Below are 114,983 nucleotides of genomic sequence, written 5' to 3'. Positions count from 1 at the left end.
CGATGCGGATCATGTCAACGCCAGCCATCAACTGCGCCAGCGTCGCGGGGTCGGTGTCAGACGCCAGATGCAGCCCGCGCGTGTCGTTGGCGGCGCGCTCGTCGGGCGTGGCAAAGCCGTGATCCCAATCATCATGGCTAAAGCCTTGGTCTGTTACGATCACAGTCATGCGCTTGCTCCTATCCGCTGCATCTTGCCATCCACGAAATGAATGCCGCATTCGGTCTTTTCCGCCCCGCGCCAGCGCCCGGCGCGCGGGTCTTCGCCCGGTTTCACCGGCGACGTGCAAGGCGCGCAACCGATTGAAGGGAAGCCGCGCCCCACCAGCGGGTGACGGGGAAGGCGGTTGTTGATCATATAGTCGCGCACGTCCTCGGACGCCCAATGGGCCAGCGGGTTGACCTTCAGGCGGTTGTCTTCGGCCTCGAAGAACTGAAGATCGACGCGTTTGCCGCCCTGAAATCGCTTGCGCCCGGTAATCCAGCCGTCAAAGCCCTGAAGGGCGTTTTCCAGTGGCTCGACCTTGCGCAGGTCACAGCAGGCATCAGTGTCGGCCAGATGCAGGATGTTGTCCGGGTCGCGTTTGAACAGCTCGTTTGCGTCCGGGTGGATGACCCGCACATCGGTCAGGCCCAGCTTTTCCGAGACCTCGACCTGATACTCCAGCGTTTCCTGAAACAGCATCTGCGTGTCCAGAAAGATAACAGGAACTGTCCGATCAATGCGCGACACCATGTGCAACAGCACGACGCTTTCCGCGCCGAAGCTCGACACCATCGCCAGCGCGCCGATGGTGCTGTCGGTCAGGGCGCGTTCAATCACCGAGGTGGCCGAATGGTGCTTGTAGCGCGCATTCAGTGCGTCGATGCGTTCAGAGGGCGCGGGAAGGGGGGCTTCAAGCGGCATTGGTCTTGGCCTCCTCAGGGTAAAGCGCGGCTTTGAATGGGGCGTCACCCAGACGGCGGAAGGCGTCGATGAAACTCTCGCCCGCGTCTTCGCGCAGGTCCAGATAGGTCAGCACAAGGCGCTCTATGGCGGGCACGATCTGGTCATAGGCAAAGCCCGGCCCGGCACGTTTGCCGATCAGGGTGTCGGGCCCGGCGTCACCGCCAAGAGTGATCTGGTAGTTCTCGACGCCCGCGCGATCCAGCCCAAGAATGCCGATATGACCCAGATGGTGATGCCCGCAGGCGTTGATGCAGCCCGAGATCTTGATCTGTAGATGGCCGATATCGTGTTCGATCTTCAGCGCGTCAAAACGTTCAGCGATTTCTTGTGCGACAGGGATCGAGCGGGCCGTGGCCAAAGCGCAGTAATCCATGCCGGGGCAGGCGATGATGTCCGAGATCAAACCGGCATTCGCCGTCGCCATGCCGTGGTCACGCAGCGCGGCAAAGATCGCAGGCAGGTCGGCGCGGTGCACATGCGGCAGGATCACGTTCTGTTCGTGGCTGATGCGAATGTCGCCATGTCCGTATTGCTCGGCCAGATCGGCAATCACCCGCATTTGGTCGGCAGAGGCATCGCCCGGCGTTGCCCCATGTGCTTTCATCGAGATCGTAACGATCCCATAGCCATCGGCGCGGTGGTCGTCGACATTGGTGTCGCTCCACGACCGGAAGATCGGGTCGGCGTCGCGGGCGGCGTGATAGGCATCCAGCGGCACGGTCTTGAACGCGGGCGCTCTGAAATTCGCGGCGATATCGTTGAAATGCGCCTGATCGACGCCAGAGAAGAGCGGACGCAACTGGGCAAACCGCGCCTCGACCAGTTCGTTGATCTTGTCGATCCCGTTTTCCATCGTGGTGATCTTGATGCGCGCCTTGTATTTGTTGTCGCGACGACCCAGTGAGTTATAGACGCTGACGATTGCCTCGACATAGGGCAGCAGGTCGGCGCGGGGCAGGAAGTCTTTCAGCACCTGACCAACGACCGGTGTGCGGCCAAGACCACCCCCGACGATAATCTGATAGCCAACCTCACCCGCGTCGTTCTTCACGATGCGGATGCCGATATCATGCGCCTTGGTCACGGCGCGGTCGGCTTTTGATCCGGTCACGGCCAGCTTGAACTTGCGCGGCAGGAACTGGAATTCCGGATGGTCCGTGGACCACTGGCGCAAAAGCTCGGCGGTGGGGCGGGGATCTTCAACCTCATCGGCCGCAGCGCCTGCGAAATGGTCAGCGGTCACGTTGCGGATCGTGTTGCCCGAGGTCTGGATGGCGTGCATCCCCACATCGGCCAGCGCGTCCAGCATATCGGGAATATCCGCCAGACGCGGCCAGTTGTATTGGATATTCTGGCGTGTGGTCCAATGGCCGTAACCCTTGTCCCAACGCTCGGAAATCATCGCGAGCTGACGCATCTGATTGGGGTTGAGCGAACCGTAAGGGATCGCGACCCGCAGCATATAAGCGTGCAGTTGTAGATAGACGCCGTTCATCAGGCGCAGCGGTTTGAATTCATCCTCGGTCAGCGCGCCCGAGACGCGGCGCGCGACCTGCGCACGGAACTGGCTGACGCGGTTGCGCACGAAGCCTTCGTCGAAATTGTTGTAATCATACATGGGCGGCGACCCCCTGATAGGCTTGCGCACGGAAGGGCGCGGAGGCTTGTTTTCCATGGGCGCGGTTTGACGGGCCTTTGGCGCGGAAAACTTCGCGGAAATGGGTGGGAACGGGGCCATTGGGGCCAGCCTTGGCGTCGGCCAGATAGGCGCCAACAGCGATCTCGGGCTGGAGTTCGGCCAGCGCAAGCTGGGTGGCGGCCTCGGTCTCATCCTCGATCAACCAAGCCATACACATGTCACGCACCCAGGCACCATTCCGGGCCAGATAGATCACATCACCTTCGACAAGGTCGTTTGCGGTTACCACTTTGGGTGTGAAGGGGCGGGGCATGGCCGGTCCTTTCTTATTGCGTTCCCGCTCTATATAGGACATTTTCCCACCAAACGGCGATACGCCGCGCTAGATAAGGAATATTATTTCGGTTTTCGCCCTGCGCGGAACGCCTGGACCAAAAGAAGGAAAAAAACGAAATGTCTGTTCGGCTGGACGAGATTGACCGGAAAATCCTGCGCGAGCTTCAGCGCGATGCGGGGCAATCGCTGGACGTGATTGCCAAGAAAGTCGGGTCATCCAAGACCCCGGTCTGGAACCGGATTCGCAAGATGCGCGAAGGTGGGGTGATTGGCAAAAACACCATGGTGATGGATGCTGAAAGCCTTGGGTTCGAGGCGTGTTTCTTTGTTCTGATCCGCACCTCGGAACACGATGCCGATTGGCAAAAGGATTTCCTGAAGGCACTGATGGCGCGCCCCGAAGTGATGGAAGCGCACCGGTTGGCGGGCGAGATTGACTATATCCTGAAAGTCCGCGTCGAGAACGCCCGCGCCTATGACGAGTTCTATCAGGCGCTGATTTCCGAGGTGAAGATCTTCAACGTCACCGCGCTATTGTCGATGGAAGAGATCAAGTTTTCGACCGAGCTGCCGATCTGATCACGCCCTGACCATCAGCTTTTCCAGCCCGTGGAAGTGGTAGACATTGCCGAATTGCGGCGGAGCGGTCAGGCGCAGGTTCGGGCAGCGGTCAAACAGGATCGGCAGGGCGCGGGTCAGTTCCAGACGCGCCAGCGGCGCACCGATGCAGAAATGCGCACCCGCCCCGAAGGACGTGTTGGGTTTAACCGGGCGCGTTGGGTCGAAGATGTTCGGATCGTCCCAGATATCCGGGTCGCGATTGGCCCCGCCCAGAAGCAGCCCGATCTTGTCGCCGCGCTTGAAGTTTTCGCCGTAAAGCACTGTATCTTCGTAAACATATCGCGTGAACATGTGCAGGGGTGGGTCGAAACGCAGCGTTTCCTCGATGGTAGCATCGCGAGCCTGCGGGGCAAGGGCTGATGCGGGTGTTTGCTGCCCCAGAAGGGTTTTCACTGCAATCGCCATCGCGTGCACCGTCGCCTCGTGTCCCGCGTTCAGCAGAAGGATACAGGTCGAGATCAACTCGTCGCTGGATAGTTTCTCGCCTTCCGCTTCTGCGGCGATCAATTCAGTGATCAGGTCGTCGCGCGGGTCATTGCGGCGCTGGTCCACATAGTGGCGCATGAAGGCGACGAAGGCTTCGGTTGCAGCGATTGCCTCGTCCTCGACCGCGCGTGTGCGGCGCGCCTGATACATCGAGACCATGGCGTTCGACCATTTCAGCAAGTCGCTCTCCATGTCTTCGGGGACACCCAGCAAGCGGCAGATTACGACTATGGGTATGCGCGTGGCAAAAGCGGGCAACAGGTCAAATTCGCCCGATGGAAAGGCGTCGATCAGCTGATGCGCCAGTGCGTCAATCTCAGGCCCCAGACCGGCAATCCGGCGGCTGGTGAAGGCACGCAGCACCAGTTTGCGCAGGCGCGTGTGGCGCGGGGCTTCCAGTTCCAACATGGAATGCGCCTCGACCGCATAGAAGGGTGCGAGGTGGTCAGGAAACTCAAGCGGTTCAACGGGTTCGCGCCCAAACCGACGATCCCGCAACAGCGCATTCACTGCCCGGAAGCTGACCGCCATCGGCAGGTCATAATCTTCCCACCAGAAGATATCGCCACCTGCGCGGGCACGGTCATAGAACGCATAGGGGTTCTGGATGAAGTCGGGGTCGGTCGGGGACTGGGTCAGGCGCAACATCCGCGCATGGTCGTCAAAGCCGCTGGTCTTTGCAAGCGCGGCTTTCTATTCTTTCCCTCATGTTTCGATACCTGCGCACAAAATGGGTTTTTCCCTTTCTGCTCGGCACCCTTGCGATCAGCGCGGGCGTCTGGGCGGTGGCGTGGCGCGCGGCGCTGTCGCCCCTGTCCGAACAAGCGGCGTCCGAGCTTGCGCTGGCGTCTGACCAGCTGACGCGCCACCTGTTTCGCTATCGGGAACTGGCGGTGGTGCTGGCCGAACACCCCGTGCTGCGTGACCGCCTTGGCGGCGAAGCGGACAGCGAAGGCGAGGCGGACAGGCTGCTGCAAGCCATGGCCGATATGACCGGCGCACATCACCTGTCGCTGGTCGGTCCGGATGGAATGGTCTTGGCCGCGTCAGGAGAAGGCGAGGCGCAGGTTGACCCGCGCGCGCCGTTGATCCACCGCGCGCTGACTGGCGCTTTGGGGGTCGAGGCGCGATTTCAGCCAGTGCCAGACCGCCCCACGCAGCGCATTTTTTCCTTTGCAGCACCGATGCACGGGCAACGGGACCAAGCGCTGGGCACGGTGGTCGCGCGCACGGATTTGCTGGATTTCGAAGAAAACTGGCCATCGACCGCTGCCGCCCTCTTCTTTACCCTGAACGGCAAGCGGGTGTTTGCGGCCAACCGGTCCGAGCTTGTGAACGCAGAACGCCCCCGCGAAGGGTTCTTGAAAAACTCGGCCAGTCGCTGGACCGGGCACGAGGTCTGGACGCTGGACGCTGGGCCCTATCTGCCAGACCGGGCGATCCATCTGACGCGCGACTTGCCAGTGATCGGACTGACCGGAGAGATCTTGCTGGACACCGCACCAGCCGAACGCAGCGCCACCCTGTTGTCCGCCATCGCCGCCGCCATCTGCCTTGGCATTGGCGCATTGTTGCTTGCCGTTGGCGAACGCCGCCGCGCCTTGAACAAGCGCCTGCGGATGGAGGCCGCGGTGAACGCCCGCCTTGAAGCCCGCGTCGCGGAACGCACCACGGCGCTGTCCACGGCCAACGCCGACCTCGTGCGCGAAAACCGCGAACGGCGCGAGGCGGAGGCCGCGTTGAAAAAAGCGCAGGCCGATCTGGTGCAGGCCGGCAAACTGTCGGCCTTGGGTGAAATGTCCGCAGGGATCAGTCACGAATTGAACCAGCCGCTGATGGCGATCCGATCCTTTGCCGACAATGGCGCCGTGTTTCTTGAGCGGGGCCAGGCCGACATGGCGGGCCAGAATCTTGGCCGGATCTCGGAACAGGCGGGTCGAATGGACCGGATCATCAAGAACCTGCGTGCCTTCGCGCGGCAGGAAAGCGAACCGATTTCGGATGTGGATTTGGCGCAGGTCGTGGATCAGGCGCTTGAGATGTTGGCTCCTCGGATCAAGGCTGAGCGTGTGAATGTGGAGTGGCGGCGACCGGACGGCGCGCCGAAGGTGCGCGGTGGTGAGGTGCGGCTTCAACAGGTGGTGATGAACCTGATGTCCAACGCAATGGATGCAATGGCGGATCGGGTTCACAGAAAGATCGAGATCACGCTGGCGCCGTCAACCGACCGCGTGACCCTGTCGGTGCGCGACACCGGGCCGGGGATTGACCAGCCCGACCGGATTTTCGACCCGTTCTACACAACGAAAGAGGTCAGCCCGACCGAAGGGATGGGGCTTGGGCTGTCCATCTCTTACGGTCTTGTGCAAAGCTTCGGCGGGGCGATCCGGGGACGCAACCACCCTGACGGGGGCGCGATCTTCACCGTCGAACTTGACCGCGCCGGCGCGCAGGAGGCCGCATGACCAACACCGTCCTTCTGGTTGATGACGACGCCATGGTGCGCGAGGCGCTGGGCCAGACGCTTGAACTGGACGGCCTGACGACGATCCTTGCAGGCAGCTATATCGAGGCCAAGGATCACATCGTGCCGGGCTTTGATGGGGTGATCCTGTCCGACATCCGGATGCCGGGCAAAGACGGGTTCGCACTGCTTGCACAGGCCCAAGCGGTCGACCCGGAATTGCCGGTGATCTTGTTGACAGGCGAAGGGGACATCCCGACCGCTGTGCGCGGGATCAACGAAGGCGCGTTTGATTTTTTGGGAAAGCCCTGCGAGCCTGCCGCGCTGTTGGCGGTGGTCGGGCGCGCCTTGCGCACCCGTGCGTTGGTGCTTGAAAACCGCGCCCTGAAGGCGCGCACCGAGACGGGTGATGCAGCCGCGCGCCTGTTGATCGGGGACAGCGCCTTGGCCGAGGATCTGCGCAACCGGGTGCGGGCCGCCGCGCGCGCAAAGGCGGAGGTTTTGATCTGTGGCGAGCCGGGAACGGGCACCTCGAAGGTTGCGGAAGTGGTGCATCTTTTGTCGGGCGACGCGACGCGCCCGTTTATCAAGCTGCCTGCCTCTGGTCTGGCTTCCGTCACGCTTGAGGCCGCCTTTGAAAGGGTCGAAGGAGGCACGCTGTTTCTTGACGAGGTGGCCGCGCTTGAGGGATCGACGCAATATCAACTGCTGGACCTTCTGGATCGAGCAGGCGAGGCGCGGGTGGTCGCCGGCACCTATCGTGATCTGGAGGCCGAAGTCGCGGCGGGTCGGTTCAACCCCGATCTGTTTTACAAACTGGACGTGCTGCGCATCCGCATCCCGGCGCTGCGCGAGCGGAAGGATGATATTCCGGTGCTGTTTCGCCATTATGTCTCGATCGCCAGCGAACAGGCAGCCCTGACCCCGCCCGAGATCGAACATGATGTGATCGCCCGGTTGATGTCGCAGGACTGGCCCGGCAATGCGCGCGCGCTGATGAACGCCGCCATGCGCTTTGCGATGGGGCTGGGATTGGGGGACGCGGAAGGCACGGTGATTGACGGTCGTCCCGGCCTGACCGAGCAGTTGGCGCAGGTCGAACGCTCACTGTTGATCGAAGCGCTCAGGCGTCACGGGGGTGGCGCCTCGGCGGCGGCGAGAGAGCTGCAACTGCCGCGCAAAACCTTCTACGACAAGCTGGCCCGACACGGGATTCGGCCTGAAACCTATCGCAACTAACCAGGCGTGACCTGTGTGGATTTCCGCACAACTTCGGCAGATGGCTGTGCGAAAATCCGCCCAGACCGGTCTTGCTGCACTGATTGGGTGCCTAAATAACGCGCCGTAAAATTATGAAACTGATATGAAAAATGAAAAATCACGCCCGCGTGATCGTTTTTCTTGGTGCCGTTAGGGAACCGTGGCCCAATAGAACCGAGGCGCCCAACCGGGTTGCCCAAGGATAACTCTCTGGGAGGACACCATATGAAATTCCTGACCATGGCCGTATCAGCGATCGCGCTGTCGGCATCTGTAACCGCTGCATCTGCTGCATGTGATGAGGGCGAGATCGTCATCAAGTTCAGCCACGTCACCAACGCTGACAAGCACCCGAAAGGCATTGCGGCCTCGCTGCTGTCCGAGCGTGTGAACGAAGAGATGAACGGAACCGCCTGCATGGAGGTTTATCCGAACTCGACGCTCTATAACGACGATCAGGTTCTGGAAGCGATGTTGCAGGGTGACGTGCAATTGGCCGCGCCTTCGCTGTCGAAATTCGAAGCCTTTACCAAGCAATTCCGCATCTTCGATCTGCCCTTCATGTTCAAAGACATCAAAGCTGTGGACGAATTCCAAACGTCAGAAGCCGGTGTGGCGATGAAGGCCTCGATGGCCCGTCGCGGCCTGATGGGTCTGGAGTTCTGGCACAATGGCATGAAACAGTTTTCAGCCAACAAACCGCTGATTCTGCCGACCGACGCTGCCGGTCTGAAATTCCGCGTGCAGCCGTCTGACGTGCTCGTCGCGCAGATGCAGGCCTTGGGCGCAAGCCCGCAGCCGATGGCTTTCTCGGAAGTCTATGGCGCGCTGCAAACCGGCGTTGTTGATGGACAGGAAAACACCTGGTCCAACATCTATGGCAAGAAGTTCTTCGAAGTGCAGGATGGAACAACGGAAACCAACCACGGTGTTCTGGATTACCTGGTCGTGACCAATGTGGATTGGTGGGAAGGTCTGGACGCGGGCGTTCGCGACCAACTTGCCACGATCATGCGTGAAGTGACCGAGACCCGCAACGCAGCGGTTGGCGAAGTTGACGCAGAAGCGCGCCAAGCCGTGCTGGACGCTGGCGGAGTAATCCGCGAGTTGACAGACGAACAGCGGCAGGCGTGGCTTGAGGCGATGAAACCGGTCTGGTCGCAGTTTGAAGCAGACGTCGGTGCCGATAACATCGCTGCCGCACAAGAAATCAACGCAATGTTCTAACAGAACGCACCGGGGCCCGACCACAATTCGGGCCCCGGTTTTATCCCACTGATACGACCTGACCTGCGCCAAAGGTCACCGTCGTGCCCAGCTTCATGGGGAGGGGACAGCCATGAGCACACATACTCACAACACCAAAGGCTTCGAAGAAACGGCGATCGCGCTTATTCTTGGCCTGATGACGATGATCACCTTCGTGAACGTGGTCATGCGATATGTTTTCAATACCTCGCTGATTTGGGGGCTAGAGGTCACGTTGATCCTGTTTGCCTGGCTGGTGCTGCTTGGCGTCAGCTACGGCGTGAAGGTGACGGCCCATTTGGGTGTCGATGCGCTGACCAACCTGCTTTCAGACGGACCGCGCCGGTTTCTGGCGCTTCTCGCGGCGGCGATCTGCATCATCTATGCGTTTCTTTTGCTAAAGGGCGCGTGGGATTATTGGGCGCCCTATGCCTCGCTTGATCGCACGTCAGGCCGCTGGTTTCCGACCGGGTTTGAAAATACGCGGTCACAGGCGTGGTACATCACCGATCAGGTGCCGATGCTTGATTCCCTGCGCTTTTTGGAAGGCTGGATCAACGAGGGCGAAGCCTATGACAAATTTCCCCGCGTGATCCCTTATGCCATCCTGCCTGTCGGCACGGCGCTGCTGTTGTTTCGGTTCATCCAGGCGACGATCCGCATCTGGCGTGGCCAGCAAGACAGCCTGATCGTCAGCCACGAGGTGGAAGACGAGATCGAGCAACTTCAAGACACGCAGTCGGAGGCTTAACCCATGGACGTCATCTTCCTATTTGCCATGGTCATCGGGTTTCTGATGATCGGCGTGCCGATTGCGGTCGCCCTTGGCATGAGCTCTATCATCTTCCTTCTGCTCTTTTCCGACACCTCGCTCGCGTCGGTCGCGCAGAGCTTTTATCAGGCCGAGGCCGGGCACTATACGCTTCTGGCGATCCCGTTTTTCATTCTTGCCTCAAGCTTCATGTCCACGGGCGGCGTGGCGCAGCGGATCATCCGCTTTTCGATCGCCTGTGTGGGCCACTTTCGCGGTGGTCTGGCGATTGCGGGCGTCTTTGCCTGCATGCTGTTTGCCGCCCTGTCCGGGTCAAGCCCTGCGACCGTGGTCGCCATTGGGACAATCGTCATCGCGGCGATGCGTCAGGTGGGCTACACCAAGGACTTTGCCGCCGGTGTCATCTGTAACGCTGGCACGTTGGGCATTCTGATCCCGCCCTCGATCGTGATGGTGGTCTATGCCTCTGCCGTCGAAGTGTCGGTTGGCCGCATGTTCCTGGCCGGCGTCATTCCCGGCATCATGGCCGGTGTCATGCTGATGATCGCGATCTATGTGATCGCCACGATCAAAGACATGCCAAAGGGTGATTTCGCGGGCTGGAAAGAGATCATCGCCAGCTTCTCAGACGCGCTTTGGGGTCTTTTGTTGATCGTGATCATCATGGTTGGCATCTACGGCATCCCCGGTGTCACCGGCGCGCTGTTCACCCCGACCGAGGCTGCGGCGGTTGCCTCCGTCTATGCCTTCGTGGTTGCCACATTCATCTATCGCGACATGGGGCCATTGGCGGACAAGGGCGACGGTAAGAAGTCGCTGTTGCAACGGCCGCAGGCGCTGTTGACCGCGTTCTTCCACCCCGACACGCGTCAAACACTGTTCGAGGCCGGGCGCCTGACCATCACGCTGATGTTCATCATCGCCAACGCGTTGATCCTGAAACACGTTCTGACGGACGAGCAGATCCCGCAGCAGATCGCCGGTGCGATGCTGTCGGCGGGCTTTGGCAAGATCATGTTCCTGATCATCGTGAACATTATCCTGCTGATTGGCGGACAGTTCATGGAGCCGTCTGGCCTGATCGTGATCGTGGCGCCATTGGTGTTCCCGATTGCCATCGAGCTTGGCGTCGACCCCATCCACCTTGGCATCATCATGGTGGTGAACATGGAGATCGGGATGATCACACCACCGGTCGGGTTGAACCTGTTCGTCACATCCGGGGTTGCCGGGATGCCCATGATGAAGGTGGTGAAGGCCGCATTGCCCTTCCTGGCCGTGCTGTTCGTGTTCCTGATCATGGTCACCTACATCCCGTTCCTGTCGACATGGCTGCCGACGACGCTGATGGGGCCAGAGATCATCACGAAATAAGAAAGGGCGGGCTGCAGACGCGGCCCACCCTTTACAACACAACGCCGGGCGTGATGCGCCCGGCGTTTACCGTTTCACTCGCTACGCCTTTGGGTCTAGCAGCCAAAGGTTGCGAAACGCTGAACTCAGTTTTTCAGCTTGCAGGTGTTGATCCCCAGCAGCGTGTAAAGGCCACAAAATCCCAAGGCACCCGTTGCCAACGGTACGATACCGATCAGCGCCCAGATCGGGCCGCCTGCAAAGAAATACCAACCCAGCAGGGCAAGGCCGATTACAACGCGCACGATGCGGTCAATGTTACCAGTGTTTGTCTTGAACATGGTTTAGCTCCTTTTCCAGTTGCCTCACCTTACATATGGGGTGTCGCAAAGGCATGTGACGTGGTCACACAGAAAAAGGGTCAAAATGCCGCGCCTCGCACGACCTCGTTCAACGCTTTGCGGTTAAGGATCGTGACCGCGCCACGCTCGTGGCTCAGGCAGCCGGTCTGCGCCAGTTTTTCCAGCCGCCGCGATACGACTTCGCGCGCGGTGCCGATGGCGGTCGCCATTTCGGCTTGGGTCATGTGCAAACATCCGTCCGGGCCGGAACGGTCAAGGATCAGCGCGGCCAGACGTGCCTCGACAGACATGAAGGACACGTTCTCGATCAATTGCATCATCGACTGCATCCGGTCTGCAAACGCACCAAAGACCAGCCGCCGAAAACCGGGCGAGCTGTCAAGCAGGGCAAAGAAAACGTCGCGCGGGATCAGGACAAGGCGGGCCGGGGTTTCTGCCGTTGCCTCGGCCGTATAGGCGTCGCCACCCAGAAGACCCAAGGTGGACTGAATGCAGCTTTGGCCCGGTGCCACGCGATAAAGCAGGATGTCGCGCCCATTGGGGCCGATCAGGTTTACATCCACCTGACCGGACAGCATCACAACGTAGCCTTTGACCGCTTCGCCCGGACAGAACAGCACAGCACCGCTTGGCACCTCGACAGGGGCAAGCGTGTCCAGAAGTGCGCGCGCGGGCGCTTCCAGACCAGCAATTTCGTCAGTGTCTTGTGTCCAGCTCATAGCGCTAGACTAGGCGGATTGAACCTTAGCTGCGACCGCGTTTTTCAAACCGCGGCAACATGGCGGAAAAGTCCATGCCCTTGCCGTCTTCGTCTTCGACGAATTGGGTGTAAAGCGCGGTTGCGGCTTGGCCCAGCGGAGTGTCGGCGTCGGCCGCTTCTGCTGCTTGCTGGCTCAGGCGCAGGTCTTTCAGCATCAATTCGGCTGCGAAACCGGGTTTGTAGTCGTTATCGGCGGGGGATTGCGGACCAACACCGGGGGCCGGGCAATAGGCATTCATCGACCAGCTATAGCCGGACGAAGTGGAAACGACATCGAACATCTTCTGGCGGTCCAGTCCCAGCTTGTCGGCCAGCGCAAACGCCTCGCAGGTGCCGATCATGGTGATGCCGAGGATCATGTTGTTGCAGATCTTTGCGGCCTGCCCCGCGCCACTGTCGCCGCAATGCACGGCCTTCTGCCCCATGATGTCGAACAGCGGTTCGGCCTTCGCGAAGGCATCGGCCGAGCCGCCTGCCATGAAGGTCAGTGTGCCGCCGGATGCGCCGCCGACCCCGCCGGAGACCGGGGCATCAACGGGCAGCAAGCCGGCATCGGCGGCCTGTTTGGCCACGGCGCGGGCGCTTTCCACGTCGACGGTCGAGCAATCGACGAAAGCGGTGCCCTTGTCCATCGCGGGGATGATCTCGTTCGCCACGGCGCGCAGGATCTGTCCGTTGGGCAGCATGGTGATGACCACGTCCTTACCCTTGGCCGCCTCGGCCCCAGATGCGGCCATGGTGACGCCTTCGATATCGACCGGCGCCATGTCAAAGCCCGTGACCTCGTGGCCAGCCTTGGCAAGGTTCGCGGCCATTGGGCCACCCATGTTACCCAGTCCGATAAATCCGATTTTCATGGCAGGTCTCCTTAAAATGTCAGTTCGTTGTCGCCCAGCGGGGCCAACATGGCCGCGACAGCAGATGCGGGCAGGGTGTTCAGATCGTGTTTCCAATTGGGCGTGCGGTCCTTGTCGATCACGGCGGCGCGGATGCCCTCCATCAGGTCAGACTGCTCCAGCGCGCGATAGACAAAACGGTATTCAAGCTGCAACGAAGGGCGCACGTCATATGTGGTCGACAGGCGATGCGTGATTTCGACCGTGCAGGCCATCGACAGGGGCGAGTTGCGGCCCAGAAGCTCCAGCGTGTTGGTAGCAAAGACGCTGTCCTCTGCCTTCAGCGAGGCGACAATTTCGCCCAGACTGCCGCCGCCGAAATGCGCGTCGATCATTGGCTGCATCGCCGACAGGTTGCCGGGGATCGCCGGGATCGCAGCCTCATCAATGTGGCTTGGGTCGCCGGTGCAGATCAGCTCCGCCTTTAGCGCGGGCCATTCGGCTTGCCGGATCACATAATCCGCGAACCCCGCATGGATCGCATCGCCCGGTGCCATGCGCGCACCGGTCATGCCGATATATTCGCCCAATCGCCCCGGCGCGTGTGCCAGGATCAGCGAGCCACCCACATCCGGCACAAGCCCGATACCACATTCCGGCATCGCCATGCGCGACGACCGCGCCATGATCCGGTGCGAGGCGTGGCACCCAAGGCCCACGCCACCGCCCATGGTGAAGCCTTGCATGAAGCTGACAACCGGTTTGGGAAACTCGAACAGCCGCGCATTCATCCGGTATTCGTCGCGCCAGAAATTCTGCGCGCGGGTGGGATCGCCGGACTGGCCGATCTCGTAAATCTCGCGGATGTCGCCACCCGCACAGAAGGCCCTGTCGCCCTCGGCGTCGATCAGGATCAGCGCGACCTCGTCGTCGTCGATCCAGTCGATCAGGGCCGCATCAATCGCCAGACACATATCATAGGACAGCGCGTTCAGGGCCTCGGGGCGGGTCAGGGTGATCCGCCCGGCTTTGCCTTCTTTCCGGATCGAGATGTCAGACATCAGCCGCGGTCGCGTTCGGCCAGCAGTTGACGGGCGACGATCAGGCGCATGATCTCGTTGGTGCCTTCCAGAATCTGGTGCACGCGCAGATCGCGCACGATCTTCTCGATCCCGTAATCGGACAGGTAACCATAGCCGCCATGCAGTTGCAGGCAGCCATTGGCCACGTCAAAGGCCGCGTCCGTCACCATCAGCTTGGCCATGGCGCAGAATTTCGAGGCATCCGGTGCTTTGTTGTCCAGCTTCCACGCCGCCTGACGCAGGAATGTGCGCGACGCCTGCAGGCGGGTTTCGTATTCCGCCAGCTTGAATTGCAGCGCTTGAAACTGGTCGATGGTTTTGCCAAACGCCTTGCGCTCGCCCATATATTGCAGGGTCAGGTCCAGCGCCTTTTGCGCGCCGCCAAGCGCACCTGCCGAGATGTTGAGCCGCCCACCATCAAGCCCGGCCATGGCATAGACAAAGCCTTTGCCTTCTTCGCCCAGCAGGTTTTCGTGCGGCACGGCGCAATCGTCGAACTGCACCTGGCTGGTCGGCTGCGCCTTCCAGCCCATCTTGCGCTCATTCGCGCCAAAGCTCAGGCCGGGGGTGCCGTCTTCGACAATCACGGTCGAAATGCCCTTGGGACCATCTTCGCCTGTGCGGCACATGGTGACGTATACGTCAGAGTAGTTGCCCCCCGAAATGAACGCTTTGTTGCCGGTCAGCACATAGCTGTCATTGGTCTTCTGGGCGCGGGTTTTCAGCGCCGCCGCATCCGAGCCGGAACCGGGTTCGGTCAGGCAGTAAGAGAACACTTTTTCCATCGAACAGAGCGCAGGCAGCCATTTCTGCTTGTCTTCTTCCTTGCCGAACTTGTCGATCATGCCGCCGCACATGTTGTGGATCGACAGGAACGACCCGATCGCGGGGTCGGCCATGGCAAGCGCTTCAAAGACCAAGGTCGCGTCCAGTCGCGTCAAGCCCGAGCCGCCATATTCTTCGCTGACATAAATGCCGCCAAAGCCCAGCTCGGCCAGTTGCGGCCACAACTCTTTCGGGATGCTTTCCTCGGCCTCCCATTTCTCGGAATAGGGGGCGATGTGTTCTTCGCCAAATCCCTTGGCCATATCGAAGATGAGGGTCTGTTCCTCGGAAAGTGCGAAATCCATTTATCTCTCCCGTCCACGTGTATGTGGGTCACGTTATGGCGCAATTCTTACAGGAGTTTTTCAAGCGGTGGCAGAGTTCCGTCGCGTCGCAAATTGCCGTTACGGCACCCTGTGCGCGTGGTCTACAGATCAGCGTGGAATTCTTCGATCAGGTGGCGCACCACATCGCGCATGGACTCGTCGCTTGGTTTTTCGGCCTGAATGCTGTCTTGATACACGGCGCGTTGGCGGTCAGCCGAGATGCCAGACGCCAAGAACGACCGCGCGGCTTCGACTTCGGTTGTGCACCCAAGCGCCTCGGCGTCTTGCGCGACAAGGCTGATCATTTCTTCCAGCAGGGTGTCAAAGCTGACAATCTCACCGACACCGAAATCGATCAGGCCGCCGCCGATGCCATACCGCTGGGCGCGCCACCGGTTTTCGCCGATCAGGAAGTTGTCATAGACCCGCCAGCGCTGGTTTTTGGCCTTCAGCCGCCAAAGCATGCGCGTCAGGCATTGGGTCAGCGCGGCAAGGCTTAGCGTGTGCTCCAGCCGGGGCTGCACATCGCAAATGCGCGATTCAATGGTTGGAAACCGCGACGAGGGCCGCAGATCCCACCATATTTTGGAGCTGTCTTCGATCACGCCGATATCCACGAGCGCCTGTACCGACCGGTCATATTCCGACCATCCGGACAAATGTGGCGGCAGGCCCGTGCGCGGCAGATTGTCGAATACTGTCAGGCGATAAGAGGCCAGCCCGGTGTCCTCGCCCTGCCAAAACGGCGAGCTGGCAGACATGGCCAGCAGGTGAGGCAGGAAATAGCTTAACTGACTGACAAGGTCGATGCGGGTGTCAGGGTCGGGAATGCCGACATGAACATGCATGCCGCAGATCAGCATACGTCGCACGACGCCCGCCAAATCACGCTTCAGGTCGTTATATCGATCCTTGTTGACGTGATGTTGTTCCTTCCAGTCACCAAAGGGGTGGCACGAGGCAGCGATGGGGGCCAGATCATATTTCGCAGCATGCTTGGCGACAGAGCTTCGCAACCGTTTCAGGTCGTCGCGGGCCTCGGAAATATTGGCGCAAACACGGGTGCCGATCTCGATCTGGCACTGAAGAAACTCGGGGCTGACCTGACCTTCCAGCTCGGCGCGGCAATCCTCCATCAACTGGTCGGGCGCCTGGGCCAAAGCGAGACTGTCCTGATGTACCAGCAGGTATTCTTCTTCGATGCCGATGGAAAACGGGGGTTCGTTCTTTGCCATTTCCACGCCTTTCTGTCCGGAATTTGCCGTTTAGCTTTGCACTAATTCGACAAACCGACAAGGCGACCGGCAAAGGTGGGGGGTGTTGTTGGCCATGGGGCAAGCAATTTGCAGGGCGCGGACAGAATGCCACTGGGGCGATGGCTTGCCACCGACAGCGGCGGCGGCTAAAAAGCTTACCTAGGGTAAGGTGATGCGGCTGGGGTCCTGAGCCGCGCAAATTCGATCGGAATGCAGATGTCTCAATCGGTCACCTATTATGCAGCGGCAAAGCTTGTCTACCTCAACTATGGCGGGCACATAAACTTCACAAACCTTGCGATCAAAGTGGCCGACTGGAAGCAAAAGCTGAGTTTGTCCAAGGGCTATGACGTGCTTGTTGATCTTCGCTCACTTTTGTCAGTGGATCGCCCCGCTGACGGCGCGGACGAGTTTGTGAAGCTGCAAGAAAAGCTGCACCACCAACATGAACCGGCGCGCCGGATGGCCATTTTGGCACTGTCACCCGAGGCGTTCGTGTTTGCGCGCATTTATGAGCAGATGTCGCAGGGCCATACCCCCACCGAGATCGAAATCTTTCGCACCGACCCTGACGCGCTGGCCTTTCTTGACGTCGCGGCGGCGGGCGTCGACGCATATCTTGCGTCCCTGGGTGCCGGGCTCACGCTGCGCTGATCCGACGGCACAGATCGTTTGTCAAAAAAATGCCCCGGTGCGGAACCGGGGCATTTGATTGTGTTGACGTGCGGGTTTGCCGCGGATCAGTCCATGGCCTTGAAGTTGAACTCTCCGCCCTGGCGGATGCCCGAGGGCCAACGCGCCGTCACGGTTTTTGTGCGGGTGTAGAACTTGAAGGCGTCCGGGCCGTGCTGGTTCAAATCGCCAAAGCCGGACTTCTTCCAACCGCCAAAGGTGTGATAGGCCAGCGGAACCGGGATCGGAACGTTGATGCCAACCATGCCGATGTTGATCCGGTTGGCAAAATCACGCGCGGTGTCGCCGTCACGGGTGAAGATCGCGGTGCCGTTGCCATATTCATGGTCCATGGCGTGGCCGATGGCCTCTTCATAGGTCTGCGCACGCACCATGGACAGGACGGGGCCGAAGATTTCGGTCTTGTAGATGTCCATGTCGGTGGTCACGCGGTCAAACAGATGCGGGCCAACGAAGAAACCGTCCTCATAGCCTTGCAGTTTGAAATCGCGGCTATCGACCACCAAATCGGCACCTTGTTCGACACCGGTGTTGATCAGACGCAGGATGTTTTCTTTGGCGGCAGCTGTCACAACCGGGCCGTAGTCCACATCGTCGCCAGCGGTATAGGGCGCGACCTTCAGCTTCTCGATGCGCGGCACAAGGGCGTCACGCAGGCGGTCGGCGGTTTCTTCACCCACCGGAACAGCAACCGAGATTGCCATGCAGCGTTCGCCAGCGGCCCCGAAACCGGCCCCGATCAGCGCGTCAGCGGCTTGTTCGATATCCGCATCGGGCATAACGATCATGTGGTTCTTCGCGCCGCCGAAACACTGCGCGCGCTTGCCGTTCGCGGTCGCACGGGAATAGATGTAATGCGCGATCGGGGTCGAGCCGACAAAGGCCACGCCCTGAATGGTCTCGTTGTCCAAAATCGCGTCCACGGCGTCCTTGTCGCCATTCACGACCTGCAACACGCCGTCGGGCAGACCAGCTTCTTTGCAAAGCTCGGCCAGCATCAAAGGGACCGAGGGGTCACGCTCGGACGGTTTCAGGATCATCGCGTTGCCCGCGGCCAGCGCAGGCCCCATGCCCCAGAGCGGGATCATGGCGGGGAAGTTGAACGGGGTGATCGAGGCAACGACGCCTAGCGGTTGGCGCATGGAATACATGTCGATGCCGGGGCCAGCGCTGTCAGTGAATTCGCCCTTCATCATCTGGGCGGCACCGATGCAGTATTCGATCACCTCAAGCCCACGCTGAACGTCGCCCTTGGCGTCTGGGATGGTTTTGCCATGTTCACGCGACAGTGCTTCAGCCAGTTTGTCCATGTCGCGGTTCAGCAGGTGAACCAACGCCATCATCACCCGGCCACGTTTCTGCGGGTTGGTTGCGCCCCAAGCTTTCTGTGCTTCGGCGGCCTTTGCGACGGCGTCGTCCATCTCGGCCTGTGAGGCCAGTGCAACTTTTGCCTGCACTTCGCCGGTTGCGGGGTTGAAAACGTCTGCCGTGCGGCCCGATGTGCCGTCGACCATCTGGCCGTTGATCCAATGTCCAAGTGTCTTCATGGTGCTTCTCCCATTCATGTTGCGGCGAAGATAGCCTTGCATTAATGCCAGGGAAAGGGGCAGTTTGCCAAAAAGGTTTTGCAAAAATGCAAAACGAAAGGAGGGGTCATGGATCTGGATTGGGACGATCTGCGAATCTTTCTGGCCGTCGCGCGGGCGGAAAGCCTGTCGCGGGCGGGAAAGCTTTTGAAAAAAGACGCAGCCACTGTTGGCCGTCGGATCTCCAGACTCGAGGCAAGTCTTGAGGCCCCCTTATTCACCAAATCTCCGCAAGGCTATGCGCTCAGCGAAGCAGGATCGCGCCTGTTGGCCCATGCGACGCGGGCCGAACAGGCGGTTATGTCTGGGGCGGATGAACTGGCAGGCCAATCCGGGCAGCTTTCCGGACAGGTCAGGATCGGCGCGACCGATGGCTGCGCCAGCTACATCCTGCCACAGGTCTGCGCGGCCATACAGAAGCACCATCCAGAACTGGAGTTGCAGATTGTCGCGCTGCCGCGGGTCATCAATCTGTCCAAGCGCGAGGCAGATATGGCGATCACGGTGTCACCGCCACAGACAGGCCGGATCACAGTTCAGAAAGTGACCGATTATCACCTGCATCTTGCGGCGGCCGAAGCCTATCTTGCCGAAGCGCCACCTTTGACCACGCTGGACGATCTGCGAGCGCATCCGTTGGTGGGCTATATCCAGGACATGATCTTTTATCCGGAACTGGATTTCCTGACCGAAATGGGGATCGAAAAGGTTGATCTTGCCTCGAACCTGGTGGCCGTGCAGTTGGGCATGGTGCGCGAAGGTGGCGGGGTGGGGATCACCCATGACTTCATCCTGCCCTTCGCGCCGAACCTAAAACGTGTTCTGACTGACGAGCTGTCAATCACCCGGTCCTTTTATCTGATCCGCCACGAAGGTGATGCGCGCGTGGAACGGTTTGCCCGCGTCGCAGAAGAGCTGGCGCGTGGTATCCGGGACGAGGTCGCCCGACTTGAGACATTGATCTGAGCCGAAAATTCCGTTGCTGCGAATGCAAACAGTCCTTGACATATTGTTGCGCTTGAGGTGACGCTGGAGACAGAAAAATACAAGCATTTCATCAGACAGGAGGGCGGCATGCTCATTCACCAGATACTTAAAAACAAATCGCTGGCGGGTGTTGCGACGGTCAAGCCGGGCAGCAAAGTCTCGGATGCCGTCAAGCTTTTGTCGGAAAAGAAGATCGGTGCGGTGGTCGTGTCAAACGATGGCGTGCGCCCGGCCGGAATTCTGTCTGAACGCGATATCGTGGCCGCGCTGGGCGATGTCGGCACAAGCTGTCTGGATCAGACGGTGGATGACCTGATGACAGCGAAGCTTGTGACCTGTGCGCCCGGCGATCGGGCCATTCAGGTGCTGCAAACCATGACAGAGCGCCGGTTTCGCCACATGCCGGTGATGGATGGCGACGACATGGTCGGTCTGGTGTCGATTGGTGATGTGGTCAAGGCCCGACTGGATGAACTGTCGCAGCAGGCCGATGCGCTGAAAAACATGATCATGGGCTATTGAGGCAAGGCCAATAGGGCTCACTGGCAAGATGTTACGCCGCGCTGCGGAAAAAACTTGCAATCGCGCACGCAGTATTGTTGCGTGCCCGCATCGCTAGGAGACAAGATCATGCGCGTCGGACTTTACCCCGGAACCTTCGATCCCATCACGCTTGGGCATACCGATATCATTCGTCGCGGCTGCGCGCTGGTGGATCGTTTGGTTATTGGGATCGCGATCAACACGGGGAAAGGGCCGATGTTTTCGCTGGAAGAGCGGGTTGCAATGGTTGAAGCGGAATGTGCCCAGCTGTCGCGCGAAACGGGGACCGAGATTGTCGCACACCCGTTCGAGAACCTGCTGATAGACTGTGCCCACGACGTGGGCGCGCAGATCATCATCCGCGGCCTGCGCGCGGTGACCGATTTCGAATATGAATACCAGATGGTTGGCATGAACCGCGCGATGGATGACAGCGTGGAAACGGTCTTCTTGATGGCGGAAGCCAAATATCAGGCGATCGCCTCGAAGCTGGTCAAAGAGATCGCGAAGCTTGGGGGCGATGTCACGAAATTCGTGCCGCCAAGCGTGAAAGAACAACTGTTGGAGAAGATCGGCTAGACTTGGGCTTTGCGCGGTTGCCTCTGTAAATCAGGCATCTGAAGCTCGTCGATGAATGTCGGCTTGGAGCCCATACTACCGAATGCTGCGCAGCGCTCGAATGTCTGCTTCTGACGCAAGCGATGCAAGTTGCGAACGGTGGTCTTATCCTTTCTTTACAAATTGTAAGTAGAACCTGTCTCGCACGTACTCGGAGGTTCCATGCAACACGGTTTCAGCGATTTTCTCCGGCATGGCGGTGACAGCCAGTACAGAATAGAGCGGCGACATGGTCGTCTGGTTGGCTACGCGTGGGATTGTCGCTCAAATCCACTTTCCCAAACTATTCCGCTTTACGAGCCGATTTCAGCGAACGCCTCGACAAGGTGACTTCCGAAAACACTTGGATGCTCCTGAACGCGCTGACACCGCCTGACACAGTGCCAACTGTTTCGGTATCCGATTTGCGAGATGTTTCAGACGCTAAAGAGGAAGCCCTCAATGCTTGGGCATGCGCGACTTAAGAGCATATTCAGCCAGTATCAAAACCACCCGCAACGGCTTCGACCGCTTCGAACGGCCATGGAAGAACGCCTTTTGCGGGCCTTCGCCGGGCTGATCAACCAGCTTCGGCAGGACGACCTCGGGATTGAGCAGTATATCTGGCGCTCGCAAGATGATGCCAAGGTACGTGATGGCCACGCTGCATATGATGACCGCGTTTTCCGATGGGATAATCCCCCAGAAGGCGGGCATCCCGGCACTGCACACAATTGCCGATGCTATGCCGAACCTGTTTTGCCGGGAGTTCAGAGCAATGTGGTGCTCGCCGATTTTGCACCCACGGCAAATGGTGCCCCTGCTCTCGGCCCAACTGACGTGATACGTGGCATGCGCGCTCTGACTGGTGTTGGCGCGGCGCTCCTTGCATCTAATGCGTTACTGGATTGGACGGAGGCCATGCGTGATCGGCGTGTGGATGATGCAGGCGCACGACTAGGGGTCGATCTGACAGCTGTCGAAGGCCGTCTGGCCGCGACCGCGTATGCCCTCGTGCAGGAAGGGATCAGTAGCGGCGGGTATCCAGTCTTGCCCAAGAATCCCGAATTTGCGCGCATCGGAGCTGAGGCAGCAGCGCTTTACGAGTTGATGAACCCTGGCACCATTCTCGAAACGGGCGTGGGCGGCGATCCCGCATAGCAGCGCGCTTTACAGGAATTCATCGAGGCTGCTGGAGCAGCGTTCGCGCGCGGGGATTTACGGTTTCAGGAGGGTGAACTGGCGCAAGGCTGGGTCGAGATCTTCCCCGAATTGACGGAGGATGAGCGCCGTTTGGGAGAGCTCCGAGGTTTCACCCCGGAAAGGATCGAACAATGGTTAGAAAGCTATCCCATTGAAGAGCTGGGCCCGCCGAACAATACCGGCACACCAATTCCCGGTGATCCGACCGACAACGTCATTTCAACCCCGATACCTGACGAAACTGGGCCAAATATCGTTGCAATGGAAAACCCGCATTCGATTGAAAGCATATCCATTCCGGAGGATCGCGCACGGCATATTCTGGACGGAGAGGGTCGCAGTGGTGGCCACAGGTTTGGGACCGGAACACCCGGTAAAACTGAATTTCCCGAAAGCTGGTCAGATGATGACATTCTGGACGCAATCAGGGAAGTTGCGGGGAATGGCACGGTGGACCGTCCTGCACATCGTCCAGGTGATCTCGTTATCGTTGGCGAGGTAGACGGAGTGACAATCAAAGTCATCGTCCGACCGAACGGTGAAGTGCGAACAGGATATCCTGTTTCCGGTGACGGCGTTTTAGACAACCTGAGGTGATTCATGAATGACAAAGAAGCAATTGACCTATTAGAAAAGCAACTCGATGCGCTTGAGAAGGCAGAGAAAATCATACTTGGAGATAGAGAATTCTTTGATGTCGGGGAATATGATCTTGCATTGGAAGGTGTGTATGTCGCTCACAAACGACATCCCGGCGTCCTCGATGATGCGGAAGTTCGGGCGCTTGTCGATGATTTCGGAATGGATACGGCCGAGTTTGACCGATAAACATGAACGCGCGATTTGAAAAGCTCATAGAGCAGGCTCAGACGGGCGCTGGCACAGAGTGGCTTTCCGAGGCCGAACTTCTGGAATTCAACGACTATCTTGCTGCGCGCGGCTTTGGCGTCTCGCGCATGGAAGTTGCGCGGGCCAAAGGCGGAACCAAGCCACCAAATTTCGGCTACGGTGTGACCCCACAACCTTTTCCCGGCGATGATGAACACTGGATGCACCACTTAGACCCCGCTCGCTCTGCCATTTATGTCCGCGAGCAAGTTCAATACGCTAAGGCCGATGGCGCATTGTTCGACTACAAGGTCTGGGCGGAGCAACCTTAGAAACAACGGAGAGCTTGGTCAAAACCACATGGGTTTCTGTCCGACCGACCGAAATCAGCCATTGGTGCAGCCGCAGCGAAAGCTCACTTCGTCCGCAAACCGGACCCACCTGCATCTACCTGATTGCGTTAATGCGCGGCAGGCCTTGGCTGAAAAGCACCTCAACCTGCCGTAACGACGTGACCATCTCTTCAAGCTTGTGTCGGTTGGTTGCCATTTCTAGCCCCTCCGTTTCCGAACCAAAAGGGCGGACCGGATTAGTGGGCAGGGTCAGGTGTCACAGCCATTGCTGGTGGACCAATCTAAGATGCGTGAGGCAAAAGGGTGCATTTCTGCCGCATTAGCGATCAAGGAGCGGAAGCAGCGTTTCGTGGATCGCCTCGGCAACCACCTTATTGCCACGTGCGTTCAGGTGACCGTCATAACGATGGTATAGATCTTCATTGCTCGATGTATAAACCTGAACCAGCGTATCCAAAACGCTGACCCACTGAATGTCCCAGCCCTCCGCCAGAGGGGCGAGAACATCATCGGGTATGCTTGCGTCCAAGTCCCCCGGCCCGTCATTTGACGCCTCATACAGGACCTGGAAAAGCTGCGGCACTGAGATGACCACGAGGTCGGTGTCATTTTCAGAGCAGAATTTGCCCATGCGTTCCAATATCGACTTTGTCGCGTTGAGTTTGCTCAGAAAAAGTTCCGATGGGGGCGTTTGGAAAAACTCGCGTCGCGGAGTCAGGGCGTAGAGCGACGTATACAACCCATCATTCCGCATCATCATCCGCTTCAAAAAAGCAACCGAATGTAAAGATGACCGCTTGCCTGCGCCGGCTCTGACGACAGCGCGGGCATCCGTCACGGCCACATCGATGCCGTCGACGGTTTGAATAGGTTCATTCGCGAACAGATCATTTGGCAAGAACATCGTAAGAACGATGTCAGGCTGGTATTTAGAATAGAGTTCCTCGAGATACAGCGCCTGCTGCGCGGTATTGTAGCCCTCCACACCTGCATTGATGATGTTTACCGGGCGGCCGTCTTCCTTGAACTTTTGCGACAGGAACGTCGGCCAGATGTCATCGACGCTGTTTGCGGCGCCGAAGGTGAAGGAATCCCCAAGAAGAAGGATCGTCACGGCGTCCGAATTGAGGTCCATTGGGTCCGCATCCCGCATTCCCCTGAAGCCATTCGAGTCGACAAAGTATTCGACATCATACTCGGGTGCTTTGACGCGGGCGACGGTGTCCGGCCGGTTCCTGTGCCCCAGAACGGGGTCTTCCAGACCAAGTGGCCCGCCGACCAGGTAGTTTGTCGATATCGTTGACGGCGCCAAAAAGCGGACACCCAGCTCGATCACAAAGAACGCCACCGCAGTGTTGAGCAAGATCAACGCTACAGTGCGAATTAAATTCCGCATAAACCAATCCCCTCCTCCACGCCTCGGCACGCGCTCCACAGCAACGCCAAGGTCGGAATTGATACGCTTGACGTTCGGCCAACGTCAATAGTGTTTTAGGTGCGTTGCCTCCACCCAACTTCCGCTTTGCCGGACCTTGCGCGGTATGTTCAGCCGGATAGACACCCCAACCTGCTTGTCCCGCTTCTGTGCGGTCGGGTTGAGTTCTGGGGCGGTGCAACGCCGCGCGACCTCTCCGACGATCATGGATTTCGCGCGGTGGGTTGTGCGCGCGGGGCCACGCTTCAGTGAAAATCACGACTTGGAAACAAACGCTTAGCCTGTTCGCGGGGGTGCATCGCACGCGCGGGGTGGCGGGCAGGGCGCGGGGCGTCATCGGCTTGGGGCTGGGTGATGCCTATGGCCTCTTCCATCGGGTGGCCCAGATCGGAGAGGCGATGGGACGCATCCTCGATGGTTTGGGCAATCAGGTGGACGACGATGCCTTCACGTTGCAGATACCCCGTGACCCGCAACAGCCGCCCCCCCATCACGCTGCGGCGGAAACGTTCGTAGATCTTTGGCCAGACGACGACATTGCTGATGCCGGTTTCATCCTCAAGCGTCAAAAACACCACCCCCGAGGCCGTGCCGGGCCGTTGGCGGGTAATGACCAGACCGCAGACGGAAATCTGCCCCACAGGCACATCGGGCAGTTGGTCATGGCAGGTCAGTCCGGGCATGTCGGGGCGCAACAGCTCCATCGGGTGGGCCCGCAGGGACAGGCGCATGGACACGTAATCCTCGACCAGTTCTTCGCCCAGATGCATGGCGGGAAGGTCAATCTGCGGCTCGGTGATGCCTTCGCCATCCAGCGGGTCGTTGAACAGGGGCAGGGGGGCCTGCCCCCGGATCGCGCGCACCTGCCAAAGCGCATCGCGGCGGGCAAGCCCCATTCCGGTGAACGCATCCGCTTCGGCCAGCCGTTCCAGCACTGTCGGGGCCACGCCGGCGCGCAGCCAGATGCTTTCGGGATCGTGATAGCCATTGCCGCGGGCCGCAACGATCCAATCTGCATCCGCTTGCCGGAACCCCTTGATCTGGCGGAACCCCAGCCGCAAGGCCAAGGCCCCATCCGCGCGGCGTTCCAGCAGGTTGTCCCATGCACTGTGATTGACACAGATCGGGCGGACTTCGACCCCATGTTCGCGCACATCGCGCACGATTTGAGCGGGGGCATAGAACCCCATGGGCTGGCTGTTGAGCAAGGCGCAGGCGAAGATCGCCGGGTGGTGGCATTTGAGCCATGCCGAAACATAGGTCAACATCGCAAAGGCCGCCGCGTGGCTTTCGGGGAACCCGTAATCGGCAAAGCCTTCGATCTGAGAGAAACACCGCGCCGCATCCTCGGCGCAATAGCCGTTCTTCAGCATTCCGGTGACGAACTTGTCGCGAAATGTCCCGATGGTTCCCATCCGCCGGAAACTGGCAAGCGAGCGGCGCAGGTGGTCGGCTTCTTCCGGGGTGAAGCCCGCACCGACCACGGCGATCTGCATGGCTTGTTCCTGAAACAGCGGCACCCCCAACGTGCGTGCGGTCACTTCCTCAAGTGCGCGCCCGAAGGGTTTGGGGGTCTCAAGCCCTTGACGGCGCTTGATATAGGGCTGGACCATGCCGCCCTGAATGGGGCCGGGGCGCACGATGGCCACCTCGATCACCAGATCATAGAACGTGCGTGGTTTCATGCGCGGCAAGAAATTCATCTGCGCACGGCTTTCCACCTGAAAGACCCCAATCGCATCGGCCACGCAAAGCATATCATAGCTCGCCTTGTCTTCCTGCGGCACGCTGTCCAGCGTCAGGATCCGCGCTTCGTGATCGCGCAGCAGATCAAAAGATTTGCGAATGCAGGTCAGCATTCCAAGGCTGAGGATGTCGACCTTGAGGATCCCCAGCGTGTCGATATCATCCTTGTCCCATTCGATGATCGTGCGATCCTCCATTGCGGCGTTTTCGATCGGGCAAAGTTCGTCCAGCCGCCCCTTGGTGATGACAAAGCCCCCCACATGTTGCGAAAGGTGCCGGGGAAAGCCGATGACCTCGCCGATCAGGCGGATGGTCTGGGCAAGACGCCGGTCGGTCGGGTCCAACCCGAGCTCGCGAATGCGGTCGGGGTCCGCGCCGCCATTGGACAGCCCCCATATCTGCCCCGACAGGCTGGCGGTGATGTCTTGGGAAAGGCCCATGACCTTGCCGACCTCGCGGATCGCGGCGCGTGACCGGAAATGGATCACCGTAGCGCACAGCCCGGCCCGGTGGCGGCCATATTTTTCATAGATGTGCTGGATTACCTCTTCGCGACGCTCGTGTTCGAAATCCACATCGATATCGGGCGGCTCGCCCCGATAGCGGGATATGAACCGCTCAAAGACCATGGCGATCATGTCCGGACGGACATCGGTGATGCCAAGCGCCCAGCACAGGATCGAATTGGCCGCCGACCCACGCCCCTGACACAGGATGCCAATGCCACGGGCATATGCCACGATGTCATGAACCGTCAGGAAATAGGCGGCAAAGCCCAGTTCGCCCACCAAGGCAAGTTCCTTGTCAGCCAGTGCCTGAAAGCGATCGGGGATACCATCGGGGCAGCGACGCGCAAGCCCCTCGGCGGTCAGGCGTGCCAACCGGGTCTGGGGCGGCTCCTGCCCGGAAATCTCGTCGGGGTATTCATATGAAAGCTCGGACAGGCAAAAGCTGCATCTGGCGGCGATCTCCAATGTGCGGTGCAGTGCGGCCGGGTGGTTGCGGAAAAGCCGCGCCATATCGGGGCCGCCCTTCAGGCGCCGTTCGGCATTGGGAAGGGCCCGCCTGCCGATCTGGTCAATCACGCAGCCTTCGCGCATGCAGGTCAGCACATCCGCCAACTGCCGCCGCGACCCGTGATGCATCAGCACGTCACCCACGGCAACCATGGGGGCGGAGGTCCGTCGGGCCAACCGGGCGCAATCGGCCAAATAGGTTTGATCCGACCCGTCATACCGCGGGGCCGCGCCTAGAAAGACAAAGCTGGGGAACTGCTTGCGCATGCTGGCGATGGCGCGCGCGCAGGCTTCGTGCGGGTCTTGGGGCAATGCGATCAGGATCATGCCCACGCAGGCGCTCATGTCCTTTTCCCATAGCAGACAATCCCCCTTTTCCGCGCGCCGCTTGCCAAGGGTCAATAACCGGCAGAGCCGTTGATAGGCCGCGCGATCGGTGGGCAGGGCAAGCCAGTCGACGGGGCTGTCTTGCAGCACAAGACGGCAGCCGACGATCAGTTTCGGCAGCGCCCCGTCGGGGCGGCCCAAGGTTTTAACCTGCCCCATTGGCTGGCGGCTGCTGGCATCGATGCGCTGGCTGGATCTGATGGCGACGGCATCTTTGGCCTCTCGTTTCAACTCCTTGAGCGCGGAATACGCGCGCACCACCCCGGCCAGTGAATTGCGATCGGTGATGGCAATCGCGGACAGGCCCAGCTCGGCGGCGCGCAGCACCAGTTCCTCGGGGTGAGAGGCCCCGGTCAGAAAGGTGAAGTTTGTGGTCACACACAGCTCTGCATAAGCAGGGTCTGGGGTTTGCCTTTGCTGCGGCTTTCGCTGGGCGGCGGAGGGGGCAGGGGCCGGGGGCAGGGCGCGGTTGGTGGATGTCATGCAAACTCCCCCTGGACGAACCAACCGGGGTCCTGTGGCGTGTGAAATATCCACAGCCGCCGCCCCTGACGGGTCTCGATGCGCCAGTAATCGCGCAGGCCCGACCGCCAGTTTGGATCGTCGAACCACCATTCCGGTGTGATCCGTTCCGGACCCGAGGCCTGACCGGTCGTCAATGCCATGCGTCGCCAGCGGAACCGCTCTGGCGGGCGCGGGCCATAGGCCGAGATCGGTTCGGGGGAAAACAGGCGAAGCGGGCGCGGACGTGGCGGCACCCAGACACCTTGGGCCGTGCTATAGGCAGCCGGGGCAATCAGGAAACTGCGTTCGGGGATATGGCTGTCGGCGGGCAGAAGCCGTTGGATGCGCTCAAGCCCGACCCGCGAGCCGATCCGGGTGATCAGATCATCCAACCCGTTCTGGCTGTGCCCCCCCACATGGGTGATCTGTTCAGAGGGAAGCGGTTCGACCTGCACGGCTTCAAGGCGTATCTGGTCGATACCATAGCCTGCGTCGACCTCTTTTATCCCGCGTTCAAACAGGGGCAGGATGCGCCCCGCATCCCGCAAGGGGCGCGCCAGACGCAGCTCGACATCCTGCGCCTCTTGGTCGACACGGCGCAAGGTCAGGCGCAGCACGCGTGTTCCGGCCGCATGCGCTTTGAGTTGCGCGCACAGCCGATCCAAAAGCCGCCCGATGGCCGCCATGACATCTGCCGTCAGCCCAATGGGGTCAGGCAAGGTCATGCGCACCCCATAATGGGGTGGGTCGGCCAAAGGAGAGATGTTTTCCGGCTGCGTCCCAAGCAGTTGATCAAGACGGATCATCAGTTCTTGCCCGAACCTGCGGGCCAACGGCGCACGCGGATGGTCCATGATGTCCCCGATGCGGCGCAACCCGGCGCGCTGCAACGCCACACAGTTTGGGTCCGCCAAGCGCAGCGCCGCCACCGGCAACGTGCGCAAGTGGGCGTGGTCCCCCGGCGCGGCAATCCCGCCGCCATGATGGGCCAGCGCCCAAGCCGCCCCGCGCGTGTCCGCCAGACCAAGCTGCACGCAAAGCCCCGCGCGGGTCAGACGCGCCCGGATATCGGCCAGCATGTCCTGCTCTCCACCCGCCAGATGCGATGATCCGGTCACATCAAGCACCAAGCCGTTTTCCTCCAGCCCCACCCACGGGCAATAGCGCGTGGCCCAACGGCGCAGTGTATACAAAAAGCGTTTGTCATCCTCTGGGGTGGCCGGTCGGCTGGACAGATCGGGGCAGAAGGCCCGCGCGTCGGAAAAGGTCATGCCTTGGCTAAGCCCCATATCGGTCGCGACTTTGTTCAGGCAGTAGATCCGGTCGGTGTTGTTTTGTTTGTGGACCAGCGCAAACGGCCCCTCGATCGCGCGTGCGCGCAACACCCGGTCGCTTGCCAGCCGGGGAAACCAAATGCACATGACACGCCGATCTTGCCCAGCGGACATTCTGGACCTCCAATGTTCCTGATTTGTTCTTATTAATTTCTCATCAGGACCGAGTCGAGTCCGAAGCGGCGAAAACAGATGTGAAACGTGATCAGGCAGGCCGCGTGGACGGCTTACAGCTTTGCATGCGAGGGTGAAAATCCGGCAGCGAAATCAAAAGGCCGACACAGAAAAAGAGGCCTTTGGCCAGCCCCTTAGACCTGAAACGTCATGTCAAATTGGCGGTCCCGACCGCGATTCAGAACGCCGATCAAACGCGCGCGCAAACCCTATCCGTCGTCAAGCGCATAGGCGCGCAGCATCTCAATGTCATTGATCAGAGCGCTGTTCTTATTGATCTCCACACCATAAGTGCCAAGACGGGAAAAGGCGCGCGACAGGCTTTCGGGCTTCATACCCAAACGCCCGGCGATCAACACCTTGTCATAGGGCAAGCTGATTGTGCATTCCCCATCAGTCCGGTTGCACAGATTGACCAGAAACTCGGCCACGCGCTGCGGCGCAGTTTTGGCCTTCAGTTGCTCCAATTGTGTCACCAGCCCATGCAAGTGCGTGAAGGTCGACGACAAGATCGACAGCGCCACCTCGGGGTCGCGTTTGACCAGCTGCACCAACACATTGGTGGGAATGTGCATCACCTCGCAATTGGTCGCAGCCTCACCGGAAACAGGATAGGGCAGCTTGCGCAGGGCGACGGCTTCGCCGAAGCTTTCGCCGCGCGCAAAGACACTCACCACAGCTTCGGTGCCGCCGACGGTCATGCGGTAAAGCTTGACCCACCCCTCCAGCACGATGTGGATGGCATTGGCGGGATCATCCTGCATGAACAGGGTTTCCCCCCGCTCATAATGGTGCCAGGTCGCTTGCGACATGATCGCATCGACATGGGTGTCGGGCAGTGCACGCATCAACAGCGACGAACGCGCAACTGTCTTGTGGATTTCCTGTGGCAAATCCCTTCCCCTGTAATTCGTTCACGCACGACCGCGCGATTTTTTTGTCCCAACCGAAAGTCTAACGCCGCAATCTGGCCGCGTCCACCAGTGCTATCGGGTGTCGTGGCGCAAAACTCAAGCGGGTTTGCCATCAGGACCACCCACGGGTTGAACAAGCCCCGACCGCAACTCGCCCGATTTCGGTATGCGGCGAACCGATCAAGGGGCAAGAAACCAACACGCCAAACTATTGTCGCCCCAAGCCGCGTGGAATGGCTATTTTTTGCATTTCTCCCTTGCCCCGCCTTTTTGAGATGTCTAAACGGGTCGGCGGAGACGTGGCCGAGTGGTCGAAGGCGCTCCCCTGCTAAGGGAGTAGGCGGGAAACCGTCTCGAGGGTTCGAATCCCTTCGTCTCCGCCACCCACACTTTTAGTCCTTGTTTTTCAGAGATATACTGCAAAACAATGCTCTTGGCAGCTTGCGCAGCTAAAATCGAGGGCATGAGACCGTGAGTATCATTCCCAAAAACTTCCAGCGCGGCTGATCACTGGTATGTGTGTGGAAGGTCCAGAACCTAGGCGCGCGATGTGAAGCCGCATGGGATGCCGGGTTTCATAAAAAGGCATTGCGCGGATCAAAGGCATGACAACGCAGGACAGCGACCGCACAAAAGACGCAGCGCGACGTTGCCGCGGTATTTCGTCGGTCGTGTGATGTCTGAACCCAGCGCCTGAAACTTGGCAGTCTTGGCGCTTGTGGCGGATCAGTCTGACGGGGCAGAAGTTCATGCCCACAGCCGAAAATTTTTCTTGGACTATTGTGAATCCGATGAAGCAATGTTCAAGTCGTGCAACTGATTGCTACTGGAGTTCCCGTGTCCCTCTTCTTTATCGTCGCTCTTCCGTTCTTCGGAGCCCTTCTTCCCGGTCTGATGAACGCCGCAGGCCGGTCCGCCTGTTCGGGCGTTACGTTTACGGTCTCGCTTGCCGCATTCGTGGGCTTGTTGACCAACTTGCCAACGGTTCTTGCAGGCGAAGTGGTGATGGCACGGGTCGACTGGATGCCAGCGCTGGGGCTGAACTTCACGCTGATGCTGGATGGGTTGGGCTTTTTCTTTGCCTTGCTGATCCTGGGCATTGGCCTTTTGATCATCGCCTATGCGCGCCATTATCTGAGCCGCGACGACAATATGGGCGAGTTTTTCACCTATCTGCTGCTGTTTCAGGGCGCGATGGTGGGTATTGTCCTAAGCGATAACATCCTGCTTTTATTGGTGTTTTGGGAGCTGACATCGCTATCGTCCTTCCTGCTGATCGGCTATTGGAAGCATTTGCCAGAAGGGCGACAGGGCGCGCGCATGGCCTTGGTGGTCACCGGCACGGGCGGCTTGTCGATGATCGGTGGGATGCTGATATTGGGCCAGATCGTGGGCAGCTATGACCTGAGTGTGATCTTGCAAAGTCGCGATCTTATTCAGGCCGACCCTCTCTATGTGCCCGCACTGATCCTGATTCTGCTGGGCTGTTTCACGAAATCGGCGCAATTCCCGTTCCATTTCTGGCTGCCCCACGCGATGGCCGCGCCGACGCCGGTGTCGGCCTATCTGCACTCGGCAACCATGGTGAAGGCGGGTATTTTCCTGATGGCCCGGATGTGGCCGGTTCTGTCTGGCACGCCGGAATGGTTCATGATTGTCACCTCCGCCGGGTTGGTGACGATGGTGCTGGGCGCGGTGATCGCGCTGTTCAAACACGACCTGAAGGCGCTTTTGGCGTTTTCAACGGTCAGCCATCTGGGTCTGATCACCATGCTTCTGGGCACAGGCACGGCCTTTGGCGCAATGGCGGCGGTGTTTCACATCCTGAACCACGCGACATTCAAGGCGGCGCTGTTTATGTCTGCCGGGATTATCGACCACGAAGCACATACCCGCGATATTCGGCGTCTGGGCGGATTGCGCAGCCTGATGCCCGTGACCTTTGTCATTGTGACGCTGGCGGCGCTGTCCATGGCGGGGATACCGCTGTTGAACGGGTTCTTGTCGAAGGAAATGATGCTGGAAGAAGCGGCCCATACCACGCTGTTCGGCGCGCCTTGGCTGGTGCCTGCACTGGCGGTTCTCGGGTCTCTGTTTTCAGCGGCGTATTGCTTCCGGCTAATCGGTCATGTGTTCCTTGGCCCCGTGCGCGACGACTATCCCGCCAAACCGCATGACCCCAATGCGGGGATGTGGTTGCCGCCTGCGCTGCTTGTCGTGCTGGTGGTGGTGATCGGTGTCGCCCCCTTCCTTGCAGAGCCGTTTGTGAAGCTGGTCACGGCCTCGGTGCTGGGCGATGCGGCAGTGCTGCCAAAGGCGCATTTCAAGATCTGGCACGGATTGGTGCCCGCGCTGTTCATGTCGATCATCGCCGTTGTGGGTGGTCTGCTGATGATCGCCGTCTTCAAACCGGCGCTGCACCTGTGGGATGCAACACCGCGCCCCGAGGCCAAGGATATCTTCGATGCCTTGGTCGAGGCCGTGGCGCGGCTGGCCCGCGCGCTGATCTTACCGCTGCACAATGGCGCGTTCACGCGCTATGCGGCCATTGGAACCGTCGCGATTGTCGTGGCCGGTTTCCATGCGTGGAACACGGGAACAGTGGGCGCACCCACCCGCGCGGTGCAGCCCATGACGCCTGTGGCCATTGCGGGTTGGGCGATGCTGGTGGCGGCGACTGTCGGGATGGTTCTGATGCACCGCAACCGGTTCTTGTCGCTGATGCTGATTGGCATTGTCGGCCTCATGGTCTCGATCGGCTTTGTGTTCTTCAGCGCGCCGGACCTGGCCATGACGCAATTCACCGTCGAGGTGGTGACGATCATCCTGCTTCTTCTGGCACTTAACTTTCTGCCGAACCATACGCCGGTGGAAAGCACTGTGTTGCGCCGGGTGCGCGATGTTGGCGTGGCCATAGGCGGCGGGCTGGCGAGCTTTGGGCTGGCCTATTACTACCTTCTGCGCGACGCGGTCGACACGCCGATATCAGAGTTCCATCTGGCGAATGCCTATAAGGGCGGCGGCGGCACCAATGTGGTCAACGTGATCCTTGTCGATTTCCGGGGCTTTGACACGTACGGCGAGATTATCGTGCTGGGCATCGCGGCGCTGCTGATTTACGCACTGACCGAGACCTTGCTGGGCGGCCCGGTGCGCGCCCGGCTTTTGAACCGCAAGCCCGACCAGCCACGGGCAGGCGTCGTGCACCCGATGATGATGGTCGTGCTGACACGGGTCATCATGCCGGTGATCTTGCTGGTCGGGTTTTACATCTTCCTGCGCGGCCATAACGAACCGGGAGGGGGCTTCATTGCGGGCCTCATCGTCTCAATCGGCGTGGTGATGCAGTATATGGCCAGCGGCTTTGCCTGGACGTCGGCGCGGCTGCGATACCCTTATCACGGTGTGATCGGGGCGGGGGTTCTGATCGCCGGGCTTACGGGGATCGGGTCTTGGTTCGCGGGCAAACCCTTCCTGACTTCGGCTTTCACCTATGTGCGCATCCCCCCATTCGACAAGTTCGAGTTGGCCACGGCGGCGCTTTTCGATCTGGGCGTGTTCCTTGCCGTTGTCGGCGCGGTGATGCTGTCGCTCGAAAGCTTCTCGCGGCTTGCACGGCGCGCACATGTTCCCGACAGCGATTATCCGATGGATATTGATCCGTCACGGGATGACCCGCCGACCGATGGGACTAAATTTGTAACGGAAGGGGGCTGATATGGAATTGCTCGTCGCCTCTGCCATCGGCATTCTGACCGCTGGTGGGCTTTATCTAATGCTGCGCTTGCGCACGTTCCCGGTGATCATGGGAATGTCGCTGCTGACCTATGCGGTCAATGTGTTTCTTTTCGCCTCAGGCCGTCTGACGGTGGGGGCACCGCCGATCCTGCGTGACGATGTGAGCGTCTATACCGATCCCTTGCCGCAGGCGTTGGTGCTGACCGCCATCGTGATCTCGTTCGGGATGACCGCGGTCGTGGTGATGATTGGTCTTGGGGCCTATCTGGGGTCCGATGACGACCATGTGGATGACCAGCCCGAGACCTTGGACGACACGGCGGACATTACGGCGGAAGGCGGATCATGACCCACTGGATTATCGCCCCTATCGTTCTGCCAGCGCTGCTGGCGCCGTTCATCGTGTTGGCGGCGCGCTATCACATTGGCATACAGCGCGCCTTTTCCGTCGCCGGAGTGATAGCGCTGATCGCCATTGCATCGGGGCTGGCCTGGCAAACGTCTGACGGGTCAATCGTGCTTTATCAGCTCAGCGACTGGGCCGCGCCTTTCGGCATCGTTCTGGTGGGCGACAGGTTGTCCACGATGATGGTCCTGTTGACGGCGGTGCTTGCGCTGTTTGTGCTTCTTTACGCAATAGGCTCCGGCTGGGACGCCCGTGGGTGGCACTTCCACGCGCTTTTCCAGTTCCAACTGATGGGGATCATGGGCGCTTTTCTGACTGGCGACCTGTTCAACCTGTTCGTGTTCTTCGAGGTGCTTTTGATCGCCTCATACGGTCTGATGATCCATGCAGGTGGCAATGCGCGCCTGCGGGCGGGCGTGCAATATGTGCTGTTCAACCTGATCGGCTCGACCCTGTTTCTGTTCGCACTTGGGTCGATCTACGCCGAAACCGGCACATTGAACATGGCGGATCTAGCCAATCGCGTTGCCATGATTGGCCCTGAAGACACGGTGGGTATCCGCGTGGCGGCTGTGCTTTTGCTATTGGTCTTTGCGATCAAGGCGGCGCTGGTGCCGTTGCACTTCTGGCTTCCCTCAAGCTATGCCGAGGCGCCTGCACCCGTTGCGGCCTTGTTTGCGATCATGACGAAGGTCGGGGCTTACGCGATCATCCGGGTTTACACGATGATCTTCCCGCCAGAGCTGGAGGTGACCGCCGGCCTTCACGAATATTGGTTGCTGCCAGCAGCAATGCTGTCGCTGGCCATTGGGATGGTTGGCGTGCTTGCCGCAAAACGTCTTGATCGGCTGGTTGCGTTTTCCATCATCGGGTCGATGGGCATGGTCATGGTTTCGATCGCGCTGTTCACGCCGGTCGGCATCGCGGCGGCGCTGTATTACATCATCCATTCGACCCTTGCAGGCGCGGCGCTGTTCCTGATCGCTGATCTGGTGCGGACGGGCCGTGCCGATATGGAACTGACTGCGCAGCCGCCTGTTGCTGGCAGCGCCCTGACGGCGGGTCTGTTTTTTGTCGGCGCGATCGCCATGGCAGGCTTGCCACCCCTGTCGGGCTTTTTGGGTAAGCTGCTTGTTCTGGATGCGGCCTATGACACCGATCTTGTGGTCTGGATCTGGGCGATCGTGCTTGGATCGAGCTTGATCGGCATCATCGGTTTTGCCCGCGCAGGCAGCGTCCTGTTCTGGAAAGCACACAGCATAGAGGTGCCCGACGACGCCACGCCAATGCCGCGACCGGCGGCTTTGTCTTATGTCGCCGTGGGTGGGCTGATCGCGCTTCTGGTCGGTCACACGGTCTTTGCAGGGCAGGTGCATGGCTATGCGACAACCATCGCCGGTCAGCTTTTCGCGCCAGCGCCCTACATCTCGACCGTGGTAGATACACCCGGTAAGCTCAGCAAGCCGAAGGAGGATCATTGACATGGCACGTGCATTTTTCTGGCTGCTGCCACACCCGTTCCTGACGCTTCTGCTAACGATTGTCTGGACACTTTTGCAAAATGAGGTCTCTGCCGGAATGGTGGTCTTTGGGCTTATCCTTGGCATCATCATTCCATGGGGCACGTCGGTTTGGTGGCCGGACACGCCGAAAGGGTTCCGTCTGTTCAAAATGACGACCTATAGCATCATCGTGCTTTGGGATATTCTGGTCGCCAATGTGCAGGTTGCGTGGATTGTCCTGACCGTGCCGAACGCAAAGCTGAAACCGGCTTGGATTGCGGTTCCGCTGGAATTGCGCCAGCCCGAAGCGATCACCTTGCTTGCGGGAACGATCACACTGACACCGGGCACTGTGTCCGCCGATCTGTCGGACGAAGGTCACAGCCTGCTTGTGCATGTGCTTCACACCGACGACCCTGACGGGGTGCGCGACGATATCAAGACCCGCTACGAGCGCCGCTTGCAGGAGATTTTCTCATGACGACAGCAACAGCCTTTCTGGACATCGCCGTCATCATCGCCTTCGTGACCCTTGCGCTTGGACAAATCCTGTCCATGGTGCGGCTGGTGCTTGGGCCCACACCCGGCGACCGTATCCTTGCGCTGGACACGATGGTCATCAACGCCTTGGGCTTGGTAGTCTTGCTGGGTATCTATCTGGGAACGCAGATCTTCTTTGAGATATCGCTGCTGATTGCCATGCTGGGCTTCGTGTCCACCGTCGCGTTGGCACGGTTCCTGCTGCGGGGGGACATTATCGAATGACCGCACAGATTATCGGAATATATGTCGTCGCGCTAAGCCTGCTGGTCGGATCCGCTTTTGTTCTGGTGGGAATGATCGGATTGCTTAAATTCAATGACCCCATGACACGCCTGCACGCCCCGACCAAAGTTGGGACAATGGGGATCGGAATGCTGCTTTTGGCCTCGATGATTCATACGTTCGTCCTGGGGGAGACATCGATGCACGAAGTCCTGATCATGGCCTTCCTGTTTGTCACCGCGCCCATTTCTGCGAATTTCATCGCCAAGGTCAGCATTCACCGCCGGTCTTGTGAAACGCCACCTCCGCCGCTGCGCGATGACACGTGGTCTACGCTTAGCTCGCCCGACACAGGGTCGAAGGTCGAAGCCTTGGTGAAGGACTAGGACGGTTTCGGCTGGTCAGGATCGCGCGGCCCCGCAAGGGCGGTTTAAGCCGGGCGATGCAAGCGCCTCTGAGCAGACGCACATCACACGTGTCCCTGATGGTATTTTGCGTCAGACCTGTTTCCACGATTGACCGGTTCAGATAGTCACGTTTTATGGACATCGTTCTGATCACCGCTGTTATCTCGTCGCTTTTCCTTGTGATCGGCGCGGCAGAGCCGTTGGCGGCGCGTTTGCGGCTTCCCTATACCGTGATCCTTGCCATTCTTGGTATTCTCATCGGGTCGGGCGCGATCTTCTTCCTGCGCACAGATTTGACCGATGCGCTTAACCCGGTGGCCGGAGCGATCCTTAACCTCCCGATCCGGTCGAATGTCTTCCTCTATGTTTTTCTGCCGACATTGCTGTTTCAGGCGACGCTGGGCATGAACCTGCGACGGATGCTGGACGACTGGGTGCCAATCCTCGTTTTGGCGGTCGTCGCGGTGGTCGTGGCGACACTCAGCGTCGGCTATGCGCTGTCATGGGCCAGCGCACTGCCGCTTGCGGCCTGCCTGCTGATCGGCGCAATTGTATCGACAACTGACCCGTCTGCCGTGGTTTCGATTTTCCGCTCGATTTCGGCACCACGCCGGCTTTCACGGATCATCGAAGGCGAAAGCCTGTTGAATGACGCCGCCGCCATCGCCCTGTTCGGACTGTTCATCGGGTTTGTGACGCTGGGGGGGCAAGATCCTCTACTAAGCGACGCGCTGGCTCGTTTTCCGGTTCTGATCGCGGGTGGTGCGCTGACGGGTTGGCTGATAACGCGCATCGCGATTTGGGTAATGGCGATGTTTGGTCGTCATGAAATGGCGCAGATATCGGTGTCGGTCGCGTTGCCTTATCTTGCTTATATCGGCGCGGAACAAAGCATCGGTGCTTCGGGGGTGATCGCCGTTGTCGCGGCGGGACTGACGTTGAACCTTACCGGGCCGGGTCGCCTGCCACCGCAAGCATGGGCCAACCTGCGCGAGGTTTGGGACCTGCTGGCCCATTGGGCGGGCGCGCTGATCTTTATCTTGGCCGCATTGCTCATCCCGCGACTGCTTGAAGAGGTCAGGATAGGCGATTTCGCCCTGATCGGAGTGGTGATCCTTGCGGCGATTGCGGCGCGTGCTGTGATCTTGTTCGGGCTGTTGCCTTTGCTGACCTTCTTGCGCGCCTCGCCGCCTGTCGATCACCCTTACCGGGTTGCAATCCTATGGGGTGGGCTGCGGGGTGCGGTCACGCTGGCACTGGCACTTGCGGTGACCGAAAGTTTCCGTGTTCCGGTCGAGGTCAAGCGCCTCGTTGGTATTCTTGCAACGGGGTTTACACTGTTCACGCTGGTCGTGCAGGGGACAACGCTTCGGTCTATCATCGGCTGGCTTGGGCTGGACCGGCTTTCTCCCCTCGACGAAGCCCTGTCTCGACAGGTCGTTGCCGTCGCGCTTCAAACTGTGCGCGAAGATGTGGCGCGAACCACCGAGGACTACAAGCTCACACGCGATATCGTGCGGTCCGAAGCAAAGGCGTTCGGCGAACGCCTGGAGGAGGCCGTCAGGGTCGCCGAAGATCGTGTGGATATCCTTGACCGCGACAGGATCACATTGGGATTGATCGCGCTGGCGGGGCACGAACGCGACATGATCCTGGCCCGTGTGCGGGAAAGAACGATCTCGGCACGGATGGCAGAAAAAACGCTGTCCGACGCCGACCGGCTGATCGAAGCCACACGAACAGGCGGGCGCAGTGGCTATCAGCGCGCAACTCGCCGTTCTGTTGCCTATGGGCGTGCATTTCGGGCAGCGCTGGCACTGCACAGCAGATTAGGCGTGTCGGCGCCCTTGATCCGCATGACGGCAGATCGCTTTGAACTTCTGTTGTCGCAAGGGCTGATCCTGCGCGACCTTGATGCCTTCATCGAAGGGCGTATTCGTCGCATCCACGGGCGACGGGTTGCGGAGTTGCTTCAAGGGTTGCTTACGCGGCGGATCGAGACGGTAGAAACCGCGATGGAAGGGCTTCGCCTTCAATATCCCGGCTATGCAGAAGAACTGGAACGCCGTTTCATCAGGCGCACCGCCCTGCGACTGGAGGAACGCGAATATGTCGCCATGCGCGAAGACGGGCTCATCGGCGCCGAGGTCTTTACCGTGCTGATGCAAGACCTTGGTGACCGCCGCAACGCGGCAGAAGCACGCCCGCGGCTAGATATCGCGCTACAACGCATGGAGCTTGTCCGGCAGTTCCCGCTGTTCGCGGATCTTGACGACCCCGTGCTCAGGCGGTTGGGGCGCGCGTTGCGGCCCCGCTACGTCAATGAAGGAAAGACCATTGTTCACAAGGATGGCACGGTCAGAAACGTCTACTTCATCGCGTCAGGCGCGGTGGAACTGGAAAGCGGGGGGCAGACATGGCGCCTTGGACGGGGCGAGATGTTTGGGCAGGTCGCAATCCTGATGAAGAATGCCGCCCGCGCCGAAGTGCGTGCCATCGCGCCATCGACGCTGCTTGTGTTGGATGTGGCGCGGTTTCGTTCGCTGCTGTCCAGAAGCAAGGCGCTGCGAAAGGCCGTCAGGGCGAGCGCAGAACTGCGCGGGATTGATCCTGACGTGGTGTTGAAGGAACCCTCAAAAGAAACCTGAACGCCACGACGGCCGCCTGAGGCGCAGCGGGGTATCCATCCCTGAGCTTACGCGCGCCATCAGCAGGCACTTATTCGGAGACAGCAGTTTGCGACAGGGCTTCGATGATTTTCTGGGCCCCGATGCGAGCGCCTTCTTCGCTAAGATGCGAATCCGGGGCGTAAAGCGCGCGCGGGACATCGCTGCCATAGATCGTTGGTGTCAGGTCAATGAACTGCACGCCAGCCGTTTTGGATGCGGTCTCAACACGCTGTCGCAAGTCCTCGTATGCCGCGGAACTTGGCAGAAGGCCGACGAAACGGTCGACCTGCGGGACATAGACAAGGCTCAGCGACCCACCCCAACCTTCGGTCACGGTTTTGGCAGTTTTCAGTATTTCAAGATACTCTGGCCGGTCGGTCGTGGCGCGCGGGTAATGAAGCCCCAGCACCAATGCGGTTTGCTGAAGGGCAAAGAAGTTCCGCATCCACGCCCGACGCCCCAAAAAACCGCTGAGCGTCTGGGCGTCTTCCTCCCACCAGTCTGACACGACGGCACGCGCCTGCTTGACCAATGCCGGGTCCGGCATCGTCGGACCGGTAGGGGTAGACAGATCAAATACACCTTGCAGCGAGGGTTTTTTCAATTCGCTGTTCAGGTTCTGCCAGTCATTGCCTTCGAAAAACAGCATGACGACATTCTTTGGCCGAAACGCGGGACCCCAGCGCCGCAACACAGCCAGTTCAAACACTGGGCCAGCACCGCGCGTGCCGGTATTCACCGTGGCGGGATAAGCGGCCCGGATCTGGCTGGCGATGTCTGAACCATCTGGCAGGCAAATACCTTCGGTAAAGGAATCGCCCAGCAACAAAAGCTCGATGTCCTGACCATAGACCGCGTCAGGATTTCTGAAGCCGAACCGGTCAGAAACATACGACACGGGTTCATTGTCGCGGGTGCACAGCAGCACTTCTTCGTTTGGGATGCCCGACAATAGGGCGCCAGACAGCTCTGGCACAGCCAGTTTTCGGTTCAGGGCCTGTATGGTGTAGGAGGGCGGTATCGCGTTTCTGAACCGTTCGTAGTCGTTGGATGCGCCTTTGATATAACCGGCCAACCCCACAGAGCCGCGAACGGATTTCACCGTCAGAACAGCTTCGAACAGGAACAACGCGAACAGGACAGACGCGGCATAAATCCCAGCCAACAGCCGCTTCTCGGGTCGCAGGAAAAGGCCCGCAAGCAGCATGCCGACCCCGATCAGTCCGGGGCCAACGACGTATCTCAGTTGCCGTGGCAAATCCGTCGCATAGTTATGAGCGTTCACCAGCGCATAGGCGACTGCAAACAGGAAATAAGCAGCGACCAATACGCACAGAATGAAGCCAATACGATCGGTTTTGCTTTTCGCCATTTTCTTCGGCCCTCAGGTTCAGATGTGTGCCCTGTGTTCGTTTGCCGGCGTCGTCAGTCGAGTTCGTATTTCGTCGTATAGTCTTCCTGCAACGCAGGGTCCTGCTCGGGTTTGCGCAAGATTAGGTTTCCGATTGAAAGCACGTCAAGCTCTGTGCCCATGAAGCACCTGAAGGCGTCTTCGGGCGTGCAGACGATCGGCTCCCCACGAACATTGAACGACGTGTTGACCACGATGGGGCAGCCCGTCAGCTCTTTGAAACGCGATATCAAGCGGTGATACAGCGGGTTGGTGTCTTCATGCACGGTCTGGACGCGAGCCGAATAATCGACATGGGTCACCGCCGGAATGCCCGAACGAGGCACATTCAGTTTCTCGATTCCGAACAAGGCTTGCTCGGCTTCGGTCATGTCTTTTCTTTTGCTTTCAACGACATCCGCGACGATCAGCATGTAGGGGCTGTCGTCGGACAGGTCGAACCAATCTGAGACATCCTCGCGCAGGATCGACGGTGCGAAGGGGCGGAAGCTTTCGCGATACTTGACCTTTAGGTTCAGCGTTTTCTGCATGCTTTCCGAGCGGGGATCACCAAGGATCGACCGGCCACCCAAAGCACGCGGACCGAATTCCATCCGCCCTTGGAACCATCCGATGGCTTTGCCGTTGGCGATGGCTTGCGCAGTCTGTTCGATCATTTCGTCTTGTGTCAGGATCTCATATTTCGCGCCCAGTCGGTCAAGATCGGCCTGGATCGATGTGGTGTCGTGGACCGGGCCCAGATAGGAGCCCTGCATCTGATCTGTCGTGCGCGATGGGCGCGGTTGTTCCAGTTCCTGATGCCACGCGGCATAAGCCGCGCCAACGGCACCACCGGCATCGCCTGCTGCCGGTTGCACCCACAGGTTTTCAAATGCGCCATCACGCAAAATTTTCCCGTTGGCCACGCAATTCAGCGCGACACCACCGGCCATGCAAAGGTTGGGAATGCCGTATTCCTTGGCTGCGGCGCGGGTCATCCGCAAGACAATTTCCTCGGTCACTGCCTGAACCGAAGCCGCTACATCCATGTGAAACTGGGTCAGCTGATCTTTGTCAGCCTCGCGATGGGGTTCGCCAAACAGGTCGGCAAAGGCCTGGTTGGTCATTGTCAGGCCAGCGGCATAATTGAAGTAGGTTTGGTCCAATCGAAAAGAGCCGTCCTCTTTCAGGTCAACCAATTTGTCGAGGATCAGATCTTTGAACTTCGGCTCTCCGTAGGGGGCCAGACCCATGACCTTGTATTCGCCAGAATTTACCTTGAACCCTGTGTAGTGCGTGAACGCAGAATACAGCAGTCCCAGCGAGTGGGGGAAATGAATTTCCTTCACGATTTCAAGGGAGTTGCCGCGTCCAATGCCCAATGTCGTCGTGGCCCATTCGCCCACCCCGTCAACGGTCAGAACGATCGCTTCGTCATAGGGTGACGGGTAAAAAGCGCTTGCGGCGTGGCTGATGTGGTGTTCTGCGAACAACAGCCGATCAAGATCGAAGTCAGGGTCCAGCTTCTTCAGCTCGTCCAACAGCAACCGCTTGAGGAAAAGTTTTTCCTTCAGCCAGATCGGCATAGCCACCCGGAACGACGAAAACCCGCGCGGAACGGTCGCCAGATACGTTTCCAAGAGCCGTTCGAATTTCAGGAAAGGTTTGTCGTAAAACGCCACATGGTCCACATCGGCCAAGGTGATGCCGGCGGCGTCCAGAACATACTTCACAGCATGTTCTGGGTATGACGCGTCATGCTTGTTTCGCGTGAACCGTTCTTCCTGAGCGGCGGCAACAAGGTTGCCATCGTGCAAAAGTGCCGCAGCGCTATCGTGGTAAAGGGCTGAAATGCCTAGAATATAAGTCATTGATCAGAACAACGGATACAGGAAGGGGGCAATGGCTGAACCTTGCGAAAGGACCACCAAGCCACCGAAGATCAGCAGAATAATGAAAACCGGAACCAGCCAGAATTTCCGCCGTTCGCGCATGAACGCCCATAGTTCCTTAAGAAATGACATCGTATATTTTCCTTATTCGCGATCAGTTCAAAACTGTCGTTTCATGCTTTCCGGCGCCGAGGCGCGAGGCGTCCAATAGCTTTCCGCTTCGGGTTCAAAAGTCCTGTGCAGCGGATCTTTTCCCGTCAGACGAAACACCAGACCGATTGGCACGAACGCCACCAGATACACCATAAACATGATAATTGGTGAAAAGATGGCATGCAGCATCAGCCCAAATTTGAACCACAAACGGTTTGGAGTGCGCAACAGCGATGGCATGATCAGGGCTGCCCCAAGGCAGACGCCCGATATGATCAGTGCAGGAACCCAAAACGACCCGCCGCGCCAAAGAGAGAAAAGTGCCAAAAGGCCGAAAACGCCACCGAAAACGAAGCCGAAGTTGCGCTCGGACCCCATCTTGATCTCGGTCTTGGATATAAGTTCGGACACCTCAAAGTCTCCTCAATAAGTTTTGCCAATTCGCACAGAAATAACCTTGGCAAAGATTAACCGGGTGAGGGGCGCAGAGTCGAGCAATTTTCGACCCGCCTCACTGAATATCTTCAAAGACTTAGGCTGGTCTTTGCGATTATTATCCGCACTGAGGTGCGGGATGTTCGCTTGCGCGGCGCGGCCCCGGTATTTGGCGAAAAAGGGCCGTCGTTTCTTGTCCTTGGATGGCCGCGATGACTTCGCTATGGTCGCCTCATAGACTTTACGTTTTCCAACCTCCGGGGCTGGGGTGAATTTTCCAAAGCGCGTTCTGCGCATCTTTTCAGGAGACCGCCATGGCGCGCGCAACTTGCACAATTCTAATTTGTTCTGCGGGCCGACGCGTGGGTTTGCTGCAAGCTTTCCGACAAGCCTCTGAGCGACTGTCGCTGGACCTGCGCATTGTTGCCTGTGATCTAGACCCTGACAACAGCGCTGCATGTGCGCTTGCCGATGTGGCATTGAAGGTGCCGCGCTGCGACGACCCGGGCTATGTGGACGCAGTGCTTGCAGCGGCGCGCCGGTTCGAGGTGTCACTTGTCGTGCCAACCATCGACCCGGAATTGCTGCCGTTGGCGCATGCCTCGGCTGAGTTTGAAAAGATCGGCGCGCGGGTTCATATCTCGGACATTTCGGTGATCGAAACGGCACGTGACAAGGCGCGGACGTCTCAGGTGCTTGCGGCAGCGGGCGTGCCTGTGCCGCGCACCTTCGGGCAGGATCAGATCGCTGCCGATCCGACCCTTCTGGATTGGCCCGTCTTTGCCAAGCCCAGCGGTGGTAGCGCCAGTCGCGGGCTAGAGGTTTTCAACCGCCCCGAAGATGTGCCCGCGCAGTTCGATGAACCGATGATCTTTCAGGATTGCCTGAACGGGCCGGAATACACGATCAATATGTTCGTGGACAAGGCAGGTGTCCTGCGGTGTGTTGTGCCTCACCTGAGAATGCGCATTCGTGCGGGCGAGGTTGAAAAGGGTCGCACAGTGCGCCGCGATGATCTGCGCGGCATCGCAGAAGGGATCGCAAAAGCCTTGCCGGGCTTGCGGGGTGTCGCGTGTTTTCAGGTGATTGATGACCCTGATCGCGGACCGAAAGTCATCGAGATCAACGCGCGCTTCGGCGGCGGCTATCCGTTGGCAGATCACGCTGGTGCGCCGTTCGCGCAATGGCTGCTGGAAGAGGTGAACGACCTGCCACAAAGCGCCAATGATGACTGGCGCGACGACGTTTTGATGCTACGTTATGACAGCGCGGTCTATCAAGGTTAGTGTCTGATGCTGGTATTCGACTTGGACGATACCCTTTATTTGGAACGGGATTTCGCGTTCAGCGGATATGATCATCTGGAAGGATGGATGCGTTCGCGGGTGGGCCGAAACGGGTTTGGCAGAACCTGCGAACATTTGTTCAAATCGGGTGAGCGCCGCCGCATATTCAACCGCGCCTGTGCGCATCTTGGTATTGAAGACACGACCGAGCTTATTGCCGAGCTCGTTGATGAATACCGAAATCACCCGCCAAGGATAGAACTTTGCCCTGATGCGCAGCGGTTTTTGCAGACCCATCAAGGGCCGTTTGGCCTGATCACGGATGGGCCAGAGCCGATGCAACGTGCCAAGATCGCCGCGTTGGGGGTGGACCGCCTGATCGAACACCTTTGCCCGACCGGCGCCTGGCCAGAGGGCTATGGCAAACCTCACCCTCGCGCTTATGAACTGATGGAACGTCTGGCGGCGGACCACCAACAGATGGTCTATGTGGCCGATAACCCCGCCAAGGATTTCGTGACCCCCAAGGCGCGCGGCTGGTTGACGGTGCAGATCGAGCGCCCCGGCGGTGTCCACGCCCCCAACGCGCCTGATGAGGAACACGCAGCCGCCGTCAGGATCACCAGTCTTGATGAGCTGGACGCGCTGATTTCAAGCATCTAGCAACTGGGTTTCTTCTTTCATGACGCTCCCAATCACCTGATCCCACGTGCCCAGAACCTGATCGGGGGCCAATGCCGCGCGCGTCGGTCCACTGGCTTTCGCCATCTGCGCGCGCAACGCTGGATCTCCAATCAAGCGCAGAATGCTGCGTGACAGGGCAGGAATGTCGTTCGGTGCCACCAACAGCCCGTTTTTCCCGTCTGTGATGATCTCGCGTGGTCCATAGTCGCAATCGAATGCGATGACGGGCAGGCCTGATACGGCAGCCTCGGCGATAACGTTGGGGAACCCCTCGAACCGGGACGGGACAACAAGTATATCTGCCGTTTGCAACCATGCGCCGGGGGCGGGGCTTGCACCGGGCAGTGACACGATTTCAGCCAGCCCGAGCTTGTCTCGCAATGCCTCGAGGCGCGGACGTTCTGGCCCTTCACCCTGGATCGTCAACCGGACTTTGGGATAGGTGTCGCGCACCGCTGGCATTGCTTTCAGCAAAAGATCAAAGCCTTTTTGCTGGTCCAGCCTTCCGACAGCTGCAAGCCGAAGCCCGTTGGCGTCAGGTGCCACGGTCAGGTTGGTGTAGGGCGCGCAGGGGTTGGGGATCACCGTCGCCCGATTGGCGATCGCGCGCGGTAGGTCGCACCTCGCCCGTTCGGTTTGCATCACCACGGCCGCAGCGCGTCGGGCCAGAACATTCTGCGCATGTCGCCAGACAGGGTTCGCTTTCTGCGCCCGCGGGTTGTTGCGTTCCGAGATGACAACCGGTGGTCCCCCCCGCATGGCGGCCAACAAGGACAGCACATTGATCTTGGTCAGAAACGACAGCACCAGATCCGGTTTCGACTGCCTGATGGCGTGTTGAATGCTTTGCAGTTTGGACAGCGGCGCCAGACCTGAACCCTGTTTCGCAACGATCAGTTTCGCCGTCTCGGGGTAAGGAAAATAAGAGCCGCCATCGGGCATATCGAACCCGAGCACAGAAACCTCGTCGCCCATCTCCAAACGGTGCGTCGCAATCATGCTAACGATCTTTTCAGCGCCTCCGGCCCCGAACCCTCCATGTATCAACAGCAAGCGCATCGTCTACACCTCCACCGCGTCGTTGATCACTGCATCCCAGGATTTCAGTATGCGATCAGGGTCAAGGTATTCGACATTCAGATATGACGCGGCCGACATGCGGGCGCGCAACTGCGTATCGTTGATCAAGCGCGACAGGTTGTCGGCCATGCCGTCGATATCACCAGTCTGAACCAACAGGCCATTGACCTCGTGGCGGATCATTTCGCGCGGCCCAAACTCGCAATCGAAAGATATGATCGGGACGCCGGACAGGGTGGCCTCGGCGACGACATTGCAAAACCCTTCGTAGCGTGAGGTGACGACGAGGATGTCTGCTTCGCTGACCCAGGCGCCGTGGCGTTGGGTGGTGCCGGGCATCGCAACCGTGGCTTCCAGACCCAGATCTGCCCGCAAGCCTTCCAACGCCTTGCGTTCTGGCCCTTCACCGAAAATTGTCAGGGACAGGGTCGGGTGACTGTCGCGCAACCGGGCGACGGCATGCAGCAATAGATCAAAGCCCTTCTGCCAATCCAGCCGCCCCACCGCGACCAGCTGCGATGCTGCGCCGTTGATTTGCGCGCGCGCGCCTTCGATGGGCACGCAAGGGTTGGGTATGACCCGTGTTCGGTGGCGGACTTTCGCAGGCAATTGGTCGCGGCCCCGTTCCGTCAGTGTGACAACAGACGTCGCCCGGCGACTGAGCGTCATCGACGCGGTGTGCCACAATGGGTGGTTATTTTGCGCACGCGGATTGTTACGTTCAGAGATGACAATCGGAATACCGGTTCCCAGCCCGGCCGTAAGTGTCAGCACATTGATCTTCGTCAGAAATGACACGACCACATCCGGCTTTCTGTCCCGGATCAACTTCCGCAGCATTTTCAGCCGCTTTATCTGGCTGACCGGTTCGCTGGCCGGCACGTTCGGTTCCAGCACATGAAGCGTCACGTCTGGCGAATAGCGATAATACGAGCCGTCCCGCGGTGCACGCATCCCGGCGACCTCGACCTGGTCACCATGCGCGGCCCGGTGATTGGCGATCATGGCGACGATTTTTTCGGCCCCACCCGTCCCGAAACCACCCTGAATGAACAATACGCGCAATGTGTTACTCCGCTGCGTGACCGGCGTCTTTTTGCGCCGTCAGCTCCGCATTAGGCGCAGGCACATCGACCTCGCGTGTCAGGGGTTTGGTCGTATCCTCGCGGGGTTCAGGTTGGTTTAGCTCGGCTTCGATCAGGGGGCGGTGCAGATCTTTTGATTGAATGAATATTCGCCCGACATATTCACCCATGATGCCCAGAAACATCGCGTTCAGGGTCATCGACAACAGAAGCAATACAGTGGTCGTGGCGAAACCGGCTGGCCAGTCCTGACCAAAGACGACGCGCGCAATGACATAGGCGATCATCAAAAGGAAGGTCAGAAGCCCGACCGTCAAGCTGATCAACGAGGCCAGCCGCAAAGGCACCAGAGAATGGTTGATCAACCCATCGACTGCCAATGCCAACATCGCGCGAAACGGAAACTTCGAGGTCCCTTCAAGCCGCGCTTCGCGGTCGTATTCAAATCCGATCTGGTTGAACCCCATCCCGCTGATCAACCCGCGCACATAAGGCGAGCGGTCATCGACCCTGCGCAGTTCGTCCAGAATACGTCGGTCGGTCAGACGAAATTCGCCTGCATTGCGCGGCAGATCGTCGGTGCTGATCCAGTCGATCAGCGTGTAAAACGCCCGTCGCGCAGCCGCGACCAATGGCCCATCCGGCAGGCTGCGCCGGATGCCATATACCACGTGATAGCCTTGACGCCATTTGTCCAACATCTCGGGGATCAGCTCTGGCGGGTCTTGCAGATCACAGTCGATCTGGATCGAACATGCCCCCTGCGCCGAGCGATAGGCGGTCAAGACCGACGCCTGATACCCGACATTGCGGGAAAAGCGAATGACCCGCACCCGGTCATCGGCTTGCGCGATTTCGGACAGGATATCGAATGTTTTGTCGTCGGAATGATTGTCGGTGAAGATGATCTCTGGCGTGTAGTCCGGCAGCGCATCAAACACGGCAACGACGCGATCATAGGCACGCCGCACGTTCATCTCTTCGTTCAGAGCGGGGATGAGGATGGATACAAGCGTGGTCATGCTGACCTCCTGTTCGTGCCGTTTGGTCGTGTGGCGCGGGCGTCGTCAACGGTCATGGCCACGCCTTCTTCAAGATCAATGCGCGGCGACCACTGCAACTGCTGTCGCTGGCGCGTGGGGTCGATGCGCAATTCCACCACATCATCTTCTTCCTGGTCGCCGAACCGTATCACATCAGGTGACGCGCCAGTGGCGTTGATTACAAGCTTGGCCAAGGCACGCATCGTTGGTGCGCGACCGGTGCCAATATTCACAAGGCCGGGCGCCGCATGCTCCAGATCAGCCAGTCGTAAGAGCGCGCTGACGACGTCAGACACGTGGATCAGGTCGCGCCGGTCTTCAGGGCGCGCCACGATGAAAGGCTCATTATTCAAACATGTATGGATCAGCGACGGCAACAGAAAGTCGCGCGATTGCCCCGGCCCATAGGTCAGGGCAAGCCGTGCTGTCGACGTCGCGAAGGGGAGTCGCGGCCGCAAAGCCTCCAGAAACTGGGTGCCTGCCAAAAGCGACGCACCATAGGCACTGTTGGGGGCTTCGCGCATGTCCTCGCGATAGGGTGGCGCGACTGAACCGTATTCCGCAATGGTGCCTGCGCGGACGAACGCACTTGGGGGGGCTGGCAACGTCGCTGCCGCCGAAACGATGCCAAGCAGCGTCTTCAGGTTGTCGTCAATGCTGGTTGCGAAATCCGAAAGGTCCTGAGACTTGGTAAACCGGGTGCGCGCACCAAGATGAAAAATCACCTCGGGTTGCGCATCCTTCATACAGGCGTGCATCGCAGGTTGATCGGTCAGAAGAACCCGGTGGATTTGCAATTGCGCGCTAAGGTCAGACACCCGCGCCAGATCCGAGCTTGGCCGGACCACAAGCGTAACGTCATCGCCCCGCACCACGCACGCCCGCGCGAGGTGAGAGCCAATGAACCCCGTTGCACCAGTGATCAGGACACGCGCCATGTGATCTCCTATGGCACGATGCGTGGCATCGGCAACGGCACGATGAACTTGCCGCCGCGGGCTTCGAAATCGGACATCTGTTCGCGGATTTCGTCAAAGAAGTTCCACGCAAGGACCAGCAGATAATCGGGCGCGCGTTCGGCCACCGCCTCGGGTGACAGGATCGGCAATCGGGTTCCCGGCGTGAACAGACCCTGCTTCAGCGGGTTCTTGTCGACGACAAAGTCCAGCGTTTCGGCCCCGATGCCGAAATAGTTCAGAAGCGTGTTGCCCTTGGCAGGGGCGCCATAGCCGGCAACGGTTTTGCCGTCTGCCTTGATCTCGGCCAGCATGGTTTTCAGCTTGGCCCCCAATTCGTCCACGCGACGCGCGAATTCTTCGTAGGTCGCGCGTTCAGTCAGACCGGCTGCGCGCTCTTCCTCCAACATCTCAGCGACGATGGGCGCAGGCGTTTTGCCAAGTGAGGCACGTTGCATGAACACCCGCATCGACCCGCCATGCACCGGCAGTTTGGTCACATCCACAACATCCATGCCCCGTGACTGCCCCAACCGCACGATGGACAGAAGGCTCAGCTCGGACATGTGCTCGTGATAGACATTGTCGAACTGGTTGGTTTCGACGATTTTCTTGCCCCATGGCACTTCGATCACGAAGGTGCCATCGTCGTCCAGAAGGATCAGAACCGCATCAAGAAACCCGTGCAGGTCGTCGATATGGTTGAAGGTGTTGGTCGTGGTGATGACCTGTGCGGGTCCCTTCTCGTCACGCACGGTTTGCGCCGTTTCGGGGTTGAAATACCCGGTCAACACTTCGACCCCGCGTTCGCGCGCAAGGGGGGCGATGTTTGCGGCGGGGTCGATCCCCAACACGCGCGCCCCGGCCTTGACCGCATGGCCCAGCATCAAGCCGTCATTGCACCCGACATCCACGATCAGCCCGCCACCTGCTTTTTCACACGCGACGGCGGCGAGCCCGGCAAAGTGTTCGTGCATCGTTGCCGCACCAGATGGGACATAGAGGTAGTCCTCAAAAAAGGCGTCCGGAACCTGATCGGCGACCTGGATCAAGCCACACTCAAGACAGGCCTGCGTGTTCAGATCAAAAGCGGGTTGTTTCTGCGCGGGATCTGCCGTTTTGGCAAACATGTTGGCAGGCGGATGAGCCCCCATCGGAAGGAACAAAAACAGGTTCTCGGACCCGCAGGTCCGGCATTTCGACAGGGTCGAGGATGGCTTGGAATGCACTGTCATGGGCGGGTTTCCTTTTGAATGAACTTGGGTCGCTTAGCCCAGCTTTTGGCCAGATTTTGCGGGAACTTTTCAAAGATAACGAACGAGAATTGCGCAAGGGCGACCGAGGCCAGCGCCGTCACGGTTCCAAAGATTGCGACGCTGAGGACGACATTGTCGCCAAACAGGTCAAACCGCTGAAACAGCACGCGCATAGGCATGTAGACGTAGGGATGCACAAGATAGAGGCTATAGCTGATGGTGCCCAGATACTGTGCCCAACGGGCAGATAGGGCGCGGGCGGTCAGGCTATCGGGTTCAACCGCGAGCAAGAAATAGATACCTGTCAAAGTAAGGCAGGTCAGGGTGATAGGCTGGCTCAGCTCTCCGGGGTGGAAGTCGAAATGCGACTGAGATGCCGCGACCGCAAGGCCAATAGCCGCCGCCAGCTCAGCCAACGGGCGCAGCGGTATTTTGCGCGTCATCCCTTCGCTGTTCATCGCAAAAACCATAATTCCGACAGTGAAATAGATCGCCTTGGGATAGAGCGCAACGAAGGCAGCAGATGCCACCGCAACGACCAGACCCAGACCGAACCGCCGTTGCAGCACCGCATAAGCGCCGGCCGCCGCCAGCGCGTAGAACATCATCTCGTAGGACAGGCTCCACGCATTTGGCGTCAGTTGCTTTGCGCCGACAAGCAGGTTTGTGAACGTCAAGGCATAGAAAATGGCCGTTGGATTGTTGACCTCGGGTTCGAGGTTCCAGATGAGGTTTCCGACAATAAACACGAGGCTGCAGGCCAGAAACAGCGGATAGATGCGGACCATACGGCGAAAGGCGAAATCGCCGGGGCTATAGCGGAACGCGCTGGGCAAGATCACGTAGCCGCTTATCGCGAAAAACAGGTAGACGAAAAACGTGCCGAAATTCCAAAGCGGTTCAGCAACTGCCAGATAGCCCGGGCTGGCGGAATACACATGTTCGGCCGTCCCGCCGATGATGTGCGCGAACAGCACCATGGCGGCAGCCACGCCCCTTAGCCCATGAATACCCGCATTGTGACCACCGCCTTGCGGTAGCCACGCGGGCGTTATGGGGGACAGGGGCGCGTGCACGCTCATTCGGCAGCTTTGCGTTTGGTCTTGGCAAAACCTGCGAAGGTTTCGTGCATGTAAGTCATGTGATCATCCGTCAATCCATGATGCAGCGCCAAAAGCACACCGCCGCGCATGACGGCATCCGACTGCGCATAGCCGGCGGGATCTGTCTTGCTTGTGACGTTCTTCATTGCGGGCTGGCGCAGAATATTGCCGGTAAATACCGGGCGGGTCTGGATGCCGGCGGTTTCCAGGTGGATCTGCATGTCGCGCCGCGTGAAGGGTGCACCTTCGCGCAGGGTCAGCGGATAGGCCAACCACCCCGTGCGCCCGCCTTCAAGCTGGTTGGGCAGGATGAACCAATCTGCGTAATCCTTGAAGAACGCGTTGTGGGCTGCGAAATTCTTTTCGCGTTCGCGGATATTGTGCTCCAGCTTGTCCAGTTGCACCAAACCAAACGCCGCGCTGATTTCCGAAGGTTCAAGGTTATAGCCCAGATCCTCGAACAGGAACTTGGCGTCATAGTCGATGCCATCGACCTTCACGCCGAACCGGTTTTCGATGCTTTCGCTTTCGACAAACAGCGAAGAACTGCGCCCCCAGGACCGGAGCAACAGCGCCTTGCGGCCAAGTTCTTCGTCATTGACGCAAAGCATGCCGCCATTGCCGGCCCCGTTGATCACGTGCGAGCCATAAAAGCTGGTGGTCGAGACATCGGAATAAAGCCCCGTGCTTTTGCCTTCGATTGTCGCGCCAAGCGTATCTGCGCTGTCTTCGATGACCTTCAGCCCATGGGCGTCGGCGATCTCGCGAATGCGCCGCCAATCCGGCAGGTTGCCGATCAGGGATGGGATCATGACCGCGCTGGTGTTGGGCGTGATCATCCGTTCGATCGCGTCCACGTCGATGTTGTAAGTGCCCTCGGCCACGTCAACGAAAGCCGGGATCAGCCCCTGACGAACCAAAGGTGCCACGGTTGTGGCAAAGGTCAGGGCCGGGGTGATCACTTCGCTGCCTTTGGGCAGGTCAAGGATCTCGACCGCCAGATAGTTGGCAGATGACCCGGAGTTCACCATCACCCCGTGTTGCTTGGCAAACAGCGCAGCCACGCGTTCTTGCATCTTGCGCACGCGCGGGCCCATCTGCGTCGAGGTCTTCAGAACTTCGACCACGGCATCGATTTCTTCTTGCCCGTGAACGGTTTGGCCGTAATTCACTCTCATATCTGTCTCCTTTGGAACGTCCGCGCTATTGCGCTGCGACGTCCGACCCTTGTGTTTTCGCGCCTGACATCAGGTCGCTATAGTGATTGATCTGTGATTTGGTAAGCGCGGTCATGTCCTGACCGTCCAAGTGAGATTTGTACCATTTCGATGTTAAATCAACGGCTTGTGGTAAGCTAAGCTGTGGGCGCCAGCCAAGGCCAGTTTGAGCTTTGGTGCTGTCAAGGCGCAGGATGCCAGCCTCGTGCAGACCGCCTTTTGCGGATTGCACATCTGCAAACTGAAACTGCGGCCCCCCCAGCCCCCATGCCGTCTGCACCAAACCGGCAAGGTCGCGCACTGTGACTGTTCCAGACACGTCCGGCCCGAAATTCCACGGCCCCGCAAAAGGTGCGCCCTCCGTTAGAAGCTTTGCCGCCAGCGCCAGATAGCCCGACAAAGGCTCCAGCACGTGTTGCCACGGACGGATGCTGTCGGGACTGCGGATGTCGACGATGGTGCCAGCCTGCACAGCGCGCACCATGTCCGGGATCAGCCGATCCTCGCCCCAGTCGCCGCCGCCAAAAACGTTGCCCGCGCGCACCGAAGCCAGTTGTGGCCCTTTCGGGTCCGCAAAGAACGATCGTTGATAGGCCTGCGTCACCAGTTCTGTGCACCCTTTCGAGGCGCTGTAGGGGTCTGATCCCCCCATCGGATCGTTTTCACGATATCCCCAGGTCCATTCGTTGTTTTCATAGCATTTGTCGCTGGTCACCACGATGACACCGCGCAGCGATGTCATCGACCGCGCCAGGTCCAGCACATGCGCCGTGCCCGACACGTTCGTGGCGAAAGTTTCCGCGGGGTCGCGATAGGATCGGCGCACAAAGGGCTGTGCGGCCATGTGAATGACCAGATCCGCGTCAATATCGGCGGCCTCGGATGCAAGGCGCTGGGCATCGCGAATGTCGATCATTCGGCTGTCCATACCCTGTGTCAGCGCCGTGACCTCGCAAAACGAGGGACCGGGCTCGGGCGGGAGGGCGATACCGACGACCTCGGCCCCGAGCTGGCGCAACCACGTCGTCAGCCAGCCGCCCTTGAAACCGGTATGCCCGGTGACAAGGACGCGGCAACCGGCAAAGGCGCCGTCAAAGTTCGAAGCAACTGTTCCAGCCATGGTCTGCCTCAGATCGCCAGTGCCGTTACATCGTTCGGCAGGTCTTCGTTGAAACGCATCCAAGGGGGTGTTTCGTCTTCGCACAACGCGTCCAGCGTGTTGCGGTCGCGCACTGTATCCATCGGATGCCAGAACCCTTCGTGGCGATAGGCCATCAGTTCGCAATCCTGCGCCATCTGCGTCAGGGGCGACTGTTCCAGCGGCTCCATGTCATCGACGAAATAGTCCATGACTTCGGGTTCAAAGACGAAATAGCCACCGTTGATCCAGGTGTCGCGCCGGCGCACCTTTTCGGTGAATGCCTCGACCCGGTCGCCGTTCAGTTCGATGTTGCCAAAGCGCGCAGGCGGCTGCACCGCAGTGACTGTCGCCAGCTTGCCGTGCGATTTGTGAAAGTCGAGCAGCGCGTTGATGTCGATATTTCCCAGACCATCGGAATAGGTCACCATGAACGGTTCATTGGGGTTCAGCCATTCCTTCAGGCGCCGAATGCGACCGCTGGTCATCGTGTGCGGCCCGGTGTCCACCACCGAGACATTCCACCCCCCCGGTGCTGACGGCACCAGTTCCATCTTGCCAGTATCAAGCGACACCGTGATGTTGTTGGCAATCAGGTGGTAGTTGGCAAAAAACTGTTTCAAAATAACCGCTTTGTAGCCCGCAGCCACAATGAAATCCTTGTGTCCAAAATGGCTGTAGATATCCATCACGCGGGTGATGATCGGGCGGCCGCCGACTTCGACCATCGGTTTGGGAATCGTGACAGTTTCCTCGGCAAGCCGTGAACCAAGTCCACCCGCCAACAGCAATGTCTGCATAGTTACTCCCCTTTCTGAGAATGATTTGGGCAATTGCGGCGCAAGTTGGCAAGGCGTCTTGGCCCAACCACGCAGGTCCGAAATTGCAGTTCAAATTTCGTCAAAAGGGCGTTTGTCATTTCTCTTGCCCTCCGATGTTAAAATACACTTCGCCCTGCCCGTATCGGTTGTCCAGATGCGGGACTGACACCTTACGATAGCCGTGTGTCAGCGCGTAGTCACGCAAAGGTGCTTCCAGCGCCGGTTCATAGCCGATCAGGATCGCTTGCGGTGGGTCGCGATCGAAAAGGGCACCGATGTCATCGGGACCGGCCATCACGTAAAAACGGGCAAGGTCCGGGTCGGTATAGGGTGCTATGCGATAGGCAAACTGGCCGGTCGCGAACTCGGGATAGACGGACAGACCGGCTTCCAGCGGATAGATCGGCAGGAAGGTGGCGACCTTCGATCCGGCCGGGCGAAGTTGCGCGATACTGTCTTGCAGGGCTGCGGCGCCCCGTTCGATTTTCGCAGGCGTCGTCATGCCAGGGCGCAGGGTCTTGCGCATGTCCGGGGCCAGCCATGGCACGGCAATCAGCACCAACATGGCCGTCGCCGCCGACAAAAGCGGCCAGCTTTGCGCGCGTGTCGCAGGTGGCAAGGCGTCATAGATCAACGCGGCCAGCACGGGCAGGCACACCAAGGGTGCGATGTAGTATTGCGAAAAGCCGGGGGTCGGGGTCAGGCTCATCCCCGCAGTGGTCACCAAGGTGGCAAGAACAACGAGGATCAAGCCAAGGGCTGACCGATCCGACCATCTGCCCTTTGTCCGGGCCACTGCCGCAGTGCGCCCCATCCATGCCAATGCCAAGATGACCAGAGCGACAATCAACGCAGCCCCTTGCAGCCAGACGCCATAGGCGAGTTGAAGCTTCTGGCCCAATCCCATCGCAAGATCGGGCTCTGACAGCTTGTTTGCCTCCCAATATGTGACGTGAGGCCCGACGTGGAACTTCATGATATGGGCCAAAAACAAGTCGGGGTCAGACAGCAGAAGCCAGAAAAGCGGCAATGCCCCGATCAACCCACCGGCCAGCACGGGCAAGACAACACGGGTCAGGCGTGCCGAAAAGGGCAGGGCTGCGGGCAGCAAGAAAGCGGCAATGGCAATGGGCGGGATGAAAGCGACAGAGCTGACCTTCATACCTGTCGCGACCGACAGCATAACACCGGACAACACAAGTGTTGCGGGTCTCAGTGTGGCGCCTTTGACCTCGACAAGGAACAGCCCCATGCCAAAAAGTGCGAAAGGAAGTTGCAGCAGGTTGTTGGTTGCCGCCATGCCGGGCCCGTCCATCAAGGCGTGGCTGGTCAAAACAGAGATGACACCAAACGCTGCCATGCGGATAGACCCCGACAGCCGCAACATGGTCCAGCCCATAGCCGCAGCCAGCCCGACCCAAGCAAAGAAGATGCCCAGTCGGGTGGAAAACAGCAAGCCGCCACTGCCGAAAATCAAGGCCATGGCTTTGAAATACCAAGCTGAATACGGCACGTGGTTGTAGAAATAGTCGCCATAAAGCTGAAGGTCTGGCAGCAAGACGGCCGGTGGCACGAACAGCATTTCGTCACGGCGCAGGCCATAGCCCATCAGGCGCCCATAGATGGCGGCGAACAAAAGCGCGAAGCCAAGTGCTGCAAGCCACTTTGTGACGCGCGAGGTGGCGGGGCGGCTGGCGTTGGCGGGCGGCTTGGCCTTGGCCTCGTTGATGGCGTGAACTTCCAGAAGGCTCATACCGTGCCGCCTTTCGCGCGCAGGGGCACGTTCAGGGCCAGCGACACAAGCAAGTAAGACAGGACGACCGTCGGAGCAAGCGCAAGCCCCTGCGCCAGATACGGCCCGATCCCGGTGCCGATCAGCAGATAAAGCAGCGCTGCGTTGAACAGATACACTGCCACGTAAGCCGCGACATAGTGGGGAAACCGCCCGTAACCCTTGGTTCCGAAGACGAAACGACCGTGCAGGGTGTGGTTCCAGACGACGCCAATGGCAAATTGCAGCGCCAGCGCGACCTGTGGGTGCAAGCCGATCACCACCAACAAGGCATAAAGGGCATACCCAAACGCGGTGTTCGCCACACCCGCCAACAGGAAGCGCAGGATGCGTCTTGAATGCTTTGACCCGGCCGGCGCAGTCGCTGGGCCGGGGCGCGCGGTGTCCGGTGAAAGCGGGGCATCGGTCATCACAAAGCGACCTCAGCTGTGGCAGGCGGGGTTTCGGTGTCCGCGTTTTGGTGCTCCACGCCCATATGCTGCATCAGGATCGAGTTTACCCGGTGCACGTCATAGGTGCTGCAGGCCAGCTTCCGCGCGGCTTGTCCCATGGTGTCAGCCAGTGACGGATCGTCAATGAACTGTGCCATCGTCTGCGCAAGGGCTTTCGCGTCACCTTGTGGCACAACCATCCCGGTCACGCCGTTCTGGATGGCCTCGCCGCAGCCGGGGGCGTCTGTCGTGATGACAGCGCGCCCACTGGCCATGGCTTCAAGGATCGAACGCGGAATGCCCTCGCGCAGCTGTGTCGGCAAGACAAAGACGCTGCACCGCTGCAGGAAAGGACGCACATCGCGCGTCTCTCCCAGCCAGGTGACCAGACCACGCGCTTGCCAGTCGTCAAGCGTTGCGGTGTCGATCGCGTCGGGGTTGCTGTCTGCCGGTCCCAAAATTTCAATGTCACAGTCGCGACCTTGCGCGCGCAACAGCGCCGCGGCATCGCCGAGTGTTTGAAGCCCCTTGCTGCGCAACAGTCGTCCCACAAAGAGGAACCTGATCTTGCCCTTGGGCACAGGGGTCGCTGCAAAGCGCGTCGTGTCCACGCCAGATCCGGGCACGTCATGCAGGGGCACGCTGTCGGGGATCAGGCGAAAACGCCGGATGTCGCCACGGTCTGCCGCATTGTAACAGAACGCGCCGTGCAGCCGGCGCAGCGCCACGCGGTGCAACAGAATTGACAGATCGCGCACCTTCTTGCGACGCCCGGTCGGGGCGGCCTCCATAAACGCATAGCCAAGCCCGGTGAACAGAGCAAAGCGCGCCGGAACGCGCGCCAATTGGGCCGCAAGGCTGCCATAGACATTCGGCTTCATCGTATACGAGATGACGAGGTCCGGTTTTTCGCGTCGCAGAAGCGCTGTTAACGCCCACAACGTTTGCAGGTCGCGCAGCGGATTGGTGCCGGTGCGATCCATCGGCACGGTGCGGTGGCGAATGCCGTGACTGTTAAGCTGGGCGGCTGTGTCCTCGTCGATATCTGCGGCAACAGCCAACACCTCAAAGCCGTTGGCTTGCAGGCGGCGCATCAGGTCCAGACGGAAATTCACCAAGGACCAGCCAAGGCTGCCAATCAGCACAGCGCGCTTGGTCGACCCTTTGACATTGCCGTTTGTCACGTCCAGTTGCGAGGCTATTGGCGTGGCCGTCTGCCTTATTCCCCGGCCCATAGTCTCTGCTCCGTCGTGGCTTGCGCATCCGGTTGGCGCATTGGGCCAGCGATTGGGGCGCGGCGGACTGGTTTCTGCGTCGGCAAACGCTGCGTGTCAGATGTGACGTCGCGCAGGGTCGCGCGCCCATAGCCGGGCACAAGGTCCTGAAGCTGACGCCGCACGGCGCCCTCATCTCCAGCGCGCGCGGCCAGCTCCAACTGCACGATTGCGCCGCGCAAATGGGCCATGGGAATGCCGTCGGGCAGGGCGGATTGGACACCCTCGATCCCGCTTTCATGGCGCTGTTCGGCCTTGTCGAACAGTTCTTCGAACAGCTTTTCACCCGGCCGGATGCCAACGAAGTCGATGTCGATATCCCGGTAAGGCTCAAGACCGGCCAAACGGATCATACGCTCGGCCAGATCGACGATCTTCACCGGTTCGCCCATGTCCAGCACGAAAATCTCGCCCAGACCAGTGTTTTGGGCAAGCCCCTTGGCGGCGGCGATCGTGGTCAGCTGAACCGCTTCGCGGATCGTCATGAAGAACCGCTCCATGCGCGCATCAGTAACGGTAAGCGGACCACCTTCGCTAATCTGGCGCTGGAACAGTGGGATCAGCGAACCCGACGATCCCAACACATTGCCAAACCGGACCGAGAAGAAACGCGTGCCCTCTTGGGTCTGATTGGTAATCCGATCCTGCGCCTGAACATAGAATTCCGCCACGCGTTTGGTAGCCCCCATGACGTTGGTGGTATTGACCGCTTTGTCAGTCGACACCTGCACCATCGCGATCGCGCCCACTGAACGGGCCGCATCGGCGATGTTGCGGGTGCCGATCACATTGGTCAGCACGCCTTCACAGGGGTTCAGTTCGACCATCGGCACATGCTTCAGCGCGGCGGCGTTGAACACAAGCTCGGGCTGAAAGCGCTTGAAGATCGACTTCACACGCGTTGCGTCACGGATCGACGCGATCAGAACCTGTCTGTTCACATCCGGATAGTGGCGCGCCAGATCCATATCGATCGAATAGGCATTGAATTCGCAGTTATCGACCAAGATCAGCATCGACGGATCGAAGGATGCGATTTGGCGCGAAAGCTCGCTTCCGATCGAGCCACCGGCTCCGGTGATCAATACGCGACGGCCTTGGAACAGCTCGCGCAACAGCGAGTTTTCGACAGCCATTTGCGGCCGGTTCAGGATCTCTTCGGGATCGACTGTGCGCAGGGTCGGTCCTGTTTTCGCCTCGTCTTCGACCTCGGGATCACCCAGACCGGGAAGGCGTGATACCTTGATCCCATTGGTTGACGCCCAGGACAGCAGCTCAAACATGCCCTTGCTCTCGAAATGCGAGACAGGCTCTGTCAGTAGAAGCTGGGCGGGTTTTTCGCCGGCGGCCTGCAGGGCCGCAACGGCGGCCTTGGGGTCACGCACCGATCCGAGGATCTTTACATAGTGAAAATACAGCCCCGTCGTATCACGCACATCATCGATGATGCCAATGGGCACATATTTCGTTTGGGTATTGCGCAGCGAGCGTAGGAAAAGGTCGCAATTGGTGCCCGTTCCGACCAGCAATACAGGCGTTTGCTCTTCGGCCATTTTCTGTTCACGTTTGTCCCTGCGGATCAACTCGCGGCTACGTGCCACGATGCGCAACGACCCCAAAAACGGGACCGTCGCAAGGAACTGGATCAAGAACACGGACAAGGGAACGGCTTGGGTCAAAGGCAAAACAGACGCGATCAGGCCTTGCGCCGTGATCGCCACCGCTGCACCACGCGAAATGATCGTGATGTCGCGAACCGAGGTGGAACGTGAGTGGCGCCTGTAGAAATCAAGCAGCGTGAAGGCAACAAATCCCGTAAGGCTAGCCAACGCCATCAACGGCAGCATCGCAACCCACATCGCATTCGGGACCGCGCCGCCATAGGCCAAAGCCATCGCAACAAAGACCGAAAACGCCGAAGCAAGCGCGTCACCGAACACAAGACGTCGGTTGGCACGCAGCTCAGCGCTTTTCTGGATCGCCCAGAGTTTCAATTTTTCCCTTAGCTGCTGGCGGGCTTGCGCACCTGCAGCTGTCAAGGCTTGGAATCCAATTCCATCAAGCATGATATAAGAACCTTCCCCGGTTCCGTTTCTAATTCAATTGCGCGATACTTGTCGGCGCCAAGGGTCGACGTGCCTCGGATTAAAAATATGTGGAACAGCTTGTTGCCAGCTTTGCCCACAGTCCAGCGCGTCAAATAACGCTCCTTGTGCTTCAATATTTACAAAGGCTCAAAATAGCCCGAACAAACGGCGTTAAAACTACGCCAAGTATCACAATGGTGGGGGTGACGAGTTACACCACATGGTCAAACCACCGAACTGACTAACAATCGGAGTCGGATCCACCCCTGGATTTCTCGAACGTTTCACCGTTCGAGCGCTCACCGAACCAAGTCACAGTTAGAATGTATCTCATATTCGGCAAGTTTTCTAATGAAATGTCTCAACACTTTGTTTCCAAGGTGTCGCACCCAGTGCAATCCAGCAGATATACCTTTGCATATAAAGGCAATGGTCAAGAAAATCAGGACATATCCTTGATTTCGGCATATTCACGCCGTTCATAGCGTTTCAAGCTATGCGGGGGCCTGCTTTCGGGAGCTCAATCTATGGTGGTGTTAACCTTTAGAATCGCTTCCAAATTGCTGGTCCCAGCGGGCGACGACATCCGGTGCAACCGCGCGCAATTTGTCGACATCGTCGCGGAAATAGTCCGTCATTTTGCGTTCAAGGTCGGGTGTCAATGCGGGATAGCTGACGGGCCGCGCCACGGCGTTTCGCAGGGCTTTCATCGGTGTTGATTCCCGGATCGGGTCAAGGATCGGGCGCAGCGGGGCCAGAACCTTTCGCAAGCCGCGCGGCACGACCGGGGCCTCTTTGTCTTTCACCTTTTCGCGCAAGGGAGCGCTGAGCACACCGCCATAGCCGATATGGTCGGCAACCAGTGCCAATTGACGCGTCGGGTCGGTCGCCACGTTCTCGAACGCCAACAACAGGATCTGATCTGCCGGAAACAAGGCATAGAACCGGTCCAGATGGTGGGCATAGCGTCCATCATGCAAGAACCGCTCCTGCCCGGCGCGATCAGGGTTTAGATGACGGTCGATGTCACCTGACACCTCACCACGTCGAAACAGCATGCAATAGTCGGAATAGGCGCGCTGCACAGGGTTGCGCATTTGCACGATCAACCGGGCATCGGGGTAGGCATCCTTGATCCGTTGCGCCGCAGCGGGTTCGGTCAGATAGGAGTTCGACTTTTCGCCAATAAGATCAGTTGACGCGGCGGAGGCAAACTGGTCGCGATACCAATCGAACCCGCGATCATAAACACGCGAGAAGAAATGCAGCTCGGGCGCGGGCATAAAGATTCCGGGACTTGCCGACAGTGATTGCTGCTCCCAGGTTGTTGCACATTTGGCTGCGCCGATGATCAGAAAGTCGATGGGTCTGCCGGACGGCTTGGTCATGGGATCAGTCCTTGTTCGGGCAAAGGTCGTCGTAAACCGCACAGACTTGGGTGACGTGACGCCCCAGCCCGTATTCGGATCGGGCTTCGTCCTGAGCGGTGCGCGTGATGGCGTTCAGCAGGGCCGGATCGTCGGCCAGTTGTCTGATGGGGCGCGCGAAGGCGGCAGGGTTCCAGGGGTCGACCAGAAAGCCTGTCGTGCCATCCGTGATTGCTTCGGGGTTGCCGCCGTGATGCGTTGCGATGACCGGGGTGCCCAGATGCATCGCTTCGATCAGGGTGCGCCCAAACGGTTCATCAAGCGCGGTGATCAGCAAGGCATCAACGCCCGCCATTGCCGGGGCAGGCGGGTCGCGAAACCCCATCAGGTGCAGCCTGTCCTGTATGCCCAGAGCCTTGGCGCGCGCCACGCAGGCCGCGTCCAGATCCGAGCCTTCGGTTTCGACCTTGCCGAAGATCAATCCATGCACGGGACGGTCTGTGACCGCATCGGCCACCGCCGCGACAGCTTCGGTAAAATGCACAGGTCGCTTGCGTTCGTTCAGCACACCGAAATAGGCCAGCAACAGGGTGTCGTCAGGCACACGCAATTCGTCGCACAAAGCCTTGTGGCTGGCCGCGCGATCAGGTGTCGGGGTGGACAAATCGAAAGGGCTGCGCACGACTGAGAAGCTTCGATCCACGGACCGTATCGGGCGAACGGGTCGTGAAAACTCGGACACTGAAAGGATGCGATCCGCCAGAAGCGGCGCGATCTTGTTCACGCCCAAGGCATCGGGGGCCTGCCGGTGATGCCAGACAAACTTGCACCCCGCCAGTTTGGCGGGCAGCCCCCACGACCCATGCATGCGCCCGTCATTGGTGTGCACGATGTCGATCTTCCACTGCCTCAGCAACTTGACCATCCGCGGCACCGACCCAAGCAGAAACCCCGGAACCGAGGCATCCGAGGGGCTGCGGCTGTGGCGTGGAGCGATGATCGGCGGTGTGGTCACAACCGTATAGTCCAGCCCCATGTCGGCGATAAAATCGCCCAAAGCGCCAGCTTCACGGTGCAGCACGATCACTGGGTCATATCGCGTCAGGTCAAGGGCGCAGATCAGCTTCAGCGCCGAGACATGGCTGCCACCAATCGTTGCTCCCCCGACGAAGGGGTAGAGGATGCGTGTCTTACCCATGTCGGGATCCAGTATATCAGTTGGCGTCAGGCATGGCTTGGTCGACGCGGTCGATCTCTATCGTATCGCCGGGGCGCATCGGATCGGTGGCACGAATGTCTGATGTGGTTGCCACACCGTCCACGACCCGGGTCACACGATAACGCGTCGCCATTTCTCCTACCGTATCTGGCACTGCCATCCCTGCCGATACGGCCTGTGCGCGCAATGCACGCGCCGTGGCCAGCCTGATCTGCAGGCCCGAGATGTCGCGTTCAACAGCATTCAGGCGCGCCAGCGTTTCCGCGCGCGCGTCATCCACAAGAGCCAGCTCGTCGCGCTGGGCGCGGTTGAGCTGCTGCTGTGCGGTCAGGCGCGCGATTTCAAGCTGAAGGCGTTTCGCCTCCAACTCATTCAGTGCCGAAGTCAACGCATTCACCCGCGTGTTCACTGTCAGTCCACGCTCTTTTAGCGAACTTACATCTTTCAGCTCGGCTTCGGTCGTTACAATCTGATCGGCGCGCAACGCGATCTGGGCGGTCAGCCGGTCGATCTGTTCGCGCAACACCGCCTGCAAGTCGCGGATCCGCTCGCCTTGGGCGGCGCGCGCGTTTTGTTTGGCGGCCAGAATGTCGGCCTCAAGGCCCTGCGGAAGTTCGGTCATGCCGTCATCCCCAGATGCCTCTTGTGCGTTCAGGGCCTCAAGGTCGGCCAGCAACTGCTGCTGCTCGGCGGTGTGCGCCTCGATCTGGTTTTCCAACATGCGGACCTCGCCGCCAAGGCGCATCGTGTCAAACGTAAAGCCGTTCTGGTCCCCCGGATTGGTGCGCAAGAGCCCCCCTGAAAGCGCCATGGCTTGCTGAGCGGTCAAGCCCGGACGATAGGGGTAGGCCCCCGGCGAACTGACCGCACCCAGAACATAGACGGGCAGGTGACCGATAACCTGGACCCCAATGCGTGGCGGAGGAGACAAGCCAAGCTTGCGTTCTATCGCGATCGCGAGTTGGCGCGAAAGCGTTGTCACGGTTTCGCCCTTCGCAGCCAAGGATCCGATTAACGGCAGCGAAAGCGTGCCGTTGGACCCGATGGTGTATTCACCGGATACCCCATCCAGAACAGCATAGGCATCCTGTTCCGAATCCCAACGCAAAACACGCACCAGCAATTCATCTTGTTCGTTTAGAACATAATCCTCGCCCAAGGCAGGCAAGGTGGCTGCCAGAAGGGTGGCCAGGACCGTCAGGATGATCTTGCGCAAAGGGCTCATGAGCGGGCTCTCCTTTTCAGGGTTGGGGATGGGTGTGGCAGTATTGGCTGGTCTTTGTGGCGCAAGGGCGTCAGCAGCGATGCTGTCAGGGATAGCAGCAAGATCCACGGCACGTTCCAGAAACGGGCATAGAAGGTGGGGAACATGTTGAAGGCGACCGCGTAGATCAACAGCACAACCAAGGTCATTGCCCAGACCTGTCGATTGACCCGCGAAACGATTGCCGCCCACACCAGTGTCAGGGCTGACAGGAAGAACCCGATCAAACCCAGAAGCGAGATCAGACCGCCTTCGACAAAGGCCGCGAGATAATTGTTGTGTACAGCCGCGTTGTGGGCGCTGTATTCGCGGAACTGTTCCACGCCCAAGCCAAGAAACACCGTATCCTTCATGATCGCCATGGCCTCTTGAATCAGTAACGCCCGATCCGAGAACGTTCCCGCACCCACCAGGCCACGGTTCAGCAGCGGGTCCAGCACCCGGTTGCGGAAGATTTCGGGCAGGAAGATATCACCGAACGCCAGCAGGATGACGACGACAACTGCCACGATCGCAGCCGAGATCGGGATGTGCCGAATGGGCCCGACGATCAAGACCAGCAGCGTGACACCAAGGAACGTGGCCAACAGCCCCGACACCGATCCGGTCAGCATGATGCCATAGATCAGCGGGGGAATGCAGAGCAGAACCGAACGTGCCCGCATCGCGCCCAGCTTATAAAGCCCAAGCACCAGAACAATCGCGATCGCGCCATGCACCGCCGTTTCGTTTTCGCGCTGGATCAGCGACCGCATCCGCCCGTTGCCCGACACCAACATCCGGTTGGGATTGTCCACGAAATGGACGACATAAGCGCCAAATAACATGACGAACACATAGGCCGCGATCAGCAGCTTGATCAGCGCCAAGGTCTGCGCATAGGAGCGACCGCCAAGGATCATTGGCAGCACGAGCAAGGAATAGCTGTATTGCGCAAGCGTGTTGGGCAAAGCAGCCGGGTCACCGTTTATGACCGAGCTCATGGTCATACCGCCCGCAAAGGCAATGAAGGACAGACCCCAGAATGCCGTTGCCGGGCCGAAAAAGCGGATCGGCACGCTTCCTTTTGCCAACATCAGAATAAAAGCGGCGAGCGCCACGATGTCGGACGCGGTGATGTAAACCCCGCTGAGACGTATGTGGTTCATTGGCGCCAGAACGACCGCTGCGGCGACCAACAGCCCCTCGGGTGTTCGCAATCCTGCGGCCGCCAATCCAAAGGGATCAAACCGTGCCGACCTGTGGCGCAGGTCCGGCGTGCGATGGTGGTGGTGATGGTGATGGTGGTGGCGATGTGGGTTCTGTTTCATACAGGCTCCTCCTGCTCGGAGGCGTTGGCGGCGGGCCGCGTGGCTTTCGCGCGCAAGGCACGGTGGGTCAACCATATACAGGCGATCAGCCACAGGCTATTGCAAATAAGGTGCGTCAACGCCGCACCGGTCACGCCAAACATGGACACCAACGGATAAAGCAGCACGAAAAATAGCGCCGCTGTGACCACCCCCGTCCACATAAGCCCGCGGTCTGCGTCAAGGCTCAATAGCACCGGCCCAAGAATGACGCCGGCCAAAAACAGTGCAACTGCAATGGCTTGGACTGACACGACCGTTGTTGCGGCCGCGAAATCGGGTCCGAAAATGCTGGTGACGAGGGGCTCGATGAACCACAGGGTCGGCAGCAATCCGGCCACCAAAACCGCGGTGAACCCAAGGCTGATCGACGTCGCTGTCTTGCTGATTTTCTGGTATTCGCCGCGCGCCGCAAAACGTGCGAATTCGGGAAACACCACTTGCTTGATCGGGCGCCCCAGCCGGATCGCGGCTTCACCGCACCGGCGCGCAATGTGGTAGTGACCGACATAAACAGGGGCCACCAACGTCGCCAGGATCACGACATCCAGCCGTTGTGTGGTCTGGCGCAGGATCACCGCCAGATTGGAGTTCCACATGAGGCGCAGAAACCCCGGATTGGCGGTCAGCATAGCTTGCATGCCAGACAGGGTCATCGTCTGGCCATGACGTTTCATCTCGCGGCGACCAAAGAGATAGGCGGCCAGCCCTTCAACGAGGCTGAAGGCGATGAAAATGGCGACGAAATGCAAAAGATCGCCCCCCAACAGGTAGGCGATGACTGACAAGATCGCACGGAATGCCGCGGTGGCCGTGTCGATCTTGGCCAGCACGTCAAACCGATCATACAGGCGCAACAGCGCGATGCCGGTCGCGCGCAAGGAAACAAGCACAGCCAAAGCGCCCAGCGTCAGATAGGTGGCGGGCTGCCCCTCCAACCCCATAACGGGGGCAAGCATGGGCGCAAGCGCCAACACGACGACCGCCGCCAAAACACCGCCAGCGATGTCCAGCAGGACCGACAAGCCGATCAGTCGCGCAAAACGACCCTGATCCTTGTTTTCAAGCGCGGCGCTGCCATGATGGATGACCGCTTGCCACGGTTCCAGATGGACAAGACGCGCGATGATGCGGGCGAAGGCCTCGATCAAGGCAAGCGCGCCAAGCCCGGCAGCCCCCAAAGCACGCGCCGCAACGGCAAGCGATACCATGCCCAGAATAGCCATTGCGACCTGTGACGAGACGATCCACTTCAAATTGCGCAAAAGGCGCGCGGCGACCTGATCGCCCTTCAACTTCGCAAGCTTCGTCCGGATCATGTGCCGTCCCCTGCAAGCTGCGCCAACCAAAGCTCCAGATTGCTGGTGCCACCGCTGTGGGCGGGCTGCCATGGATCATCTGGCTCTGCGGGGTCAAGGCCGGGGGTCTGGGCTTCCCAGTCATCCGGGAACCCGTCGCCGTCACTATCGGTTATGGCGGGCGCTATTCTTAGGTCCGGCCAGCCCCCAACCTGATCGACCCGGTCGATAACGGCGCCAGTGCAGTGGCGCACGTCGTCCAGAACGCGCGCATCAAGGGCGTCGGGCTGACGGTTTGGCAGGATCTGATCACCTGCGCGGGCCAGCACTGTTTCAAGCACCTGATCCGAGGGTAGGGCAGGGGTGGTCAATGTGATGTCCGTGTCCGGGATCTGGCTGCGTTTGGCTTCCCGGTCCAACACGCGGGTATTGCGTTTTCGACACCCGTTGGCGGTGCTGGCGATATTGTCGCGCACCATCAAAGCCACATCGGTCGCATCGTTCCAGTTGAACACCTGAACGGCTTCAGGCGTGCGCCAGATGGTGCTTGGCCCGGTCAAGGCAACGTTGCCGACATAGGCGATGCGGGTCTCTCCCAACAGATCATAAAACTCGCCGAACTGGCTGATCGGGTTGTAGAAAACGTTGTTGATGACCTCGACCGGGCCGATTGAAGTGGCTTTGATGTCGGGGTTGCGATCGCGGTGGTGGGCGAACAGGTTTCGCAAAAGCGTGATCCGGCCACAGGCATTGTCCGACCCCTCGTCAGAACAGATCAGCGCCCCTTTCGAATGCTTGCCCTTGGGATGAGTGCTGCGATCTAGGCTAAGGGCAAGAAGGCTGTCGGCCAGCGTGATGTCGGCTGCTGTCGCGTTCGAGACATGGATGTTGAACGTCTCGTCCGTGGCAAATCCCATGGACAGGTTGCCAAGGTAGATGCGGCGCGCATTCTCGACCGTGACGGCATCTACGGTGGGGGATGGTGTCTTGCTGGGGCCGGGACGGATCTTTAGAAAGCGCACCACGACGTCTGTCACATTTTTTAGGATAAGCGGCGTATGCGTCGACGCTGCGTTTCTGATCTGCACCCCGTCGCCCGGTGCCGTTTGGCCAGCCACATAAAGGTTGGCGCCCAGATAGATGGGTGTCGCCAACGAGATGGTGCCGCTGACCGTGAAGATGCAAACCCGCGCCTCTCCCCGGTTCTCAGCACATGCGCGCAGCGATCCGGGTCCGCGATCATCTAGCGTGGTCACGGCCACAACATCGCCGCCACGCCACCCAATGGCACCCGCGCCGAAGCCTTGCGCACCGGGAAACGCCAGCTGGCTCGAAAATGCCGAACCGTCTGCCAGTGCGCCGGACAATCCTGCAAACATGGCAACAACAGACGCGGCCATCCTCACGCAGAACCAACGCGCCTGTATCGGGCGACTATTTGTAATAGCCTTCGCCATAATTGTAATACTGGGCATATCCACCGTATCCCAGTCTCCGATGACGGCGTGTGTCCACGTCGTTGATGATGGTTGCCGAAATGGGCAAACCGTCGCGTTTCAGACGCTCGACCGTGTCACGCAGGACGGTTTCAGATGTCCGCCCCCAGCGCACAACCTGCCAGATTTCGTCGGCCAGAATGCCGATGCGCAGCGTGTCATCGACCACCAGAACGGGCGGCGTGTCGATCACGATCAGGTCGTATTCCTGGTGCAGCTTTTCCTTGAGCGTGGACAGCAGCTTGCGTTGATCCTTGAGGTTCGCTGAGCTGCGCGCGTCAAGCGAGATCAAGTCCAACCCTTCAATGCGTTCGCCTTTGATGACGACCGGACTGGGGCGCACGGCCCCCGACACTGCATCAGCCAGTTTGCTTGGCGGCTCTGACGATTCCAGCAGGCGGGCGGCGTCTTCTCGGTGGCTGTCCATGTCGATAACAAGCACCTTCAACCCGTCCACAGCAGCGGCAAGGCCAAGTGCGACGGTCACGGTGGACTTGCCTTCATGGGGCAAGCCCGAAGTGATCATAACCACCCATCCGTCGCTTTCGTCGTCAAACCAAAGGCCAGTGGCACTGCGCACGGCTTGGGCAAACATGGATCGGGGGTTGGACAGCAGGTAATGTGCCACAGAGTCCTGTGGACGGAACGCGATCGAGCGGTTGAAGCGCGGCAAAAAGCCAGCATTCGGCATGCCTGAGACGCGGATTGTTTGTTCTTCGTTCCAAAGACGACGGTTCATCAGGTCCAGCACCAAAGCCACCACAAACGCCAGCACCAGCCCACCAATCGCGCTGATGATCAGGGCTGCGGTCTTGTTGGGCCAAGACGCCGAGGCCGGTGCGCGGGCGACCGACACCTGACGTGCGCCCTGTCCGACAAGCTGGATCTGGGTTTCCAGCTCATTCAGCTTTTCGATTGCGGTTTGATATCGTGACCGCTGAAGTTCCAGCAGTCGTTCCTTGCGCATCTGTGTCAGCTCTGCGCGCGTGCGGTCTTGCAGGGCGGCTTCGACACTGGCGAGCTCTTTTGTCAGGCGTTCCGTGTTGGCCGCGTCTTGCCCCTCTTGTCCGCCAGCCCGCAGGATGGTCGTCAGGTATTGGACTTGTGACCTTAACCGTTCAGGCAATTGATCATCGTCCAACTTGTTTTCCCGGATGAAGTCCGCCAGGTCCAGTTCGGTCAGGGTCAGTTCTTCACCCAAAGTGGCAACGCGCGTGCGCAAGAAGTCGATCGACTTGCTGACGTTGGCCTTCTGTTCGGACACGCCGCTCTGGATATAGACATCAGCAATGCCATTGGCGATTTTCGCAGCAAGCTTGGCATTGTCCGCGGTTGCGATGATGTCGATGGCCAGACTTTCGCCGGATCGAAACACTTTGTAAGCCGACTGCAACTTGTCCAGCACACGTTCTTGGTGCAACGCTACGTTGTCAGCCGAAGGGTTTGCCCCGATTTTAACGAAGGTGGGGTCGTCAAACAGCGCCAGCGAGTCGGCGACTTGGGCGGCGAAGGCGCGCGAGCGCAAGACATCCATTTCGGTTTCGATCACCGCGCGCGACAGCTCGAAGCTTTCAAGCTGCGTATCGGTGCGGCTGACACGCGTGTCCAGCCCCGTCAGGACCAATGTCGATCGTGCGGTGAAGCGTTCGTCCAGACGTGTCAGGACCAGTGCCGTAACGCCGATCACGCCGATTACGATCAACATCATCATGCGCAAATGGCGCCGAAGGATGATCCAAAAGCCGTCCAGACCAATGCGGTCAAAATCGCTGGGTGTGGTGTCGTGTCTGTGTTGTGTGTCTGCCGTCATGTGGCGTGCTCCTCCGTGAGCCGACAGATTGAAAAAAACTAATAACTCCCGATGCTGTCACACCGGTCAAAGCATTAATAGCGGCGATCCCCACGATTTGGGGAAACTTTTTGCGTGGATGGCGAATGTGCCAATTTATCTTGCGAGGCTTGTCCGAATTGGGTTTCGTCTGCGCCTTTCCCGGTCGCCCGGTTCAGCGCGCGGGCATAGGCTGCATCGTGGCGGTCGACATAGCGTGGGGCCGAAAAATGTTCCGAGACGCGGGCGCGGGCGCGTTGGCCCAGTTCATTGCGCGCCGCTTGCCCCGCATCTATCAGGGACGCGACGGCTTTCGCCTGCTCTTGCGGTGCGGCAGGGGCGACAACCCGACCCGTGTCGCCAACCAACAGCGCACAATCCCCGACATCCGTGACCACACACGGCACACCCGCGGCCATGGCTTCGGCAACTGCAAGTGGAAATGCCTCGCCCCAGGCCGAGGAGAGTAGGAAGATGTCAAAGCCCGGCACGATCGAATGCACGTCGGATCGGGTCTCAAGTGCGGTGACGCGGTCGCGGATGCCAAGCTCGCTTGCGGTTTGGACGGCGGGGCTGTCGCTTAGGCCTTCGCCGACCAAAACGGCCTGCACGTCGTGCCCCATCTCGATCAGCATGGCTGTGGCCCGCACCATGGAAACGTGGTCTTTCATCGGGTGGCCACGTGCCACATTACCGACAATCAGCCGCCCGTCCGGGATTTTGCAGATCGCGCCAAGGCGGGCACGGGCGTCGGGGTCGGGTTTGAAGACTTCGGTGTCGACCGCATTGGGGATCAGGTCGACATTGTCTTTACAAAAGCCGATCGCCTCGTGCTGGTCTTGCGACACACCCGAGCAGTAAGTGATCAGATCGACCCGCTTCGACATCGCTGCCATCAGCCGCACCACCCATCGGGTCGAACGTTTCTCGTTGGCAATGTCCTGAAGCGAGTGGTGCACACCCCAGACCAGCGCCGGACCATCCTTTCGGCGGTTGCCGATCAGACCTGCCCACGCCGCGAGGCATCCGTGATACATCCATCCATGCACGATGTCGGGCTTTGCATCGCGCAACAGGCGACGCAAACGCCAAAGCGCCGCCGGAGTGACCCGACCGGGGCTGAGCCCGAGATCTGCAACCTGAACACCAAGCGCCTCAATGTCTGGCGCGATAGGGCCCGAGGGGACCAGCGAAATCACCGAATGCGAAGCCGCATTTTCACCAAGTGCCGATAAATAGCGTTGCAACATAATCTGGGCGCCACCCACATTTGTAGTGGTGACGACGTGAATAACCTTCATGCCGGGAAGGTTGCATGGATTGGGAATGTCTGGCAAGGTCGAAACTTGATGTATGTGCATGTAGGGGCGTGGTTTTCTGGTGTATTGGCCCGCTATTTCGCGGCTCGGTTTCGAAGTTCTAAACAATGCATTCTTGGTTGGATTATTGTCGCGAAAAAGTGGAGTATCGCTATTCCACACGCGCCTTCACTGTTTGATGGGTTTTCATGGACAGAAGATTGGAATTGTTGATTTGCCTGGTCGCGCTTGTCGTGGCTGTGCCTCTGTTTTTACTGACTTATCTGGTGGTGTTTGTGGCGCTTGGGCGACCTGTGATGTTCCACCAGGAACGCTCGGGTCGGAACGGCGTGCCATTTCAGGTGGTGAAATTTCGGACATTGACCGACGCCCGTGATGCCGATGGTGTCTGGTTGCCGGATGCCGAGCGGCTGACACCTCTGACCAAGCTATTGCGGCGCACGCGGTTTGACGAATTGCCGCAGTTGTTCATCATCCTGCGTGGGCGAATGGCGCTGGTCGGACCGCGCCCCTTGTTGCCCCGCACAATCGAAGACTTTGGTCCGGCTGGCAAACTGCGCGGATCGGTGCGCCCCGGTCTGACCGGCTGGTCGCAGGTCAGCGGCAACACCGCCCTAAGCGACAACGAGAAGCTGCAACTGGACTTGTGGTATGTGGCGCACCGCTCGACCCGGCTTGACCTGAACATCCTCGCTGAAACCGTCGGTGTCGCCGTGTTCGGAGAACGCCGGCGCATGGACCGGCTGGAACGCGCCGCCGCGTGGCTGGCGACCCAACCGACGCAGAACAAGACCGAGGCACAGTCATGAACACCGTTTTTGTCGGAGCCGTCGAAGGATCATTGGCCGCGCTGTCAGCCATCTGTGAGGCAGGGCATCTGCCCAAGCTGGTGGTAACTTTGCCGCCTGAATTGGCGCATCGCCATTCGGATTTCGCTGATCTCGCTCCGGTTGCGGAGCGGTATGGCACCCCGGTGCACTACACGCGCAAAAGCGATGCGCCAGAGACCATCGCAGCGATTGCCGCCACAGATCCTGATCTGGTGCTGGTGATCGGATGGTCGCAGCTTTGCGGGGCAACCTTCCGCGCGGTGCCAAAGCTGGGATGCGTCGGGTTTCACCCTTCGGATTTGCCCAAGCTGCGTGGGCGCGCTGTCGTGCCGTGGACGATCTTGCTGGGCGAACGCGATGTGGGGGCGTCGCTGTTCTGGTTGGGCGAAGGCGCTGACACCGGTCCCATCGCGGCCAAGGCACAGTTTACCATCGACCCGGACACGATCACTGTGCGCGAGCTTTACGACCGACACCTTGAGGCGCTGGTCGACATGCTGCCCAAGCTTCTCACCCGCATTGCGACGGGCGACGTGCCGCGCGTGCCGCAGGACGAAACAGGCGCCACGACCTGCGCCTTGCGCCGGCCAGAGGATGGGCGGATCGACTGGTCGGCCCCGGCGCGTGACATTCACCGGCTGATCCGCGCCGTCGGGCCGCCCTATCCAGGCGCGTTCACTACGACGACAGATGGAACCAAGCTGGTGTTGACCGGTGTTCGCTATACGCCGCGTGAGGGCTACTTTATCGGCATGCCGGGGCAGGTTCAGGCGATTGAGGGGCGGCAGTTTACGGTCGCTTGCGGTGATGGCGTCTGCATTGATATTCTGGATTGGAGCGGCGCCGAGGCCCCGCCCAAACTGCATACTTGTCTGGGAAGGGTAACGACATGACCAAGGTTTCTTCGTTCGGGGGCGACCCGACCGCCCCGGTGCTGATTGTCGCGCCACACCCCGATGACGAGGTTCTGGGCGTAGGCGGCACCATTGCTCGGCTGGCGCATGAAGGGCGCGAGGTGCATGTGGCCATCGTGACCCGTGGGCAACCGCCCCGCTTTGACGCGGCCCAGATCGCGACGGTTCAGGCCGAGGCAGAAGCCGCCCATGGCCATTTGGGGATCACCCAGACGCACTGGCTTGATTTTCCGGCCGCTGAACTGGCCGAACACCCCCACGGAGCATTGAATGCCGGTCTGGGCAAGCTTGTGGCCGATCTGGCGCCCAGCCTGATCTTTGCCCCGCATCCGGGTGACATTCATTTGGACCATCAGCTTAGCTTTTTGTCCACGTTGGTCGCCAGTCGTCCGCATCAGCATGACTATCCCGCCACGATCATGGCGTATGAAACCGTTTCGGAAACAAACTGGAACGCACCTTACCTGACGCCCCCTTTCGTGCCGAATGTCTTTGTCGACATTACCGACCATCTTGAAACCAAGCTTGCGGCTTTCTGTTTGTTCAAAAGTCAGGTCAAGGGTCCGCCGCATGAACGGTCTGTCGAAACCCTTCGTGCGCTTGCAACCTTGCGCGGGGCAACGGTGCACCGGGCTGCCGCCGAGGGTTTCGTCCTTGTGCGCAACGTCATCTAAGCTGGGAAAGGAACGCGATCATGGCCAGCTGGCCCGTTTTTGACGACGAACAGATTGCCGCGGTGACCGAGGTGCTGCGCTCGGGCAAGGTCAATGCCTGGACTGGCCCGGATGTGCATGCCTTTGAAGACGAGTTTCGCGCCTATACCGGTGCGGCCCATGCCATCGCGATGGCGAACGGGACGGTGACGCTGGATGCGGCGTTGCGCGTGCTTGGGCTTGAACCGGGGGACGAAGTAATCGTGACGCCGCGCAGCTTTATCGCCTCGGCCAGTTCGGTCATGTTGCTGGGCGGGGTGCCGGTTTTTGCCGATGTTGACCGCGACAGCCAGAACATAACTGCGGACACCATTGCCCCCTTGATCACCGACCGGACCAAGGGGATCATCCCGGTCCATCTTGGCGGTTGGCCGTGCGACATGAGCGCGATCATGTCCTTGGCAGAGGCCCACGACCTGTGGGTCATCGAAGATTGCGCACAGGCGCATGGGGCGATGATTGGCGACCGGAAGGTCGGCACGATGGGCACCTTTGGGTCGTTTTCTTTCTGTCAGGACAAGATCATGAGCACCGGCGGTGAAGGCGGGATGTTGATCACGGACGAGGACGCGTTATGGGCCAAGGCCTGGAGCTTCAAAGACCATGGCAAGGACTATGATACAGTGTTCAATACCGACCACCCTCCGGGTTTTCGTTGGCTGCATTCGGCCGGGCCGGGCACCAACCTCCGGATGACGGGACCCTCTGCCGCGATCGGGCGGGTGCAACTTCGCAAGCTGGACGCATGGCGCGCCCATCGGGCCGCCAATGCCGCCATTCTTGAGGCGTCACTGGCCCCGCTTGATGCCATTCGCGCGCCACGGCCGCCGCAGGGCATGACACACGCCTATTATCGTTACTATGCGTTTGTCCGGCCCGAGGTCTTTGCCCCCGACTGGGACCGCGACCGTATCATTGCTGAAATCAACGCGGCTGGCTTTCCAGCGTTTTCGGGCAGTTGCAGCGAGATGTATCGCGAAGGGACGTTTGCGCGATACGGCCTGGGCCCCGCAGCCGCGCTTCCGGTCGCCCGCGAGCTGGGCGACACCAGCCTTTGCTTCCTCGTCGATCCGACCTGGACCGCCGCGCGAACAGAAGACCTTGCAGCCTGCGCGCGCGACGTGATTGCGCGGGCCAGCCGGTGATAAGACCATGAGCCTTTTGAAGCGACTGACACAGCGCTGGGCCAAGGAAGAGCCACCCCAGTTCGATGCAGAGCTGCAGCCGGACCGACCGTTCTTCGTGGTTGGCGATCTTCATGGACAGGCTGCCTTGCTTAAGGATGTCTTGCAGTGGGTCGATGGCCGCGCCCATGACGCCCGAACCCCGATCGTCTTCGTCGGGGACTATGTGGATCGTGGCCCGGACAGTGCGGGCGTGCTCAAACAGTTGCGTGCTTATCAGGAACAATCCTTTCGTGATGTGATTTGCCTGTGTGGCAATCACGAGGACATGATGCTGAGCTTTCTGGATGATCCGCTCACCTTTGGGCGGGTCTGGTTTGGCAACGGGGGTGTTGAAACGCTGAAGAGCTTTGGCGTCGACACCGCGCGCGGCAATCTGGTTGGCGCGCAAGTGACCCAAACGCGCGACCTGTTGCTGAAGGCGATGGGCGATGATCTGGTGGACTGGATACGCGCGCTGCCGGTTCAATGGTACAGCGGAAACGTCAGCGTGGTGCACGCAGGTGCAGACCCGTCACGGCGCATGGATGCACAGGACCGCAACACATTGGTCTGGGGACATGCCGATTTTCTGTCCAGCGTCCGGCGCGATGGGCGTTGGGTGGTTCACGGCCATACCATCGTGCCGGAAGTCACGGTCAACGACGGACGGATCGCTGTTGACACGGGCGCCTACAAGACGGGCAATCTGGCTGTTGTGCGCATTGATCACGACGAAGCCGCGGTTTTCGCCTGATCCAACAGCGATAGCTGCGCCTCGTCGTTTGCCATCATGCGACCTTTTTTCCAGCCCATCGGGCCTGTTGGGGGTTGAACATCAGGTCTGATAGGATGACATCTGAACAGAAGACGTCGCGGTGCACAATGCGCCGCGGGTCAGCGGAGCGCCAAGCCATGAAGAGCGCCGAGAAAACCACCGATGCTGCGGCTCCGATCTATCGGATGGAGGCATTGACCAAGACCTACCAGACCGAGGCGGTCAAAGTGCATGCCTTGCGTGGCGTGACCGCTGAAATTCCGGCGGGCGAGTTCACCGTGCTTTTGGGCGCTTCGGGGTCCGGGAAATCCACATTGCTCAACATCCTTGGTGGGCTTGATACGGCGACATCAGGTCGCGCGTGGTTCAAGGGGCAGGAGCTTACGTCGATGTCGGACCGCGACCTGACGCGTTATCGCCGCGATCACGTCGGCTTCGTCTTCCAGTTCTATAACCTCGTTCCATCGCTGACAGCGCGCGAAAACGTTGCCTTGGTGACCGAAGTCGCCGCGCACCCGATGACCCCTGAAGAAGCATTGGAACGTGTTGGTCTGGCACATCGGATGGACCATTTTCCGGCCGAAATGTCGGGCGGCGAACAGCAACGTGTCGCCATTGCACGCGCCATCGCCAAACGACCCGAGGTGTTGCTGTGCGACGAACCGACCGGTGCTTTGGATAGCAAAACCGGGGTTCAGGTCCTTGAAGCGCTGGAAAAGATCAATATCGATCTTGGCACCTCGACGATGGTGATCACCCACAACGCCGGCATTCAGGCGATGGCGCATCGGGTGGTGTTCTTTGCCGATGGCGATATCTCTGAAATACGGGTGAACGATCATCGAATAGATCCGTCGCAGATCGAGTGGTAGCGATGCGGGTTCTGGACAAAAAACTTCTCCGCGACATTCGGCGGCTCTGGGCGCAAAGCCTTGCCATTGCTGCGGTTTTGTCTGTTGGCGTGATGATCATGGTCATGTCAAACGGGGTCGAACGCAGCCTGCGCGAAACCCGTGACACCTATTACGAACGCAATCGGTTTGGTGATCTTTTCGCCAGCGCCTCGCGCGCGCCGGACGCGCTTGCTGAAGATATTGCGGCCATTCCCGGCGTGGCGCGGGTGCAAACGCGAATTTCGAACTTCGCGATCCTTGATGTTGAAGGCATGACAGAACCCGCGGTGGGGCAGGTTTTGTCCCTCCCCGACAGTGGTCGACCCGGTATGAATATTCCCTCGGTCACCAAGGGGCGCATGCCCGAGCCGGGCGCGCGCGGAGAGGTTCTGGTGAACCAAAACTTTGCGCAAGCGCACGGGTTCGAACCGGGTGACCAGTTTCAGGTGACGTTAAACGGTCAAAAGCGCAGTTTGTCGATCACTGGCACCGCACTCAGTCCTGAATTCATCTACACGATCGGTCCGAATTCGATCATGCCCGATGACCGGCGCTTCGGCATTTTGTGGATGGCCGAGGATGTTCTGGGCGCGGCGTTCAACCTGACGGGCGCCTTCAATTCCGTGTCGGTCGGGTTTTCGCGCGGGGCGGATCCGGACGCGGTGACAGACGCATTGGACGCTGTATTGAAACCCTATGGCGGCACCGGTGCCTACCTGCGCAAAGATCAGACCTCCAACGCGTTTCTGGACGGAGAGCTCAAGCAGCTCAGCATGATGGCCGAAGTTATTCCGCCGATCTTTCTCGTGATTTCAGCGTTCCTTGTGAACATGGTGCTGAGCCGCCTGATTACGCTGGAGCGCGAACAGATCGGGCTGTTGAAGGCGCTTGGCTACCAAAAAGCCGAAATCAGTTGGCATTACATCAAGCTGGCGCTGCTGATCGGGTTTGTCGGCGTGGTGATCGGATGGGGGTTTGGGCTTTGGGCCGGTCGGGGCATGGCGGTGCTCTATGCGACTTTCTTTGACTTTCCCTATCTGGTCTTCGTCCAATACCCCTCGGTCTACGCGATATCCGCAGTGGCGGGGTTCGCGGCGGCGGGGCTTGGGGCGCTCGGTGCCGTGCGCCGCGTGGTCGGGCTAAGCCCCGCGGTGGCGATGGCGCCGCCTGCACCGACGCGGTTTCGGCGCGGTGTGTTTGACCGCCTGATTTCCTGGCTGGAGCCACGTCAGACCACGATGATGATCCTGCGCGCCATTGGCCGCTGGCCGGTGCGTGCGGCGCTGACGACGCTGGGCATCGCGACCTCGGCTTCGGTCATGATTGCAGCGCTGTTCATGTTCGATGCAATGGATGAATTGCTTGATGTCAGCTTTGTGCAGATCAACCGGCAAGATGCGATCCTGCAATTCGCGCTGACACGGCCTGAAACGGTTCTACAGGATGTTGGAAACCTACCGGGCGTTCTTGCCGCAGAGGGGGTCTGGACCATGCCCGCCCGCCTGACCAATGGCCATCTGACCCGACGCATCGCCGTCGAAGGCCGCCGCCCGGACCACACGCTTTCGCGGGTGCTTGACCTTGAAACCGGAGCGGTCGTGCGCCCCGCTCATGGGATCGTGCTGGCGCGCCGGTTGGCCGACCATCTGGAGGTTGGCATCGGTGACCGGTTGGAGGTCGAGTTCCTGTCACTGCCTGACAGCCGACACGACCTTGTCGTGACGGGCTTTGCGGGCCAGTATTTCGGGCTTGGCGCCTATATGAACGTGGAGACAATGGCCCGATTGATCGATCGACCGGTCCAGGTGACACATGCCAACCTGCTGGTGGATGCCGCACAAGAAGAGGCGTTGTTTGCCGCCATCAAGGGCGCCCCCGCCATTGCCGGGCTGACCCTGCTGGAGCAGGTGCGTAAGTCATTTGTAGATACGATTGCACAGAACGCGGGCATGTCCACGACCATCAACTCGTTTCTGGCGGCATTGATTGCCATTGGGGTGGTGTATAACTCTGCGCGCATCCAATTGTCAGAACGCGCTCGCGAACTGGCAAGCCTGCGCATTCTGGGCTTTACGCGGGGCGAAGTCAGCTATGTTCTTCTGGGCGAGCTTTTCTTGCTGACCGCTGCGGCCATTCCTCTTGGGCTGGTCATCGGGCGGCTGCTTGCGGGCGCGATGGTGGCCAGCTTCGACAGCGACCTTTATGCGATCCCGTTGGTGGTATCGCGCGGGACATATCTTTGGGCGGCTGGCGTTGTTGCCGGGGCCTCTGTAGTTTCGGCGCTGATTGTGCGTCGGCGGATCGACCGGATGAACCTGGTCGCCGTAATGAAGACAAGGGAGTAACCCGATGAGCTGGAACACGCGCAAAACGATGCTGGCCGGTGCTGCTGTGGTGGTGCTTGCGGGGTTTGCCTATCTGGCGGCCAAGCCCGAACCCGTGCCGGTTGATATCCACACCATTACCGCCGGCCCGATCGAGGTCACGGTCAACGCTGAAGGCCAGACCCGCGTGCGCGATGTCTACGAGATGTCCGCACCCGTTTCTGGGCAGCTGGCACGCAGTCCGGTGACCATTGGGGACACAGTGATCGCTGGCGAAACCATCGTGGCGCGCATCGCCCCCGGTGATCCGGCATTTCTTGACGACCGCACGCGCGCGCAAGCCGAAGCGGCTGTGGCACAGGCCAAGGCGGCGGTGGCTGTCGCGCAGGCGCAGATCGCCATCTCGGAGGCGGATCTGGCCCATGCACAAACCATCCTGAACCGGCTACATGACCTGCATGCGCGTGGCACGATCCCAAAGGCACAACTTGACGACGCGGAACTGGGTGTCGATGTGGCGGTGGCGCAACTGGACAGCGCCCATGCGGCGCTGGAAATGCGGCTGGCAGAGCTTGCAGCGCAGCAGGCGACATTGATTGAACCCAGCGCACGGGCTGACGCAGCCGCCGCCAGCGAGGCGTGTTGCGTCGAACTGGCGGCCCCCGTGTCCGGCACGGTTCTAAGTGTAGCAAGCACCAGCGCGCGGCCCGTGCTTCCCGGGGCGCCGATCCTGTCCATTGGGGAAACCGATGATTTGGAGATCGTGGCTGAAATCCTGTCGACCGACGCGGTTCGGCTTGTCCCCGGTGCCGCTGCCTATGTGGAACGGTGGGGCGGGGCGGGTGATCTAAAGGCCCAGGTGCGCGTCATTGAACCCGCTGGGTTCACCAAGCTGTCGGCTCTGGGCATTGAAGAACAACGCGTGCGTGTCATCCTTGATCTGGTGTCCGATCAGGCCGCGCGCCCATCGCTGGGACATGGGTTTCGCACCTTCCTTCGCATCGTTGAGTGGCAAGGCGAGGGGGTTCGTGTGCCGCTGTCTGCGCTGTTTCGGGATGGCGAAAGCTGGGCGGTTTTCGTGATTGAGGACGACCACGCCGTTTTGCGCAATGTCGAGATTGGTCACCGCAACAGCGATGTCGCCGAAGTGGCGTCCGGGCTGTCAGAAGGTGAGCAGGTCGTCACCCACCCCGGTGATCGGGTCGGCGACGGTGTGCTGGTGGTCGACCGCACACAGCTTTGACCAGCCGGGCAGAGCCTGTTGATGGCCTGATCACGAGACTATTGACAGAACAGCTCTGATCAGAAATGTTTTCGTCCATCCGCAGCGATGGCGTCGCTGCCATTGCGTGGGGCATGTGCCCGCGCAAGGTCCGGAGATCAACCACCCTGCACGCCGGGGAGTTTGGTTGGCCGGACGCATGTTTTCCGGCCTCGGAAAGTGGAGACACGAAACATGTCACGCCCTCAATTCTTTGTCTGTGAAAACGGCGAGAAAGCCCCGCTGCCATTTTCGAACGCGGAATACGAACGCCGCTTGGCGACCCTGCGCAAAATCATGGCCGATCGGGGAGTCGAAGCGGTCCTGTTCACGTCGATGCACAATATCGCTTACTACTCTGGCTTCCTCTATTGTTCGTTTGGCCGGACGTATGGCTGCGTTGTCACGGCGGATCGCTGCACCACGGTGTCGGCCAACATCGACGCAGGTCAGCCCTGGCGCCGCAGCTTCGGCGACAACGTCATCTACACCGATTGGGAGCGCAATAACTACTGGCGCGCCGTGAAAGAACTGGTGGGCAACGCCCGTTCAATCGGCATCGAAGGTGATCACCTCACCTTGGCACAGCGCGCGCTGGCCGAAGATTTCCTGCCCAATGCCACGTTTGCAGACATTGCCCCTGACACGATGCAGGCACGCATGGTGAAGTCCGCAGAAGAAATCGCCCTGATCCGCGAAGGTGCACGGATCGCGGACCATGGCGGGGCCGCAATCCGTGATGCGATCCGCGTCGGTGCGCGCGAGATTGATATCGCCATGGCCGGTCGCGACGCGATGGAAGAAGAAATCGCGCGTGCCCATCCAAACAGCGAAATTCGTGACAGCTGGGTGTGGTTCCAGTCGGGCATCAACACCGACGGCGCACACAACCCGGTGACGACCCGCAAGCTGGAGAACGGTGACATCCTGTCGCTGAACACCTTCCCGATGATCTCGGGCTACTACACCGCGTTGGAGCGCACGCTGTTCATTGGCGAGCCAGACAAGGAAAGCCTGCGCATCTGGGAAGCGAATGTCGCCGCACATGAGCTGGGGATTTCACTGATTAAACCCGGTGCGACCTGCTCGGGCATCACCGCCGAGATCAACAGGTTTTTCGAATCCGAGAACTTGCTGCAATATCGGTCTTTCGGCTACGGCCATTCTTTCGGTGTGCTGTCGCACTACTATGGCCGCGAAGCCGGTTTGGAACTGCGTGAAGATATCGACACTGTGCTAGAGCCGGGAATGGTCGTGTCGATGGAGCCGATGCTGTTCCTGCCCGAAGGCACCCCCGGTGCGGGTGGCTATCGAGAGCACGACATTCTTGTTATTGGCGAAACGGGTGCCGAAAATATTACTGGCTTCCCCTACGGGCCCCAGCACAATATCGTGAAAGCATGACGCAAAAATATGCCGATAAGTCGCATACTTGCAAAATTCTTGTAGGATTGTTGTGAAGACTGAGGGCGCTGCGAGGTAAACTTTCGCGGCGCTCTAAATATTCCCTGTTGAAATCCTTTCGGGGTTCGTGTTGGCTAGGCGTCGACAAAAAACAAAAAAACATAGACCAGGGGGGTCACTTGGCTGATACAGCTTCCAACGACGGCTTCGTCGTTTTTGATCGTGTCCAGAAAAGCTATGATGGGGAAACACTGGTCGTTAAAGACCTGAACCTCTCAGTAGCCAAGGGCGAATTCCTCACAATGCTTGGGCCGTCAGGGTCTGGTAAGACAACGTGTTTGATGATGCTGGCTGGTTTTGAAACCGCGACGCATGGCGATATCCGCCTTGGCGGACAGCCCATCAACAACATCCCACCCCACAAGCGCGGCATCGGGATGGTTTTTCAAAACTACGCGCTTTTCCCTCACATGACGGTTGCTGAAAACCTGTCCTTCCCGCTGGAAGTGCGCAAGATCGGAAAATCCGAACGCGAGGCCAAGGTCAAACGCGCGCTCGACATGGTCCAGATGGGCGATTTCGGCGGTCGCCGTCCGGCACAATTGTCTGGCGGTCAGCAGCAGCGGATCGCACTGTCACGCGCGCTGGTGTTTGAACCCGAGCTTGTCTTGATGGACGAACCACTGGGCGCGCTGGACAAGCAGCTGCGCGAGCAAATGCAGTTCGAAATCACCCACTTGGCGCATGAGCTGGGGATCACCACCGTTTATGTGACCCATGACCAGACCGAAGCGCTGACAATGTCCGACAATGTCGCCGTGTTCGACGATGGGCGTATCCAGCAGCTTGCGCCACCGGATCAACTTTATGAGCGGCCGGAAAACAGCTTTGTTGCGCAGTTTATCGGTGAAAACAACACGCTCGAGGGTGTTGTGACCGAGATCAAAGGTGAAACCTGCATCGTGCAACTTGACGACGGAGAGATTTTGGACGCGACGCCGATCAACGTCAGCAAAGTCGGAGAGCGCACGCAAGTCTCGATCCGGCCAGAGCGCGTTGAATACAACAAAGAGCGCTTGCAGAAGGGTGTTCACACCCTGAAAGCCGAAGTGCTTGAGTTCATTTACATGGGCGACATCTTCCGCACGCGCCTGCGTGTGGCGGGAAATGAAGATTTCATCATCAAGACCCGTAATGCGCCGGACCAGGACCGCTTGCAACCTGGTCAACAGATCGAGATCGGCTGGCTGCCGACCGACTGTCGCGCGCTTGACGCCTGATACTGAATGCGCCGGGGTTCAAAAGACCCCGGACATGACAGCCAGAGGTTCGCTTTGTGCCCGTTCATGCGAACCCAATCAACCAAACGGGACAACTAGGGAGAATAACGTATGAAACTTGTAAAAATCCTTTTGGCCAGTTCGGCCCTGACCGCGACCGCTGGTGCGGTGTCGGCAGAGGATATGGCCAACGAGATGACCCTCGTTTCCTGGGGTGGGGCCTACCAAGCCAGCCAGCTGAAGGCCTATGTCGAACCCTATCTGGAAATGCACCCCGAGGTCAGCGTGACGTGGGATGAAAGCTCGGCAGAAGCCGTGGCCAAACTGCGCGCGATGAACGAAGCCGGGAACGTAACCTGGGATCTGGTCGACGCCACCATTTCGGACACCATGCGTCTGTGCGACGAGGGTCTTGTCGAAGAAATCGATCACGACGCCGACTTGGCTGACGCGCCCGATGGCACCAAGGCTTCGGAAGATTTCGGTGACCTTCTTGTATCGGATTGCTTTATCCCACAGATCGTTTACTCGACCACGTTCGGATATCGCACCGATATGGTGGGTGACACTCCGCCGACCTCGGTTTGCGACATCTTTGATCTGGAAAAATACCCGGGCAAACGCGCGTTGCAGAAACGTCCGATCGACAACGTGGAATGGGCGCTGCACTGTGATGGCGTTGCCAAAGACGCGATCTATGACGTTCTGGGCACCGACGAGGGCGTGAACCAAGCCCTTGCCAAACTGGACACGATCAAAGATCAGGTTGTCTGGTGGACCGCTGGTGCTGAAACGCCTCAGCTGCTGGCAGATGGCGAAGTTGTCTTCGGCTCGACCTTCAACGGTCGTCTGTTCTCGGCCATTGCCGAGCAAAACCAGCCGATCGGAATGCTGTGGGATATGCAATCGTTCGACCTTGACGGTTGGGTTGTGCCCGCGGGCCTGCCCGCTGACCGCAAGGCGCGTGTGATGGACTTCCTGAAGTTCGCAACCGACACGCAGCGTCTGGCTGATCAGGCGAAATACATCTCGTATGGTCCGGCCCGTATGTCGTCCGCACCTTTGGTCGGAAAACACGCCGAACTGGGGATCGATATGGCGCCGCACATGCCGACCGACCCTGCGAACTCAGGCAACGTTCATGTCTATGACTATGAATGGTGGGCTGATAACCGCGACGATCTGAACGCTAAGTTCGAAGCTTGGCTGGCCAAATAAGGCTGACTTTCGGGAGGGGCCGTCTGGCCCCTCCTATCCCACGACCATTTGAAGATATTACGCTATTTGTTTGTCAATTTGACCGCTTCGAAACCAAAAACAAGCTTATGCTGACAGGGATGATATGAGCGATATGACCGAAATGAGCGGCCCCGTTCTGGCCGCAGATGGAACGCCGCTAAAGCGCAGTCTGAACAAAGCGCTGAGACGCCAGAAAATGCGCGCGCTGCTGCTCATCTCGCCGTTGTTGTTGTTTATCATGGTCAGCTTTATCCTGCCGATTGCGGACATGCTTTACCGCTCGGTCGAAAACAAGATCGTCATCGAGACATTGCCGCGCTCTGTGAAGGCTCTGGCAGATTGGGATTCTGCATCCGGTGAGTTGCCGCAAGAAGCGGTTTATGCCGCGATGGCAGCCGATCTGAAAGACGCAGCCGAGGCCAAAACACACACCAAAGTCGGCACGCGTCTGAACTATGAGAACCCCGGCATGTCCTCGGTTTTCCGCAAGACGGGACGCAAGGCAAAGAAATTTGATCTGGAAACCGGCGGCCCTTGGAAAGAGGCGCTGATCGAGATCAATGAAGATTGGGCCGACCCAGATGTTTGGCGCACCATTCAAACCTATTCGCCACCCGTGACCGCAGGCTATTTCCTGAATGCCGTCGATATGCGAGTTGGGTCAGACGGGGCAGAGATGCGTCCCGAAAGCGAACAGATCTACATGAACCTGCTCAAGCGGACGTTGTGGATGTCATTGTTGATTACCTTCTCGTGCATCGTGTTGGCGTATCCGGTGGCGTGGCTGCTGGCAAATCTTCCGACACGCCAGGCAAACCTTTTGATGATCTTGGTGTTGTTGCCGTTCTGGACATCGCTTCTAGTGCGGACGTCGGCATGGAAAATCCTTCTGCAACAACAGGGGGTAATCAACGATATTCTCGTTTGGATCGGGCTGGTGTCGGATGACGCGCGGCTGGTGATCATCAACAACCAGTTCGGCACGATTGTGGCAATGACCCACATCCTGCTGCCGTTCATGATCTTGCCGATGTATTCGGTCATGCAGACCATCCCGCCGACCTATCTGCGCGCCGCCAAAAGCCTTGGCGCAACGGATTGGACGGCCTTCTGGCGGGTCTATTTCCCGCAGACCATTCCGGGCATTGGCGCGGGGTCGATCCTCGTGTTCATTCTGGCCATCGGCTACTACATCACGCCTGCGTTGGTGGGCGGCACGAAGGGAACGTTCATTTCGAACCAGATTGCGTTTCACATTTCGACATCCCTCAACTGGGGTCTTGCCTCGGCGCTGGGGGCCATCCTTCTGGCGGTCGTTCTGGTGCTCTATTGGGCCTATGACAAGATCGTCGGCATTGACAACGTGAAGCTGGGATAACGGACATGAGCAAACTTCCTCCATATGCAACGACCGGCCAGCGGATTTGGCACTACACCTTTCTGGTGATCTGTGGGGTGATCTTCTTCTTCCTGATTGCGCCGATTGCCGTGGTGATCCCGCTCAGCTTCAATGCTGAGAACTTCTTCACCTTCACGCCGGAAATGCTTCGGTTTGACCCTGAGGGGTATTCGCTGAAGCACTATCGCGACTTTTTCTCGAACCCGGATTGGCAGAGCGCCATGTGGAATTCGATCAAGATCGCGCCGGTGGCCACCGTCATCTCGGTGTCGCTTGGCACCTTGGCCGCCATCGGGCTTAGCCAGCCACACGTGCCCGCGCGCCGTGCGATCATGGCGATTTTGATCTCTCCGATGATCGTGCCGCTGATCATTTCGGCGGCTGGGATGTATTTCTTCTATTCCAAGATCAACCTGGCGGGCACCTATTGGGGCGTTGTTCTGGCGCACGCGGCGCTGGGCATTCCCTTTGTGATCATCACCGTGACAGCCACGCTGGTCGGGTTTGACCGGTCGCTGACGCGGGCGGCTGCCAATATGGGGGCTGATCCGGTCACAACCTTTTTCCGCGTGCAGATGCCGCTGATCCTGCCCGGCGTGATTTCCGGTGCATTGTTCGCCTTTATCACGTCGTTTGACGAGGTTGTGGTGGTGATTTTCGTCGGCTCGGCCAAGCAGCAAACCTTGCCGTGGCAGATGTTCACTGGGCTGCGCGAACAGATCAGCCCGACGATTCTGGCGGTGGCGACCATTTTGGTCGGCGTGTCGATCCTGTTGCTGACCACGCTGGAGATCCTTCGGCGTCGTTCAGAGCGCCTGCGCGGGATGAGCCCGGGCTAGGTGGTCAACACATCGTATGAGACATGGCGGTGCCCTGAGGGGCGCCGCCTTTTTTTCTCAGCAACCGCGCCTTGACGTGCAGTTTTTGTTAACCATTTTGAGGCATGCCTGAAGCGAATGTGATCCGACCCGAGGTGAAGGGGGCCAGCCCCCCTTGCAGCCCCTTCGACCCGGCACTAACATCTGCCGAAGGGGCCGGCAGCGGCTCTGGCGTGAATATGAAAGCAGGCTGAAATGCACGACCCACTTGATACCTATATGAATACCCTTGTCCCTATGGTGGTCGAACAGACCTCGCGCGGGGAACGGGCCTATGACATCTTCTCGCGACTTTTGAAGGAACGGATCATTTTCCTGTCCGGTCCGGTGCATGACGGCATGTCCAGCTTGATCGTGGCACAGCTTCTGCACCTTGAAGCCGAAAACCCGAAAAAAGAAATCTCGATGTATATCAATTCGCCGGGGGGCGTGGTGACGTCTGGCCTGTCGATTTATGACACGATGCAATACATCAAGCCGAAGGTTTCGACCCTTGTGATCGGGCAAGCCGCATCAATGGGGTCGCTTTTGCTGGCGGCAGGCGAAACTGGCATGCGTTATTCGCTGCCCAACAGCCGCATCATGGTGCACCAGCCCTCGGGCGGGTATCAGGGGCAAGCCACTGATATCATGATCCATGCGCAAGAAACTCAGAAGCTAAAAGACCGGCTGAACAACATCTACGTGAAGCATACCGGGCAGAAGCTGAAGGCGGTGGTCGAAGCGTTGGAACGTGACAACTTCATGGATCCAACAGACGCGAAGGATTGGGGCCTGATCGACGAGATCGTGGAAAACCGCGCCAAAGGTGACGACGAATAACGACACGGCCGGGCGATGCCCCGGCGATGTCACACCGGGCGGGCAAGCGGGAAAAACCGGATTGTGCCTGTCCGGTCACTGCCCTAAGCTTGGCGCGACGGATAAAGAACGCGGCCGATTTGGTCGCAAACCGGATCCCTTCGGGACCCAATAGGACAAGATGATGGCGAACAACTCCTCTGGCGACAGCAAGAACACCCTATATTGCTCGTTCTGCGGCAAGAGCCAGCACGAGGTGCGGAAACTAATTGCAGGTCCGACAGTGTTCATCTGTGATGAATGTGTTGAACTGTGCATGGATATAATCCGTGAGGAAACGAAGTCATCTGGCCTGAAGGCCGCTGATGGTGTGCCGACACCGATGGAGATTTGTGAAGTGCTCGATGACTATGTCATCGGACAAAGCCACGCAAAGCGGGTTTTGTCAGTCGCGGTCCACAACCACTACAAACGTTTGAACCATGCGGCTTCCGCTGGGGATGAGATTGAACTGGCCAAATCCAACATCATGCTGATCGGTCCGACGGGCTGCGGCAAGACGCTTCTGGCGCAAACTCTGGCCCGCATTCTGGATGTGCCTTTCACCATGGCCGATGCCACCACGCTGACGGAAGCGGGGTATGTGGGCGAGGACGTGGAAAACATCATCCTGAAACTGCTTCAGGCCTCGGAATACAATGTTGAACGCGCCCAACGCGGCATCGTTTATATCGACGAGGTCGACAAGATCACCCGCAAGTCCGACAACCCCTCGATCACCCGCGACGTGTCAGGCGAGGGCGTGCAACAGGCGCTGTTGAAGATCATGGAGGGCACGGTCGCTTCGGTTCCGCCGCAAGGCGGGCGCAAGCACCCGCAACAGGAATTCCTGCAAGTGGACACGACCAACATCCTGTTCATCTGTGGCGGTGCCTTTGCAGGGCTCGACAAGATCATCGAACAGCGTGGCAAGGGCTCGGCGATGGGTTTCGGCGCGGATGTGCGTGTCAGTGATGAACGTGGCGTTGGCGAAGTGTTCAAGGAACTGGAGCCAGAAGACCTGTTGAAATTCGGTTTGATCCCGGAATTCGTTGGACGTTTGCCGGTCATCGCGACGCTGGAAGATCTGGATTCAGACGCGCTTGTCACCATCCTGACGCAACCCAAGAACGCGCTGGTGAAGCAATACCAGCGACTGTTTGATCTGGAAAATACGCAACTGACCTTCACCGATGATGCCTTGATGGCCATCTCGAAGCGCGCCATCGAACGCAAGACGGGTGCGCGCGGACTGCGGTCGATCATGGAAGATATCCTTTTGGATACGATGTTTGACCTTCCGGGGCTTGAAAATGTCGACGAGGTTGTGGTGAACGAAGAGGCTGTGACCTCGGACGCCAAACCGCTGATCATTTATGCCGAAGGGCCAAAGGAAGAAGTCAGCGCAAGCTGACACGCCTGGCTCTGAAACACGGCATCGCCTGACAAAAAGAAGCCATCGCAGCCGCGATGGCTTTTTTGCAGGCTGGGTGTCCGGTCCCAAAAGCAGCCGCAAATCGCGCAAAGGCGGCGCATTGCGTCGCAAAGCACTGGACCTTCGCGGCTGGTTGGGCCATATCAAGACAAAGCTAAACCGGAGACTGACATGCGTTTCATCTTGTCCCTGCTGACTTGGTATCACCGCGAAACCATCGGCACCCGTCTGTTCACCTGGCGCAAAGGTGTGAAGGTGGGTGAAGATGAGCAAGGCAATGTCTTCTATCGCGATCGGGACGACAAACGACGCTGGGTGATTTTCAACGGCGAGCCTGAGGCAAGCCGCGTCAGCCCGGCCTGGCATGGCTGGCTGCACCACACGTTTGACAACAGCCCGGCAGACGCGCCGCTGACCCATAAAGCGTGGGAAAAGCCGCATCAGGTCAACAAGACAGGTTCTGCACTGGCCTATGTGCCCGCAGGGTCGTTGCATCAGGTCGAGCCTACCAAACGTCGTGACTATGAGGCATGGCAGCCGGAATAATCTGGCACGGCCCAAGTCTATCTTTCCGGACCAAGAGAGGCTGGCATGAGCGATAGCCATACAACTGAAGTGATCACAGGCAGTGCCGTTCTGGCCGCAGCTGTCGGGTTTTTCCTATATGCAGGCCAAATTGTGGGTTTGTCCGGGGCAGGCAGCAGTCACGCTTACAGCGCGTCTTTCCGGACGGCCGACGGGATCTCGGTCGGGACTGATGTGCGCCTTGGTGGGGTCAAGGTAGGGGCGGTGACGAACATCGCGCTGAACCCTGAAACCTACCGCGCGATCACGGGCTTCACGGTGCAATCCGACGTTGCCCTGCCGGAAGACACAGCTGCAATCATCTCGTCCGAGGGGTTATTGGGCGGGTCCTATGTGGAACTTCTGCCCGGTGGGTCGCCCTTCAACCTTGAGCCCGGGGCCGAGATTGAAGACACGCAGGGGTCCGTAAGCCTCGTGCAGCTGTTGATGAAGTTTGTCGCTGGCAGCGAGGACAGCAATTGATCTTGCGCGCTGCGTTTTTGACAGTTTGCCTCATCGGGGCCGGCGCGGCGGCCGTGGCCCAAACCGGCAAGGCGACCGGGGCTATGTTGCGTGGTCTGGACAAGGTTTCAGGCGAACCGACCGATTTCACAATGAATGTGGGCGATACGGTCGAAATTGGTAATTTGCGCGTGACGCTTGGCGAATGCCGTTATCCGACCGACAACCCGTCAGGCGACGCCTATGCGTGGCTTGTCATCCGCGATGGCACGGCAGATGACGTCACCTTCGAAGGCTGGATGATCGCCTCGTCGCCTGCATTGAATGCCCTGGATCATCAGCGCTACGATGTCTGGGTGCTTCGCTGCGTTACCGAGTAAGCGTCGGGAAGAGGGTAGGCCAGAATGTCTGCGCGCCCCTCTGACAAGGCCGTCTCCAACAGGTCGTGATACGCCGCGCGGGTGATCTCCTCTGCGCCGAGACTTGCCAGATGCGGCGTTAGGAACTGCGTATCAAACAGCGTAAAACCCGTGTTGCGCAGATGGGCGACCAGATAGGCCAACGCGATTTTCGAGGCGTCACGACGGCGCGAGAACATGCTTTCGCCAAAGAACGCCCGACCCAGGGTCACGCCGTAGACGCCGCCGACCAAGTCGGACCCGTCCCACAATTCAAGCGAATGCGCGTGGCCCATGGCGTGCAAGTCTTTGTATAGCCCAAAGATTGTGGCGTTGATCCAGCTTTCTTCGCGGTCTGCGCAGGCTGTGACGGTGCCTTCGAAATCGCGGTTCAGCGTCACCTGATATGGCGTGCGCCGGATCGTGCGTGCCAAGCTGCGCGAGATGTGAAACCGGTCCAGCGGTATGATCCCGCGCGCCTCGGGGTCCACCCAAAAAACACGCGGGTCATCACGGCTATCTGCCATTGGGAAAACGCCCATGGCATAGGCGCGCAGCAACAGATCGGCATCAAGGGTCGGCAGATCCTTGCGCGAGGTCAAACGCCCTAGCCCAGATTTTCGGCAAGCCAGCGTTCCAGCCAGTGGATGTTGTAGTTGCCAGAGTGGATATCTTCCTCTGCCAGCAACTGATGGAACAGCGGCACGGTCGTCTCGATCCCGTCCACGATAAGTTCGCTTAGGGCGCGGTTCAGGCGCGCCAGCGCTTCTGCCCGGTCGCGTCCGTGAACGATCAGCTTGCCAATCAAACTGTCGTAATACGGCGGGATCGAATAGCCATCGTAAAGCGCGCTGTCCATCCGCACCCCCAAGCCGCCCGGCGCATGATACTGGGTGATCTTGCCGGGGCAGGGGGCAAAGTTGGGAAGTCGTTCGGCGTTGATCCTGATCTCGATCGCGTGACCGTTCAGCAAAAGATCGTCTTGTCCAAAAGACAGTGGCAACCCTTCGGCGACGCGAATTTGTTCGCGCACCAGATCGACACCGAAAATCGCTTCGGTGACAGGGTGTTCCACCTGCAGGCGCGTATTCATTTCGATGAAATAGAACTCGCCGTCTTCATACAGGAACTCGATTGTGCCAGCGCCGCGATAGCCCATTTCAGCGATCGCGTCGGCACAAATCCCACCAATGCGCGCGCGCTCTTCAGGCGAGATGCTGGGGCCGGGCGCCTCTTCAAAAACCTTCTGGTGACGGCGCTGAAGCGAGCAGTCACGCTCGGCTAAATGCACCCCGCCACCTTGGCCGTCGCCAAAGACCTGCACTTCGATGTGACGCGGCTTTTGAAGGTATTTCTCCATATAGACTTCGTCATTGCCGAAGGCAGCTTTTGACTCGGATCTTGCGGTTGAAAACGCGGTGTCGATATCGGCTTCGGTCGCGGCAACCTTCATCCCACGCCCACCACCGCCGGCGGTCGCTTTGATGATCACCGGATAGCCCATTTCAGCGGCAACCTTGCGCGCCGTCTTGAGGTCAGGCACACCACCTGCCGATCCCGGCACAACGGGAATGCCCAAGTTGATCGCGGTTTCCTTGGCGGTGATCTTATCCCCCATCATGCGGATATGTTCTGCCGATGGACCGATGAACGTTATTTCGTGATCTTCCAGAACCTGAACGAATTGTTCGTTCTCGGACAGAAAACCATAGCCGGGATGTACGGCTTGTGCGCCGGTAATCTCGCAGGCTGCGATGATCGCGGGGATGGAAAGATAGCTGTCGGTGCTGGAGGGGGGGCCGATGCAGACGCTTTCATCGGCCATGCGCACATGCATGGCGTCCACGTCGGCCGTCGAATGAACGGCTACGGTCTTGATCCCCATCTCGCGGGCCGCGCGGATGACACGCAGGGCGATTTCTCCTCGGTTGGCGATCAGGATTTTATCGAAATGGGCCATGCTCTGTCCCTTATTCGATGATCATCAGAGGTGCGCCAAATTCGACCGGGGCACCATCTTCGACCAGAATGCGTTTGACCGTGCCCGCGCGTGGGGCGGGGATCTGGTTCATGGTCTTCATGGCTTCCACGATCAGAACGGTCTGACCTTCGGCAACCTTGTCGCCCACGTTCACAAAAGCGGGCGTGCCGGGTTCGGCCTGCAAATACACTGTGCCGACCATTGGCGAAGGCACCACACCGGGGTGGTTTGCCGGGTCCGAAGCTGCCGGAGCGGGAGCTGTAGGCGCGTCAGAGGCCACAGGGGCAACCGCCGCTGGAGCCGCAGGTGCGGCAGCCATCGGCGCAGCCATTTGGGTGACGATTTCTTTTGCGCGGCTGACCCGCACGCTCAGGCTGTCATTTTCGCCATAGTCGCGCATGACTTCCAATTCGGTCAGGTCGTTTTCCTGCAAGACTTTTGCCAGTGACTCGATGAAGGCAACGTCATTTTCATGATGTTTTTTGGTCATGGGTCCTCGCCCTTTTTTTCTCTGCCCATTGTTCGCGCGGGCAATGTTTGATTGCAAGGCTTATAGGACGCTACGTAAGGGGAGAAAAGCGAGAAGGTTGGCGAAATTGGAAATTCGACAGCTGTCGCGCGCATGCTGGCGCATGAAAACACGCCGACAGACCCTGATGTGCTAGGCGTCGGACGCGCCTAAGTCGTTGGTGCTTGTGTCGGTCGTTTCAACTGGACGGGACGTGGCGAAGTTTTGCGGTGCGTCTTGCGCCCGAACAGCTTCGAGCCGTGCGAGTTTTTGCTGAAGTCGGTGCTCCATCTCCAACACATTCACCTGAAAGCTTGGTGGTGGCCCCACGGGTTGGTTGGTGTCGATGTCCAACCGGTCTGACAGTCCCGTCCTTGGCTCTGTCTTTTGCGGAGTCTGCCCATGATCTTTCGAATTGTGCATGTCGGCGCGCGCTTTGCCTGCGTCTGGCGCCGTTTCCACTTTTGAAATGTCTGGCGGTTTGCGCACAGGTGTTTGGGCCAACAGGTTGGCATGTGCCCCAAGCGGTGCAGGTATCGTGAATTCCATGTCCCAGGCTCCGGTTTCTATCGAAGCCCCCACCAAGGATCACGCTAGACGCCAAGCGTTACCGGTTCGTTAAAGCCGGTGGGTATAATCAGCATTTGGTTAACACCTAGAGCGGCATGCCCGAGAACTTGGCAACAAGTTCGGGCAGCTTGCGCGCACCAAATTTCTGCAACAAACGGGCGCGGTGCGCTTCGACGGTTCGATAACTCAGCCCAAGCGACAGCCCGATTTCCTTCGAGGTCTTGCCTTGGCAAGTCAGGATCGCCACCTCGCGTTCTCGCGGTGTCAGCGCGACGACCGGGCGTTCGGCAGACAGGTCTGCAAAGCTCCAGACGCCTTGTTTGAAGGGATCGCCCGGCGTCAGGCTGGTGCCACGCACGCGACACCAGAACAGCTCTCCGCCAAGGCGCCGCATGACACGTTCGTCTTCATAGCGCCCGGTTTCACGCAGAATATCCCCGCCCACGCGTTCCACCTTTTCATAGTCATGCAGGGACGGATACAGCCGCTCCAATGGCATGTCTGCAAATGAGGCGACCTCGGCCCCGAAAACCTCGGCAAAGCGCAGGTTGCATTGACGCACGATGCGGTTTTCCGTCAGCGCCAGGCCGGTGGGGGCGTGCATGAAAGCGATGTCCATCAGGGTCATACGGGTATCCTGCCAAGAAATGCGGGCCATTTCAAACGGGTGGTATTTTTACAGGGCTTGCGTGGCGGGTGTGCCGCGTCAGATAGTTGTCATGAACGCTTGGTTTTCTTTTGGGGGAAATGCAATGGGCAACGCAACACTTGGCACGTCTACTGGCTGGTCGCTTGCTTATGGAGTGCACAAATGAACCTCGCTTTGTGGTTGGAGCGCACGGCGAAGGTGCATGGTGATCGTCCAGCTTTGTTCCTTGGCGCGACGCAAGTCTATAACTACGCGCAATTTTTACGCGCAGCCCAAGGGCTGTCGGCAGCGCTTGGCGCCCGAGACATCGGCCCAGGTGATCGTGTGGCGATGTTCATGAAGAACTGCCCGGAATACCTTGTGGCGTTTTTCGGCATTTGGGCGCGTGGTGCCGCGGTGGTGCCCATCAATGCCAAGCTTCACGCGAACGAGGCGGCGTTCATCCTTGAAAATGCCGGGGCAAAGCTGTGCCTTGTCACGCCGGAACTGGGTGCTGAGCTCGCTCTGGCGACGACTGTGCCTCTGGTTGATGTGAAAAGCGAAGCCTTCGGCGAGATGTGTGCGCATGCGCCGGTCCCTCTGGTCGCGCGTGAAGACAGTGATCTGGCATGGTTGTTTTACACCTCAGGCACGACCGGCAAGCCCAAGGGTGTCTTTATCAGCCATGGAATGCTGCGATCGACCTCGCTCAGCTTTGTATTGGATTGCGACGAGGTGTCATCGCAGGACGCGGCCTTTTATATCGCACCGATGAGCCATGGCGCCGGGATCTATGCACCCATCCATGTGGCCAAGGGCGCACGTCACATCACACCGGTCTCGGGTGGGTTTGACGAGGTCGAGTTGCTCGACATGGCCCGTGATCATGGTCCGTTGTCAATGTTCATGGCCCCAACAATGGTGCGGCGCGTGACCGATGTCGCCAAGGCCAAAGGCTTGCGGGGCGAAGGGATCAAGACGGTCATTTATGGTGGTGGCCCGATGTATCTGGCCGATATCGTCGACGCGGTGGACTGGTTCGGACCGCGTTTCGTGCAAATCTATGGTCAGGGCGAATGCCCGATGGCAATCACGGCTTTGTCGCGCGATGATGTTGCAGATCGTGATCACCCTCGCTGGCGTGAACGGTTGGGGTCGGTTGGTCGGGCACAAAGCGTGGTCGAAGTGCAGATCGGAGGCACAGACGGCACCCCCTTACCCAATGGCGAAGTGGGCGAGATCATGGTGCGCGGCACCCCGGTCATGCCCGGATATTGGCAAAACCCTGATGCGACTGCGAAAACCTTGGTGAACGGTTGGTTGAAAACCGGGGATATGGGGTTTCTGGACGAAGAGGGCTATCTGACCCTGCGCGACCGGTCGAAGGACGTCATCATTTCGGGCGGCACGAATATTTACCCCCGCGAGGTGGAAGAGGCGCTGCTGTCCCATCCCGAGGTGCATGAGGTCAGTGTGGTGGGCCGCCCCAACGCCGAATGGGGCGAAGAGGTCGTGGCATTCGTGGTCATGACGCCCGGAACTGCGTTCGATCAGGCGGTTCTGGATGCCCACTGCCTTACACAAATCGCACGTTTCAAACGCCCGAAATCCTATATTCAGCTGCAAGAATTGCCCAAAAACAACTATGGCAAGGTTTTGAAGACGGAACTCAGACGCCGTATGGAGGACGCCACATGAAGGATTTGAACGGCAAGACCGCATTGGTCACGGGATCGGTTCAAGGGATCGGACTGGCTGTCGCAAAAAGCCTGGCACAGGCGGGCGCACGGGTGGGCGTGCATGGGTTGGCGACACCGGATGAGGCGGCGCAGGTTTGTGACGAACTTGTCGCTCTGGGTGCCAGTGCGGCGCGGTTCTTTCCCGGCGATCTGCGGGATCTGTCCGCGATCGATGCCATGATGGCCGACGTAGCGGCATGGGGGGATGTGGATATACTGGTCAACAACGCAGGCATTCAGCACACCGCGCCTTTGGCCGACATGCCGCGCGACACATGGTCCGCGATCCTGGATGTAAACTTGTCGGCTGCATTTCACACCATGCAAGCCCTGATGCCCGCCATGGCGGCGCGCGGCTATGGCCGGGTGATCAACATCGCATCGGTTCACGGGCTGGTGGCATCGAAGGACAAGGCGCCGTATGTGGCTGCGAAATTCGGGTTGGTTGGTCTGAGCCGGGTTGCGGCGCTGGAATATGCCAACAAAGGCGACCGCATCAAAGGTGGGGTAACGGTGAACTGCATTGCGCCGGGATGGACAGAAACAGCCATCATCGAGCCACAGATACAGGCGCGCGCCGCATTGCACGGTGGGGATCGCGATGCGGGGATTGCCGATCTTCTTTCAGAAAAACAACCCAGCCAACGGACGTCAGACCCGTCCGAAATCGGCGCGTTGGCTGCGTTTCTGTGTCAGAGGGTGGCCCACAACATTACCGGAACGACCATTCCGATAGATGGGGGGTGGACCGCGCAGTAAGCCCGCGCGGTCCGAGATCTCGTCTATCAGACCGGGCAGGGCCGGGTGCGATAGGTGCCGTCGCCGTTCGAATAGGCGCATTGGTTGGTATAGCTGTTGCGGGCAACCATGATCCCGGCGGCAGCACCTGCCAAGGTTGTCAGCACAGTCCAGTTCTTGTTTGCCCCGATGGCATTGGCCGTGATCAGACCTGCCGCGATACCGGCAACGCCCCCGGCGACTGTTTTTTCCTGATCCGTCAAAGGACGACTCATACAGGCCGAAAGAGCAAGCGACGCGACACAAGCGAGTGTCAGAACGGTTTTCTTCATGATTACCTCCTAGAAGAAATTCTTATTGCACACATAGTTGCGCGTTCGGCTGGCTAAGTGAATGGGGGACTTACGCTTTTCTTTGGGACAAGCGGGAACCTGCCACCAGGGGCAGAAAAGAAAAGAGCCGATGCGTTCGCACCAGCTCTTTTTAAGGATCCTGCAGCCAGTATGCGGGTTTCAAGCAATTAGGCTTGGCGTGGCGGATCAGCAGGCTCAGATCGCGAGGTATTCCATCCGCAAGGCTTCGTTATCCAGCACTTCCTGGGCCGTGCCATCAAACACCACGCTGCCGGTGTCCAAGATAACCGCACGGTCTGCCAGTTCCAGCGCACGCACCGCGTTCTGTTCGACGATCACCGTTGTGATGCCCTGCTCTTTGATGATGTTGAGCGTCTTTTCGATCTCGTCCACGATCACCGGGGCCAGCCCCTCATAGGGTTCATCCAGCAGCAGCACCTTGATGTCACGCGCCAGCGCGCGGGCGATGGCCAGCATTTGCTGTTCGCCACCCGACAAGGTCGTGCCTTCCTGTTTGCGGCGCTCTTTAAGGCGCGGAAACAGATCATAGATCCGGTCTAATGACCAACCCACCGGTTCGATGATCTGGGCCAGTTGCAAGTTTTCTTCAACCGTCAGGCCTTGGATGATCCGCCGGTCTTCTGGCACCAGCGCCATTCCAAGCTGCGCCGCCTCATAGCTTTTGCGGTCGTGCAAATGCTGGTGATCCAGCCAGATTTCACCGTGCGTGAGCATCGGATCGTCCAGCCGGGCAATCGCGCGCAAGGTCGAGGTCTTACCCGCCCCGTTGCGCCCCAGCAGGGCAAGAATTTCACCTTCATGGACGGTGAAACTGACCCCTTGCACGATGTAGCTTTCGCCATAATAGGCATGCAAATCCCAGACCGAGAAATAGGCCGGCGCGGTGGCCGCCTTGTTCTGGAACTTTGAGAAATCGCGTTTCTCACGCTCTGGACGCGCGGCGTCATCAAGCAGTTTGTCTTCAGCCATGTCTGTGGCCTCCCTTAATGCGCTTCGCCAAGATAGGCTTCCCGAACCTTCGGGTGGCCCTTGATGTTTTCAGGCGTGTCTTCAACCAACGGCGTGCCTTGCGCCAGAACAGTGATCCGTTCGGCAAGGCTGAACACAACGTGCATGTCGTGTTCGATGATCGCCATGGTGATATCGCGCTTTTCCTTGATCTCTTTCAGCAAGTCGATCGTGTTGTTGGTGTCAGCGCGCGCCATGCCTGCGGTGGGTTCGTCCAGCAGCAGAAGCTTGGGTTCTTGCACAAGGCACATCGCCATCTCCAGCCGCCGTTTGTCACCGCGCGACATCGAGGCCGCATGCATGAACCGCTTGTCGATCATGTTCACGTCGATCAACATCTGCTCTGCCTTTTCGACCAGCTCCTTTTCGTTCTCGACGCCTTCAAAGGCATGCAAGCGGAAGGCGCCGTCGCGTTTGGCGAAGCAGGGGATCATCATGTTCTCCATGACGTTCAGATCGCTGAAGATCTCTGGCGTCTGGAACACGCGGCTGATGCCCATCTGGTTGATTTCGTGCGGGCTGCGCCCCAGCACCGACTGGCCGTCGAACATGACGCTGCCGGTATCCGGGATCAGCTTGCCGACGAAGCAATTCAGCAGCGTCGATTTGCCAGCCCCGTTTGGACCGATGATCGCGTGGACGGTGTTTTGTTGCACGCTCAGGTTTACATCCCCGAGCGCCTGCAGACCACCGAAGCGTTTGCCCACGCCTTTGACTTCAAGAATTCCCATCTTTCCGTCTCCTTCTTATTCGGCCACGTGAGGGGCTTGTTTCGGTTGGTGTTTGGGATCGTCATCGTCATCACCGCGTTTTTTGGCGAACATCGCTCTGATCCGTTGGCCACCTTCGACAAGGCCGCCTGGCAGGAAGATCACGACGATCATGAACAAAAGACCCGATGTCAGGTGCCAGCTTTTGCCGACGAAGAAGTGGCTGATACCGATCACAAAATCCTCAAGCCCGTCAGGCATCCAGCCGAACCAGCCATGCAGAACCTGATCGTTTATCTTGGAAAAGATGTTTTCCATGTATTTGATCACACCCGCGCCAAGGACGGGACCCATCATGGTGCCCACGCCGCCAAGGATGGTCATCAGAACGACCTCGCCCGACGCCGTCCACTGCATCCGCTCTGCGCCAGCCAACGGGTCCATCGAGGCCATAAGACCGCCCGCAAGACCGGCATACATGCCCGAAATCACGAACGCTGCCAAAGTATAGGGCCGTGCGTTCAAGCCGGTATAGTTCAACCGTTGCTGGTTTGACTTGATTGCGCGCAGCATCAGACCAAAGGGTGACCGAAAGATGCGCAGGCTTAAATAGAAGGCCAGGATCGCGATCACGGCACAGAAGTAATAGCCGTTGTTGAACGTGAACACCCAGTCACCCACATTCACCTTCGACGAATTGTTCATCACAATGCCGAAGAAATGGGGGCTGCGTGGCTCGGTTGCGCCCAAAAGCACCTGCGGGTCGTTGGTATAGACCTGAAGACCGGTTTCCCCATTGGTGATCGGGGTCAGCACCGAATAGGCGAGGTTAAAGCTCATCTGTGCGAAGGCGAGCGTCAGGATCGAGAAGTAGATGCCCGACCTTCGCAGGCTGATATAGCCAATCAGCAGGGCGAAGATCCCCGACATCACAATGGCCAGCGGCAAGCCGTAGATCACGTTGTAATCCAAGAGCTTATACATCCAGACGACCGAATATGACCCGATGCCCAGAAAGGCCGCGTGGCCGAAGGACAGGTAGCCGGTAAGCCCAAACAGGATGTTGAAGCCGATTGCGAAAATCCCGAATATGGCAAACCGTTGCATCAAATCCGGGTAGCCCGCATTGAACTGCGCCAGCCCCGATCCTTCGGGGAAGGGCTGAAGCAGGATCGGTGTTGCCATGGTCAGAGCGACGACAATTAGCAAGAAACGGGTGTCTTTTTTGTTGAGTCCTAGCATTGTCTTACTCCTCCATCACGCCTTTGCGGCCCATCAAGCCCCGTGGGCGGGTCAGCAGAATGATAATGGCCACAAGGTAGATGATGATTTGGTCGATCCCCGGGACCATCGACTTGATCCAGTTCATCGAGGCAAAGCTTTCCAGAATGCCGAGCATGAAGCCCGCCAATACCGCGCCGGGCAAACTGCCCATGCCGCCGACAACAACCACAACGAAGCTAAGCACCAGAAAGTCCATGCCCATGTGGTAATTCGGCGAGTTGATGGGGGCATACATGACACCGGCAAGCCCCGCCACCGCGGCCGCGATGCCGAACATGATAGTGAAACGACGGTCGATATTGATGCCCAGAAGGCCTACGGTTTCGCGGTCTTGCATCCCGGCCCGCACAACCATCCCGAAGGTGGTGAACTGCAGGAAGGCGAAGACGGCACCGATGACGATGGCGGCGAAGAAGAAATAGACCATCCGCCAGTAGGGATAGATGATCACATTGGGATCGAAGCCCATAAGGACGCCGAAATCGAACGAGCCCTTGAACACCTCGGGCGCCCCGGTAGGGATCGGGTTGGCGCCAAAGAAGTGCTTCACAAGCTCCTGCAAGACGATGGCCAGGCCGAAGGTCACGAGGATCTGATCGGCGTGGGGGCGCTTGTAGAAGTGTTTGATCAGCCCGCGTTCCATCACGTAGCCCACGATCAGCATGATCGGGATCGAGAACAGGATCGCCAGGGGCACTGACCAATCTATGATCGCAGCACCTGTTTCGGGTCCGAACCAGCTTTCAAGGTAGGGTGTTTTGACCTTCAACGGGTTGCCCAGAAAATCTTTCTGGTTTGGGTCGACGGTCTCGAAGGACATGCCGAAAATGCGTTGCATGGTGACGGCACAGAAGGCGCCGATCATAAACAACGCCCCGTGGGCGAAGTTCACAACCCCGAGTGTGCCGAAGATGAGTGTCAGGCCCAATGCGATCATCGCATAGGCAGAGCCCTTATCGAGCCCGTTCAGAATCTGAAGAAGAATGGCGTCCATTGTCCCCACCGAAAGATGTGAGTGTCTTGCCCAGAGCCCGATCGGCACTGGCCAGAGTGGGCTGCGCACGTGGTGTGCACAGCCCGTTTTGCATGTTGTGAGCGGTTCGCCTTAGCCGGCGTTACACTGACCCAGATTGCCACCGGCAAACATCGGGTGTTCCGGGTCATAGGTCACCTGATCGACGGGTGTTACTTCGACCACTTCAAGAAGGTCAAACTCCGACGTCGGGTTGTCTTTCCCCTTCACGACCAGCACGTCTTTGAAGCACTGGTGGTCTTCAGCACGGTATGTGGTCTTGCCGTTGCCGAGGCCGTCGAACTCGAACCCTTCCAGGGCTTCGACGACACCGCAGGGGTTGAAGGTGCCCGCGCGCTGACAGGCATCTGCGTAAAGCAGGGTCTGACAGTAAACGGTGTGTGCAGCCTGCGACGGCGGGAAGCCGTATTTGGTGCCGAACGATTTGACAAACGCCTGCGAGCCTTCGTCGGTCAGCGACCAGTGCCAGTTGGTCGACCCAAGGATGCCCTTGATGTTTTCACCAGCACCACGCGCCATCAGACGCGAGAACAGCGGCACGACGATCTCGAAGTTGCGACCGTTGACCTGCTTTTCACGCAGACCGAACTGAACCGCGTTGGTCAGCGAGTTCACCATGTTGCCGCCGTAGTGGTTCAGCACCAGAACGTCTGCGTCAGTCTGCAGAACCGGCGTGATGTAGGACGAGAAGTCGGTGGCCGCCAGCGGTGTTTTCACAGCGTTCACGGTTTCCCAGCCCAAAGCCTCGGTCGCGGCTTTGATCGATTCTTCTTGCGTCCAACCCCACGTGTAGTCGGCGGTCAGGTGATAGGCCTTACGGTCCGTGCCGTAACGCGCGGCCAGCACCGGTGCCAGTGCGGCACCCGACATGTAGGCGTTGAAGAAGTGGCGGAAGCCATTGGCTTTCTTGTCTTTCCCCGTCGTGTCGTTCGAGTGGGTCAGACCCGCCATGAAGATGACGCCTGCTTCTTGGCACAAGCCTTGCACAGCAATTGCGACGCCCGAGGACGAGCCGCCGGTGATCATCACCGCGCCGTCTTTTTCGATCATCGACTTGGCCGAAGCACGCGCAGCGTCCGACTTGGTTTGCGTGTCGCCGGTGACGAATTCGACTTTCTTGCCAAGGATGCCTTCACCGGTCAGTTCTTTCGAGCTGAAGGTGTTCAGCATACCGCCGTCGCCTTCGCCGTTCAGGTGTTCAACCGCCAGCTGGTAGGCGCGCAGTTCGTCTGCACCTTCGTCAGCGTAAGGACCGGTTTGGGGCACGTTGAACCCCAGGGTGACCGAACCGCCTGTGGGTTCGTTCATGTAAGCAGCAGCCGACGAGGCGGTGAAGATCGTCGGAAGCGCAAAGCCAGCACTGGCAATGGCACCGGTCTTCAAGACACCGCGACGCGTCAGGTTCGAATTGGACATAGTGTTCCTCCCGTTTGGATAGTCTGGGCTGTGCCTCCTCTGCACGCGCCCGCCCCATTTTTGCTGGGGGGCCTTTACAAGCCTGGCCTATCTTAGGTGTCGGAAAGAAAATATCGCAACAAATGCTTTTGATGAAACGATTTTTTTGTAAACAAATGAACACACGCGTGTTAATTAGTGTAAAGTAATTTTCGCGCAGGTGCAGAAAGTGCCCGATAATAATAGGAAAACCCAATGCCCCAGTCCCGCTTGACCGGAAGCCGCATCCGCGAGCGCCGCCTCTTTCTTGGGCAAAAGCAGTCTGGACTCGCGAAAGCTGTGGGAATTTCAGCGGCCTACCTCAACTTAATCGAGCATAACCGCCGCAGAATCGGCGGAAAGTTGCTGCAAGATATCGCGCGCGAACTGGGCACCGATGCGCTGGCCCTGACCGAAGGGGCCGAGGCGGCATTGCTGGGTGCGCTCAGGGACGCCGGGCAGCGCGTCCCCGAGGTCGAGCCGGAATTGCATCGCGCCGAAGACCTTGCCGGGCGGTTCCCCGGCTGGGCAGGTCTTGTGGCGGCTCAACACCAACGCATCCGCGATCTGGAGCAGTTGGTCGAGGCCTTGTCCGACAGGTTGACCCATGATCCTGAACTGGCGGCATCGCTGCACGAGGTTATCTCGGCGGTGACCGCGATCCGGTCAACGGTGGCAATCTTGTCAGGCGGGGGTGATATCGACCCGGACTGGCAGTCCCGCTTTCTTCGCAACATGCGCGAAGAAGGTCGCCGCCTGTCGGGGGCCGCGCAAGGCTTGGTGGAATATCTGGATGCAGGCGCCGATCAGGACATGGCCCCGGTGGTGCCGGGCGAGGAGCTTGCCGCGTTTCTTGACCAGCGCGACCATCATTTGCCTGAGCTGGAGGCTCTGTCGGACGCGCAAGGCGACACGCGCGAGGCTGCGATTGAGGCGTTGGTTGAAAAGGTCGGTGTGCTGGAAACCGCAGAAGCCAAGGATGTGGCGCGGCGGCATTTCCAGCAATACGCGGCCGATGCTGCCGCCATCCCTTTGGACAGGTTGCAGGCTGCCCGTGTGACCGCTCAAGACGACGTCTCTGCGCTGGCCGAGCAGTTCGGCCAACCACTTCCCGTGGTCATGCGTCGGTTGGCATTTGTGCCGCCGCCTGATGGCGACGCAATGGTCGGGTTGGTGTCCTGCGATGGGTCCGGATCTTTGTATTTACGCAAGCCATTGCCGGGGTTTGCCTTGCCCCGCTTTGGGGCGGCGTGCCCTTATTGGCCGCTGTATCAGGCGCTAAGCCGCCCCGGCCAGCCCCAGCGCGCGCTGGTCGAACAGCCCGGCCCAACGCCTCGGCGGTTTTTGTGCCAAGCCATCTGTCTTGCGCGCGACACGCTGGTTTTTGACCGACCGCCCGTTCTGGAAGCTGTCATGCTGATCCAGCCGGCCGATGACGCACAGGCGGCCGGGGCCAAGGCGCTTCCCGTTGGATCATCTTGCCGCGTTTGCCCGCGCACAGACTGCGCGGCCCGGCGCGAGGCATCCATTCTGTCGCCCGATCGCTGAGTAGGGCGCGACGCAGGCGCACGTATACGTTGTATTTGACGTCGGATTTCCCGCCCAATCCCCTGTTTTCTTTGACATGTGAACCCGCTTTGTTGATATTCAGCCGAGCAGCATCGGCGCAGCCCGGTGCTTAGGGGAGGAACGAATGACAAAACAGGTGCTCGTCATCGAGGATGAACCCAATATCGTTGAGGCGATCAGTTTCATCCTCAGCCGCGACGGCTGGAAGGTTTCGACACATGCCAACGGGGAAACAGCAGTGCAGGCTGTGTATGATGCCTCCCCGGATGTCCTGATCCTTGACGTGATGCTGCCCGGACGGTCGGGCTATGACATCCTGAAGGATTTGCGGGCAAATGACGCCACGCGCACGCTTCCTGTGCTGATGCTGACGGCGCGCGGTCAACGCACGGACCGCGAACTGGCGCAACGTCTTGGTGTCAGCAAATTTATGACCAAACCGTTTTCCAACGCCGAAGTGTTGGAGACCCTGAACGACCTCGTTTCCGGGTGATCCGGCCATGACGGATCGCCGCAGAACGAGGTCCAAACACCCGATCCGCCGTGTAACCGGTCCGCGTCAGTGGCCAGTAGGGGCGCGGTTTTGATGCGAACCCCGCGTGAACCGCTGTTTCTGGCCAGGCAAAGCTATCGTCGGCGCAGGTTGGAAGATGCCGCGCGGTTGTTGCCGCTGTTGGGCAGTTTTCTATTCCTGTTACCGCTTCTGGCAAGCGACATTTCGGGGGCCGCGCTGGGAGCCTATGTCTTTGCGGCTTGGTTCTGCCTGATCCTTGCCACGGCACTGATATCGCGTGGCCTTGGGCGCTGGCCGGATGCGACAGGTGGGGATCAATCCGGGTCTGACGCAGACCTGACCCCCGAAGGGGCAGACCCGCAGTCCGACACTGACCGACCGCCGCACGCGACATCTTCCTTCGAAGGGCGCGACTGATGCTTAGCTTCAACACGCTTGTCGCGGTGTGCCTTGTCTATGTGATGTTGCTGTTTCTGGTGGCCTTTGGGGCAGACAGAAGTGCAGCGCGCAACAAGAACCGGTTTCTTAACTCACCCTTGATCTACACGCTGTCGCTGTCCGTCTATTGCACGGCGTGGACCTTTTACGGTGCGGTGGGCTATGCCGCGCGGTCCGGGCTGGAGTTCGTGACGATCTATCTTGGCCCGACCTTGGTGATGATCGGCTGGTGGTGGTTCTTGCGCAAACTGGTGCGCGTTGGGCGGACGCAGCGTGTGACCTCGATCGCGGACCTACTGTCGTCGCGCTATGGCAAGTCAAACCTTCTGGGCGTGATCGTCACGTTGATCGCCGTCGTCGGCACAACGCCCTATATCGCGCTTCAGCTTCAATCGGTAACACTCTCATTCTCGGTCTTTGCACGGGACCGTTCAGCCGGTTGGGTGTTGCCTGATCTGGATGCGACGGCCCTTTGGGTGGCGGGTGGGCTTGCCTTGTTTACCATCTTGTTCGGCACCCGCAATCTGGATGTGAACGAGCGCCACCACGGCGTCGTGACCGCCATCGCGGTCGAGGCCGTGGTCAAGCTGGTCGCGCTTTTGGCGGTCGGCGCTTTCGTGGTCTGGGGCGTTGGCGGTGGGCCATCGGGGATCGCAACGGCGGTCGACGAAGCAATGCGCGCGGCGCCGGGCGAAGCGTGGGCCATCAAGGGCGGGCGCTGGGTTGGGCTGACGTTTCTGTCAGCAGCGGCCTTCTTGACCCTGCCGCGCATGTTTCAGGTGTTGGTGGTCGAAAACCTGGACGAGCGGCAACTGTCCATGGCGTCATGGGCCTTCCCGACCTACCTGTTCCTGATGAGCCTTTTCGTCCTGCCAATCGCCGTTGTCGGGTTGGCGACCCTGCCGGTGGGCGAAAACCCTGATCTGTTCGTTCTGACCATCCCGCTGCACTATGACCGCGACGGTCTGGCGATGCTGTCGTTTCTGGGGGGCTTTAGCTCGGCCACCTCGATGGTGATCGTAGCCTCGATCGCGCTGTCGACAATGGTATCAAACCACATCGTCATGCCGATCTGGCTGTCAACCCGGCCCGGCGGGGCGTCGGTGTCTGGCGACGTGCGTCAGATCCTTTTGACGGCGCGCCGCCTGTCGATCATCGCCGTGCTGGCGCTTGGCTATCTTTATTTCAGAATATCGGGCGGCGGGGCTGCGCTTGCCGCGATCGGGTTGATCTCATTTACCGGTGTGGCGCAGGTGCTGCCAGCCCTTGCGGGCGGGTTGTTCTGGCGGGGGGCGTCGCGCAATGGGGCGGCTGCCGGGTTGCTCACCGGATTTGCGATCTGGGCCTATACCTTGTTCCTGCCCAGCTTCGGCGAGGCCGGGGTGATGAGCGCATCGCTTTTGGCCGATGGACCTCTGGGGATTGGGTGGCTAAAGCCTCAGGCGTTGTTCGGGGTGGCGGGGCTGGACCCGGTCGTGCACGCGATCCTGTGGTCCATGATCCTGAATACGGCGACGTTTGTGACCGTGTCGTTGCTGTCCTTTCCCAGCCCGCTGGAGCGGCTTCAGGGCGCCCAGTTTGTCAACGTTCTGGACCAGTCCGGCCCGGCAAAAGGGTGGACCATGCCGATGGCGACGGCTGAAGATCTGTTGATCATGGCGCAACGGATCATGGGGGCGGACGAAGCTCAGGCATTGTTTCAGGCGCAAGCAGCCTCGCAGGGGAAGGGGGGGTATCTGCCCGACACCACCCCTGATTTCATCGCCCGCCTCGAACGTGAGCTGGCGGGGTCGGTCGGCGCGGCCACCGCACATGCAATGATTGCCCAGATCATGGGTGGTGCGACCGTGTCAGTGGATGATCTGATGGCCGTTGCCGACGAAACGCAACAGATGCTGGAATATTCCCAACGCCTTGAAGCCAAGCAATCCGAACTAACCACGACCGCACGTCAATTGTCTGCCGCCAACGAAAAACTGACCCAGCTGTCGATCCAGAAAGATGCGTTTCTGAGCCAGATCAGCCATGAACTGCGCACGCCGATGACCTCGATCCGGGCGTTTTCCGAGATCTTGCGCGACGGCGGCACGGCGCACCCGGATGCTGCTGGCCGCCATGCCTCGATCATCCATGACGAAGCGGTGCGGCTGACCCGTCTGCTGGATGACCTTCTGGACCTCAGCGTTCTTGAAAACGGACAGGTTGAACTCAACCCGCAACGTGATGTGCTGTCCAACCTGTTGGACCGGTCTGTTTCGGCGACCAGCTCGGTGATCGACGCCGAAGGGCTGCGCGTGCGGCGCTATCCGATGCACGAGCAGGTCGAACTTGTCACCGATACGGACCGCCTGGTTCAGGTGTTCATCAACCTGATTGCGAATGCGGCCAAGTATTGTGACGCGTCTGACAAACAGCTGCGCATCAAGGTCGGGCGTCGCGACGGGGAATTGCGGGTCGATTTCGTGGATAACGGGTCGGGAATCCCTCCCGAAAGTGAAGCGCTGATCTTCGAGAAATTCTCGCGCCTGACAGATCAGGCCGCAGCCGGCGGGGCAGGGCTGGGTTTGGCCATCTGTCAAGAGATCATGGGAAAGCTTGGGGGCACCATCGCCTATCTGCCGGGGCAAAGCGGCGGGGCCTTTCGCGTGACGCTTCCGCTTGAAAAGCCGGCCTGACAGACCGGAAATCAATCATTTGTAAACCTTGTGTTGGCAGACCTAGGGGGACGCTATCAAAACGGACCCTCAATGGCTGACCACGACCAGACCAGTGCGATCCGCCGCAAAGCCGGCGCTGGGCGACCCCCGCCAGAAATCGCGCCCGCCTCGACAACGGGTGCGTTGCGGGCGGCGTTGGTGCGGGCTGCCGAAGACGTGGCCGCACTTGAAATCACGCCGACCCAAATCGTCGAAGACCGGGTGATCCTGTCTTCGGTTGCAGATGATTTGCCCGATCACGCGCTGTTCGCTCTTGTTGAAGGACCAGAAAGCCAGTTCGGGCTGTTCGTCGTCGATCCGGGCTTGTTGGCGGCGCTTATCGAAATGCTGACCACAGGCCGCGTGGTGCCATCGCCCGCAATTCCGCGCGAACCAACGCGCACAGATGCCATCATGTGTGCCGATTTCCTGGACGGGGTGCTTGAGCGGTTTGAAACCGAGATCGCACAAGCCCAGCTGCCAATCGCAACTGCGGCGACGGGGTTTCGGTTCGCGCTGCAACTTGTCGACTATCGCGCCGTCCAATTGGCGTTGGAGGATATCCCCTATCGGCGGTTCTCTGCGTCGCTTGATTTGGGGCGCGGGGCAAAGTCTGGCGCGCTTTCGCTTTTGTTGCCCTATGACCCACCGCGACCCAAGCCAACACTGCCTTCGGACCAAGAAGGGCAGGCGGCTGAGAATGTGGCCGAAGCGATCCTGCAGACCAAGGCAGATCTGAAAGCCGTGTTGCACCGGGTGCACATGACGCTTGACGATGTGTCCGGGCTTGAGCCTGGGATGATGCTGACCCTGCCGCGCGAAAACCTTGGTGCTGTGGCACTTGAAGATCTGGATGGGGCTTGCGTGGTGCTCTGCAGGCTTGGTCAGGCGCAAGGGCAACGCGCCTTGCGGATCGGGCAATCAGACCCGGCGGATCGCGTGGCAGGAGCGGGACCAAGGGCATTGGACAATAGGGCTGCTCCGCGCACCGAAGCCGACCCGGCGCCGCTGCCAAGACCGGACAACAGTTCGGATTTACCGCCCAACGTCGACATGACTGAGCCTTCTGAAATGACAGGCCTTTCTGACATGGCGCAGCTGTCAGATCTGTCCGAGCTTGGCGACCTGCCGGACCTTCCAGATTTGCCGGATTTACCCGCAGCAGACTTGAACCCTGTGCATTGATCCCCCGGTTGAAATCCGCTTGATATGCATCAAAGCGCGTGCCCCCCGCGAGGCGCAATATCGGTCTGCAAAGGAGGTGCGCCATGGTTGATGTGTCTAAATATCGCGACATGCTGAATGCACGTTTGAAAGAATTGAATGTGCGGCTGCGCGAGATCGAAGAAGAACTCGACAGCCACCAGTCCAAGGACTGGGAAGAGCTTGCCGTCGAACGCGAAGAGGACGAAGTCCTTGAAGGTTTGGGCACATCGGGTCAAGATGAGATCATCAAGATCAATGCCGCGTTGGCGCGCATAGAAGAAGGCGAGTTCGGGTTTTGTGCGACTTGTGGCACCGAGATTTCGTCAGAACGACTTGACGTGCTGCCCCACACCCCTTTCTGCCGCGACTGCGCAGCAAAGCACGCTTGATCTTATCGTGAGTGCGCTTGTTTAGCGCCGTGAAAACGCCACGTCTGGCACCATTTTGGGAGGATGAAATGGCATTTGAAGAGCTTAAGGCCTCGATCAGCTTGATCCTGGATGAAATTGCAAAACGCCCTGAAGATCGGCATGTTTTGCAAGAACAACTTCGAGAGAAGATCTCGGAGCTGGAGAAGATGGGCCAGCCTGTGCCCGAAGATTTCCGCAAGTTCGAGAACGAGCTTGAAGATGATGATGCGGACGATCTGTTCGACAATATGCCCGTGTAGAACGGGCGGATCGAACCGGGTGTCGCGCTGTGGCGGGCATGCAGTATAGCCGACCAAACGGTTGGGAATATTGTGCAGACACGTCGTAGGCATTGACAAACGACCCTTGGATCAGCCCTTTGAGTGTTAGGTTTGACCGGAGGGAATATGGCAGATCAGGTTCAGATGAAAATCGAAGACGGTGTCGCCATCGTCTCGATCAACAACCCACCGGTGAATGCACTGGGGCATGCGGTTCGTCAGGGTCTATTTGAGGCATTTGAAGCTGTCTGCAAAGATGATCTGGTGCGCGCGGTGGTGTTGCGCGCCGAAAACGGCACCTTTCCTGCAGGCGCGGATGTCCGTGAATTCGGTCGCCCGCGCGCCGCGCCCATCTTGTCAGATGTCTGCAACCTGATCGAAACATGCCCAAAGCCGGTGATCGCCGCAGTGCAAGGCAATGCGCTTGGCGGAGGCTTCGAACTTGCTTTGGCTTGCCACTATCGACTTGCCGCACAAGGCAGCAAACTGGGCCTGCCCGAGGTCAATCTGGGTGTGTTGCCCGGCGGTGGCGGCACCCAGCGGGTGCCCCGCATGATCGGGGCGGATGCGGCCTTGAATTTGATGGTAACAGGAAAGGCGGTCTTGGCAGACAAGGCCGCGGCGATGGGTTTGGTGGACAAGGTCATCGAACGCAACCTTGATCAGGCTGCCGTCGGATCGGCGCGCAACATGATCAAGCATGGCACCAAGCCGCGCCCAACCCGCGATCGGCAAGCAGGACTTGATGATCCGATGGCTTACATGAAAGCGATCAAGGCGTGGCGCGCGCGAGTATCAGGCAATCCGGTCCCGTCCGTTTCTTTGATCGTGGATTGCGTCGAAGCGGCCCTGTTGTTGCCATTTGAAAACGGCGTCGCCTTTGAACGCCGATGTTTTGACGATTGCGAACCAGGCCCCGAGGCCACAGCCCTGCGCCATGCCTTCTTTGCAGAACGGCGCGCCGCCAAAGTGCCAGAGTTGGAGGGCGCTCAGCTTCGCAAGGTGGACACGATCGGCGTGGTTGGCGCCGGCACAATGGGAACCGGGATTGCCATCTCGTGCCTTGACGCAGGGTTCCCCGTAACATTGGTCGAACGTGATGACGAAGGCTTGATACGTGGCACGGATCGGATCGTGGCCAACTATGAGAAATCTGTGGCCAAAGGGCGGATCACCTCAGCGATCAGCGAAGACCGACTGGCTCGGCTGCGCGGCACAACCGATATGTCCGAACTCGGTCAGGTGGATCTGGTGATTGAGGCCGTGTTCGAGGACGAAGATGTGAAGCGCGAGGTTTTTGCCCAGCTTGACGCTGTCATGAAGCCCGGCGCAATTCTTGCAACCAATACCTCATATCTGGACATTGATGCGCTTGCCGCCACGATAACGCGGCCCCAGGACGTGGTGGGGTATCACTTCTTTTCACCCGCCCACATCATGCGACTGCTCGAAGTTGTTGTCGGTGCGAAAACCGACCGCGATGTCGTTGCGACTGGCTTTGCGCTTGCCAAGAAACTGCACAAGGTGCCGGTGCGGGCAGGGGTGGCTGATGGGTTCATCGGAAACCGCATCCTCGCAGCCTATCGGCTGGCTGCGGATTTCATGCTCGAGGACGGGGCCAGCCCCGCACAGATTGACGCCGCAATACGGGCCTATGGCTTCCCGATCGGTCCCTATCAGGTGCTCGATATGGCGGGGCTCGACATTTCATGGGCGCGCCGCAAACGATTGGCCGCCACCCGTGATCCGCAGGACCGATATGTGGCGATCGGCGACCGCATGTGCGAGCAGGGATGGTTTGGCCAGAAAGCCGGGCGCGGCTATTACATCCATGATCAGGACGGCGGTCCGATTGAAAACCCCGGCGCACTTGCGATCATCGATGCAGAGCGGCGCGCCAAGGGCATCACGCCGCGCGATTTTGGCACGGAAGAGATCCAGCAGCGTTGCCTGAATGCGATGGCGAACGAGGGCGCGCGTTTGCTGGAAGAGGGGATCGCCCTGCGCCCCTCGGATATCGATGTGGTTTTGCTGTTCGGGTATGGCTTCCCGCGTCACCGCGGCGGCCCGATGATGTCAGCCGATCAGCGTGGCCTTCTGGTGGTTCAAAACGCGTTGAAAGCCTGCCAGTCGGAAGAGCCAAAATTCTGGGCGCCCTCTGCGCTTTTTGACAGATTGATCAAAAACGGGCGTCATTTCAGCGATATGAACTGACATGTCGCGGAACAGGTCAGGACAGCGATACACCCAAGATCACGCACATCAAGCCGATCACGGACAGTCCCAAAGCACCCATGTTCAAAGCCATGGCCTTTTGAACGCGCGCGCGCAGTTCGGCATCTTCCAGCCCGGCGCGTTTGGCCTTCATGACCTTGACGGCGCTGGCGATTAGTCCAGCAAGCCCGACAAGCGACAAGACTGCGCCTACGATGATCAGCCACTCCATGTGTGCCTCCGGTGTTGCGTGTGTTCGCCTAGCGCGTGCGCGTCAGTGGTGCAACCCCCTCAACATCTGCCAGCCCTCGTATTCGGTGCGTCTGCACCCTTGAAGCGGACAAAGGGACGGGCTAGTCAGGGGCAACCCGAGCAAGAGGATCCCATGGACGAAAATCAAGCCGACAACAGCTATCGTGTCACCGCCAACGAGTTGCGCCAGTTCGTCGAACGAATTGAACGGCTCGATATGGAAAAGAAAGACATTGCCGAGCAACAAAAAGAGGTTATGGCCGAAGCGAAATCGCGTGGCTATGACACCAAGGTGATGCGCAAGGTGATCGCCCTTCGCAAGCGCGACAAGGACGACATTGCAGAAGAAGAAGCCGTGCTGGAAATGTATAAAGAAGCGCTCGGCATGTAGCGCGGCCAACCGGCGAGCCGCACGGAAAGCCCGCTTTTGGCGGGCTTTTTTTGTATCATGCGGTCAACAGCGTGACGCCCGGAATATGCGATATCCTGTCCATATCCTGATCATAGGTCGCCGTCAGATCATCAACCAACTGGTCAGACCAACCGGGCAAATCTATCTCCATCTCCAACTCGGAATCGATGGCATATTTATCAAGGAATGCCGTCAGGATGCGCCGGCGCTGCCCCTCGTTCTGGATGGGGTTGGCTTGCAGGTAGTCCGTAAGCCGCTTCATGCCGTCGGGGTGAGTGATCTTTTCCAGAATATCCAGACTGCCCTCTAGGGGTGTTTCGGGGGCTATGCCCGAAACCGCGTGCATGACGTCGGACCAGATCAAGGGCGTGTCTTCATCGCACCAGACGGTGATCTGGGTTTCGGGGTTTGACTCGCGAATGGCCAGAAGGATGTCGGACCAGAACAAGGCACGCGGGTCAAGCTGTGCCATGATCGCATTGCGTTGGGCATCGCTTAGGGCGCTCAGCACCGAAGGCACAAAGGTGGCCGGGTTGCGCATGCCGATGAAAAACGAAACCGTATGATCGCAAAACAGGTATCGCAACCGCTGGGTGTTGCGTTTTGCCAAGTGATAGAACTGTCCATGTTCCAAGGCCCGGTGCGGCGCGCCAAGGAAGTTTTTGTGCCCCAGTACCAGCCGTTTTGCGTCTTCGTTGTCAACAAATGCCTCGAACAGCATTTCCTGTGTTTCCGCATCCGCGCGTGCGCCATCCAGCTTCACCAGAACATCGGCCATCAATCCGCGATAGCGCCCGGGACCGGGCAGCGCGATCCCTTCTTGTGTCATCGCCCCGCCATTTTTCAGAAGAGATCTGATCAGTTGATCTTCATCTGTGTAGTGAGCGCCGAGATGAAACGAGATATGCATGTTTTGCGCGGTCCTTTTCGCTCGAATGACGCAAACATATGTTGGTTTTCTGGACAGTTAAACCTGTTTCGGGCTAAAGAGCCAGGATATGACCGACCAAAAGACTCAGAATGTAGCACCCAGAAGTGCCCTATGGCTGCCGAACCTTTGGTCGTTGGGTGCTTTGCTGATTGCTCTTCTCGTCTTGCTGCCCATCCTGTCGATCGTCTGGTTGGCGCTTACACCCGCCGAGAATGCGTGGCCGCACCTGATGAACACCACCTTGCCGCGCTATGTCTCCAATACGCTGATCCTGTGCCTGACCGTTGGGGGGATGTCTGCGGCGGTGGGCACCGGTTCGGCTTGGCTGATCACCATGTATCGCTTCAGGGGCGCGCGCTGGCTGGAATGGCTGCTGCTGACGCCACTTGCGATCCCTGCTTATGTCGGGGCCTATGCGCTGGTTGATTTTCTTGAATATGCGGGGCCGGTCCAGACCGGCTTGCGTGCGCTTTTTGGCTGGCAAAGCGCGCAGGATTACTGGTTCCCCGAGATCCGGTCGCGCTGGGCGGCAGTGGTCGTGCTGGCGGCGGCGCTGAACCCCTATGTGTTTTTGCTGGCCCGCGCGGCGTTTCGCGAACAGTCCGGTGATGCCTACGAGGTGGCGCGCGCGCTGGGCGCTGGTCCCTTCGCGCG

Annotated in this window: 106 protein-coding genes, 1 tRNA gene and 1 pseudogene (2 of these 108 running past the window's edge); 54 read left to right on the top strand and 54 right to left on the bottom strand. The window is 59.2% G+C overall.

All coding sequences use genetic code 11. The features are described from left to right. The 4 genes in view from Q0864_RS12200 to Q0864_RS12185 are tightly spaced (each overlapping or abutting the next) and all read right to left on the bottom strand, a layout consistent with a single transcriptional unit that may run on beyond the window. Nucleotides 1–169 carry the start of a DUF934 domain-containing protein gene (locus Q0864_RS12200; protein ID WP_298570181.1) on the bottom strand. Its footprint begins 242 nt before the window's first position, so the window shows 169 of its 411 coding nt (coding positions 1–169); the start codon lies at nucleotides 167–169; the stop codon falls past the left edge of the window. After that, nucleotides 166–906, bottom strand: a complete 741-nt coding sequence (locus tag Q0864_RS12195) for a phosphoadenylyl-sulfate reductase (protein ID WP_298570159.1) — start codon at nucleotides 904–906, stop codon at nucleotides 166–168. Before Q0864_RS12195 ends, Q0864_RS12200 begins: the two co-directional genes overlap by 4 nt. Beyond that, nucleotides 896–2,566: a nitrite/sulfite reductase gene (locus Q0864_RS12190; protein ID WP_298570150.1), complete on the bottom strand. Its 1,671-nt coding sequence runs from the start codon at nucleotides 2,564–2,566 to the stop codon at nucleotides 896–898. The genes Q0864_RS12195 and Q0864_RS12190 overlap by 11 nt, the downstream gene beginning before the upstream one ends. Beyond that, nucleotides 2,559–2,900, bottom strand: coding sequence for a DUF2849 domain-containing protein (locus Q0864_RS12185; protein WP_298570130.1), 342 nt, complete (start codon nucleotides 2,898–2,900; stop codon nucleotides 2,559–2,561). The genes Q0864_RS12190 and Q0864_RS12185 overlap by 8 nt, the downstream gene beginning before the upstream one ends. Before the next feature lie 140 nt (nucleotides 2,901–3,040). Between Q0864_RS12185 and Q0864_RS12180 the strand changes: the two genes are divergently transcribed. Further along, nucleotides 3,041–3,502, top strand: a complete 462-nt coding sequence (locus tag Q0864_RS12180) for an Lrp/AsnC family transcriptional regulator (protein WP_298570122.1) — start codon at nucleotides 3,041–3,043, stop codon at nucleotides 3,500–3,502. On the opposite strand, the gene Q0864_RS12175 is transcribed toward Q0864_RS12180, so the two are convergent. Next, nucleotides 3,503–4,678 carry a cytochrome P450 gene (locus Q0864_RS12175; protein WP_298570102.1) on the bottom strand — a complete coding sequence of 392 codons (1,176 nt, stop codon included), beginning with the start codon at nucleotides 4,676–4,678 and terminating at the stop codon, nucleotides 3,503–3,505. Between the two features lie 59 nt (nucleotides 4,679–4,737). Here Q0864_RS12175 and Q0864_RS12170 point away from each other — a divergent pair, with 59 nt between their 5' ends. The 5 genes from Q0864_RS12170 (at nucleotide 4,738) to Q0864_RS12150 (ending at nucleotide 11,148) form a co-directional block, all read left to right on the top strand. Next, the gene (locus Q0864_RS12170; protein ID WP_298570094.1) at nucleotides 4,738–6,495 is read left to right on the top strand and encodes an ATP-binding protein; all 1,758 of its coding nucleotides are present in this window, start codon (nucleotides 4,738–4,740) and stop codon (nucleotides 6,493–6,495) included. Then, nucleotides 6,492–7,733: a sigma-54 dependent transcriptional regulator gene (locus Q0864_RS12165; protein ID WP_298570084.1), complete on the top strand. Its 1,242-nt coding sequence runs from the start codon at nucleotides 6,492–6,494 to the stop codon at nucleotides 7,731–7,733. Before Q0864_RS12170 ends, Q0864_RS12165 begins: the two co-directional genes overlap by 4 nt. 246 nt (nucleotides 7,734–7,979) lie before the next feature. After that, nucleotides 7,980–8,981, top strand: a complete 1,002-nt coding sequence (locus Q0864_RS12160) for a TRAP transporter substrate-binding protein (RefSeq protein ID WP_298570077.1) — start codon at nucleotides 7,980–7,982, stop codon at nucleotides 8,979–8,981. A 112-nt stretch (nucleotides 8,982–9,093) separates the two neighbouring features. Then, the gene (locus tag Q0864_RS12155; RefSeq protein WP_248369297.1) at nucleotides 9,094–9,753 is read left to right on the top strand and encodes a TRAP transporter small permease; all 660 of its coding nucleotides are present in this window, start codon (nucleotides 9,094–9,096) and stop codon (nucleotides 9,751–9,753) included. A 3-nt stretch (nucleotides 9,754–9,756) separates the two neighbouring features. Beyond that, complete coding sequence (locus tag Q0864_RS12150; protein ID WP_248369301.1) at nucleotides 9,757–11,148, top strand: TRAP transporter large permease; 1,392 nt, start codon at nucleotides 9,757–9,759, stop codon at nucleotides 11,146–11,148. Between the two features lie 125 nt (nucleotides 11,149–11,273). Here Q0864_RS12150 and Q0864_RS12145 read toward each other — a convergent pair whose 3' ends face one another. The 6 genes from Q0864_RS12145 to Q0864_RS12120 form a co-directional block, all read right to left on the bottom strand. After that, a complete protein-coding gene (locus tag Q0864_RS12145; RefSeq protein ID WP_298570045.1) occupies nucleotides 11,274–11,468 on the bottom strand; it encodes a DUF2892 domain-containing protein in 195 nt (64 codons plus the stop codon). A gap of 80 nt (nucleotides 11,469–11,548) precedes the next feature. Further along, nucleotides 11,549–12,208 (bottom strand): Crp/Fnr family transcriptional regulator, encoded by a 660-nt coding sequence (locus Q0864_RS12140; protein ID WP_248369305.1) that lies wholly within the window; start codon nucleotides 12,206–12,208, stop codon nucleotides 11,549–11,551. Nucleotides 12,209–12,233: 25 nt separating this feature from the next. Next, the gene (gene mmsB / locus Q0864_RS12135) at nucleotides 12,234–13,106 is read right to left on the bottom strand and encodes a 3-hydroxyisobutyrate dehydrogenase (RefSeq protein ID WP_298570031.1); all 873 of its coding nucleotides are present in this window, start codon (nucleotides 13,104–13,106) and stop codon (nucleotides 12,234–12,236) included. Between the two features lie 11 nt (nucleotides 13,107–13,117). Further along, nucleotides 13,118–14,146, bottom strand: a complete 1,029-nt coding sequence (locus Q0864_RS12130; RefSeq protein WP_298570027.1) for an enoyl-CoA hydratase/isomerase family protein — start codon at nucleotides 14,144–14,146, stop codon at nucleotides 13,118–13,120. Next, the gene (locus tag Q0864_RS12125) at nucleotides 14,146–15,297 is read right to left on the bottom strand and encodes an acyl-CoA dehydrogenase family protein (protein ID WP_298570020.1); all 1,152 of its coding nucleotides are present in this window, start codon (nucleotides 15,295–15,297) and stop codon (nucleotides 14,146–14,148) included. Before Q0864_RS12125 ends, Q0864_RS12130 begins: the two co-directional genes overlap by 1 nt. Nucleotides 15,298–15,419: 122 nt before the next feature. Continuing rightward, entirely contained in the window at nucleotides 15,420–16,553 is a 1,134-nt protein-coding gene (locus Q0864_RS12120) for a carboxylate-amine ligase (protein ID WP_298570011.1), read from the bottom strand. Between the two features lie 237 nt (nucleotides 16,554–16,790). Here Q0864_RS12120 and Q0864_RS12115 point away from each other — a divergent pair, with 237 nt between their 5' ends. Then, on the top strand, nucleotides 16,791–17,228 hold the full coding sequence (locus tag Q0864_RS12115) for a hypothetical protein (RefSeq protein ID WP_298570004.1): 438 nt from the start codon (nucleotides 16,791–16,793) through the stop codon (nucleotides 17,226–17,228). An 86-nt stretch (nucleotides 17,229–17,314) separates the two neighbouring features. On the opposite strand, the gene Q0864_RS12110 is transcribed toward Q0864_RS12115, so the two are convergent. Further along, nucleotides 17,315–18,814, bottom strand: a complete 1,500-nt coding sequence (locus Q0864_RS12110) for a CoA-acylating methylmalonate-semialdehyde dehydrogenase (protein ID WP_298569996.1) — start codon at nucleotides 18,812–18,814, stop codon at nucleotides 17,315–17,317. A 108-nt stretch (nucleotides 18,815–18,922) separates the two neighbouring features. On the opposite strand from Q0864_RS12110, the gene Q0864_RS12105 reads away from it, so the two are divergent. From Q0864_RS12105 to Q0864_RS12075, 7 genes are all read left to right on the top strand, one after another. Then, nucleotides 18,923–19,819: a LysR family transcriptional regulator gene (locus Q0864_RS12105; RefSeq protein ID WP_298569988.1), complete on the top strand. Its 897-nt coding sequence runs from the start codon at nucleotides 18,923–18,925 to the stop codon at nucleotides 19,817–19,819. A 108-nt stretch (nucleotides 19,820–19,927) separates the two neighbouring features. Beyond that, a complete protein-coding gene (locus Q0864_RS12100) occupies nucleotides 19,928–20,362 on the top strand; it encodes a CBS domain-containing protein (RefSeq protein WP_298569980.1) in 435 nt (144 codons plus the stop codon). 108 nt (nucleotides 20,363–20,470) lie between these two features. Beyond that, on the top strand, nucleotides 20,471–20,962 hold the full coding sequence (gene coaD, locus Q0864_RS12095) for a pantetheine-phosphate adenylyltransferase (RefSeq protein ID WP_298569972.1): 492 nt from the start codon (nucleotides 20,471–20,473) through the stop codon (nucleotides 20,960–20,962). A 450-nt stretch (nucleotides 20,963–21,412) separates the two neighbouring features. Continuing rightward, nucleotides 21,413–22,141: a phage minor head protein gene (locus tag Q0864_RS12090; protein ID WP_363317622.1), complete on the top strand. Its 729-nt coding sequence runs from the start codon at nucleotides 21,413–21,415 to the stop codon at nucleotides 22,139–22,141. Nucleotides 22,142–22,252: 111 nt separating this feature from the next. Further along, entirely contained in the window at nucleotides 22,253–22,780 is a 528-nt protein-coding gene (locus tag Q0864_RS12085; RefSeq protein ID WP_298569943.1) for an EndoU domain-containing protein, read from the top strand. Nucleotides 22,781–22,783: 3 nt separating this feature from the next. After that, nucleotides 22,784–23,011 carry a hypothetical protein gene (locus Q0864_RS12080; protein WP_298569936.1) on the top strand — a complete coding sequence of 76 codons (228 nt, stop codon included), beginning with the start codon at nucleotides 22,784–22,786 and terminating at the stop codon, nucleotides 23,009–23,011. 2 nt (nucleotides 23,012–23,013) lie between these two features. Then, nucleotides 23,014–23,343: a hypothetical protein gene (locus Q0864_RS12075; protein ID WP_298569923.1), complete on the top strand. Its 330-nt coding sequence runs from the start codon at nucleotides 23,014–23,016 to the stop codon at nucleotides 23,341–23,343. A gap of 340 nt (nucleotides 23,344–23,683) precedes the next feature. Here Q0864_RS12075 and Q0864_RS12070 read toward each other — a convergent pair whose 3' ends face one another. The 4 genes from Q0864_RS12070 to Q0864_RS12055 all read right to left on the bottom strand — a co-directional run bounded on the left by Q0864_RS12070 (nucleotide 23,684) and on the right by Q0864_RS12055 (nucleotide 30,853). Continuing rightward, nucleotides 23,684–24,760, bottom strand: coding sequence for a GDSL-type esterase/lipase family protein (locus Q0864_RS12070; protein WP_298569911.1), 1,077 nt, complete (start codon nucleotides 24,758–24,760; stop codon nucleotides 23,684–23,686). A 284-nt stretch (nucleotides 24,761–25,044) separates the two neighbouring features. Beyond that, complete coding sequence (locus tag Q0864_RS12065; RefSeq protein WP_298569899.1) at nucleotides 25,045–28,431, bottom strand: error-prone DNA polymerase; 3,387 nt, start codon at nucleotides 28,429–28,431, stop codon at nucleotides 25,045–25,047. Then, nucleotides 28,428–29,900, bottom strand: coding sequence for a DNA polymerase Y family protein (locus tag Q0864_RS12060; RefSeq protein WP_298569886.1), 1,473 nt, complete (start codon nucleotides 29,898–29,900; stop codon nucleotides 28,428–28,430). The genes Q0864_RS12065 and Q0864_RS12060 overlap by 4 nt, the downstream gene beginning before the upstream one ends. Nucleotides 29,901–30,169: 269 nt before the next feature. Next, complete coding sequence (locus Q0864_RS12055; RefSeq protein WP_298569876.1) at nucleotides 30,170–30,853, bottom strand: Crp/Fnr family transcriptional regulator; 684 nt, start codon at nucleotides 30,851–30,853, stop codon at nucleotides 30,170–30,172. Nucleotides 30,854–31,167: 314 nt separating this feature from the next. On the opposite strand from Q0864_RS12055, the gene Q0864_RS12050 reads away from it, so the two are divergent. From Q0864_RS12050 to Q0864_RS12015, 8 genes are all read left to right on the top strand, one after another. Further along, nucleotides 31,168–31,257 (top strand) — tRNA-Ser (locus tag Q0864_RS12050). Between the two features lie 454 nt (nucleotides 31,258–31,711). Beyond that, the gene (locus tag Q0864_RS12045; RefSeq protein ID WP_298569873.1) at nucleotides 31,712–34,591 is read left to right on the top strand and encodes a monovalent cation/H+ antiporter subunit A; all 2,880 of its coding nucleotides are present in this window, start codon (nucleotides 31,712–31,714) and stop codon (nucleotides 34,589–34,591) included. Between the two features lies 1 nt (nucleotide 34,592). Further along, a complete protein-coding gene (locus tag Q0864_RS12040; RefSeq protein WP_298569871.1) occupies nucleotides 34,593–34,961 on the top strand; it encodes a Na+/H+ antiporter subunit C in 369 nt (122 codons plus the stop codon). Next, complete coding sequence (locus Q0864_RS12035) at nucleotides 34,958–36,499, top strand: monovalent cation/H+ antiporter subunit D (protein ID WP_298569869.1); 1,542 nt, start codon at nucleotides 34,958–34,960, stop codon at nucleotides 36,497–36,499. The genes Q0864_RS12040 and Q0864_RS12035 overlap by 4 nt, the downstream gene beginning before the upstream one ends. A 1-nt stretch (nucleotide 36,500) precedes the next feature. Next, the gene (locus Q0864_RS12030) at nucleotides 36,501–37,001 is read left to right on the top strand and encodes a Na+/H+ antiporter subunit E (protein ID WP_298569867.1); all 501 of its coding nucleotides are present in this window, start codon (nucleotides 36,501–36,503) and stop codon (nucleotides 36,999–37,001) included. Next, nucleotides 36,998–37,285 (top strand): K+/H+ antiporter subunit F, encoded by a 288-nt coding sequence (locus Q0864_RS12025; RefSeq protein WP_298569865.1) that lies wholly within the window; start codon nucleotides 36,998–37,000, stop codon nucleotides 37,283–37,285. The genes Q0864_RS12030 and Q0864_RS12025 overlap by 4 nt, the downstream gene beginning before the upstream one ends. Next, complete coding sequence (gene mnhG / locus Q0864_RS12020) at nucleotides 37,282–37,671, top strand: monovalent cation/H(+) antiporter subunit G (protein ID WP_298569864.1); 390 nt, start codon at nucleotides 37,282–37,284, stop codon at nucleotides 37,669–37,671. The genes Q0864_RS12025 and mnhG overlap by 4 nt, the downstream gene beginning before the upstream one ends. Before the next feature lie 155 nt (nucleotides 37,672–37,826). Next, nucleotides 37,827–40,340 (top strand): cation:proton antiporter, encoded by a 2,514-nt coding sequence (locus Q0864_RS12015; protein ID WP_298569862.1) that lies wholly within the window; start codon nucleotides 37,827–37,829, stop codon nucleotides 40,338–40,340. A gap of 70 nt (nucleotides 40,341–40,410) precedes the next feature. On the opposite strand, the gene Q0864_RS12010 is transcribed toward Q0864_RS12015, so the two are convergent. Genes Q0864_RS12010 through Q0864_RS11995 form a run of 4 tightly spaced genes read right to left on the bottom strand, consistent with a single transcriptional unit; the run spans nucleotide 40,411 to nucleotide 44,207 of the window. Further along, nucleotides 40,411–41,733: an SGNH/GDSL hydrolase family protein gene (locus Q0864_RS12010; RefSeq protein WP_298569860.1), complete on the bottom strand. Its 1,323-nt coding sequence runs from the start codon at nucleotides 41,731–41,733 to the stop codon at nucleotides 40,411–40,413. A 53-nt stretch (nucleotides 41,734–41,786) separates the two neighbouring features. Beyond that, on the bottom strand, nucleotides 41,787–43,622 hold the full coding sequence (locus tag Q0864_RS12005; protein ID WP_298569858.1) for a carbamoyltransferase: 1,836 nt from the start codon (nucleotides 43,620–43,622) through the stop codon (nucleotides 41,787–41,789). Nucleotides 43,623–43,625: 3 nt separating this feature from the next. After that, a complete protein-coding gene (locus Q0864_RS12000) occupies nucleotides 43,626–43,775 on the bottom strand; it encodes a DUF5989 family protein (protein ID WP_298569855.1) in 150 nt (49 codons plus the stop codon). A 27-nt stretch (nucleotides 43,776–43,802) separates the two neighbouring features. Further along, nucleotides 43,803–44,207, bottom strand: coding sequence for an SxtJ family membrane protein (locus Q0864_RS11995; RefSeq protein WP_298569853.1), 405 nt, complete (start codon nucleotides 44,205–44,207; stop codon nucleotides 43,803–43,805). Nucleotides 44,208–44,545: 338 nt separating this feature from the next. On the opposite strand from Q0864_RS11995, the gene Q0864_RS11990 reads away from it, so the two are divergent. Both Q0864_RS11990 and Q0864_RS11985 read left to right on the top strand, forming a co-directional pair. Continuing rightward, entirely contained in the window at nucleotides 44,546–45,517 is a 972-nt protein-coding gene (locus Q0864_RS11990; protein WP_298569851.1) for an ATP-grasp domain-containing protein, read from the top strand. Nucleotides 45,518–45,523: 6 nt separating this feature from the next. Continuing rightward, nucleotides 45,524–46,180, top strand: a complete 657-nt coding sequence (locus Q0864_RS11985) for an HAD family hydrolase (RefSeq protein ID WP_298569849.1) — start codon at nucleotides 45,524–45,526, stop codon at nucleotides 46,178–46,180. Here the strand turns inward: Q0864_RS11985 and Q0864_RS11980 are convergent. The 21 genes from Q0864_RS11980 to Q0864_RS11880 form a co-directional block, all read right to left on the bottom strand. Further along, complete coding sequence (locus Q0864_RS11980) at nucleotides 46,169–47,260, bottom strand: glycosyltransferase family 4 protein (protein ID WP_298569846.1); 1,092 nt, start codon at nucleotides 47,258–47,260, stop codon at nucleotides 46,169–46,171. The two genes, Q0864_RS11985 and Q0864_RS11980, sit on opposite strands and share 12 nt — an antisense overlap. A gap of 3 nt (nucleotides 47,261–47,263) precedes the next feature. Then, nucleotides 47,264–48,346, bottom strand: a complete 1,083-nt coding sequence (locus Q0864_RS11975) for a glycosyltransferase family 4 protein (RefSeq protein ID WP_298569844.1) — start codon at nucleotides 48,344–48,346, stop codon at nucleotides 47,264–47,266. Between the two features lie 4 nt (nucleotides 48,347–48,350). Next, on the bottom strand, nucleotides 48,351–49,388 hold the full coding sequence (locus Q0864_RS11970) for a glycosyltransferase family 2 protein (RefSeq protein ID WP_298569841.1): 1,038 nt from the start codon (nucleotides 49,386–49,388) through the stop codon (nucleotides 48,351–48,353). Continuing rightward, the gene (locus Q0864_RS11965; protein WP_298569838.1) at nucleotides 49,385–50,347 is read right to left on the bottom strand and encodes an NAD(P)-dependent oxidoreductase; all 963 of its coding nucleotides are present in this window, start codon (nucleotides 50,345–50,347) and stop codon (nucleotides 49,385–49,387) included. The genes Q0864_RS11970 and Q0864_RS11965 overlap by 4 nt, the downstream gene beginning before the upstream one ends. A gap of 8 nt (nucleotides 50,348–50,355) precedes the next feature. Continuing rightward, nucleotides 50,356–51,600, bottom strand: coding sequence for a class I SAM-dependent methyltransferase (locus tag Q0864_RS11960; protein WP_298569836.1), 1,245 nt, complete (start codon nucleotides 51,598–51,600; stop codon nucleotides 50,356–50,358). Then, on the bottom strand, nucleotides 51,597–52,703 hold the full coding sequence (locus Q0864_RS11955; RefSeq protein ID WP_298569834.1) for an acyltransferase: 1,107 nt from the start codon (nucleotides 52,701–52,703) through the stop codon (nucleotides 51,597–51,599). Before Q0864_RS11955 ends, Q0864_RS11960 begins: the two co-directional genes overlap by 4 nt. Then, nucleotides 52,700–53,902 carry an aminotransferase class I/II-fold pyridoxal phosphate-dependent enzyme gene (locus Q0864_RS11950; protein ID WP_298569831.1) on the bottom strand — a complete coding sequence of 401 codons (1,203 nt, stop codon included), beginning with the start codon at nucleotides 53,900–53,902 and terminating at the stop codon, nucleotides 52,700–52,702. The genes Q0864_RS11955 and Q0864_RS11950 overlap by 4 nt, the downstream gene beginning before the upstream one ends. A gap of 25 nt (nucleotides 53,903–53,927) precedes the next feature. Next, complete coding sequence (rfbG, locus tag Q0864_RS11945) at nucleotides 53,928–55,061, bottom strand: CDP-glucose 4,6-dehydratase (RefSeq protein WP_298569829.1); 1,134 nt, start codon at nucleotides 55,059–55,061, stop codon at nucleotides 53,928–53,930. 8 nt (nucleotides 55,062–55,069) lie between these two features. Next, nucleotides 55,070–55,879 (bottom strand): glucose-1-phosphate cytidylyltransferase, encoded by an 810-nt coding sequence (gene rfbF, locus Q0864_RS11940; protein WP_298569826.1) that lies wholly within the window; start codon nucleotides 55,877–55,879, stop codon nucleotides 55,070–55,072. 115 nt (nucleotides 55,880–55,994) lie between these two features. Continuing rightward, the gene (locus Q0864_RS11935) at nucleotides 55,995–57,653 is read right to left on the bottom strand and encodes a hypothetical protein (RefSeq protein WP_298569823.1); all 1,659 of its coding nucleotides are present in this window, start codon (nucleotides 57,651–57,653) and stop codon (nucleotides 55,995–55,997) included. After that, nucleotides 57,650–58,102, bottom strand: coding sequence for a GtrA family protein (locus Q0864_RS11930; RefSeq protein ID WP_298569820.1), 453 nt, complete (start codon nucleotides 58,100–58,102; stop codon nucleotides 57,650–57,652). Before Q0864_RS11930 ends, Q0864_RS11935 begins: the two co-directional genes overlap by 4 nt. After that, nucleotides 58,102–59,358, bottom strand: a complete 1,257-nt coding sequence (locus Q0864_RS11925; protein WP_298569817.1) for a glycosyltransferase family 4 protein — start codon at nucleotides 59,356–59,358, stop codon at nucleotides 58,102–58,104. Before Q0864_RS11925 ends, Q0864_RS11930 begins: the two co-directional genes overlap by 1 nt. Then, entirely contained in the window at nucleotides 59,343–61,463 is a 2,121-nt protein-coding gene (locus Q0864_RS11920; protein WP_298569814.1) for a nucleoside-diphosphate sugar epimerase/dehydratase, read from the bottom strand. The genes Q0864_RS11925 and Q0864_RS11920 overlap by 16 nt, the downstream gene beginning before the upstream one ends. Nucleotides 61,464–62,020: 557 nt before the next feature. Further along, the gene (locus Q0864_RS11915; protein WP_298569811.1) at nucleotides 62,021–62,872 is read right to left on the bottom strand and encodes a sulfotransferase; all 852 of its coding nucleotides are present in this window, start codon (nucleotides 62,870–62,872) and stop codon (nucleotides 62,021–62,023) included. 4 nt (nucleotides 62,873–62,876) lie between these two features. After that, the gene (locus Q0864_RS11910) at nucleotides 62,877–64,049 is read right to left on the bottom strand and encodes a glycosyltransferase family 4 protein (RefSeq protein WP_298569809.1); all 1,173 of its coding nucleotides are present in this window, start codon (nucleotides 64,047–64,049) and stop codon (nucleotides 62,877–62,879) included. A 16-nt stretch (nucleotides 64,050–64,065) separates the two neighbouring features. Then, the gene (locus Q0864_RS11905) at nucleotides 64,066–65,295 is read right to left on the bottom strand and encodes a polysaccharide biosynthesis/export family protein (protein WP_298569806.1); all 1,230 of its coding nucleotides are present in this window, start codon (nucleotides 65,293–65,295) and stop codon (nucleotides 64,066–64,068) included. Then, nucleotides 65,292–66,644, bottom strand: coding sequence for an O-antigen ligase family protein (locus Q0864_RS11900; protein WP_298569801.1), 1,353 nt, complete (start codon nucleotides 66,642–66,644; stop codon nucleotides 65,292–65,294). Before Q0864_RS11900 ends, Q0864_RS11905 begins: the two co-directional genes overlap by 4 nt. After that, nucleotides 66,641–68,002 carry a lipopolysaccharide biosynthesis protein gene (locus tag Q0864_RS11895; protein ID WP_298569798.1) on the bottom strand — a complete coding sequence of 454 codons (1,362 nt, stop codon included), beginning with the start codon at nucleotides 68,000–68,002 and terminating at the stop codon, nucleotides 66,641–66,643. The genes Q0864_RS11900 and Q0864_RS11895 overlap by 4 nt, the downstream gene beginning before the upstream one ends. Beyond that, on the bottom strand, nucleotides 67,999–69,381 hold the full coding sequence (locus Q0864_RS11890; protein ID WP_298569795.1) for a hypothetical protein: 1,383 nt from the start codon (nucleotides 69,379–69,381) through the stop codon (nucleotides 67,999–68,001). Before Q0864_RS11890 ends, Q0864_RS11895 begins: the two co-directional genes overlap by 4 nt. A 34-nt stretch (nucleotides 69,382–69,415) precedes the next feature. After that, a complete protein-coding gene (locus Q0864_RS11885; RefSeq protein ID WP_298569792.1) occupies nucleotides 69,416–71,287 on the bottom strand; it encodes an AAA family ATPase in 1,872 nt (623 codons plus the stop codon). Between the two features lie 74 nt (nucleotides 71,288–71,361). Continuing rightward, complete coding sequence (locus Q0864_RS11880) at nucleotides 71,362–72,666, bottom strand: glycosyltransferase (protein WP_298569789.1); 1,305 nt, start codon at nucleotides 72,664–72,666, stop codon at nucleotides 71,362–71,364. A gap of 146 nt (nucleotides 72,667–72,812) precedes the next feature. On the opposite strand from Q0864_RS11880, the gene Q0864_RS11875 reads away from it, so the two are divergent. The 18 genes and pseudogenes from Q0864_RS11875 (at nucleotide 72,813) to Q0864_RS11790 (ending at nucleotide 91,381) form a co-directional block, all read left to right on the top strand. Further along, nucleotides 72,813–73,433 carry a sugar transferase gene (locus Q0864_RS11875; RefSeq protein WP_298569786.1) on the top strand — a complete coding sequence of 207 codons (621 nt, stop codon included), beginning with the start codon at nucleotides 72,813–72,815 and terminating at the stop codon, nucleotides 73,431–73,433. After that, nucleotides 73,430–74,347, top strand: coding sequence for a methionyl-tRNA formyltransferase (locus Q0864_RS11870; RefSeq protein WP_298569772.1), 918 nt, complete (start codon nucleotides 73,430–73,432; stop codon nucleotides 74,345–74,347). The genes Q0864_RS11875 and Q0864_RS11870 overlap by 4 nt, the downstream gene beginning before the upstream one ends. Beyond that, nucleotides 74,344–75,042 (top strand): PIG-L deacetylase family protein, encoded by a 699-nt coding sequence (locus Q0864_RS11865; RefSeq protein ID WP_298569761.1) that lies wholly within the window; start codon nucleotides 74,344–74,346, stop codon nucleotides 75,040–75,042. The genes Q0864_RS11870 and Q0864_RS11865 overlap by 4 nt, the downstream gene beginning before the upstream one ends. 20 nt (nucleotides 75,043–75,062) lie before the next feature. After that, entirely contained in the window at nucleotides 75,063–76,226 is a 1,164-nt protein-coding gene (locus tag Q0864_RS11860; RefSeq protein ID WP_298569759.1) for a DegT/DnrJ/EryC1/StrS aminotransferase family protein, read from the top strand. A gap of 7 nt (nucleotides 76,227–76,233) precedes the next feature. Further along, complete coding sequence (locus tag Q0864_RS11855) at nucleotides 76,234–77,001, top strand: metallophosphoesterase family protein (RefSeq protein ID WP_298569756.1); 768 nt, start codon at nucleotides 76,234–76,236, stop codon at nucleotides 76,999–77,001. Nucleotides 77,002–77,159: 158 nt separating this feature from the next. Next, nucleotides 77,160–77,894 (top strand): ABC transporter ATP-binding protein, encoded by a 735-nt coding sequence (locus tag Q0864_RS11850; protein ID WP_298569753.1) that lies wholly within the window; start codon nucleotides 77,160–77,162, stop codon nucleotides 77,892–77,894. A 2-nt stretch (nucleotides 77,895–77,896) separates the two neighbouring features. Then, complete coding sequence (locus Q0864_RS11845) at nucleotides 77,897–80,260, top strand: ABC transporter permease (RefSeq protein WP_298569750.1); 2,364 nt, start codon at nucleotides 77,897–77,899, stop codon at nucleotides 80,258–80,260. Between the two features lie 4 nt (nucleotides 80,261–80,264). Then, entirely contained in the window at nucleotides 80,265–81,482 is a 1,218-nt protein-coding gene (locus Q0864_RS11840) for an HlyD family efflux transporter periplasmic adaptor subunit (protein ID WP_298569747.1), read from the top strand. A 213-nt stretch (nucleotides 81,483–81,695) separates the two neighbouring features. After that, nucleotides 81,696–82,904, top strand: a complete 1,209-nt coding sequence (locus Q0864_RS11835) for an aminopeptidase P family protein (protein ID WP_298569744.1) — start codon at nucleotides 81,696–81,698, stop codon at nucleotides 82,902–82,904. A 179-nt stretch (nucleotides 82,905–83,083) separates the two neighbouring features. Beyond that, entirely contained in the window at nucleotides 83,084–84,184 is a 1,101-nt protein-coding gene (locus tag Q0864_RS11830; RefSeq protein ID WP_298569740.1) for an ABC transporter ATP-binding protein, read from the top strand. 111 nt (nucleotides 84,185–84,295) lie between these two features. Further along, entirely contained in the window at nucleotides 84,296–85,402 is a 1,107-nt protein-coding gene (locus Q0864_RS11825) for an extracellular solute-binding protein (protein ID WP_298569738.1), read from the top strand. Between the two features lie 124 nt (nucleotides 85,403–85,526). Beyond that, the gene (locus Q0864_RS11820) at nucleotides 85,527–86,801 is read left to right on the top strand and encodes an ABC transporter permease (RefSeq protein ID WP_298569735.1); all 1,275 of its coding nucleotides are present in this window, start codon (nucleotides 85,527–85,529) and stop codon (nucleotides 86,799–86,801) included. Between the two features lie 14 nt (nucleotides 86,802–86,815). Next, nucleotides 86,816–87,661: pseudogene (locus Q0864_RS11815) on the top strand (ABC transporter permease); the annotation flags it as partial. A 234-nt stretch (nucleotides 87,662–87,895) separates the two neighbouring features. Then, nucleotides 87,896–88,522: an ATP-dependent Clp protease proteolytic subunit gene (locus tag Q0864_RS11810; protein ID WP_298569728.1), complete on the top strand. Its 627-nt coding sequence runs from the start codon at nucleotides 87,896–87,898 to the stop codon at nucleotides 88,520–88,522. Between the two features lie 163 nt (nucleotides 88,523–88,685). Beyond that, nucleotides 88,686–89,954: an ATP-dependent Clp protease ATP-binding subunit ClpX gene (gene clpX, locus Q0864_RS11805; protein WP_298569725.1), complete on the top strand. Its 1,269-nt coding sequence runs from the start codon at nucleotides 88,686–88,688 to the stop codon at nucleotides 89,952–89,954. Nucleotides 89,955–90,146: 192 nt separating this feature from the next. Next, nucleotides 90,147–90,521: an NADH:ubiquinone oxidoreductase subunit NDUFA12 gene (locus tag Q0864_RS11800; RefSeq protein ID WP_298569722.1), complete on the top strand. Its 375-nt coding sequence runs from the start codon at nucleotides 90,147–90,149 to the stop codon at nucleotides 90,519–90,521. Between the two features lie 45 nt (nucleotides 90,522–90,566). Continuing rightward, nucleotides 90,567–91,022, top strand: coding sequence for an outer membrane lipid asymmetry maintenance protein MlaD (mlaD, locus tag Q0864_RS11795; RefSeq protein WP_298569719.1), 456 nt, complete (start codon nucleotides 90,567–90,569; stop codon nucleotides 91,020–91,022). Further along, nucleotides 91,019–91,381 carry a DUF2155 domain-containing protein gene (locus Q0864_RS11790; RefSeq protein ID WP_298569716.1) on the top strand — a complete coding sequence of 121 codons (363 nt, stop codon included), beginning with the start codon at nucleotides 91,019–91,021 and terminating at the stop codon, nucleotides 91,379–91,381. The genes mlaD and Q0864_RS11790 overlap by 4 nt, the downstream gene beginning before the upstream one ends. On the opposite strand, the gene aat is transcribed toward Q0864_RS11790, so the two are convergent. From aat to Q0864_RS11765, 5 genes are all read right to left on the bottom strand, one after another. Beyond that, nucleotides 91,345–91,983: a leucyl/phenylalanyl-tRNA--protein transferase gene (gene aat, locus Q0864_RS11785; protein WP_298570472.1), complete on the bottom strand. Its 639-nt coding sequence runs from the start codon at nucleotides 91,981–91,983 to the stop codon at nucleotides 91,345–91,347. The genes Q0864_RS11790 and aat overlap by 37 nt on opposite strands. A 23-nt stretch (nucleotides 91,984–92,006) precedes the next feature. Beyond that, nucleotides 92,007–93,359 (bottom strand): acetyl-CoA carboxylase biotin carboxylase subunit, encoded by a 1,353-nt coding sequence (gene accC / locus Q0864_RS11780; RefSeq protein ID WP_298569713.1) that lies wholly within the window; start codon nucleotides 93,357–93,359, stop codon nucleotides 92,007–92,009. Between the two features lie 10 nt (nucleotides 93,360–93,369). After that, nucleotides 93,370–93,870 (bottom strand): acetyl-CoA carboxylase biotin carboxyl carrier protein, encoded by a 501-nt coding sequence (gene accB, locus Q0864_RS11775; protein WP_298569709.1) that lies wholly within the window; start codon nucleotides 93,868–93,870, stop codon nucleotides 93,370–93,372. A 171-nt stretch (nucleotides 93,871–94,041) separates the two neighbouring features. Beyond that, entirely contained in the window at nucleotides 94,042–94,437 is a 396-nt protein-coding gene (locus Q0864_RS11770; protein WP_298569705.1) for a hypothetical protein, read from the bottom strand. Nucleotides 94,438–94,543: 106 nt separating this feature from the next. Then, complete coding sequence (locus Q0864_RS11765; RefSeq protein WP_298570471.1) at nucleotides 94,544–95,080, bottom strand: LuxR C-terminal-related transcriptional regulator; 537 nt, start codon at nucleotides 95,078–95,080, stop codon at nucleotides 94,544–94,546. A 189-nt stretch (nucleotides 95,081–95,269) separates the two neighbouring features. On the opposite strand from Q0864_RS11765, the gene Q0864_RS11760 reads away from it, so the two are divergent. Then, on the top strand, nucleotides 95,270–96,784 hold the full coding sequence (locus tag Q0864_RS11760) for an AMP-binding protein (protein WP_298569702.1): 1,515 nt from the start codon (nucleotides 95,270–95,272) through the stop codon (nucleotides 96,782–96,784). After that, entirely contained in the window at nucleotides 96,781–97,584 is an 804-nt protein-coding gene (locus Q0864_RS11755) for a 3-hydroxybutyrate dehydrogenase (RefSeq protein ID WP_298569699.1), read from the top strand. Before Q0864_RS11760 ends, Q0864_RS11755 begins: the two co-directional genes overlap by 4 nt. 26 nt (nucleotides 97,585–97,610) lie before the next feature. On the opposite strand, the gene Q0864_RS11750 is transcribed toward Q0864_RS11755, so the two are convergent. The 6 genes from Q0864_RS11750 to Q0864_RS11725 form a co-directional block, all read right to left on the bottom strand. Continuing rightward, nucleotides 97,611–97,895 (bottom strand): glucose-6-phosphate isomerase, encoded by a 285-nt coding sequence (locus tag Q0864_RS11750; protein WP_298569696.1) that lies wholly within the window; start codon nucleotides 97,893–97,895, stop codon nucleotides 97,611–97,613. Nucleotides 97,896–98,111: 216 nt separating this feature from the next. Next, on the bottom strand, nucleotides 98,112–98,906 hold the full coding sequence (locus Q0864_RS11745) for an ABC transporter ATP-binding protein (RefSeq protein WP_298569693.1): 795 nt from the start codon (nucleotides 98,904–98,906) through the stop codon (nucleotides 98,112–98,114). Nucleotides 98,907–98,920: 14 nt separating this feature from the next. Next, nucleotides 98,921–99,676, bottom strand: coding sequence for an ABC transporter ATP-binding protein (locus Q0864_RS11740; RefSeq protein WP_298569690.1), 756 nt, complete (start codon nucleotides 99,674–99,676; stop codon nucleotides 98,921–98,923). A gap of 15 nt (nucleotides 99,677–99,691) precedes the next feature. After that, a complete protein-coding gene (locus Q0864_RS11735; RefSeq protein WP_298569687.1) occupies nucleotides 99,692–100,897 on the bottom strand; it encodes a branched-chain amino acid ABC transporter permease in 1,206 nt (401 codons plus the stop codon). A 4-nt stretch (nucleotides 100,898–100,901) separates the two neighbouring features. Next, nucleotides 100,902–101,933, bottom strand: coding sequence for a branched-chain amino acid ABC transporter permease (locus tag Q0864_RS11730; RefSeq protein ID WP_298569684.1), 1,032 nt, complete (start codon nucleotides 101,931–101,933; stop codon nucleotides 100,902–100,904). 111 nt (nucleotides 101,934–102,044) lie between these two features. Continuing rightward, entirely contained in the window at nucleotides 102,045–103,388 is a 1,344-nt protein-coding gene (locus Q0864_RS11725) for a substrate-binding protein (RefSeq protein ID WP_298569682.1), read from the bottom strand. Nucleotides 103,389–103,622: 234 nt separating this feature from the next. Between Q0864_RS11725 and Q0864_RS11720 the strand changes: the two genes are divergently transcribed. The 8 genes from Q0864_RS11720 to Q0864_RS11685 all read left to right on the top strand — a co-directional run bounded on the left by Q0864_RS11720 (nucleotide 103,623) and on the right by Q0864_RS11685 (nucleotide 112,734). Continuing rightward, a complete protein-coding gene (locus tag Q0864_RS11720) occupies nucleotides 103,623–104,954 on the top strand; it encodes a helix-turn-helix transcriptional regulator (protein ID WP_298569679.1) in 1,332 nt (443 codons plus the stop codon). A 145-nt stretch (nucleotides 104,955–105,099) separates the two neighbouring features. Further along, the gene (locus Q0864_RS11715; RefSeq protein ID WP_298569676.1) at nucleotides 105,100–105,468 is read left to right on the top strand and encodes a response regulator; all 369 of its coding nucleotides are present in this window, start codon (nucleotides 105,100–105,102) and stop codon (nucleotides 105,466–105,468) included. 93 nt (nucleotides 105,469–105,561) lie between these two features. Beyond that, the gene (locus Q0864_RS16580) at nucleotides 105,562–105,906 is read left to right on the top strand and encodes a hypothetical protein (protein WP_363317621.1); all 345 of its coding nucleotides are present in this window, start codon (nucleotides 105,562–105,564) and stop codon (nucleotides 105,904–105,906) included. Next, entirely contained in the window at nucleotides 105,906–108,602 is a 2,697-nt protein-coding gene (locus tag Q0864_RS11705) for an ATP-binding protein (RefSeq protein ID WP_298569673.1), read from the top strand. The genes Q0864_RS16580 and Q0864_RS11705 overlap by 1 nt, the downstream gene beginning before the upstream one ends. A gap of 72 nt (nucleotides 108,603–108,674) precedes the next feature. Continuing rightward, nucleotides 108,675–109,808 carry a FliM/FliN family flagellar motor switch protein gene (locus Q0864_RS11700; RefSeq protein ID WP_298569670.1) on the top strand — a complete coding sequence of 378 codons (1,134 nt, stop codon included), beginning with the start codon at nucleotides 108,675–108,677 and terminating at the stop codon, nucleotides 109,806–109,808. 83 nt (nucleotides 109,809–109,891) lie between these two features. Next, entirely contained in the window at nucleotides 109,892–110,218 is a 327-nt protein-coding gene (locus Q0864_RS11695) for a TraR/DksA C4-type zinc finger protein (protein ID WP_298569669.1), read from the top strand. Between the two features lie 68 nt (nucleotides 110,219–110,286). Next, complete coding sequence (locus tag Q0864_RS11690; protein ID WP_298569668.1) at nucleotides 110,287–110,499, top strand: hypothetical protein; 213 nt, start codon at nucleotides 110,287–110,289, stop codon at nucleotides 110,497–110,499. A 147-nt stretch (nucleotides 110,500–110,646) separates the two neighbouring features. Next, nucleotides 110,647–112,734 (top strand): 3-hydroxyacyl-CoA dehydrogenase NAD-binding domain-containing protein, encoded by a 2,088-nt coding sequence (locus tag Q0864_RS11685; protein WP_298569666.1) that lies wholly within the window; start codon nucleotides 110,647–110,649, stop codon nucleotides 112,732–112,734. A gap of 16 nt (nucleotides 112,735–112,750) precedes the next feature. Here the strand turns inward: Q0864_RS11685 and Q0864_RS11680 are convergent, their stop codons facing one another. Next, nucleotides 112,751–112,966, bottom strand: a complete 216-nt coding sequence (locus Q0864_RS11680; protein WP_298569664.1) for a hypothetical protein — start codon at nucleotides 112,964–112,966, stop codon at nucleotides 112,751–112,753. A 153-nt stretch (nucleotides 112,967–113,119) separates the two neighbouring features. Here Q0864_RS11680 and Q0864_RS11675 point away from each other — a divergent pair, with 153 nt between their 5' ends. Continuing rightward, nucleotides 113,120–113,377 carry a DUF2312 domain-containing protein gene (locus Q0864_RS11675; protein ID WP_298569662.1) on the top strand — a complete coding sequence of 86 codons (258 nt, stop codon included), beginning with the start codon at nucleotides 113,120–113,122 and terminating at the stop codon, nucleotides 113,375–113,377. A gap of 55 nt (nucleotides 113,378–113,432) precedes the next feature. On the opposite strand, the gene Q0864_RS11670 is transcribed toward Q0864_RS11675, so the two are convergent. Further along, complete coding sequence (locus tag Q0864_RS11670; RefSeq protein WP_298569659.1) at nucleotides 113,433–114,308, bottom strand: hypothetical protein; 876 nt, start codon at nucleotides 114,306–114,308, stop codon at nucleotides 113,433–113,435. An 88-nt stretch (nucleotides 114,309–114,396) separates the two neighbouring features. Between Q0864_RS11670 and Q0864_RS11665 the strand changes: the two genes are divergently transcribed. Continuing rightward, a protein-coding gene (locus Q0864_RS11665) for an iron ABC transporter permease (protein WP_298569657.1) crosses the window boundary here: on the top strand, nucleotides 114,397–114,983 show its start. Its footprint extends 1,072 nt past the window's final position; only the first 587 of its 1,659 coding nucleotides appear in the window; its start codon is at nucleotides 114,397–114,399; its stop codon lies off the right edge, out of view.

The organism is uncultured Aliiroseovarius sp. (assembly GCF_947497285.1).
Lineage (GTDB): Bacteria > Pseudomonadota > Alphaproteobacteria > Rhodobacterales > Rhodobacteraceae > Aliiroseovarius.
The sequence above is the reverse complement of the archived record's forward strand: the minus strand, read 5'-3'. Positions and strand labels throughout refer to the sequence as shown.

Coding starts and splice junctions, on each gene's coding strand:
- Q0864_RS12195 (WP_298570159.1), bottom strand. CDS start 906: ATGCCGCTTGAAGCCCCCCTTCCCGCGCCCTCTGAACGCATCGACGCA.
- Q0864_RS12190 (WP_298570150.1), bottom strand. CDS start 2,566: ATGTATGATTACAACAATTTCGACGAAGGCTTCGTGCGCAACCGCGTC.
- Q0864_RS12185 (WP_298570130.1), bottom strand. CDS start 2,900: ATGCCCCGCCCCTTCACACCCAAAGTGGTAACCGCAAACGACCTTGTC.
- Q0864_RS12180 (WP_298570122.1), top strand. CDS start 3,041: ATGTCTGTTCGGCTGGACGAGATTGACCGGAAAATCCTGCGCGAGCTT.
- Q0864_RS12175 (WP_298570102.1), bottom strand. CDS start 4,678: ATGTTGCGCCTGACCCAGTCCCCGACCGACCCCGACTTCATCCAGAAC.
- Q0864_RS12170 (WP_298570094.1), top strand. CDS start 4,738: ATGTTTCGATACCTGCGCACAAAATGGGTTTTTCCCTTTCTGCTCGGC.
- Q0864_RS12165 (WP_298570084.1), top strand. CDS start 6,492: ATGACCAACACCGTCCTTCTGGTTGATGACGACGCCATGGTGCGCGAG.
- Q0864_RS12160 (WP_298570077.1), top strand. CDS start 7,980: ATGAAATTCCTGACCATGGCCGTATCAGCGATCGCGCTGTCGGCATCT.
- Q0864_RS12155 (WP_248369297.1), top strand. CDS start 9,094: ATGAGCACACATACTCACAACACCAAAGGCTTCGAAGAAACGGCGATC.
- Q0864_RS12150 (WP_248369301.1), top strand. CDS start 9,757: ATGGACGTCATCTTCCTATTTGCCATGGTCATCGGGTTTCTGATGATC.
- Q0864_RS12145 (WP_298570045.1), bottom strand. CDS start 11,468: ATGTTCAAGACAAACACTGGTAACATTGACCGCATCGTGCGCGTTGTA.
- Q0864_RS12140 (WP_248369305.1), bottom strand. CDS start 12,208: ATGAGCTGGACACAAGACACTGACGAAATTGCTGGTCTGGAAGCGCCC.
- mmsB (WP_298570031.1), bottom strand. CDS start 13,106: ATGAAAATCGGATTTATCGGACTGGGTAACATGGGTGGCCCAATGGCC.
- Q0864_RS12130 (WP_298570027.1), bottom strand. CDS start 14,146: ATGTCTGACATCTCGATCCGGAAAGAAGGCAAAGCCGGGCGGATCACC.
- Q0864_RS12125 (WP_298570020.1), bottom strand. CDS start 15,297: ATGGATTTCGCACTTTCCGAGGAACAGACCCTCATCTTCGATATGGCC.
- Q0864_RS12120 (WP_298570011.1), bottom strand. CDS start 16,553: ATGGCAAAGAACGAACCCCCGTTTTCCATCGGCATCGAAGAAGAATAC.
- Q0864_RS12115 (WP_298570004.1), top strand. CDS start 16,791: ATGTCTCAATCGGTCACCTATTATGCAGCGGCAAAGCTTGTCTACCTC.
- Q0864_RS12110 (WP_298569996.1), bottom strand. CDS start 18,814: ATGAAGACACTTGGACATTGGATCAACGGCCAGATGGTCGACGGCACA.
- Q0864_RS12105 (WP_298569988.1), top strand. CDS start 18,923: ATGGATCTGGATTGGGACGATCTGCGAATCTTTCTGGCCGTCGCGCGG.
- Q0864_RS12100 (WP_298569980.1), top strand. CDS start 19,928: ATGCTCATTCACCAGATACTTAAAAACAAATCGCTGGCGGGTGTTGCG.
- coaD (WP_298569972.1), top strand. CDS start 20,471: ATGCGCGTCGGACTTTACCCCGGAACCTTCGATCCCATCACGCTTGGG.
- Q0864_RS12090 (WP_363317622.1), top strand. CDS start 21,413: ATGTTTCAGACGCTAAAGAGGAAGCCCTCAATGCTTGGGCATGCGCGA.
- Q0864_RS12080 (WP_298569936.1), top strand. CDS start 22,784: ATGAATGACAAAGAAGCAATTGACCTATTAGAAAAGCAACTCGATGCG.
- Q0864_RS12075 (WP_298569923.1), top strand. CDS start 23,014: ATGAACGCGCGATTTGAAAAGCTCATAGAGCAGGCTCAGACGGGCGCT.
- Q0864_RS12070 (WP_298569911.1), bottom strand. CDS start 24,760: ATGCGGAATTTAATTCGCACTGTAGCGTTGATCTTGCTCAACACTGCG.
- Q0864_RS12065 (WP_298569899.1), bottom strand. CDS start 28,431: ATGACATCCACCAACCGCGCCCTGCCCCCGGCCCCTGCCCCCTCCGCC.
- Q0864_RS12060 (WP_298569886.1), bottom strand. CDS start 29,900: ATGTCCGCTGGGCAAGATCGGCGTGTCATGTGCATTTGGTTTCCCCGG.
- Q0864_RS12040 (WP_298569871.1), top strand. CDS start 34,593: ATGGAATTGCTCGTCGCCTCTGCCATCGGCATTCTGACCGCTGGTGGG.
- Q0864_RS12035 (WP_298569869.1), top strand. CDS start 34,958: ATGACCCACTGGATTATCGCCCCTATCGTTCTGCCAGCGCTGCTGGCG.
- Q0864_RS12030 (WP_298569867.1), top strand. CDS start 36,501: ATGGCACGTGCATTTTTCTGGCTGCTGCCACACCCGTTCCTGACGCTT.
- Q0864_RS12025 (WP_298569865.1), top strand. CDS start 36,998: ATGACGACAGCAACAGCCTTTCTGGACATCGCCGTCATCATCGCCTTC.
- mnhG (WP_298569864.1), top strand. CDS start 37,282: ATGACCGCACAGATTATCGGAATATATGTCGTCGCGCTAAGCCTGCTG.
- Q0864_RS12015 (WP_298569862.1), top strand. CDS start 37,827: ATGGACATCGTTCTGATCACCGCTGTTATCTCGTCGCTTTTCCTTGTG.
- Q0864_RS12010 (WP_298569860.1), bottom strand. CDS start 41,733: ATGGCGAAAAGCAAAACCGATCGTATTGGCTTCATTCTGTGCGTATTG.
- Q0864_RS12005 (WP_298569858.1), bottom strand. CDS start 43,622: ATGACTTATATTCTAGGCATTTCAGCCCTTTACCACGATAGCGCTGCG.
- Q0864_RS12000 (WP_298569855.1), bottom strand. CDS start 43,775: ATGTCATTTCTTAAGGAACTATGGGCGTTCATGCGCGAACGGCGGAAA.
- Q0864_RS11990 (WP_298569851.1), top strand. CDS start 44,546: ATGGCGCGCGCAACTTGCACAATTCTAATTTGTTCTGCGGGCCGACGC.
- Q0864_RS11985 (WP_298569849.1), top strand. CDS start 45,524: ATGCTGGTATTCGACTTGGACGATACCCTTTATTTGGAACGGGATTTC.
- Q0864_RS11980 (WP_298569846.1), bottom strand. CDS start 47,260: ATGCGCTTGCTGTTGATACATGGAGGGTTCGGGGCCGGAGGCGCTGAA.
- Q0864_RS11970 (WP_298569841.1), bottom strand. CDS start 49,388: ATGACCACGCTTGTATCCATCCTCATCCCCGCTCTGAACGAAGAGATG.
- Q0864_RS11965 (WP_298569838.1), bottom strand. CDS start 50,347: ATGGCGCGTGTCCTGATCACTGGTGCAACGGGGTTCATTGGCTCTCAC.
- Q0864_RS11960 (WP_298569836.1), bottom strand. CDS start 51,600: ATGACAGTGCATTCCAAGCCATCCTCGACCCTGTCGAAATGCCGGACC.
- Q0864_RS11955 (WP_298569834.1), bottom strand. CDS start 52,703: ATGAGCGTGCACGCGCCCCTGTCCCCCATAACGCCCGCGTGGCTACCG.
- Q0864_RS11950 (WP_298569831.1), bottom strand. CDS start 53,902: ATGAGAGTGAATTACGGCCAAACCGTTCACGGGCAAGAAGAAATCGAT.
- rfbG (WP_298569829.1), bottom strand. CDS start 55,061: ATGGCTGGAACAGTTGCTTCGAACTTTGACGGCGCCTTTGCCGGTTGC.
- rfbF (WP_298569826.1), bottom strand. CDS start 55,879: ATGCAGACATTGCTGTTGGCGGGTGGACTTGGTTCACGGCTTGCCGAG.
- Q0864_RS11935 (WP_298569823.1), bottom strand. CDS start 57,653: ATGAGCCTTCTGGAAGTTCACGCCATCAACGAGGCCAAGGCCAAGCCG.
- Q0864_RS11930 (WP_298569820.1), bottom strand. CDS start 58,102: ATGACCGATGCCCCGCTTTCACCGGACACCGCGCGCCCCGGCCCAGCG.
- Q0864_RS11925 (WP_298569817.1), bottom strand. CDS start 59,358: ATGGGCCGGGGAATAAGGCAGACGGCCACGCCAATAGCCTCGCAACTG.
- Q0864_RS11920 (WP_298569814.1), bottom strand. CDS start 61,463: ATGCTTGATGGAATTGGATTCCAAGCCTTGACAGCTGCAGGTGCGCAA.
- Q0864_RS11915 (WP_298569811.1), bottom strand. CDS start 62,872: ATGACCAAGCCGTCCGGCAGACCCATCGACTTTCTGATCATCGGCGCA.
- Q0864_RS11910 (WP_298569809.1), bottom strand. CDS start 64,049: ATGGGTAAGACACGCATCCTCTACCCCTTCGTCGGGGGAGCAACGATT.
- Q0864_RS11905 (WP_298569806.1), bottom strand. CDS start 65,295: ATGAGCCCTTTGCGCAAGATCATCCTGACGGTCCTGGCCACCCTTCTG.
- Q0864_RS11900 (WP_298569801.1), bottom strand. CDS start 66,644: ATGAAACAGAACCCACATCGCCACCACCATCACCATCACCACCACCAT.
- Q0864_RS11895 (WP_298569798.1), bottom strand. CDS start 68,002: ATGATCCGGACGAAGCTTGCGAAGTTGAAGGGCGATCAGGTCGCCGCG.
- Q0864_RS11890 (WP_298569795.1), bottom strand. CDS start 69,381: ATGGCCGCGTCTGTTGTTGCCATGTTTGCAGGATTGTCCGGCGCACTG.
- Q0864_RS11885 (WP_298569792.1), bottom strand. CDS start 71,287: ATGACGGCAGACACACAACACAGACACGACACCACACCCAGCGATTTT.
- Q0864_RS11880 (WP_298569789.1), bottom strand. CDS start 72,666: ATGCACATACATCAAGTTTCGACCTTGCCAGACATTCCCAATCCATGC.
- Q0864_RS11875 (WP_298569786.1), top strand. CDS start 72,813: ATGGACAGAAGATTGGAATTGTTGATTTGCCTGGTCGCGCTTGTCGTG.
- Q0864_RS11870 (WP_298569772.1), top strand. CDS start 73,430: ATGAACACCGTTTTTGTCGGAGCCGTCGAAGGATCATTGGCCGCGCTG.
- Q0864_RS11865 (WP_298569761.1), top strand. CDS start 74,344: ATGACCAAGGTTTCTTCGTTCGGGGGCGACCCGACCGCCCCGGTGCTG.
- Q0864_RS11860 (WP_298569759.1), top strand. CDS start 75,063: ATGGCCAGCTGGCCCGTTTTTGACGACGAACAGATTGCCGCGGTGACC.
- Q0864_RS11855 (WP_298569756.1), top strand. CDS start 76,234: ATGAGCCTTTTGAAGCGACTGACACAGCGCTGGGCCAAGGAAGAGCCA.
- Q0864_RS11850 (WP_298569753.1), top strand. CDS start 77,160: ATGAAGAGCGCCGAGAAAACCACCGATGCTGCGGCTCCGATCTATCGG.
- Q0864_RS11845 (WP_298569750.1), top strand. CDS start 77,897: ATGCGGGTTCTGGACAAAAAACTTCTCCGCGACATTCGGCGGCTCTGG.
- Q0864_RS11840 (WP_298569747.1), top strand. CDS start 80,265: ATGAGCTGGAACACGCGCAAAACGATGCTGGCCGGTGCTGCTGTGGTG.
- Q0864_RS11835 (WP_298569744.1), top strand. CDS start 81,696: ATGTCACGCCCTCAATTCTTTGTCTGTGAAAACGGCGAGAAAGCCCCG.
- Q0864_RS11825 (WP_298569738.1), top strand. CDS start 84,296: ATGAAACTTGTAAAAATCCTTTTGGCCAGTTCGGCCCTGACCGCGACC.
- Q0864_RS11820 (WP_298569735.1), top strand. CDS start 85,527: ATGAGCGATATGACCGAAATGAGCGGCCCCGTTCTGGCCGCAGATGGA.
- Q0864_RS11810 (WP_298569728.1), top strand. CDS start 87,896: ATGCACGACCCACTTGATACCTATATGAATACCCTTGTCCCTATGGTG.
- clpX (WP_298569725.1), top strand. CDS start 88,686: ATGGCGAACAACTCCTCTGGCGACAGCAAGAACACCCTATATTGCTCG.
- Q0864_RS11800 (WP_298569722.1), top strand. CDS start 90,147: ATGCGTTTCATCTTGTCCCTGCTGACTTGGTATCACCGCGAAACCATC.
- mlaD (WP_298569719.1), top strand. CDS start 90,567: ATGAGCGATAGCCATACAACTGAAGTGATCACAGGCAGTGCCGTTCTG.
- accC (WP_298569713.1), bottom strand. CDS start 93,359: ATGGCCCATTTCGATAAAATCCTGATCGCCAACCGAGGAGAAATCGCC.
- accB (WP_298569709.1), bottom strand. CDS start 93,870: ATGACCAAAAAACATCATGAAAATGACGTTGCCTTCATCGAGTCACTG.
- Q0864_RS11770 (WP_298569705.1), bottom strand. CDS start 94,437: ATGGAATTCACGATACCTGCACCGCTTGGGGCACATGCCAACCTGTTG.
- Q0864_RS11760 (WP_298569702.1), top strand. CDS start 95,270: ATGAACCTCGCTTTGTGGTTGGAGCGCACGGCGAAGGTGCATGGTGAT.
- Q0864_RS11755 (WP_298569699.1), top strand. CDS start 96,781: ATGAAGGATTTGAACGGCAAGACCGCATTGGTCACGGGATCGGTTCAA.
- Q0864_RS11750 (WP_298569696.1), bottom strand. CDS start 97,895: ATGAAGAAAACCGTTCTGACACTCGCTTGTGTCGCGTCGCTTGCTCTT.
- Q0864_RS11745 (WP_298569693.1), bottom strand. CDS start 98,906: ATGGCTGAAGACAAACTGCTTGATGACGCCGCGCGTCCAGAGCGTGAG.
- Q0864_RS11740 (WP_298569690.1), bottom strand. CDS start 99,676: ATGGGAATTCTTGAAGTCAAAGGCGTGGGCAAACGCTTCGGTGGTCTG.
- Q0864_RS11735 (WP_298569687.1), bottom strand. CDS start 100,897: ATGCTAGGACTCAACAAAAAAGACACCCGTTTCTTGCTAATTGTCGTC.
- Q0864_RS11730 (WP_298569684.1), bottom strand. CDS start 101,933: ATGGACGCCATTCTTCTTCAGATTCTGAACGGGCTCGATAAGGGCTCT.
- Q0864_RS11725 (WP_298569682.1), bottom strand. CDS start 103,388: ATGTCCAATTCGAACCTGACGCGTCGCGGTGTCTTGAAGACCGGTGCC.
- Q0864_RS11720 (WP_298569679.1), top strand. CDS start 103,623: ATGCCCCAGTCCCGCTTGACCGGAAGCCGCATCCGCGAGCGCCGCCTC.
- Q0864_RS11715 (WP_298569676.1), top strand. CDS start 105,100: ATGACAAAACAGGTGCTCGTCATCGAGGATGAACCCAATATCGTTGAG.
- Q0864_RS16580 (WP_363317621.1), top strand. CDS start 105,562: ATGCGAACCCCGCGTGAACCGCTGTTTCTGGCCAGGCAAAGCTATCGT.
- Q0864_RS11705 (WP_298569673.1), top strand. CDS start 105,906: ATGCTTAGCTTCAACACGCTTGTCGCGGTGTGCCTTGTCTATGTGATG.
- Q0864_RS11700 (WP_298569670.1), top strand. CDS start 108,675: ATGGCTGACCACGACCAGACCAGTGCGATCCGCCGCAAAGCCGGCGCT.
- Q0864_RS11695 (WP_298569669.1), top strand. CDS start 109,892: ATGGTTGATGTGTCTAAATATCGCGACATGCTGAATGCACGTTTGAAA.
- Q0864_RS11690 (WP_298569668.1), top strand. CDS start 110,287: ATGGCATTTGAAGAGCTTAAGGCCTCGATCAGCTTGATCCTGGATGAA.
- Q0864_RS11685 (WP_298569666.1), top strand. CDS start 110,647: ATGGCAGATCAGGTTCAGATGAAAATCGAAGACGGTGTCGCCATCGTC.
- Q0864_RS11680 (WP_298569664.1), bottom strand. CDS start 112,966: ATGGAGTGGCTGATCATCGTAGGCGCAGTCTTGTCGCTTGTCGGGCTT.
- Q0864_RS11675 (WP_298569662.1), top strand. CDS start 113,120: ATGGACGAAAATCAAGCCGACAACAGCTATCGTGTCACCGCCAACGAG.
- Q0864_RS11670 (WP_298569659.1), bottom strand. CDS start 114,308: ATGCATATCTCGTTTCATCTCGGCGCTCACTACACAGATGAAGATCAA.